Annotated in this window: 111 protein-coding genes, 1 tRNA gene and 1 pseudogene (1 of these 113 running past the window's edge); 81 read left to right on the forward strand and 32 right to left on the reverse strand. The window is 67.3% G+C overall.

Annotation, left to right across the window (positions count from 1 at the left end; genetic code table 11):
- From G6N34_RS04605 to G6N34_RS27890, 3 genes and pseudogenes are all read left to right on the forward strand, one after another.
- Positions 1–138, forward strand: partial view of a multidrug effflux MFS transporter gene (locus tag G6N34_RS04605; RefSeq protein ID WP_234813099.1) — the 3' portion only. Its footprint begins 1,092 nt before the window's first position; only the last 138 of its 1,230 coding nucleotides appear in the window; its start codon lies off the left edge, out of view; its stop codon occupies positions 136–138.
- A gap of 223 nt (positions 139–361) precedes the next feature.
- Complete coding sequence (locus tag G6N34_RS04610; protein WP_234813100.1) at positions 362–946, forward strand: PadR family transcriptional regulator; 585 nt, start codon at positions 362–364, stop codon at positions 944–946.
- A 65-nt stretch (positions 947–1,011) separates the two neighbouring features.
- Positions 1,012–2,388: pseudogene (locus G6N34_RS27890) on the forward strand (DHA2 family efflux MFS transporter permease subunit); the annotation flags it as partial.
- 1,073 nt (positions 2,389–3,461) lie between these two features.
- Here the strand turns inward: G6N34_RS27890 and G6N34_RS04620 are convergent.
- Together G6N34_RS04620 and G6N34_RS04625 are read right to left on the reverse strand one after the other, a co-directional pair.
- Positions 3,462–6,917, reverse strand: a complete 3,456-nt coding sequence (locus tag G6N34_RS04620) for a TM0106 family RecB-like putative nuclease (protein ID WP_085156487.1) — start codon at positions 6,915–6,917, stop codon at positions 3,462–3,464.
- A 30-nt stretch (positions 6,918–6,947) separates the two neighbouring features.
- Positions 6,948–7,517 carry an LppP/LprE family lipoprotein gene (locus G6N34_RS04625; RefSeq protein WP_085156490.1) on the reverse strand — a complete coding sequence of 190 codons (570 nt, stop codon included), beginning with the start codon at positions 7,515–7,517 and terminating at the stop codon, positions 6,948–6,950.
- A gap of 71 nt (positions 7,518–7,588) precedes the next feature.
- On the opposite strand from G6N34_RS04625, the gene G6N34_RS04630 reads away from it, so the two are divergent.
- From G6N34_RS04630 to G6N34_RS04640, 3 genes are all read left to right on the forward strand, one after another.
- On the forward strand, positions 7,589–9,670 hold the full coding sequence (locus tag G6N34_RS04630; protein ID WP_235680625.1) for a DEAD/DEAH box helicase: 2,082 nt from the start codon (positions 7,589–7,591) through the stop codon (positions 9,668–9,670).
- On the forward strand, positions 9,667–10,815 hold the full coding sequence (locus tag G6N34_RS04635) for an acyltransferase family protein (RefSeq protein ID WP_085156493.1): 1,149 nt from the start codon (positions 9,667–9,669) through the stop codon (positions 10,813–10,815). The genes G6N34_RS04630 and G6N34_RS04635 overlap by 4 nt, the downstream gene beginning before the upstream one ends.
- 212 nt (positions 10,816–11,027) lie before the next feature.
- Complete coding sequence (locus G6N34_RS04640; RefSeq protein ID WP_085156496.1) at positions 11,028–11,753, forward strand: siderophore-interacting protein; 726 nt, start codon at positions 11,028–11,030, stop codon at positions 11,751–11,753.
- Here the strand turns inward: G6N34_RS04640 and G6N34_RS04645 are convergent.
- Together G6N34_RS04645 and G6N34_RS04650 are read right to left on the reverse strand one after the other, a co-directional pair.
- The gene (locus G6N34_RS04645; RefSeq protein WP_085156499.1) at positions 11,738–12,346 is read right to left on the reverse strand and encodes a TetR/AcrR family transcriptional regulator; all 609 of its coding nucleotides are present in this window, start codon (positions 12,344–12,346) and stop codon (positions 11,738–11,740) included. The genes G6N34_RS04640 and G6N34_RS04645 overlap by 16 nt on opposite strands.
- Positions 12,346–13,584: a cytochrome P450 gene (locus tag G6N34_RS04650; RefSeq protein ID WP_085156502.1), complete on the reverse strand. Its 1,239-nt coding sequence runs from the start codon at positions 13,582–13,584 to the stop codon at positions 12,346–12,348. Before G6N34_RS04650 ends, G6N34_RS04645 begins: the two co-directional genes overlap by 1 nt.
- A gap of 196 nt (positions 13,585–13,780) precedes the next feature.
- On the opposite strand from G6N34_RS04650, the gene G6N34_RS04655 reads away from it, so the two are divergent.
- Positions 13,781–14,917, forward strand: a complete 1,137-nt coding sequence (locus G6N34_RS04655) for a T6SS phospholipase effector Tle1-like catalytic domain-containing protein (RefSeq protein WP_085156505.1) — start codon at positions 13,781–13,783, stop codon at positions 14,915–14,917.
- Between the two features lie 25 nt (positions 14,918–14,942).
- Here G6N34_RS04655 and G6N34_RS04660 read toward each other — a convergent pair whose 3' ends face one another.
- The 3 genes from G6N34_RS04660 to G6N34_RS04670 are packed head-to-tail and all read right to left on the reverse strand — an operon-like array spanning position 14,943 to position 17,544.
- The gene (locus tag G6N34_RS04660; protein ID WP_085156508.1) at positions 14,943–16,310 is read right to left on the reverse strand and encodes an FAD-binding oxidoreductase; all 1,368 of its coding nucleotides are present in this window, start codon (positions 16,308–16,310) and stop codon (positions 14,943–14,945) included.
- Positions 16,311–16,336: 26 nt separating this feature from the next.
- The gene (locus G6N34_RS04665) at positions 16,337–16,798 is read right to left on the reverse strand and encodes a DUF3237 domain-containing protein (protein ID WP_085156510.1); all 462 of its coding nucleotides are present in this window, start codon (positions 16,796–16,798) and stop codon (positions 16,337–16,339) included.
- Between the two features lie 8 nt (positions 16,799–16,806).
- Positions 16,807–17,544 carry a maleylpyruvate isomerase family mycothiol-dependent enzyme gene (locus G6N34_RS04670; protein WP_085156513.1) on the reverse strand — a complete coding sequence of 246 codons (738 nt, stop codon included), beginning with the start codon at positions 17,542–17,544 and terminating at the stop codon, positions 16,807–16,809.
- A 75-nt stretch (positions 17,545–17,619) separates the two neighbouring features.
- On the opposite strand from G6N34_RS04670, the gene G6N34_RS04675 reads away from it, so the two are divergent.
- Positions 17,620–18,267, forward strand: coding sequence for a winged helix-turn-helix transcriptional regulator (locus tag G6N34_RS04675; RefSeq protein ID WP_085156516.1), 648 nt, complete (start codon positions 17,620–17,622; stop codon positions 18,265–18,267).
- Here G6N34_RS04675 and G6N34_RS04680 read toward each other — a convergent pair.
- A complete protein-coding gene (locus G6N34_RS04680) occupies positions 18,230–19,456 on the reverse strand; it encodes a multidrug efflux MFS transporter Tap (protein ID WP_085156519.1) in 1,227 nt (408 codons plus the stop codon). The two genes, G6N34_RS04675 and G6N34_RS04680, sit on opposite strands and share 38 nt — an antisense overlap.
- Positions 19,457–19,539: 83 nt before the next feature.
- On the opposite strand from G6N34_RS04680, the gene G6N34_RS04685 reads away from it, so the two are divergent.
- The gene (locus G6N34_RS04685) at positions 19,540–20,352 is read left to right on the forward strand and encodes a uracil-DNA glycosylase (RefSeq protein ID WP_085156522.1); all 813 of its coding nucleotides are present in this window, start codon (positions 19,540–19,542) and stop codon (positions 20,350–20,352) included.
- 88 nt (positions 20,353–20,440) lie between these two features.
- Positions 20,441–21,490, forward strand: coding sequence for an LLM class flavin-dependent oxidoreductase (locus G6N34_RS04690; protein WP_085156525.1), 1,050 nt, complete (start codon positions 20,441–20,443; stop codon positions 21,488–21,490).
- Between the two features lie 11 nt (positions 21,491–21,501).
- Here G6N34_RS04690 and G6N34_RS04695 read toward each other — a convergent pair whose 3' ends face one another.
- Complete coding sequence (locus tag G6N34_RS04695) at positions 21,502–22,701, reverse strand: NAD(P)/FAD-dependent oxidoreductase (protein ID WP_085156528.1); 1,200 nt, start codon at positions 22,699–22,701, stop codon at positions 21,502–21,504.
- A 21-nt stretch (positions 22,702–22,722) separates the two neighbouring features.
- Entirely contained in the window at positions 22,723–24,102 is a 1,380-nt protein-coding gene (locus G6N34_RS04700; protein WP_085156531.1) for an MBL fold metallo-hydrolase, read from the reverse strand.
- Positions 24,103–24,302: 200 nt separating this feature from the next.
- Here G6N34_RS04700 and G6N34_RS04705 point away from each other — a divergent pair, with 200 nt between their 5' ends.
- From G6N34_RS04705 to G6N34_RS04715, 3 genes are all read left to right on the forward strand, one after another.
- Positions 24,303–24,881, forward strand: coding sequence for a rhodanese-like domain-containing protein (locus G6N34_RS04705; protein WP_085156534.1), 579 nt, complete (start codon positions 24,303–24,305; stop codon positions 24,879–24,881).
- The gene (locus G6N34_RS04710) at positions 24,878–25,753 is read left to right on the forward strand and encodes a sulfite exporter TauE/SafE family protein (RefSeq protein WP_085156537.1); all 876 of its coding nucleotides are present in this window, start codon (positions 24,878–24,880) and stop codon (positions 25,751–25,753) included. Before G6N34_RS04705 ends, G6N34_RS04710 begins: the two co-directional genes overlap by 4 nt.
- A 63-nt stretch (positions 25,754–25,816) precedes the next feature.
- The gene (locus tag G6N34_RS04715; protein ID WP_085156540.1) at positions 25,817–26,086 is read left to right on the forward strand and encodes a metal-sensitive transcriptional regulator; all 270 of its coding nucleotides are present in this window, start codon (positions 25,817–25,819) and stop codon (positions 26,084–26,086) included.
- 17 nt (positions 26,087–26,103) lie between these two features.
- On the opposite strand, the gene G6N34_RS04720 is transcribed toward G6N34_RS04715, so the two are convergent.
- Both G6N34_RS04720 and G6N34_RS04725 read right to left on the reverse strand, forming a co-directional pair.
- Positions 26,104–26,544, reverse strand: coding sequence for a nitroreductase family deazaflavin-dependent oxidoreductase (locus tag G6N34_RS04720; protein ID WP_234813101.1), 441 nt, complete (start codon positions 26,542–26,544; stop codon positions 26,104–26,106).
- Between the two features lie 26 nt (positions 26,545–26,570).
- Entirely contained in the window at positions 26,571–26,990 is a 420-nt protein-coding gene (locus G6N34_RS04725) for an HIT family protein (protein WP_085156546.1), read from the reverse strand.
- Positions 26,991–27,133: 143 nt separating this feature from the next.
- Between G6N34_RS04725 and G6N34_RS04730 the strand changes: the two genes are divergently transcribed.
- The 4 genes from G6N34_RS04730 (at position 27,134) to G6N34_RS28420 (ending at position 30,511) form a co-directional block, all read left to right on the forward strand.
- Entirely contained in the window at positions 27,134–28,003 is an 870-nt protein-coding gene (locus G6N34_RS04730) for a lysophospholipid acyltransferase family protein (RefSeq protein ID WP_085156548.1), read from the forward strand.
- A gap of 6 nt (positions 28,004–28,009) precedes the next feature.
- Positions 28,010–28,612, forward strand: a complete 603-nt coding sequence (locus G6N34_RS04735) for a TetR family transcriptional regulator (RefSeq protein ID WP_085156551.1) — start codon at positions 28,010–28,012, stop codon at positions 28,610–28,612.
- A gap of 34 nt (positions 28,613–28,646) precedes the next feature.
- Positions 28,647–30,044 (forward strand): amidase, encoded by a 1,398-nt coding sequence (locus G6N34_RS04740; protein ID WP_085156554.1) that lies wholly within the window; start codon positions 28,647–28,649, stop codon positions 30,042–30,044.
- A gap of 206 nt (positions 30,045–30,250) precedes the next feature.
- Positions 30,251–30,511: a ribosomal protein L7/L12 gene (locus G6N34_RS28420; RefSeq protein WP_085156557.1), complete on the forward strand. Its 261-nt coding sequence runs from the start codon at positions 30,251–30,253 to the stop codon at positions 30,509–30,511.
- On the opposite strand, the gene G6N34_RS04750 is transcribed toward G6N34_RS28420, so the two are convergent.
- A complete protein-coding gene (locus tag G6N34_RS04750) occupies positions 30,508–31,008 on the reverse strand; it encodes a DNA-deoxyinosine glycosylase (RefSeq protein WP_407663207.1) in 501 nt (166 codons plus the stop codon). The genes G6N34_RS28420 and G6N34_RS04750 overlap by 4 nt on opposite strands.
- 61 nt (positions 31,009–31,069) lie before the next feature.
- Here G6N34_RS04750 and G6N34_RS04755 point away from each other — a divergent pair, with 61 nt between their 5' ends.
- Positions 31,070–32,161, forward strand: coding sequence for an adenylate/guanylate cyclase domain-containing protein (locus G6N34_RS04755; RefSeq protein ID WP_234813102.1), 1,092 nt, complete (start codon positions 31,070–31,072; stop codon positions 32,159–32,161).
- Here G6N34_RS04755 and G6N34_RS04760 read toward each other — a convergent pair.
- A complete protein-coding gene (locus tag G6N34_RS04760; RefSeq protein WP_085156566.1) occupies positions 32,139–32,984 on the reverse strand; it encodes an AIM24 family protein in 846 nt (281 codons plus the stop codon). The genes G6N34_RS04755 and G6N34_RS04760 overlap by 23 nt on opposite strands.
- A 97-nt stretch (positions 32,985–33,081) precedes the next feature.
- Here G6N34_RS04760 and G6N34_RS04765 point away from each other — a divergent pair, with 97 nt between their 5' ends.
- From G6N34_RS04765 to G6N34_RS04820, 12 genes are all read left to right on the forward strand, one after another.
- Entirely contained in the window at positions 33,082–33,285 is a 204-nt protein-coding gene (locus G6N34_RS04765) for a hypothetical protein (protein ID WP_085156568.1), read from the forward strand.
- Between the two features lie 69 nt (positions 33,286–33,354).
- Positions 33,355–33,888 (forward strand): ATP-binding transcription factor AbmR, encoded by a 534-nt coding sequence (locus G6N34_RS04770; RefSeq protein WP_085156571.1) that lies wholly within the window; start codon positions 33,355–33,357, stop codon positions 33,886–33,888.
- Between the two features lie 470 nt (positions 33,889–34,358).
- On the forward strand, positions 34,359–34,829 hold the full coding sequence (locus G6N34_RS04775; protein ID WP_234813103.1) for an NADPH-dependent FMN reductase: 471 nt from the start codon (positions 34,359–34,361) through the stop codon (positions 34,827–34,829).
- A gap of 361 nt (positions 34,830–35,190) precedes the next feature.
- A complete protein-coding gene (locus G6N34_RS04780; RefSeq protein WP_163645316.1) occupies positions 35,191–36,744 on the forward strand; it encodes an ABC transporter substrate-binding protein in 1,554 nt (517 codons plus the stop codon).
- Positions 36,741–37,793, forward strand: coding sequence for an ABC transporter permease (locus G6N34_RS04785; protein WP_085156581.1), 1,053 nt, complete (start codon positions 36,741–36,743; stop codon positions 37,791–37,793). Before G6N34_RS04780 ends, G6N34_RS04785 begins: the two co-directional genes overlap by 4 nt.
- Positions 37,790–38,629 (forward strand): ABC transporter permease, encoded by an 840-nt coding sequence (locus tag G6N34_RS04790; RefSeq protein WP_133057823.1) that lies wholly within the window; start codon positions 37,790–37,792, stop codon positions 38,627–38,629. Before G6N34_RS04785 ends, G6N34_RS04790 begins: the two co-directional genes overlap by 4 nt.
- Positions 38,626–40,278 carry an ABC transporter ATP-binding protein gene (locus G6N34_RS04795; RefSeq protein ID WP_085156587.1) on the forward strand — a complete coding sequence of 551 codons (1,653 nt, stop codon included), beginning with the start codon at positions 38,626–38,628 and terminating at the stop codon, positions 40,276–40,278. The genes G6N34_RS04790 and G6N34_RS04795 overlap by 4 nt, the downstream gene beginning before the upstream one ends.
- Positions 40,279–40,292: 14 nt before the next feature.
- Entirely contained in the window at positions 40,293–41,765 is a 1,473-nt protein-coding gene (locus G6N34_RS04800) for an amidase (RefSeq protein WP_163645318.1), read from the forward strand.
- 57 nt (positions 41,766–41,822) lie between these two features.
- The gene (locus tag G6N34_RS04805) at positions 41,823–43,127 is read left to right on the forward strand and encodes an NtaA/DmoA family FMN-dependent monooxygenase (protein ID WP_085156593.1); all 1,305 of its coding nucleotides are present in this window, start codon (positions 41,823–41,825) and stop codon (positions 43,125–43,127) included.
- Positions 43,127–43,696, forward strand: coding sequence for a hypothetical protein (locus tag G6N34_RS04810; protein WP_085156596.1), 570 nt, complete (start codon positions 43,127–43,129; stop codon positions 43,694–43,696). Before G6N34_RS04805 ends, G6N34_RS04810 begins: the two co-directional genes overlap by 1 nt.
- Positions 43,697–43,755: 59 nt before the next feature.
- Entirely contained in the window at positions 43,756–44,187 is a 432-nt protein-coding gene (locus G6N34_RS04815; RefSeq protein WP_234813104.1) for an Lrp/AsnC family transcriptional regulator, read from the forward strand.
- A gap of 68 nt (positions 44,188–44,255) precedes the next feature.
- Positions 44,256–45,512 (forward strand): MFS transporter, encoded by a 1,257-nt coding sequence (locus G6N34_RS04820; protein ID WP_085156603.1) that lies wholly within the window; start codon positions 44,256–44,258, stop codon positions 45,510–45,512.
- On the opposite strand, the gene G6N34_RS04825 is transcribed toward G6N34_RS04820, so the two are convergent.
- Together G6N34_RS04825 and G6N34_RS04830 are read right to left on the reverse strand one after the other, a co-directional pair.
- The gene (locus G6N34_RS04825) at positions 45,488–47,389 is read right to left on the reverse strand and encodes an ABC transporter ATP-binding protein (protein ID WP_085156606.1); all 1,902 of its coding nucleotides are present in this window, start codon (positions 47,387–47,389) and stop codon (positions 45,488–45,490) included. The genes G6N34_RS04820 and G6N34_RS04825 overlap by 25 nt on opposite strands.
- Entirely contained in the window at positions 47,386–49,131 is a 1,746-nt protein-coding gene (locus tag G6N34_RS04830) for an ABC transporter ATP-binding protein (protein WP_085156783.1), read from the reverse strand. Before G6N34_RS04830 ends, G6N34_RS04825 begins: the two co-directional genes overlap by 4 nt.
- A 175-nt stretch (positions 49,132–49,306) precedes the next feature.
- Between G6N34_RS04830 and G6N34_RS04835 the strand changes: the two genes are divergently transcribed.
- Together G6N34_RS04835 and G6N34_RS04840 are read left to right on the forward strand one after the other, a co-directional pair.
- Positions 49,307–49,813, forward strand: coding sequence for a DUF3558 domain-containing protein (locus tag G6N34_RS04835; RefSeq protein WP_085156789.1), 507 nt, complete (start codon positions 49,307–49,309; stop codon positions 49,811–49,813).
- A gap of 8 nt (positions 49,814–49,821) precedes the next feature.
- On the forward strand, positions 49,822–50,364 hold the full coding sequence (locus tag G6N34_RS04840; protein ID WP_085156786.1) for a DUF3558 domain-containing protein: 543 nt from the start codon (positions 49,822–49,824) through the stop codon (positions 50,362–50,364).
- Positions 50,365–50,391: 27 nt separating this feature from the next.
- Here the strand turns inward: G6N34_RS04840 and G6N34_RS04845 are convergent, their stop codons facing one another.
- A complete protein-coding gene (locus G6N34_RS04845) occupies positions 50,392–50,919 on the reverse strand; it encodes a SixA phosphatase family protein (protein WP_109788687.1) in 528 nt (175 codons plus the stop codon).
- 97 nt (positions 50,920–51,016) lie between these two features.
- Here G6N34_RS04845 and G6N34_RS04850 point away from each other — a divergent pair, with 97 nt between their 5' ends.
- The 3 genes from G6N34_RS04850 (at position 51,017) to G6N34_RS04860 (ending at position 55,829) form a co-directional block, all read left to right on the forward strand.
- Positions 51,017–52,177: a metallophosphoesterase family protein gene (locus tag G6N34_RS04850; RefSeq protein WP_085156609.1), complete on the forward strand. Its 1,161-nt coding sequence runs from the start codon at positions 51,017–51,019 to the stop codon at positions 52,175–52,177.
- Positions 52,174–54,792 (forward strand): AAA family ATPase, encoded by a 2,619-nt coding sequence (locus G6N34_RS04855; protein WP_085156611.1) that lies wholly within the window; start codon positions 52,174–52,176, stop codon positions 54,790–54,792. Before G6N34_RS04850 ends, G6N34_RS04855 begins: the two co-directional genes overlap by 4 nt.
- A gap of 116 nt (positions 54,793–54,908) precedes the next feature.
- On the forward strand, positions 54,909–55,829 hold the full coding sequence (locus tag G6N34_RS04860) for a TIGR03619 family F420-dependent LLM class oxidoreductase (protein ID WP_085156613.1): 921 nt from the start codon (positions 54,909–54,911) through the stop codon (positions 55,827–55,829).
- 47 nt (positions 55,830–55,876) lie between these two features.
- On the opposite strand, the gene G6N34_RS04865 is transcribed toward G6N34_RS04860, so the two are convergent.
- Positions 55,877–57,103, reverse strand: a complete 1,227-nt coding sequence (locus tag G6N34_RS04865; RefSeq protein WP_085156616.1) for an acyl-CoA dehydrogenase family protein — start codon at positions 57,101–57,103, stop codon at positions 55,877–55,879.
- A gap of 107 nt (positions 57,104–57,210) precedes the next feature.
- Between G6N34_RS04865 and G6N34_RS04870 the strand changes: the two genes are divergently transcribed.
- Positions 57,211–58,455, forward strand: coding sequence for an alpha/beta hydrolase (locus G6N34_RS04870; protein ID WP_085156619.1), 1,245 nt, complete (start codon positions 57,211–57,213; stop codon positions 58,453–58,455).
- Here the strand turns inward: G6N34_RS04870 and G6N34_RS04875 are convergent.
- The 4 genes from G6N34_RS04875 to G6N34_RS04890 form a co-directional block, all read right to left on the reverse strand.
- Positions 58,445–60,106: an oligopeptide ABC transporter substrate-binding protein OppA gene (locus G6N34_RS04875; RefSeq protein ID WP_085156622.1), complete on the reverse strand. Its 1,662-nt coding sequence runs from the start codon at positions 60,104–60,106 to the stop codon at positions 58,445–58,447. The genes G6N34_RS04870 and G6N34_RS04875 overlap by 11 nt on opposite strands.
- A gap of 63 nt (positions 60,107–60,169) precedes the next feature.
- Positions 60,170–62,005 carry an oligopeptide ABC transporter ATP-binding protein OppD gene (locus G6N34_RS04880; protein ID WP_085156625.1) on the reverse strand — a complete coding sequence of 612 codons (1,836 nt, stop codon included), beginning with the start codon at positions 62,003–62,005 and terminating at the stop codon, positions 60,170–60,172.
- A complete protein-coding gene (locus tag G6N34_RS04885; RefSeq protein WP_085156628.1) occupies positions 62,002–62,916 on the reverse strand; it encodes an oligopeptide ABC transporter permease OppC in 915 nt (304 codons plus the stop codon). Before G6N34_RS04885 ends, G6N34_RS04880 begins: the two co-directional genes overlap by 4 nt.
- Positions 62,913–63,890 (reverse strand): oligopeptide ABC transporter permease OppB, encoded by a 978-nt coding sequence (locus tag G6N34_RS04890; RefSeq protein ID WP_085156630.1) that lies wholly within the window; start codon positions 63,888–63,890, stop codon positions 62,913–62,915. Before G6N34_RS04890 ends, G6N34_RS04885 begins: the two co-directional genes overlap by 4 nt.
- A gap of 153 nt (positions 63,891–64,043) precedes the next feature.
- On the opposite strand from G6N34_RS04890, the gene G6N34_RS04895 reads away from it, so the two are divergent.
- The 4 genes from G6N34_RS04895 to G6N34_RS04910 all read left to right on the forward strand — a co-directional run bounded on the left by G6N34_RS04895 (position 64,044) and on the right by G6N34_RS04910 (position 68,190).
- A complete protein-coding gene (locus tag G6N34_RS04895) occupies positions 64,044–64,535 on the forward strand; it encodes a beta-class carbonic anhydrase (RefSeq protein WP_085156633.1) in 492 nt (163 codons plus the stop codon).
- 138 nt (positions 64,536–64,673) lie between these two features.
- On the forward strand, positions 64,674–65,600 hold the full coding sequence (gene cysD, locus G6N34_RS04900; RefSeq protein WP_085156636.1) for a sulfate adenylyltransferase subunit CysD: 927 nt from the start codon (positions 64,674–64,676) through the stop codon (positions 65,598–65,600).
- Positions 65,600–67,459, forward strand: a complete 1,860-nt coding sequence (cysN, locus tag G6N34_RS04905) for a sulfate adenylyltransferase subunit CysN (RefSeq protein ID WP_085156639.1) — start codon at positions 65,600–65,602, stop codon at positions 67,457–67,459. Before cysD ends, cysN begins: the two co-directional genes overlap by 1 nt.
- Entirely contained in the window at positions 67,456–68,190 is a 735-nt protein-coding gene (locus G6N34_RS04910) for a 3'(2'),5'-bisphosphate nucleotidase CysQ (protein WP_085156642.1), read from the forward strand. Before cysN ends, G6N34_RS04910 begins: the two co-directional genes overlap by 4 nt.
- Here G6N34_RS04910 and G6N34_RS04915 read toward each other — a convergent pair.
- Together G6N34_RS04915 and G6N34_RS04920 are read right to left on the reverse strand one after the other, a co-directional pair.
- Complete coding sequence (locus tag G6N34_RS04915) at positions 68,187–69,395, reverse strand: sulfotransferase family protein (RefSeq protein WP_085156645.1); 1,209 nt, start codon at positions 69,393–69,395, stop codon at positions 68,187–68,189. The genes G6N34_RS04910 and G6N34_RS04915 overlap by 4 nt on opposite strands.
- Positions 69,392–70,423 carry a DUF1214 domain-containing protein gene (locus G6N34_RS04920; RefSeq protein WP_085156648.1) on the reverse strand — a complete coding sequence of 344 codons (1,032 nt, stop codon included), beginning with the start codon at positions 70,421–70,423 and terminating at the stop codon, positions 69,392–69,394. The genes G6N34_RS04915 and G6N34_RS04920 overlap by 4 nt, the downstream gene beginning before the upstream one ends.
- A gap of 73 nt (positions 70,424–70,496) precedes the next feature.
- Between G6N34_RS04920 and G6N34_RS04925 the strand changes: the two genes are divergently transcribed.
- Positions 70,497–71,093, forward strand: a complete 597-nt coding sequence (locus tag G6N34_RS04925; protein ID WP_085156651.1) for a cysteine hydrolase family protein — start codon at positions 70,497–70,499, stop codon at positions 71,091–71,093.
- A gap of 24 nt (positions 71,094–71,117) precedes the next feature.
- Here the strand turns inward: G6N34_RS04925 and G6N34_RS04930 are convergent, their stop codons facing one another.
- On the reverse strand, positions 71,118–71,315 hold the full coding sequence (locus G6N34_RS04930) for a hypothetical protein (protein WP_085156654.1): 198 nt from the start codon (positions 71,313–71,315) through the stop codon (positions 71,118–71,120).
- Positions 71,312–71,860: a DUF5994 family protein gene (locus G6N34_RS04935; RefSeq protein WP_085156657.1), complete on the reverse strand. Its 549-nt coding sequence runs from the start codon at positions 71,858–71,860 to the stop codon at positions 71,312–71,314. The genes G6N34_RS04930 and G6N34_RS04935 overlap by 4 nt, the downstream gene beginning before the upstream one ends.
- Positions 71,861–72,083: 223 nt before the next feature.
- On the opposite strand from G6N34_RS04935, the gene G6N34_RS04940 reads away from it, so the two are divergent.
- Positions 72,084–72,563 carry an Rrf2 family transcriptional regulator gene (locus G6N34_RS04940; protein ID WP_085156660.1) on the forward strand — a complete coding sequence of 160 codons (480 nt, stop codon included), beginning with the start codon at positions 72,084–72,086 and terminating at the stop codon, positions 72,561–72,563.
- On the opposite strand, the gene G6N34_RS04945 is transcribed toward G6N34_RS04940, so the two are convergent.
- Both G6N34_RS04945 and G6N34_RS04950 read right to left on the reverse strand, forming a co-directional pair.
- On the reverse strand, positions 72,560–72,772 hold the full coding sequence (locus G6N34_RS04945) for a hypothetical protein (protein WP_085156663.1): 213 nt from the start codon (positions 72,770–72,772) through the stop codon (positions 72,560–72,562). The genes G6N34_RS04940 and G6N34_RS04945 overlap by 4 nt on opposite strands.
- 42 nt (positions 72,773–72,814) lie before the next feature.
- The gene (locus G6N34_RS04950) at positions 72,815–73,126 is read right to left on the reverse strand and encodes a DUF4097 family beta strand repeat-containing protein (RefSeq protein WP_085156666.1); all 312 of its coding nucleotides are present in this window, start codon (positions 73,124–73,126) and stop codon (positions 72,815–72,817) included.
- A 103-nt stretch (positions 73,127–73,229) separates the two neighbouring features.
- On the opposite strand from G6N34_RS04950, the gene G6N34_RS04955 reads away from it, so the two are divergent.
- The 16 genes from G6N34_RS04955 (at position 73,230) to G6N34_RS05030 (ending at position 85,891) form a co-directional block, all read left to right on the forward strand.
- A complete protein-coding gene (locus G6N34_RS04955) occupies positions 73,230–74,345 on the forward strand; it encodes a TDT family transporter (protein ID WP_085156669.1) in 1,116 nt (371 codons plus the stop codon).
- Positions 74,346–74,383: 38 nt separating this feature from the next.
- Positions 74,384–75,289 carry an LLM class flavin-dependent oxidoreductase gene (locus G6N34_RS04960; RefSeq protein ID WP_085156672.1) on the forward strand — a complete coding sequence of 302 codons (906 nt, stop codon included), beginning with the start codon at positions 74,384–74,386 and terminating at the stop codon, positions 75,287–75,289.
- A 28-nt stretch (positions 75,290–75,317) separates the two neighbouring features.
- Positions 75,318–76,487 carry a lactate 2-monooxygenase gene (locus G6N34_RS04965; protein WP_085156675.1) on the forward strand — a complete coding sequence of 390 codons (1,170 nt, stop codon included), beginning with the start codon at positions 75,318–75,320 and terminating at the stop codon, positions 76,485–76,487.
- Entirely contained in the window at positions 76,484–78,097 is a 1,614-nt protein-coding gene (locus G6N34_RS04970; RefSeq protein ID WP_085156678.1) for a glycoside hydrolase family 13 protein, read from the forward strand. Before G6N34_RS04965 ends, G6N34_RS04970 begins: the two co-directional genes overlap by 4 nt.
- 4 nt (positions 78,098–78,101) lie before the next feature.
- The gene (locus G6N34_RS04975; protein WP_085156681.1) at positions 78,102–78,755 is read left to right on the forward strand and encodes a pyridoxamine 5'-phosphate oxidase family protein; all 654 of its coding nucleotides are present in this window, start codon (positions 78,102–78,104) and stop codon (positions 78,753–78,755) included.
- A 44-nt stretch (positions 78,756–78,799) separates the two neighbouring features.
- A complete protein-coding gene (locus G6N34_RS04980) occupies positions 78,800–79,093 on the forward strand; it encodes a type VII secretion target (RefSeq protein ID WP_085156684.1) in 294 nt (97 codons plus the stop codon).
- Positions 79,094–80,917: a hypothetical protein gene (locus G6N34_RS04985; protein ID WP_085156687.1), complete on the forward strand. Its 1,824-nt coding sequence runs from the start codon at positions 79,094–79,096 to the stop codon at positions 80,915–80,917.
- Positions 80,914–81,342, forward strand: a complete 429-nt coding sequence (locus tag G6N34_RS04990) for a hypothetical protein (protein WP_085156691.1) — start codon at positions 80,914–80,916, stop codon at positions 81,340–81,342. Before G6N34_RS04985 ends, G6N34_RS04990 begins: the two co-directional genes overlap by 4 nt.
- A 16-nt stretch (positions 81,343–81,358) precedes the next feature.
- Complete coding sequence (locus tag G6N34_RS04995; protein WP_085156694.1) at positions 81,359–81,580, forward strand: hypothetical protein; 222 nt, start codon at positions 81,359–81,361, stop codon at positions 81,578–81,580.
- A gap of 36 nt (positions 81,581–81,616) precedes the next feature.
- Positions 81,617–82,045, forward strand: a complete 429-nt coding sequence (locus tag G6N34_RS05000) for a hypothetical protein (RefSeq protein ID WP_085156697.1) — start codon at positions 81,617–81,619, stop codon at positions 82,043–82,045.
- A 149-nt stretch (positions 82,046–82,194) separates the two neighbouring features.
- Positions 82,195–82,398 (forward strand): cold-shock protein, encoded by a 204-nt coding sequence (locus G6N34_RS05005; RefSeq protein ID WP_085156700.1) that lies wholly within the window; start codon positions 82,195–82,197, stop codon positions 82,396–82,398.
- A gap of 194 nt (positions 82,399–82,592) precedes the next feature.
- Positions 82,593–83,003, forward strand: coding sequence for a hypothetical protein (locus G6N34_RS05010; protein WP_234813105.1), 411 nt, complete (start codon positions 82,593–82,595; stop codon positions 83,001–83,003).
- A 31-nt stretch (positions 83,004–83,034) separates the two neighbouring features.
- Complete coding sequence (locus tag G6N34_RS05015) at positions 83,035–83,205, forward strand: hypothetical protein (RefSeq protein WP_163645320.1); 171 nt, start codon at positions 83,035–83,037, stop codon at positions 83,203–83,205.
- A 328-nt stretch (positions 83,206–83,533) separates the two neighbouring features.
- The gene (locus G6N34_RS05020) at positions 83,534–84,757 is read left to right on the forward strand and encodes a hypothetical protein (RefSeq protein WP_085156706.1); all 1,224 of its coding nucleotides are present in this window, start codon (positions 83,534–83,536) and stop codon (positions 84,755–84,757) included.
- 73 nt (positions 84,758–84,830) lie between these two features.
- Positions 84,831–85,307: a hypothetical protein gene (locus G6N34_RS05025; RefSeq protein ID WP_085156708.1), complete on the forward strand. Its 477-nt coding sequence runs from the start codon at positions 84,831–84,833 to the stop codon at positions 85,305–85,307.
- A 68-nt stretch (positions 85,308–85,375) separates the two neighbouring features.
- On the forward strand, positions 85,376–85,891 hold the full coding sequence (locus G6N34_RS05030; protein WP_085156711.1) for an MBOE_33420 family protein: 516 nt from the start codon (positions 85,376–85,378) through the stop codon (positions 85,889–85,891).
- A 99-nt stretch (positions 85,892–85,990) separates the two neighbouring features.
- Here G6N34_RS05030 and G6N34_RS05035 read toward each other — a convergent pair.
- Positions 85,991–86,063 (reverse strand) — tRNA-Arg (locus G6N34_RS05035).
- A gap of 200 nt (positions 86,064–86,263) precedes the next feature.
- Between G6N34_RS05035 and argS the strand changes: the two genes are divergently transcribed.
- From argS to rho, 6 genes are all read left to right on the forward strand, one after another.
- Positions 86,264–87,916: an arginine--tRNA ligase gene (gene argS / locus G6N34_RS05040; protein WP_085156713.1), complete on the forward strand. Its 1,653-nt coding sequence runs from the start codon at positions 86,264–86,266 to the stop codon at positions 87,914–87,916.
- Positions 87,913–89,331: a diaminopimelate decarboxylase gene (lysA, locus tag G6N34_RS05045; RefSeq protein WP_085156716.1), complete on the forward strand. Its 1,419-nt coding sequence runs from the start codon at positions 87,913–87,915 to the stop codon at positions 89,329–89,331. Before argS ends, lysA begins: the two co-directional genes overlap by 4 nt.
- Positions 89,332–89,335: 4 nt before the next feature.
- The gene (locus G6N34_RS05050; protein ID WP_085156719.1) at positions 89,336–90,661 is read left to right on the forward strand and encodes a homoserine dehydrogenase; all 1,326 of its coding nucleotides are present in this window, start codon (positions 89,336–89,338) and stop codon (positions 90,659–90,661) included.
- Positions 90,658–91,740, forward strand: a complete 1,083-nt coding sequence (gene thrC, locus G6N34_RS05055; RefSeq protein ID WP_085156722.1) for a threonine synthase — start codon at positions 90,658–90,660, stop codon at positions 91,738–91,740. The genes G6N34_RS05050 and thrC overlap by 4 nt, the downstream gene beginning before the upstream one ends.
- Before the next feature lie 12 nt (positions 91,741–91,752).
- Positions 91,753–92,694, forward strand: coding sequence for a homoserine kinase (thrB, locus tag G6N34_RS05060; RefSeq protein ID WP_085156725.1), 942 nt, complete (start codon positions 91,753–91,755; stop codon positions 92,692–92,694).
- A gap of 302 nt (positions 92,695–92,996) precedes the next feature.
- Positions 92,997–95,051 (forward strand): transcription termination factor Rho, encoded by a 2,055-nt coding sequence (gene rho, locus G6N34_RS05065; protein WP_085156727.1) that lies wholly within the window; start codon positions 92,997–92,999, stop codon positions 95,049–95,051.
- A gap of 86 nt (positions 95,052–95,137) precedes the next feature.
- On the opposite strand, the gene G6N34_RS05070 is transcribed toward rho, so the two are convergent.
- Entirely contained in the window at positions 95,138–95,752 is a 615-nt protein-coding gene (locus G6N34_RS05070) for a TetR/AcrR family transcriptional regulator (protein WP_085156730.1), read from the reverse strand.
- Positions 95,753–95,893: 141 nt separating this feature from the next.
- Here G6N34_RS05070 and fadD1 point away from each other — a divergent pair, with 141 nt between their 5' ends.
- Positions 95,894–97,501 carry a fatty-acid--CoA ligase FadD1 gene (gene fadD1 / locus G6N34_RS05075; protein WP_085156733.1) on the forward strand — a complete coding sequence of 536 codons (1,608 nt, stop codon included), beginning with the start codon at positions 95,894–95,896 and terminating at the stop codon, positions 97,499–97,501.
- Between the two features lie 34 nt (positions 97,502–97,535).
- On the opposite strand, the gene G6N34_RS05080 is transcribed toward fadD1, so the two are convergent.
- Positions 97,536–97,847, reverse strand: coding sequence for a hypothetical protein (locus G6N34_RS05080; RefSeq protein ID WP_085156736.1), 312 nt, complete (start codon positions 97,845–97,847; stop codon positions 97,536–97,538).
- Positions 97,848–98,143: 296 nt separating this feature from the next.
- Between G6N34_RS05080 and rpmE the strand changes: the two genes are divergently transcribed.
- From rpmE to G6N34_RS05155, 15 genes are all read left to right on the forward strand, one after another.
- Positions 98,144–98,365, forward strand: coding sequence for a 50S ribosomal protein L31 (rpmE, locus tag G6N34_RS05085; protein WP_085156739.1), 222 nt, complete (start codon positions 98,144–98,146; stop codon positions 98,363–98,365).
- A gap of 104 nt (positions 98,366–98,469) precedes the next feature.
- Positions 98,470–99,537: a peptide chain release factor 1 gene (gene prfA, locus G6N34_RS05090; protein ID WP_085156742.1), complete on the forward strand. Its 1,068-nt coding sequence runs from the start codon at positions 98,470–98,472 to the stop codon at positions 99,535–99,537.
- Positions 99,537–100,427 carry a peptide chain release factor N(5)-glutamine methyltransferase gene (prmC, locus tag G6N34_RS05095; RefSeq protein ID WP_085156745.1) on the forward strand — a complete coding sequence of 297 codons (891 nt, stop codon included), beginning with the start codon at positions 99,537–99,539 and terminating at the stop codon, positions 100,425–100,427. Before prfA ends, prmC begins: the two co-directional genes overlap by 1 nt.
- Complete coding sequence (locus G6N34_RS05100) at positions 100,424–101,089, forward strand: L-threonylcarbamoyladenylate synthase (protein ID WP_085156748.1); 666 nt, start codon at positions 100,424–100,426, stop codon at positions 101,087–101,089. Before prmC ends, G6N34_RS05100 begins: the two co-directional genes overlap by 4 nt.
- 23 nt (positions 101,090–101,112) lie before the next feature.
- Positions 101,113–102,330 (forward strand): glycosyltransferase family 4 protein, encoded by a 1,218-nt coding sequence (locus G6N34_RS05105; protein ID WP_109788688.1) that lies wholly within the window; start codon positions 101,113–101,115, stop codon positions 102,328–102,330.
- 284 nt (positions 102,331–102,614) lie between these two features.
- Positions 102,615–103,061 carry an ATP synthase subunit I gene (locus G6N34_RS05110; RefSeq protein WP_085156751.1) on the forward strand — a complete coding sequence of 149 codons (447 nt, stop codon included), beginning with the start codon at positions 102,615–102,617 and terminating at the stop codon, positions 103,059–103,061.
- A 37-nt stretch (positions 103,062–103,098) separates the two neighbouring features.
- Entirely contained in the window at positions 103,099–103,869 is a 771-nt protein-coding gene (atpB, locus tag G6N34_RS05115; RefSeq protein ID WP_085156797.1) for a F0F1 ATP synthase subunit A, read from the forward strand.
- A gap of 98 nt (positions 103,870–103,967) precedes the next feature.
- Positions 103,968–104,228 (forward strand): F0F1 ATP synthase subunit C, encoded by a 261-nt coding sequence (locus tag G6N34_RS05120; protein ID WP_003888102.1) that lies wholly within the window; start codon positions 103,968–103,970, stop codon positions 104,226–104,228.
- 9 nt (positions 104,229–104,237) lie between these two features.
- Positions 104,238–104,753, forward strand: a complete 516-nt coding sequence (locus G6N34_RS05125) for a F0F1 ATP synthase subunit B (RefSeq protein ID WP_085156754.1) — start codon at positions 104,238–104,240, stop codon at positions 104,751–104,753.
- Positions 104,754–106,088 (forward strand): F0F1 ATP synthase subunit B/delta, encoded by a 1,335-nt coding sequence (locus G6N34_RS05130; protein ID WP_085156756.1) that lies wholly within the window; start codon positions 104,754–104,756, stop codon positions 106,086–106,088.
- A gap of 53 nt (positions 106,089–106,141) precedes the next feature.
- The gene (atpA, locus tag G6N34_RS05135; RefSeq protein WP_085156759.1) at positions 106,142–107,791 is read left to right on the forward strand and encodes a F0F1 ATP synthase subunit alpha; all 1,650 of its coding nucleotides are present in this window, start codon (positions 106,142–106,144) and stop codon (positions 107,789–107,791) included.
- A gap of 15 nt (positions 107,792–107,806) precedes the next feature.
- The gene (locus G6N34_RS05140; protein WP_085156762.1) at positions 107,807–108,736 is read left to right on the forward strand and encodes a F0F1 ATP synthase subunit gamma; all 930 of its coding nucleotides are present in this window, start codon (positions 107,807–107,809) and stop codon (positions 108,734–108,736) included.
- Positions 108,737–108,777: 41 nt separating this feature from the next.
- The gene (gene atpD, locus G6N34_RS05145; RefSeq protein ID WP_085156765.1) at positions 108,778–110,214 is read left to right on the forward strand and encodes a F0F1 ATP synthase subunit beta; all 1,437 of its coding nucleotides are present in this window, start codon (positions 108,778–108,780) and stop codon (positions 110,212–110,214) included.
- Between the two features lie 42 nt (positions 110,215–110,256).
- Complete coding sequence (locus G6N34_RS05150) at positions 110,257–110,622, forward strand: F0F1 ATP synthase subunit epsilon (protein WP_085156768.1); 366 nt, start codon at positions 110,257–110,259, stop codon at positions 110,620–110,622.
- Positions 110,623–110,645: 23 nt separating this feature from the next.
- Positions 110,646–111,086, forward strand: coding sequence for a DUF2550 domain-containing protein (locus G6N34_RS05155; protein WP_085156800.1), 441 nt, complete (start codon positions 110,646–110,648; stop codon positions 111,084–111,086).
- 13 nt (positions 111,087–111,099) lie between these two features.
- Here G6N34_RS05155 and G6N34_RS05160 read toward each other — a convergent pair whose 3' ends face one another.
- Positions 111,100–111,687, reverse strand: a complete 588-nt coding sequence (locus G6N34_RS05160) for a cob(I)yrinic acid a,c-diamide adenosyltransferase (protein WP_085156771.1) — start codon at positions 111,685–111,687, stop codon at positions 111,100–111,102.
- 70 nt (positions 111,688–111,757) lie between these two features.
- Between G6N34_RS05160 and murA the strand changes: the two genes are divergently transcribed.
- Complete coding sequence (gene murA, locus G6N34_RS05165) at positions 111,758–113,011, forward strand: UDP-N-acetylglucosamine 1-carboxyvinyltransferase (RefSeq protein WP_085156803.1); 1,254 nt, start codon at positions 111,758–111,760, stop codon at positions 113,009–113,011.
- The last annotated feature ends 75 nt before the right edge of the window (positions 113,012–113,086 follow it).

Genomic DNA, 113,086 nt, shown 5'->3' on the forward strand with positions numbered 1-113,086 from the left:
GGTGTGCTCGGCAACGACGAACGTGCGCTCGCCGTGGTGATGCTCGCCAGTGCCGCCGTCGCGTTGGTGTTGCTGATGGCGGTTCGGCCGTCGCACTCTGCCGAGGTCGAACTCGATTTGGCGGCCGAAGCGGCCTGAGCGCCGCGGTTCTGCCGGGTCAACTTCCGCCGAGCGTCCGTGTCGGTACACCGACACTCCGTATCAGGCGTACGAAAGGGGCCGCTCAGCGCGGACCCATCGGCCGCTCGCCGCGGTTCTGTGGGGTTGTGGGGTAGTGGGGGAGTCCGTATCGTCGCCCGGATTACTCCGCACGGAATAGTCCGTCGCGGACGGAGCCGGTCGGCCGAGGGGGTTCAACCGCGTGAGTTATCTGCTCACTCCGTTGGGTGTGTCGGTGCTGGCCCTGCTGCGTGAACGACCCATGCACGGGTATGAGATGTTCCAGACGCTGACGACGCGGCGTGACGCCCGCATCGTCAAGGTGCGTCCCGGATCGCTGTATCACGTGGTGGCCCGCCTGGCCGAGGAGAACCTGATCCGGTCCACGGTCACCGGTCGGGACGGGAATCGCCCGGAACGCACGATCTTCGAGATCACCCAGTCCGGCATCGACGCGCTGACCTCCGGTGTGCGAGATCTGGTGGCCACGCCGGTCAACGAGTTTCCGCGGTTCGTCGCGGGCCTGGCCGAACTAGACAACCTGGATCGCGACTCCGCGGTGGCGGCCGTGCGCAGTCGGGTGGCCGCACTCGAGGCCGAACTCGCGGACATGGTCACGGGGCGCGAGTCCGGTGCGACACCTGCGATGTACCTGACAGTGCTGGACTATCTGACCGCGACCACCCGGACCAAGCTTGACTGGTTGCGCGACTTCGCCGACACCCTGGAGTCGGGCGGGGTCGGTTGGCGCGACGCCGCCAGTCGCGCGGACGAGGTGGTGCTGTGACCTCACAGCGCACTGGCGTGGACACCGCGTCGGCGCAGATCAACCCGTGGAATGCCTTGTGGGCGATGATGATCGGGTTCTTCATGATCCTGGTCGACTCGACGATCGTCGGCGTCGCCAACCCGAGCATCATGACCGAACTGCAGACCGACTACGACGCGGTCATCTGGGTCACCAGCGCGTATCTGCTGGCCTATGCGGTTCCACTGCTGGTCGCGGGCCGGCTCGGCGACCAGTTCGGCCCGAAGAACCTGTACCTGATCGGACTGTTCGTGTTCACCGGGGCGTCGCTGTGGTGCGGACTGTCCGGGTCGGTCCAGACCCTGATCGCGGCCCGCGTGCTGCAGGGCGTCGGCGCCGCGCTGCTGACGCCGCAGACGCTGTCGGCGATCACCAAGATCTTCCCCGCCGCCCGCCGTGGTGTGGCGATGAGCGTGTGGGGTGCCACCGCGGGCGTCGCGACCCTGGTGGGCCCCTTGGCCGGTGGCGTGCTCGTCGACCACCTCGGCTGGCAGTGGATCTTCTTCGTCAACGTCCCGATCGGCATCGCCGGTCTGGTGCTGGCCGCGTGGCTGGTTCCGGCGTTGCCGACCACGCCGCACCGGTTCGACGTGCTGGGCGTCGTGCTGTCCGGGGCCGCGATGTTCCTCGTGGTGTTCGGCCTGCAGGAGGGCGAGAGCCAGGGGTGGTCGGGCTGGATCTGGACCATGATCGTCGCCGGTCTGGGCCTGATGGCGGCGTTCGTGTACTGGCAGGCCGTCAACCGCAACGAACCGCTGATCCCGCTGCGCATCTTCGCCGACCGCAACTTCACGCTGTCCAATGTCGGCGTCGCGGTCATCGGATTCGCCGTGACGGCGATGATCGTGCCGGTCATGTTCTACGCCCAGGTGGTGTGCGACCTGTCGCCGACACGATCGGCGCTGCTGATGGCACCGATGGCGATCTGTTCCGGGCTGCTGGCCCCACTGGTGGGCCGCATCGTCGACCGTGCGCATCCCACGCCGGTGATCGGCTTCGGCTTCTCCTCGCTGACCGTCGCCCTGACCTGGCTCTCGGTGGAGATGACGCCGACGACGCCGATCTGGCGTCTAGTCGTGCCCTTCGTCGTAATGGGCGTCGGCATGGCCTTCATCTGGGCGCCACTGGCGGCCACAGCCACCCGCAACCTTCCACCGGAACTGGCCGGCGCGGGGTCGGGGGTCTACAACACCACGCGTCAGGTCGGGTCCGTGCTGGGCAGTGCGGGCATCGCGGCGTTCATGACGGCTCGCATCGGCGCCGAGATGCCCGGCGGCCAGGCCGGGGGTCCGCCCGGCGGAGGTACGCAGGGACTTCCGCAGTTCCTGCGTGAGCCGTTCTCGTCGGCGCTGTCGCAGTCGATGCTGCTGCCCGCCTTTGTCGCACTGTTCGGCGTCGTGGCCGCGCTGTTCCTCGCAGGTACCGTGAAGTCCGTCCGCGCCGCGGCCCCGAGGCCCGAGGCCAGTTCCGACGACCAGAGCACCGAGGTCCTGCCCGCTGTCGTCGACGAGTCGCGCGCCGAGATCGTCGCCGAGTACGCCGACCGGTCGTTCGACGACTTCGACGACGAGTCGGAGAAGTTCTGGCGAGCGCAGCGCCCGCTGCCCGTCGACTCCAGTGACCTGTCCGAATTCGGTGAGGATTTCGAGGATTACGAGGACGACGACGACTACATCGAGTTCACGATCGACCATGCGCCCCCACCGATGGCCGAGTTCGTGCGCGAGACCGCGCGGTACGAGGTGGCCGAACGGTACGCGGAGTCCGAGACGAGCCAGGACGACCAGGACTATCAGGGCTACGACGACTTCGATGACGCCGAGGAGTATCAGGAGTACGCCGACTACGGCGACATCCCCGGCGACGACACCGAGACCTCGCCCCTGTCGATCCGCGTCGAGCATCCGCGACCCGCGCCTGCGGACGCGTGGCACAGCGCCCCGGTCGAATCGTGGCACTCACTGCTCGACGATCACGATCCCGCCGACGATGCGGAATCCGAGCCGATAGGCCACGCGCACAACGGTTTCCACGTCGAGAGCGAAGATCGGATGCAGCCGCTGCCGCCGCCTCCGCGCCGGGAGCATTTCACGGCCAGCTTCCAGCAGCTCTCCGAACGAATCGACAGCCTCGCCGAGGGGTTCCCGAACCCGCCGGAGGACCGCCGCGGCGAGTTCTCCTTCGACATGCCCGAGTACCTGCCGCCGCCACCGGTGGGCGGCAACGGCGCCGGCGGTGGGTCCAGGCACAGGTCACCGGACGACCTCAGTATCGAGTCCCCGAACTCCAACGGCGACACGGGAAGGCGCGGCAGGCACTACCGCGAGGATCCCGATGACTCGTCCGGCCGCGGCAGGCATTCGCGACCATTCGGTGACTGAGTTCTAACGCAGGATCAGGGCGAGGTTCTAACGCAGGATCAGGGCGAGGCAGAGCCGTGCCACGACGGTGAACCACACCTCGACCCCCGGTGGCACTCAGATCTTCGGTGTGCCTACCCGGGTGACACGGCCAGGAACGCGCCGAGGTCGACCAGACCGTCCGGGGTGGTCGGGAGGTGGTCAGTCAGGGCAGGCGAACGCACGATCACCGTCAGGCACTGCGCCCGGCTGATCGCCACGTTGAGCCGATTCCTGTTGAGCAGGAACGGCATTCCGCGGGGCACATCGTCCAGAGCCGAGGCCGTCATCGAGACGAACACCGCGGGAGCCTGCCGACCCTGGAGTTTGTCGACGGTGCCCACGAGCACCTCGTCCAGGCCCGCGGCCGCGAGATGGGCCTGCAGCGTCAGCACCTGGGCGTTGTACGGCGCGACGACCAGGACGTCGGTGGCCCCCAGTGGCCGGGTGCCGGTCTCGGTGGTCCACGGTGCACCGAGCAGATCGGTGATGGCGGCGGTGATCGCCGCGGCCTCCTCGACGCTGGACGTGGTGTTGCCGTGGTGTTCGACGACCAGCGTGTGCACACCCGGGGCGCGGCCCTCGATGCCGCGGCGTTCCGCGCTGGGATGCGGCAGCAGGCGATTCTCGTAGGACAGCGCCGAGACCGCCCGGCACACCGCGGGATGCATCCGGTGCGACCGTGCCAGGAAGTATCCGAATTCGGCGGGCAGCACGTCGTGCCCGGTCATCAGCCAACCGAGCGCGGACTCGTCGACCGGTTCGGGATGGCTGCCGGTCGAGACCTGACCCAACTGCTGCGGGTCGCCGAGAAGCAGAAGGCTGCGGGTGGCCCGGGCCACCGCGATGGTGTTGCCCAGGGAGAACTGGCCGGCCTCGTCGATGGCCAGCAGGTCCAGCGCACCGGTGGGCACGCGGCTGTCGTTCGCGAAATCCCATGCGGTGCCGCCCAACACGCAGCCGATGTCGGTGTCCAGGAAGTCGGCGTAGCCGGAGTCGGAGATGGTGGTGAAGCGTCCATTGAGACCGTCGCGACCGGCCTTCTTGGCGACCTGGCTCGCATCGACCCCGGCCGCGACCACCTCGTCGAGCAGGTGGGCCACCACGGCGTGCGACTGTGCGACGACACCGATCTTCCAGCGGTGCGTGTTGACCAGCGTGGCGATCACCCGCGCGGCCGTGAACGTCTTGCCGGTGCCGGGCGGTCCGTGCACAGCGAGGTAGGACCGGTCGAGGTCGAGGACCGCGGCCGTGATGGAGTCGACGTCGCTGTCGAGGCGCGGCAGTTGAGCCGCCCCGCTCAGGGTGGTTGGTGGCCGCCGGCACAGCAGGTCGACGACGGCGCAGCGGGGGAGTGCGGGCGGGTCCGCCGAGAGCGTCTCCGCGGCCTCGGCCGCCAGCGCCGCGATGGAGTCCTCGATCTTGCCGGTGCGGATCGGCCTGGCCGGCGTCAGTGCCATCGGCAGGTGGTCATGCGGGCCGGATTCGGGCTGCAGTTCGCAGATGAGCACCTCAACCGGGACGCCTTCGACGGCGGTGACGTCGAGAACTTCGGCGTTCCAGGACGCGCGCCGGTCAGGGTGCTCGTCGTCCAGTCCGGCGGGTGCGGGCCGGTCGTAGAGGATCTGCGGGCGGCCGTCGAGTTGACCGCCCTCCAGGACGCCCTTCAGCCGGACGTGGCGCCGCGGTTTGCGTGCCCGCGGCGGCAGGTGCCAGTCTTCGACCACCTCGGCCTCCTCGATCAGGAAGACGCCCGAGGCGTCCCACTCGTCGACCGGATGGCTGAGCCGGTGAAAGTGCGCCCACCAGTATGGCTTTCGCTCCCGCTGGTAGTAACCGCGGGCCGATTCGAGCAGCGCCGCGGCGCTCTGTTCGGGAGTGCGTGGGGCGCTGAACCCGTCACCCGCGTAGCCCAGCAGAACCTCGGCGACGTCGTCGAGGGGCGGGACGGTTTCACCGCCCTCACCCGAGCGGGTCAGGTGGGTGACACCCGACTCGAAGGCGCGCAGCAGCAGCCAGTCCCGCAGTCGTCGGGTGGATCGACAGTCGTAGAGGTTGTAGTCGGTGATCTCCTTGAGGACCGCGGCGGCCTCGTCGGCACGGCCCGCGTCCAGCAGCGTGCGGTAGTGCGCGTACTGCGTGATCGAGGATGCGGCGTTGGTCACCTCGCCGGTGCGCAGTTCGGCGCCCATGTACAGCGGTTCCAACGCCTTGAGCGAATACGACGGTGCGCCCACGCGCAGGCTGTTGCGCACGATCGGGAACAGGTCCACCAGCACGTCGGACCGCAGAAGATCGTCCACCTCGTCCTCGCCGACGCCGTAGCGCGCCGCCAGGCGCAGCAGCGTCGACCGCTCGTAGGCCGCGTAGTGGTAGATGTGCATGTCCGGGTAACGGGCGCGCCGAGTGCGCACCATGGCCAGGAAGTCCAGAAACGCCTTGCGTTCCGACGGTCGGTCCTCGGCCCACAGCGGCCGGAAGTTCTCCCGGACGTCGAGCACGCCCCACATGTACTCCAGCCCCCAGGTGACGCCGTCCTCGGTCCACAGCGGGTCGCCCTCGAAGTCGAAGAACAGATCGCCGCGACTCTTGGCCGGCAGCGCTCCCAGCGCCTCGGCATCGGCGATCTCGAACTGCGGTGTGCCGGCCTCACGTTGGGCCACCTGAAGCCGCGCCTGGGTGCGCAGGCCTGTCAGCGTCGAGGCCGCGAGGTCGGGGACGGGTGCCGTCGAGGTGGCCAACGCCGCCACCGAGTCGATGCCGGCGTCGATCAGCGCCGCGCGCTGCGTCACCCGCATGCCGGCGACCAGGAGCAGGTCGTCGTCCTCCACCACGTGGGGCAGGCAGAACTCACAGCGCATGCAGGCCCCGACGGACGGATCCCGCCACGACACCGGCGCGCCGGAGGCCAGGTGCTCGTCGAGCAGGGTCTGCAGCTTGTCGCGCTGCCGCCGGAACACCGGGATCAGATCGGCGATGGGGTACTCCACGACGTCGCGGTTGCCCAGCACCAACTGCGCCCGCGGCGCCACCGCGATGCCGGCCGCCGCCAGGGCGTCCGCGTACCCGGCGATCTGCAGCAGCGCGGTGACCTTGGCACGTCGCGCGAGTTTGGTGTCGACGACGCGGTAGACCGCGGCGTCATCCGAATCGTCGCCGTCCCGGATCAGGAAGTCGGCGAAGCCCGCGAACCGGCCATGGAAGACCGCCGCCTGGTAGATGACTGCGGGGCGGGCCGCGAAGGCCTGTGCGGTGGCGTTCGCCGCGCGGCGCAGCGCGGCCTCCGAGTACGCGGCCGACGGGATCTGCACCACACCCCGCTCGCCGCTGCCGTGCGTGGCGATCAGGTCGGTGAGCACCCGCTGCTCATGCGCGGTGCCGAGTTCTGCGGTGCGGACCAGCATCTCGTCCTCGACGGACTCACGCGGCTCACCGCGTCCGAGCTTCGCGTCGAAGCGACTCAGCAGCGCGTACTCACAACCGGCCGCCGCGGCGAGGTCGGAGGCGCTGTAGATGACCGAAGGGCCTGCTGGGTCGTCGGCGACGAACACAGGCCCACTGTAGGTCAGGCGGGTGACATCTCAGCCGGGCGGCGCGTTGCCGATCAGCTCGACGCCGTTGCCGTTCCAGCGGAACCTCACCACACCGCCCAGGCCCTCAATGCTGCCCGCGTATTTGAGTGCGACGGTGTCGCCGGTGCTCTGGGTGGTGTCGATGGCATTGAAACCGAAGGTGTCGGGCACGCCGGTGGGGATGTATTTGCCGAGGTGGAACAGCACCGCCCGAGTGCTCGGGTTCGCGGCGTTGGTGTTGGCCTCGACGATCACCGCCGACAGCGGAGCGCACTCGTTGTAATTGCCCGCGAGGGGTTCGGTGTTCCACGGCTGCTTACTGCGGGGGTCGCGGGGCAACTCCGACACCGCCTTGGCGATCGCCGGTGCCGCGAGATTGACCGCGCACGGATCGGCCGGACCAGGCTCAGGAGTGGTGGTCAGGGTAGGCGGCGCGGCCGCCGTCGTGCTCACCGGAGCGGGCGCCGAGGGCTCGGGAGTCTTGGCGACGGTCGAGTCGCCGGACCCGCACGCGGTGAGTGCGCACAGCGCAGCGGCTCCCGCTGCGGACGCGACGGCCGATCGACGTACAGCGAACACACGGGCAGGCTACCGCTGGGTTCGGCCGACCTGGCAGGCGCATGCCGCGCGCGGCCTTAGACTTAGAGCCGATGACCATCGCCGACCCGGATCAGCCCGGGGTATCCAACGAGGACTCCACCTCCACTCCCGAGGTGTCCTCTGCACCGCCGTCCGACAATGCCGATTCGCCCGAATCGCCCACCTCCGCCGACCCGGATCAGCCCGGGGTATCCAACGAGGACTCCACCTCCACCTCCACTCCAGAGGTGTCCTCGGCGCCGCCGTCCGGCAATGCCGATTCGCCCGAATCGCCCACCTTCGCCGACCCGGATCAGCCCGGGGTATCCAACGAGGACTCCACCTCCACCTCCACTCCAGAGGTGTCCTCGGCGCCGCCGTCCGGCAATGCCGATTCGCCCGAATCGCTCACCTTCGCCGACCTGAAGATCCACCCCGCCGTGCTCGAGGCCATCTCCGAGGTGGGGTACGAGTCGCCGTCGGCCATCCAGGCCGCGACCATCCCAGCTCTGCTGGCGGGTTCCGACGTGGTCGGGTTGGCACAGACGGGCACCGGTAAGACCGCCGCATTCGCCATCCCGATCCTGTCCAGGATCGACGTCACCAAGAAGAGCACGCAGGCTCTGGTGCTCGCACCCACCCGCGAGCTGGCGCTGCAGGTGGCCGAGGCGTTCAGCCGCTACGGCTCGCGGATGCCGCAGGTCACGGTGCTGCCGATCTACGGAGGCTCGTCGTACACGGTCCAGCTGTCGGGTCTGCGCCGCGGTGCGCAGGTCGTGGTGGGCACCCCAGGTCGCGTCATCGACCACCTCGAACGCGGCACCCTTGACCTGTCGGGCCTGGACTACCTGGTGCTCGACGAGGCCGACGAGATGCTGCAGATGGGCTTCGCCGAGGACGTCGAGCGGATCCTGGCCGACACCCCCGAGTACAAGCAGGTGGCGCTCTTCTCGGCCACCATGCCGTCGGCCATCCGCAAGATCACCACCAAGTACCTGCACGACCCCGTCGAGGTCACCGTCAAGGCCAAGACCGCGACGGCCGAGAACATCTCGCAGCGCTACATCCAGGTCTCCGGGCATCGCAAGATGGACGCCCTGACCCGCATCCTCGAAGTCGAAGACTTCGAGGCGATGATCGTCTTCGTCAGGACCAAGCAGGCCACCGAGGAGGTCGCCGAGAAACTCCGTGCGCGCGGGTTCTCCGCCGCGGCCATCAACGGCGACATCGCGCAGAATCAGCGTGAGCGCACCATCAAGGCGCTCAAGGACGGCAACCTCGACATCCTGGTCGCCACCGATGTCGCGGCGCGCGGACTCGACGTCGAGCGCATCTCGCACGTGCTGAACTACGACATCCCGCACGACACCGAGTCCTACGTGCACCGGATCGGGCGCACGGGACGTGCTGGACGGTCCGGGGCCGCGGTCCTGTTCGTCTCGCCGCGCGAACGGCACCTGCTCAAGGCCATCGAGAAGGCCACCCGATCGAAGCTGGTCGAGGTCGAACTCCCCACGGTCGAGGACGTCAACGCCCAGCGCGTGGCGAAGTTCCGTGACTCCATCACCAAAGCGCTGGAGTCGCCGGGCTTCGAGCTGTTCCGCAGGCTCATCGAGGACTACGAGCGCGAGAACAACGTGCCGTTGGCCGACATCGCCGCCGCGCTGGCCCTGCAGACCCGCAACGGCGAAGAGTTCCTGATGTCGGAACCGCCGCCGGACAAGCGGCGCCGCGACGACCGTGACCGTCCGGACCGGCCGGCGCGACCGGACAAGCCCATGCGCCGTGACGGCGGATTCGCGACCTACCGCATCGACGTCGGCAAGCGGCACAAGGTGATGCCCGGCGCCATCGTGGGAGCGCTCGCCAACGAGGGCGGCCTGCACCGCAGTGATTTCGGGCACATCAGCATCAAGATGGACCACTCCCTGGTCGAGCTTCCCCCGCAGTTGTCCCGGGAGACCCTCAAGGCGCTGGAGAAGACCCGCATCCAGGGCATGCTCATCAATCTGCGGCCGGATGACGGAACGGGATCGCGTGACGGCGGCTCGTTCAACAAGCGCGACGGCGGTTTCAAGAAGCGCGACGGTGACTTCAAGAAGTCGGGTAAGAAGCCCTATCAGAAGGCGTATAAGCCTCGAAAAGAGCAATGACCCAGTCGCTTTACCGCGGTGAGCAGGGTGGTCTGGAATCCGTTTCCCACCCCACCAGGCGGACCGCCTCGCTGACCGGCGTTCGGGCCGTCGCCGCAATCCTGGTGGTCCTCACTCATGCCGCGTACACGACGGGGCGATACACCGAGGACTACCTGGGCCTGATCTACTCGCGCATGGAGATCGGCGTGCCGATCTTCTTCGCGCTGTCGGGTTTTCTGCTGTTCCGGCCCTGGGTGCGCGCGGCGGCCACGGGCGGCCCGGCGCCGTCGGTGCGCCGGTACGCGTGGCATCGCGTGCGGCGCATCATGCCGGCCTATGTCGTCACGGTGCTGGTGGCCTACCTGATCTACCACTTCCGGACGGCGGGACCGAACCCCGGCCACACGTGGATGGGGTTGTTCCGCAACCTCACCCTGACCCAGCTGTACACCGACAACTACGTGTATTCGTATCTGCACCAAGGGCTTACGCAGATGTGGAGCCTGGCCGTGGAGGTGTCCTTCTACGTCGTGCTCCCGGGCCTGGCCTATCTGCTGCTCGTGCTGCTGTGCCGGCGGGCGTGGCGACCGAGACTGCTGCTGGGCGGTCTGGCGGTGCTGGCACTGATGACCCCGGCCTGGTTCTGGCTCGTGCACACCGTGGACTGGCTGCCCGACGGCGCCCGGTTGTGGCTGCCGGGGTATCTGCTGTGGTTCGTGGGCGGCATGGCGCTGGCGGTGCTCCAGTCGATGGGTGTCGGGTGCTACGGGTTCGTCGCCGTGCCCCTGGCCGTGATCTGCTACCTGATCGCCTCGACGCCGATCGCCGGTGAGCCGACGACCTCGCCCACCGGGACTCTGGAGGCGGTCATGAAGTCGGTGTTCTACGGCGTGATCGCGGTGTTGGTCATCGCACCGCCCGGGTTGGGGGATCAGCGCGGTTGGTACAACCGCTTCCTCGCGAGTCGGCCCATGGTCTGGCTGGGCGAGATCTCCTACGAGATCTTCCTGGTGCATCTGGTGCTGATGGAGATCGCGATGGTCGAGATCCTGCACAAGCCCGTCTACACCGGGTCGATGGCGGGACTGTTCGTCGCCACGATGGCGCTGACGCTGCCCGCAGCCTGGCTGCTGCACCGGTTCACGCGGGTCCGCGGCGACTGACGACCGGAAGTGCTCGCCGGCTCAGCCCGGTGGCGCCGCGATTGCACGGAGGGTCGTGCGCAAGCCCGGACCGCAGCCCTGGGTGCAATCTTGGGGCCACGCCCACCGCAACCACACTGTGCCGGGGCTGACAGGAGTGCGCGCTGAGCAGTGACAACGCCACGCCTCAATCAATGAGGGTACCCTTACCTAAGTTGTAGAAAGGGTCCCAGATGACTGACTCCACACTCTCCCGCGGCCTGACGGGAACGCTGGTCAAGCTGTGGCGAGGCGGTGACTACGAGTTCACCGTGACCGGGCGTACCGAGATCAGCCCGCACTACCTGCGACTGCACTTCGATGCCGGCAACCTGCTGGCCGAGCGCGCGGTCCATCCGACGATGTGGATCCGGGGGTGGTTCCCCGACGGCGACAGATCCCACCAGCGCGGTTACACACTGGTCAACCCGGACTCCGAAGCCGGCACCGTCGACATCGATTTCGCACTGCACGACGGCGTCGCCACCAACTGGGCCCGCGGCGCCGAACCGGGGGACACCCTCGAGGTCACGGTGCTCGGCAGCAGCTTCGAACTCCCGCAACCCGCACCCGCCGGATACCTCATCGCCGGGGATACCGCATCGCTGCCCGCGATCAACTCGCTGCTCGCCGCGATCGGCGACACCCCGGCGTGGGTGTTCCTCGAGGCGGCCCACGACGACGATCGCGACCTCCCGGTCAACACCGGCGCGGGCGAGGTCGACGTCATCTGGGTGGACCGCACCGATGCCGGAAAGGGTCTTGTCGAGGCGGTCCGAGAGTCGGCGTTCGACGCCTCCGACCACTTCGGCTGGGTCGCATGCGACAACCGCACCACGCGGGGTGTCGCGCGAGTCTTCCGTGAGGACTACGCGATTCCGCGCCGGGCGATCAAGGCCCAGGGCTACTGGGTCGCCTGACTCATCTCGTCAGCGGACTGCGGCGACGGGGTGACGATCGGCAGCAGGAACTCCTCGACCATCGACCGTTCGTCGGCCTCGTCGTGACCCGGGAAGATCAGCAGTGAGGTGAGCACCCGCACCAGCCACCGCGACTTGCGGTCGACGGTGGCCGGATCATCACCGGGGCCGAGCGATTCGACGAAGGCCGCGCTCATGGCCTTGATCACGTGCGACGACTCGGCGATCTCGGCACCGATCGGGGCATCGCCTGCCGAGAACCACGACTGCAGCGCAGGACTGCTGCGCACCAGTTGCAGCGAGGCCAGGAAGCCTTCGATGAGCTTCTCCCGCGGATCCTCGACATCCCGGATGCGTTCGAGCATCTCGTGGTGCACGCCGTACGCCTCTCGATGCACGTAGGCGGTGTACAGGGCCTCGCGGTTCTCGAAGTACCGGTACAGCGTGGCGCGCGAACAGCCTGCGGCAGTGGCGATCTCGTGCATGCCGACGGACGCGGCGGGGCGTTTGGCGAACAGCTCGCCCGCGGCGTCGAGGATACGGTCGGCGGCCACCTCGCTGCGCCGCGACGCCAGCCAGTTGTTGCCCGCCATCATTTCACCGTGAACGGGACGGACAGCGGGCGACGGACGTAACTGCCGCCGGCCCAGACGACGGCGTCCTCGTCGACCTCGAAATCCGGGCAGCGCGAGAGCAGTTCACGAAGCGCTACCCGCGACTGCATCCGGGCCGCCGCGGCGCCCAGGCAGTGGTGCGCGCCGTGGCTGAACGTCAAGATGTTGCGCGGTCGGCGTGTGACGTCGAGTTCGCCGGCGTCGGGGCCGTACTGACGTTCGTCGTGGTTGCCCGAACCGTAGAGCAGGAGCACGCGGCGTCCTTCCGGGATGGTGGTGTCGGCGATGGTGACGTCGCGGGTAGTGGTGCGCGCCAATCCCTGCACGGGGGACGTCAAACGCAGGAACTCGTCGACGGAATCCGGGATCAGATCGGGGTTTTCGGCCAGCAGGCGACGCTGATCGGGGCGGCGGTGCAGCAACTGCACCGAGCCACCGAGCATGCCGGTGGTGGTGTCGTTGCCGCCGGTGACCATGGTGAACGTGAACGCCAGGATCGACAGCACGCCGGCGATGTCGCCGTCGGCCCCGATGCCCGCGGCCACCAGGTGCGACACCGTGTCGTCTTCCGGTGTGGTGCGTCTGCGCTCGATCAGGGCGGTGAAGTAACCCATCATCTCGGCCAGGGCGTCACCGAGGGTCTCCAGTGCGCCCGCCACGCCGCCCTCGGTGGTGTTGGCTGCGACGATGGCCTCGGTCCACCCGTCGAACTGGGCCCGATCCTCCTCGGGCACACCGAGATAGTGCGCCACCACCATCGAGGGCAACGGTTTGAACAGGTCGGCGACGATGTCGCCACCGCCCTCGGCGCGAAGGCGCTCGATCCTCTCCACGACGAACTCGCGGACCTTGGGTTCGACGGCCTCCACCTGACGCGGAGTGAAACCGCGCGACACCAGCCTGCGGAACTCGGTGTGCCCTGGCGGGTCCTGCATGACCATCGGCGGATTGTCCTGCAGGCCAATCATTTCCAGTTCACCGTAGTTGACTGTCAGGCCCTGCGCGGAGGAGAAGGTGCCGTGGTCGCGGGCCGCGGCCCAGATGTCGGCGTGGCGGGACAGCACGTAGTAGTCGTGGTCGGCGCGGTCCTGGGGTGTCACGTGGTGCACCGGATCGTCATCGCGCAGGGCCTTGTACATTGGCCACGGGTCGGCCCAGGACTCGGCGGTGGCCAGGTGGAACTCCGCTCGTGCCGAATGAGACACCGAAGCTGTCATGTCTTATGAATACGACATCTCTCCGGTGGTGTCAATGTCTTGGGCGGATGAGGGCGCAAGTCGATGATGCGACGTGACGGATCGGGGCGTCATGCGGACTCTCCTGGCTGCACTCGCGCATCCTCTCGTCCCTAGAGCCCCGTTCGGGTAGTGCACTACGCACGCGCACGTGTGGCCGGAAAACCATCATCGGCTCATGACCACCACGTCGCGAAACCTCGTGCTGTGCCTCGACGGCACCAACAATGAACCCGAGCGTGGCGCCACCAACGCCGCGCGAATCTACCGGGTGGCAATCAAAAATGATCAACAGCTGGTCTACTACGACCCCGGTGTCGGCACGATGGGGGCGCGCGCGGCGATCACCGCTGCCGGCAAGGCCGCGACCCAGGTCGCGGGGCTGGTCGGCGGATACGGCATCCGCGACGACATCGAGCAGGCGTACTCGTGGCTGTCGGCGAACTACCGCGAAGGTGACCAGATCTTCGTGTTCGGGTTCTCCCGGGGTGCCTACACGGCCCGCGCGCTGACGGGCATGCTGCGCACCGTCGGACTGCTGCGCCCGGGCAGCGAGAACCTGGCGCTCTACGCGCTGAAACTGTATGCGCGCAGCGGACCGTCGCGGCAATCCACCGCGAATCCCGACGGTCCGCCTGATCCCGAGGCCAAGGAGGCCGAACGCAAGTTCTGGGCGATGCGCGCTGATTTTCGCGAACAGTTCGGCAATCCTGACTTTCCGCACCCGTTCGACACAAGCAGGCACCAGGTGCACTTCCTCGGGGTGTGGGACACCGTCAAGAGTGTGGGCTGGCTCGATCTTCGAGGGCGTCTGCAGGTGGCGCGCTGGCCGTTCACCGCGCGGATCGTCAACGTCGGGACCGCCCGCCACGCTATGGCGATCGACGAGCGTCGCCGCTTTTACCCGGTCTACCGCTTCGACCCCCAGCTGGTTGCCGAGCATCCCGAGCGGTTTCAGGAACGCTGGTTCGCCGGGGCGCACAGTGATGTCGGTGGTCAATTCGAGGACCACAGACTCTCCGACATCGCGTTCTCCTGGATAGTGCACGAGGCAGATTCCGCGGGGCTCCTCATCGACGAGGACGCCTATAAACGCTTGGTGGGCAACGCATTTGGGGAGCCTTTGTCGGCCGACTACAGCCTGGGAAAGATCCACCCCAGCACATGGCCATGGTGGTTCCTGGGTGGATGGCGGCCGCGCAAGATACTGCCGGGCGATGTGGTGGATCCCTCTGTGTACCAACGGATCGCCGCGACCGCCGGCACCGACGACCCGTACCGGCCTGCGGTGCCCCCTGAGCCCGTGAACGCATGAGCTGAGGGCGGATCAGCCCTGAACGTCAGATCAGCGCACCGGGGTTGAGGATGCCCGCGGGGTCAAGCGCGTCCTTGATCCTGCGGTTGAGCGCCATGGCGTCGGGCCCCAGATACCCTGCCAGCCAGGGCTTTTTGAGCCGGCCGACGCCGTGTTCGCCCGTGATGGTGCCGCCAAGGCGCACGGCCAGGTCCATGATCTCGCCGAACGCCTGCTGCGCCCGTTCGGCCATGTCCGCATCGGCGGGGTCAAAGACGATGAGTGGATGCGTGTTGCCGTCCCCGGCGTGGGCGATCACCGAGATCATCAGATCGCGTTCGGCGGCCAGTTTCTCGATACCGGTGACCAGGTCGGGCAGCGCCGACAGCGGCACCCCGACGTCCTCGAGCAGCAGTGATCCCTTGGCCTCGACCGCGGGAATCGCGAACCGCCGGGCCGCGACGAAGGCCTCACCCTCCTCGGGATCCGAGGTCGTGAACACCTCCGCGGCGCCGTTGTCGCGGAAGGCCTGCGCCATGAATTCCGCGTCGTCGGCGCCCGAACCGCCGCGGTCATCGGAGGCCGCGACCATGATTGCGCCCGCCGAGCGGTCCAGGCCCATGCGCAGTTTGTCCTCGACGGCGTTGATCGCCACGTTGTCCATGAACTCCAGCATCGAGGGCCGGATCTTCGCGGTGATCGCGAGCACCGCGTCGGTCGCGCCCCGGACGTCGGGGAAGGTCGCGACGACGGTGTGGGCGGGGTGCTGCGCCGGCAGCAGGCGCAGCGTGACCTCGGTGATGACGCCGAGCGTGCCCTCGCTGCCGACGAACAGTTTGGTCAGGCTCAGGCCGGCGACGTCCTTGAGGCGCGGACCGCCGAGGTGCACCGCGGTGCCGTCGGCCAGGACAACCTGCAGGCCCAGCACGTAGTCGGTGGTGACCCCGTACTTCACGCAGCACAGTCCGCCGGCGTTGGTGGCGATGTTGCCGCCGATGCTGCAGATCTCGAACGACGACGGGTCCGGCGGGTACCACAGGCCGTACGCGGCGACGGCCTTCTTGACCTCGGCGTTGAGCAGGCCGGGTTGCACCACCGCGGTGCGGGTGACCGGATCGACCGTGATGTCGCGCATCTTCTCGGTGGACAGCACGATCCCGCCGTCGACCGCGGTCGCACCGCCCGACAGTCCCGTGCCCATGCCGCGCGGCACCACCGCGATCCGATGTTCGGAGGCCCAGCGGAGCACGGTCTGCACCTCTTCGGTGCGGGTGGGGCGCACGACCGCCAGCGGGGTGCCTGCGTCGGGATCGGCCGCCCGGTCCTGCCGATAGGAGGCCAGGATGTCCGGATCGGTGACGACGACCCCGTCGGACAGTTGTGAGCTCAGGAGGGCAATCGTCGACGAAGACACACCTCGATCCTACGGTCGGGTGTGGATCACCTGACCGCGAACACCCGGTAGTTCACCTCGGTCAGCGACACCTCGTTGACCGCCACGGTGTAGGTGCCGTTGAGCCAGGAGTAGCGCTCGTCGCCGGTCTCGAACAGGGGGCTCGAACGGCCGTACATCTGGTCGTGGTGGATCAGTTCGCCGGTGCGGAATCGGTCGACGGCCGCGGGGTCCATGCGGACGCGGCCGATGTTGGTGACGTGGACGAGCGCACCGTCGTCGGTGCGCAGCGTCGCGCGCACGTCGAGTCGGGAGACGCCGTCGGTGCCCAGCAGCACCCAGTCGCCGCCGCCGGCCAGGAACTCACCCGAGAGTGCGGGCCCGTCGCACCGGCCGCTGGCGATCACGTAGGTGAGCCTGGTTCCCAGCGGTGCGGTGTCAAGGTGGACGGCCGAGATCGACAGTGCGATGTCGGCCAGCGGTGTCAGTTCAGGTGGTGTGCAGTGCATTTCGGCTCCTACAGTGGACGGATCGCGGCGGTGAACCCGCGCGCCAGCGCGTGGGGGTCGTCGAGGTCGAGTTCGTCGGTGTCCAGGCGGCGCAGCATCAATCGGGCGATGTCGTCGTCGGAACCGGCGATCGTGCAGACAGGGATATCCGGGTGCTCGCCCTCGCGCCAGCGTGCGCCGTCCCACGCGACGGTCATCGAGGTCGACGGCGCGCGCAGCGTGAACGCCACGGGCGCGGCCTCTGGGGCTTCAAAGGGGTCGGCCTGCAGCAGCAGGTACTGCGCACCGAACCCGAACAGTGCGTCGACGGCGGCGCGGGGCAGTGGCGCGGCGGGGTCGGTGGTGGCCCTGGTCAGGTCATTGCAGTGCACGCCGTACTCGATGATCAGACACTGCAGTGCCGCCGCGAAGGGGTAGCGGCCGAATCGCAGGCCGATGTCGGGCCAGGTTCGCGGTCCGCGCTCCAGAGCGTCACGAAGGTGGCCGGCGCCCAACCGGATCCGGTCCGACAGTGCGTCGGCGGGGATCGAATCGGCGACCTCCGAGGGTGGGCTGAGGGAGCCGAACCGGGCCCGGTGGAACGCTTCGGCGGCCGTGAACAGGCCGGTCGCGACGTGGGCGGCCAGGTCCTGCACGGTCCACTCCGAGCAGGGGGTGGGGCCGTGGAGTTGAGGTGTACCCAGGGTCTCGAGGGTGTCGGCGAACTGGTGGATCAGCGCGATCGCGGTGACGGCCTGAGTGTCCATGCGTCGACGCTAAAACCATCACTTGGAAATAACAAGTATTAAATTGGAGAAACCAAGTTGGGCTAGGATGGCGGCATGGTGCGCTCGTATGCCCAGTACTGCGCGGTGGCCAAGAGCCTGGACATCGTGGGGGATCGGTGGACGCTGCTGGTGGTCCGTGAACTGCTCGACGGACCACAGCGCTACAACGACCTGCTTTCCGCACTCGCGCCCATCGCCACCGACATGCTGGCCGGCCGTCTGCGCGACCTGGAATCGCACGGACTCATCCAGCGGCGCGAACTGCCGAAGCCCGCCACGGGGCGCGTCTACGAACTCACCGACCTGGGCCGAGACCTCGAGGACGTCGTGCACGCCTACGCGCGGTGGGGCCGGCGGCTGCTGGACTCTCGCGATCCCGGCGACGTCGTGCGACCGCAGTGGCTGGGGCGGGCCGTACGCGCGTTCGCCCGTCGGGATCGGGAGGGTGTGAATCTCACACTGCGCCTGGTGACACCCGAGGGCACGCGGACTTTGCACATCGACGAACACCGCATCGACGATCGCGAAGACGAGGCACCCGTCGACGTCACGCTGTCCGGCGAGGCTGAAACCCTGATGGCCGCAATGGATCCCGTGCGCGCAGTGCAGCTTCGTGCCGACGGCACACTGACCGTCGACGGGGACCCGGCCGCCCTGAGCCAGCTCAGTCGGGTGTTCGGTCCAACTCCCGCAGCGACTTGAGCCCCAGGGCCAGCAGGCCGATGACCAGCATCGGCAATGACAGCGCCAGGAACGTCGTCCGCAGTCCGGCGGCGTCGGCGAGCGGACCGGCGACGATCAGCCCGAGTGGGCCCGCCGCGTAGGCCAGCGAGCCCATCACACCTACGACTCGGCCACGCAGGTGCGCCGGTGCGCGGGTCTGCATCACGTAGTTGTAGATCGGTGCGATCGGCCCGTAGACGAATCCGACGACCGCGCACAGCGCCAGGATCAGCGGCAGCGGCGGCAGGAAGGCGATGACCGTCATCGCGACGCCGAGGGTCAGCACAGCGATCAGCATCGTCGTCCGCCGTTTGAGGTGCCGGGACAGCACCGCGTAACTGAGGGCGCCGACCAGGCCGCCCATCGCCAGGGCCATCAGGACCCAGCCCAACTGCGCCGGTTCGTCGCGGTCGGTGAAGTACTTCGGGAACAGCACCGACTCCATCGGCATGTACAGGCCGGTGACGGTCAGGTCGACGAACGCCAGCGTCCGCAGCACCTTGTTGTTCCACACGAAACGCAGGCCCTCGACGATGCCCGACCACACTCCGTCGGGCAGTTTGGTGCGGTCCGGGCGACCCGCGCCCTCCACACGCAGCGCCGAGATCGCCACGATCGACAGGCCGAACGCGCCGGCCGTGACCCACATGGTGTTGACGCCGCCCAGCGTCGCGATCAGCAGGCCGCCGATGCCCGGGCCCACGATGTAGGCCAGGTTGAACACGGCCTCGTACACGCTGTTCGCGTGGTCCAGGGTCCACCCGGCCCGGGCGGCGGCCTCGGGCAGCATGGTCTCGCGCGCGGTCATCCCGGCCGGATCGAAGAACGAACCCAGCGCCGCGAGCCCCGCGAGGACTGCCACATCGATGGCTTCGACACCGAACACGAGTGCGATCACCGGAACCGCCATGACCGACAGGCCTGAGAGCAGATCGGCCAGCATCGAGACCACGCGCCGTCCCAGATAGTCGACCGCGGTCCCCGCCAGCAGTGTCGCGGCCAGCAGGGGCAGTGTCCCGGCCATCGCCACCAGGGATGCCTCGACCGCGGATCCGTTGCGCTGGAGCACCAACCAGGGGAAGGCGACGATCGTGATGCCGTTGCCCGCACCGGCCAACAGCGTCGCCGACAGGATCAGCAGCAGCGGAACACGTCTGCTGTTGACCATCGCGGGCAATCTTAGGTCGCCCGAACGCCCACGGGCCACTGAATTCCCGCAGCGCCGCCCATCGGCTCGGGCACGATGGTCTGGTGTTGCCACATCCCCGGACCGGACGCAGGTTCGCCTCACCCGTCCCGCCCGGGACCCGTTGGCCCGGGGATCCGGCCACCGCGGTCACACCCGTGGCCGGCGACGCGGCCGAGGTGGAGCGGTTGGCTGCCGAGGCTGCCCGTCTGCGCGACCTCGACGCCGAGGTCAGCGTGTGCCGGGCCTGCCCGCGGCTGGTCGCCTGGCGCGAGGAGGTCGCGCTGGTCAAACGCCGCTCATTCGCCGATCAGCCGTACTGGGGCCGGCCAGTCCCCGGGTGGGGTTCTGCGCGCCCGAGGCTGTTCATCGTCGGTCTGGCGCCGGCGGCCCACGGAGCCAACCGGACCGGCCGGATGTTCACCGGCGACCGTTCTGGGGACCAGCTGTTCGCGGCCCTGCACCGCGCCGGACTGGTGAACCAACCGTTGTCCGTCGACGCGGGAGACGGACTGCGGGCCAACCGGATTCGGATCAGCGCACCGGTGCGATGCGCACCGCCGGACAATGCGCCGACCCCGGCCGAACGCGACACCTGCGCACCGTGGCTGCGCGCGGAATGGACGATGGTCGCACCCGACGTGCGGGTCATCGTCGCGCTCGGCGGATTCGCCTGGAACGTGGCGCTGGGCCTGCTCGCGGATCAGATCGTAGGCCGCAGACCGAAGTTCGGGCACGGCGCCGTCGTGACCCTGCCCTCGGGACAGCAGCTTCTCGGGTGCTTCCACCCCAGCCAGCAGAACATGTTCACCGGCCGGCTGACCCCGGCCATGCTCGACGAGATCTTCGCCGACGCGCGCCGACGTGCCGGTATCTGAGCGATTTCGGCGCGCAAACCCGCGCTCAGCGCACGCAAGCGCGCCGAAATCACGGAAGCTGTCGGCCACGCGTAGCGTTGAAGCCGTTATGCGACTTTCTGTCCTCGATCTGGTTCCGGTGCGCACTGACCAGACCACCGCCGATGCTCTGGCCGCCACGGTGCAGCTCGCCCAGACCGCCGACCAGCTCGGTTACACGCGGTACTGGCTTGCCGAGCATCACAACATGCCTGCCGTCGCGGCCACCAGCCCACCCGTGCTGATCGGCTACCTGGCCGCGCAGACCGAACACATCAGGCTGGGCTCGGGTGGTGTCATGCTGCCCAACCACGCACCTCTGGCGGTTGCCGAGCAGTTCGCACTGCTCGAGGCCGCCGCACCCGGCCGCATCGACCTTGGCCTCGGCCGGGCGCCCGGCAGCGACCCGGTGACGTCAGTGCTGCTGCGTGGTGCCGCGGGACGTGACGATTCCGACGTCGAGAAGTTCCCGCAGTACCTCGACGAGATCGCGGCCATGATGAGCGCCCGCGGCGTGCGGGTCGACCTGCCTGCGCGCCTGGGCCGCCCCGACTACGTCCTCAAGGCCACCCCCGAGGCGGTCGGTGAACCGCGCATCTGGCTGCTGGGATCGTCGATGTACTCCGCACACCTGGCCGCCGCCAAGGGCCTGCCGTACGTGTTCGCCCACCACTTCGCCGGGCACGGCACCGACGAGGCGCTGGATATCTACCGCGAGGAGTTCCAGCCCAGCGATCTGGCGAGTGAACCCGTGACGTTCCTGACGGTCAACGCCTCCGTGGCGCCCACGCGCGAGGAGGCCGAGGAACTCCTGCTGCCGAACCTGCTCATGATGGCGCGCCTGCGGACCGGCCAGCCCCTGACCGCACTCGATCTGGTCGAGGACGCGCAGGCCACCAAGCTGACCCCGCAGGAGCAGGCCATCGTCGACGTCGGCCGGGCCAAGTCCATCGTCGGCGCGCCCGCCGAAGCCGCCGACCAGTTGCGCCAGTTGGCCGAGAAGTTCGGTGTCGACGAGGTGATGGTCAACCCGGTCGGGTCGGCGCGCCGCGGCACCGAACCCGCCACCGCGCCTGCGCGCACCACCACGTTGGAACTGCTGGCCAAGGAACTGTTCTAAGCCGAGTTGTTCTAGGCCAGGCCCTTCAGCATCAGGTTCCAGTACATGAACGGCAGACCGTACTTCTTCAGGTACCAGTAGCTGCGGTGCGGCGTGACCGGGTTCAACACCGGCATCGACGGTGTGATGTTCAGGTCGTAGTCGAACTCGGCCAGCAGCATCGAGTGCCCCGACGTCACGATCGGACACGATCCGTAGCCGTTGTACGACGCCGTCAGCGGTTGTCCGGCCAGGTGCGCCTCGACGTTGGCCACCACCACCGGCGCCTGTTTGCGGATGGCCGCACCGGTCTTGGAGTTCGGCGTCGATCCGGCGTCGCCCAGGCTGAACACGTTGGGGTACCGGACGTGCTGCAGGGTGTGCTTGTCGATCTCGACGTAACCGTTTGCGTCACCCGTCGAAAGCGGACTGTCCTTGATCCAGTCCGGCGCCGACTGGCGGGGCGCGGTGTGCAGCACGTCGTAGGGCAGCATCGTGGTGGACCCGGCGGTCCCGACGGGCGTCACCGCGACCTTGTGGGCTGCCGCGTCGATCGACGTCACCTCGGCTCCTGCGTGCACCGTGATGCCGTAGTCGGCAGCCACGCTCTCGAGGCTGTCCGCGATGGCCGGAATGCCGAAGAGACGCGGCGTGGGCACCACCAGGTGCACGTCGATGTCCTTCAGCACGCCCTGTGAACGCCAGTGGTCGGCGGCCAGGTAGGCGATCTTCTGCGGTGCGCCGGCGCACTTGATCGGGCCCGACGGCATCGCGAACACCGCGGTCCCCGAACGCACGTTGCGGATGAAATCCCAGGTGCGCGGGGCGAGGTCGAAGCGATAGTTCGACGACACGCCGTCCTTGCCGAGGGCCTCCTGCAGGCCCTCGGTTCGGTTCCAGTCCAGCTGGATGCCCGGACACACCACCAGGGCGTCGTACTCGTAGGTCGCGCCGTCGACACACGTGACGGTGTTGTTGTCGGGATCGACCGTGGCTGCGGCGTTGCGGATCCATGTGGCGCCCTTGGGCATCACGGATGCCTCGGGGCGCGCACTGGTGGCCGCTTTGGCCCGTCCGCCGCCGACGAGCGTCCACAGCGGTTGGTAGTAGTGCGTGGCGGACGGTTCGATGACGGCGACGTCGGAGTGGCCCCGGCGCAGCAGCCGGGCGGCGACCGAGATGCCGGCCGTTCCGCCGCCGACGACGAGGATCCGATGTTTTCCAGTGGTCACGGTTCTTCTCCTTGTGCCCGCTCAGGCGTTCTGGTGTGAATCCGCCCAGGCGCCATAGCCGCCCAGGATGTCGCTGACATCGGAGAAACCGTTGGACCGCAAGAGGCTTGCCGCGACCGAGGACCGGTAGCCGCCGGCGCAGTACACAACGGTCGGCCTCGAAGGATCCAGTTCGGCAAGGCGCCCCGGCAGCTGTCCAACCGGGATCGCAGTCGCGTTCGGGATGGTGCCTGCGGCGACCTCGCCCGGATTGCGCACATCGACGATCTGCAGGTCGGCCAACTCTGCGGCGCGTTGGTCGAATGCCTGTGCTGTGAGTCGAGAGGCCATCTGAACGTCGTCGGAGTGGGCCAACATCTCCTCGAACGGCCGGTCTAAGTATCCGATCACGCGGTCGAAACCGATGCGGGCCAGTCGATTCCTGCCCTCCAGCTCCTGTCCCGGCTCGGTGAACAGCACGATGTCGACATCCGGCGACAGCACTGATCCGGCGAACTCGGCGTACCGGCCCTCGAGACCGATGTTGATCGCCTGGCGCAGATGGCCGGTGGCGAACTCCTCTGGGCTGCGTCCGTCGACCAGGACGGCGCCGTCGGCCAGGGCCGCCGAGACGTCGTCCCAGCTCATGGCCGGAGGCATCGTGTTCTCGTCCAACAGTTCTCGATCCTTGCGGTTGAGGATCGCGTCGTAGACGAAATAACTCGGGGCCGGCGGCTGACCCTCGGTGACCAGCTCCATGAAGGTGGCCTTGTCGGGGGCACGCAACGCGTAGTTCGTGGTCTTCTGCTCACCCATGGTCGACCACAGGTCCGTCGAGAGGTTCTTGCCGCAGGCTGATCCCGCGCCGTGCGCCGGATACACGCGGGTGGCGTCGGGCAGCGTCATGAGCTTGGTGTGCAGCGAGTCATAGAGTTTGTCGGCCAACTCCTCGCGGGTGAACCCGATCGATGCCAGCAGATCCGGGCGGCCGACGTCACCGATGAACAGCGCATCACCGGTCAACACGCCATAGGGGACCTCGTCGCTGGCGTGCTCGTAGACCACGATGCTCATCGACTCCGGGGTGTGGCCGGGGGTGTGGCGGAATTCCAGCGTCACCTCACCCAGGGAATAGCGTTCGCCGTCGGCGACACCCATCGACTCGAACTCGGTCTCGGCGACCGAGGAGTAGACGATCTTGGCGCCGGTGGCTTTGGCCAGCTCCAGATGGCCCGACAGGAAGTCGGCGTGGAAGTGGGTCTCGATCACGAGTTCGATCGCGAACCCGAACTTCTCCGCATCGGCCAGGTACTCGGCCACATCACGCTGGGGGTCCACAACCACTGCGCGCCCACTGCTTTCGTCGCCGATCAGATACGACGCATGGGACAGACAGTCCAGGTAGTACTGGACGAACTTCATGACGGGTCCTTTCATTCGCTGCGGTGGGGCAGGCCCCTCTGGGAACCAGACTGCCTATACCCCTATGGGTATGTCAAGTACCCTATGGGGTATATCTATTCCGTCTTGCATGTACCCCAGGGGGTATGTGTATCCTGGAGTTGAACATACCCCCAGCGGTATTTCTTGACGAAACGCATCTGTAAGCGAGGACCACCGATATGACTGCACCATCGACCATCGACTCTCAGCATCTGAGTGACCTGCTGGCCTCGGCGGCGCCGCCGCGAGTGCTCGATGTGCGCACCCCCGGCGAGTTCGAGGCCACCCACATCGCCGGTGCCTACAACGTCCCGCTTGACCTGCTGCGCGAGCACCGCGACGACATCGTCAAGCATCTCGATGAGGACGTCGTTCTGGTCTGCCGCTCAGGTCAGCGCGCCGCGCAGGCCGAGGAGGCGTTGCGCGACGCCGGGTTGCCCAACGTCCACATCCTCGACGGCGGCATCGCCGCCTGGGAGGCTGGAGGCTTCACGGTCAACCGTGGCGCCCAGCGCTGGGACCTCGAGCGGCAGGTTCGCCTGGTCGCCGGCTCGATCGTGCTGTCCAGCGTCCTGGGCAGTATCGCCGTCCCCAAACTCAAGTGGGTGGCCGCCGGGATCGGCGGCGGCCTGACCTTCGCGGCGCTGTCCAACAGCTGCGCGATGGGCATGCTGCTGGCCAAACTGCCCTACAACCGCGGCGATGTGTGCGACGCCCAGACCGTGGTGTCTCGACTCCTGGAATCCAACCCCTCATGACTGCGCTCACCATCGGGCTGGCGGTGTTCGTCGGCGTCACACTGGGCCTGCTCGGCGGAGGGGGCTCGATCCTGACGGTCCCGCTCCTGGCCTACGTCGCGGGCTTGGACGCCGCACCGGCCATCGCGACGTCGCTTCTGGTGGTTGGCGTCACGAGCGCGGTGGGCGCGGTGTCACACGCCCGGGCCGGCCGCGTGCGGTGGCGCACTGGGCTGATCTTCGGGGCGGCCGGCATGGTCGGCGCCTACGGCGGCGGCCTGCTGTCACAGTTCATTCCGGGCACCGTCCTGCTGATTGCCTTCGCGGTCGTGATGGTGGCCACCGCCGTCCCCATGCTGCGTGGTCGAAAGGAGGTGGCGGCGGATGTGACGGCGCACCGCCTGCCGGTGGTGAAAGTCATCGCATTGGGTCTGGCGGTCGGCGTGGTCACCGGGATGATCGGCGCCGGTGGTGGATTCCTGGTGGTGCCCGCACTGGCGCTGCTCGGTGGGCTGCCGATGGCTGCCGCGGTCGGGACGTCACTGATCGTCATCGCGATGAACTCCTTCGCCGGTCTGGCGGGGCATCTGTTCAGCGTCGGCATCGACTGGCCCTTGGCGCTCGGCGTGACGGCCGCGGCCGTGGTGGGCGCCCTCGTCGGCGCGTGGCTGACCGCGAAGGTCGACCCCGGCGTGCTGCGAAAGGCCTTCGGGTGGTTCGTCCTTGCGATGGCGGCGCTCATCCTGGCGCAGGAGGTCTATCCCGCAGTCGGAATCGCCGCGGCGGGGCTCATCGCGGTGGCCGCGCTCGTGTCTCTCGCCTGCGCGCGTTACGCGCGTTGTCCGCTGCGACGCGTCTTGTGCCGTTCACCGTATGGCGGTGCTGCCGCGTGAACGTCGCGAGGGAATACCCCCGCCGGTACCATCGCTTTACGGTTCATCGGAAGGAGACATGCCATGGTCGGTGACGAGGACGCAATCGCCGCGGTGCTCAACAGACTGCGACGTGCTCAGGGCCAGCTTGCCGGGGTGATCTCCATGATCGAGCAGGGCCGTGACTGCAAGGATGTCGTGACTCAGTTGGCCGCGGTGTCGCGGGCGCTGGACAAGGCCGGATTCAAGATCGTCGCGACCGGCCTGCGCGAATGCCTCACCGGTGAGACCGCCGACGGCGACACGCCGATGACCGAGGCCGAGTTGGAGAAACTTTTCCTGGCGCTGGCCTGATACCCGCGGGCTGATGTCTAGGGCTTGAGCCTGATCACCGAGATCGCTCGCGTGGTCTTCTCCTGATAGGCGCGGTACCGGTCGCTGTTGTTCTCGTTGACGATCTCCCATAGGCGCGCGTAGTCCGGGTCGTCGGGACCGATGATGCTGGCCGTCACCGGGAACCGTCGCGGCCCGACGTTGATCTCCACGTTCGGGTGGGCCTTGATGTTGTGATACCAGGCGGGATTTCGGTTGGTACCGCCGTTGGACGCGACGATCAGATAGTCGTTGCCGTCATTGGCGTAGCTCAGGGTGGTGGTGCGCGGTTGGCCGGACTTGGCTCCCACGGCGTGCAGCATCAGATTCGACGGCGCGCCCGGAATGCGGTGACCGATCCAACCCCTGGTGCGCTGGTACAGCGTGTCGTGCACGCGCACGAACGTGACCAGTAAAGACGGCATCGCTGATGAAGGCATGAGCCCAGTGTGCCCGCTCGGCGCCCCTATAACCGCGCCAACGCCTCCCGGAGAATGCGCGCCGTCTCCTCCCGGTCTGGGTCTCGGCGCACCACAAGCCCTTTGGCGAATGACAGCTTGTCGCCGTCGTGGCGCGGCGCCACGTGCAGGTGGATGTGAAACACCGTCTGGAACGCGGCCCGGCCGTCGTTGATGACGATGTTATTGCCGTCGGCATGCAGTCCTGAGGCCCGCGCGGCCTGTGCGATGCGCTGCCCCAGGATCGTCATCCCCGCGACGGTCTCGGCGGGGGTGTCGGTCAGATCGGTGTGGTGCTGCTTCGGGATCACCAGGGTGTGGCCCCGGACGATGGGGCGGATGTCGAGGACCGCCAGGTAGTCGTCGTCTTCGTGGATGCGGACTGCCGGAGCCTCGCCGACGACGATGTCGCAGAACACGCAAGTCATAGCTGCCACGGTAGCGGGACTCGGCGGCACCAGTGACGCATGCCATATGTGCACTATTTGCAGATTGTGCAACAATTGTGATCAGTACGCGGAAGTGTTCGGCACCGCAGAGGGCGACGCCTGAAATCCGCGAGGAGAAGTTGATGAGTGATTTGGCCGTTGCGGCTGCAGTCTTGGATCCCTCCCCACGAGTCCGGCGGATTCGGCAGGCATGGACGGTGGCCGACGGCACGATGCGTTCCGCGCTCGACATCGCGCGCCCGTACGTCACGGGTCTGGACAATCTGCCGGCTGACGGACGGTTCCTGTTGGTGGGCAACCACACTGCGACCTCCCTTGCCGAGGTGTTTCTGATTCCGCACTACGTGCGGCGCGCCATCGGCGCCGAGGTGCGCGTGCTTGCCGACCGTGCCTTCGGGATGCACAAGGGGCCGATGACCGATCTGATCGCGGCCTTCGGCGGAGTGGTCGGTTCGCCCGAGAGTGTCCGGGATTTGATGGACCACGACGAGACCATCCTGGTGTTTCCCGGTGGGGGGCAGGAGATCACGAAGTTCAAGGGCGAGGAGTACATCCTGCGCTGGAAGCAGCGCGAGGGCTTCGCCCGCGAGGCCGTGGCTCGCGACTACCCGATCGTGCCCGTCGGACTCGTCGGCGGCGACGATGTCTACCAGAGCCTGACCACCCGAGACAGTCTGTGGGCCAAGATGACTCACGCAGTCCATTCCGTCGTGCCCGGCGGTCCGCCCGACAAGGCGATGCCGCTCGTTCGCGGCGTGGGTCCGACCCTGATTCCTCGCCCGCAGCGGATGTACCTGGCGTTCGGCGAACCGATCTCGACCACCAAGCCAGCCGACACCGAGTCCGCCGAGTGGGTGACCTCGGTGCGGAACGAGACCAAGGCCGCGCTGGAGAAGCTCCTCGACGATCTGCAGGCCATCCGCGCCGACGATCCGTACCGTCAACTGAACCCGCTGGCCTGGCGGCGCGCGGCCCAACCGCAGGAGGGCTGAAACGTGATGGCGGCCAAACCCGACCTGCGAGCGCGTCGGCGTAGGCAGACCACCGCCGACCTGCGCGCCGCCGCCATCGATCTGGTGCGGGCCCGGGGGTTTGACAAGGTCACCGTGGAGGAGATCTGTGCCGCGGCGGGCGTCGCACCGCGAACCTTCTTCAACTACTTTCCCAACAAGGAGTCGGCGATCGCGGCGGGCCCACCCGAACTGCCCGAGGATGTGGCCGAGGCGTTCGTCGCGGCGGGTGCCGCGCCGTATTCGACCGTCTGCACCGAGCTGATCACCCTGGTGGCCACTCACCTGGCCGGTGCGCCCGATCGAGCGCTCGTCGCCGCGATGATCGAGATCGCCGCCAGCACACCCGTCGTGCAGGCCGCGATGCTGGCCGGATTCGAACGCGGGGGACGCGAGATCGCCGAACTGGTGGCGCGCCGATGTGAGCTGCCCGTGGACGGTGAAATTCCCGTGCTGATGGCGGCTCTGGTGCTGACCACGGTTCGTGCAGGCATGGCGCGCTGGGCGGCCGCGCAACCGGCCGACGGCGACAGTCCGATGCCGTTTGTGCTGCAGGCCGCCGCCACCATGCGGCACATCTTCGAGTCCTGACCGGTCGCCGGACCGGAGTCGATACGCTGCGGCCATGGACTCCATCGAGTTGGCCTTCGCCGGCGCCGCCGAACAGGCCCGACTGCTGGCCTCCGGTGCGGTCACCGCGCCCGCGCTCACTGACCTGTATCTGGATCGCATCGCCCGGTTGGACCCAGAACTGCGGTCCTATCGCGTGGTGTTCGCCGAGCAGGCCCGCAGGGCCGCCGCCGAGGCGCAGGAGCGGTTGGACGCGGGGGAGCGCCTGCCGCTTCTCGGTGTGCCGATCGCCATCAAGGACGACTCCGACGTCGCAGGTACGCCCACCACCTACGGCAGCACCGCGCACGGGCCTGCACCCACCAAGGACGCTGAGGTGGTGCGCCTGCTCCGCGAGGCCGGCGCGATCATCCTCGGTAAGACCGCGGTGCCCGAAATGATGATCTGGCCGTTCACCGAAACCATCTCCTACGGTGCCACGCACAACCCATGGGACATCTCCCGCACGCCCGGCGGCAGCAGCGGCGGCAGCGGCGCCGCGGTGGCCGCGGGCCTGGCCCCCATGGCGCTGGGCTCCGACGGTGCGGGGTCCATCCGGATTCCCGCCTCGTGGTGCGGGCTGTTCGGTCTCAAACCGCAGCGCGGCCGGGTGCCGCTGGCGCCGCACGACGACGCGTGGAACGGCATGGTGGTCAACGGCCCGCTGACCCACACGGTCGAGGACGCCGCACTGTTCCTCGACGTCACGTGCGACAAGCAGATGCCCGGACCCGAGGGCGGATTCGTGCGTGCGGCGTCGCGGCCCCCGAACCGGCTGCGGATTGCTCTGACCACCAAGCTGCCGCCTGGAGTGACCGGGCGTGTGAGCCCCGGACATCGCGCGGCGGTGCATCAGGCCGGACAGGTGCTGCGCGAACTCGGCCACGACGTGGTGGAACGCGACATCGACTATCCACCGACTTCGATGTTCACCCAACTGCTGCCGCGCTACATCCGCGGCGTCTACGACGATGTCCGAGTGCTGCCCCATCAGGAGCGCCTCGACTCGCGAACGCGGGGCGTGGCCCGCATCGGCCGAATGTTCTCCGATGCGCGGATCGCCAAAATCCGTGCCGCTGAACAGGAGTTCTCCGCTCGGGTGCTGTCCATCTTCGACGACGTCGACGTCGTCATCACGCCGGGAACGGCCACCGGGCCGTCGAAGATCGGCGCGTACCGCAGGCTCGGCGCCGTCTCGACGCTGTCGCTGGTGGCCGCCCGGGTGCCGTTCCAGATCGCATTCAACGCCACCGGCCAACCCGCCGCCGTGGTGCCCTGGGGGCTGGACAGCTCAGGACTGCCATTGTCGATTCAGTTGGTGGGCAGACCCTTTGACGAGGCCACGTTGTTGTCGCTGAGCGCGGAGATCGAGGCGGATCGGCCATGGGCGCATCGGCGCCCGTCGGTGTCCTAGCGCAACGCATCGCGGTGGCGGCCGCGAGATGACGTACCGCACGTGTCGCGGAACCGCGCGCCATCGCGCGGTTGTGCGCGGTTGTGCGCGGTTGTGCGCCGCACCCGTGGCAGATCTCCAGCGTCCCCTGTGCACCATCACGCCCCCGAGATGCCTCTCGTTGAGGATAAGCCGCATCTCAGCGCCGCAGCCCGCAGAATGTCGAGATGGGACTGTTCGGCGCAGGGGGTAGTGACGAGGATCTTGAGCGGCGGATCGCCGAGCTCGAACGGCGCGTCGCCGAACTGGAGCGCGCGGCGTTTCTGGCGGGTCAGCCCATCCGCACCCAGCCAGTGGACGAGCCAGGCGTCAGCGAGATGGTGCGTCACCTTGCCGTGGGCGGCAACAAGATCGCGGCCATCAAACTTCTGCGCGATGAGACGGGACTGGGCCTCAAAGAGGCCAAGGAGATCGTCGATCGCCTCTAGTCGGCGATAACCCGCCAGGCCGCCAACTTCGTGGAGAAACCAACGGTGTGCGCGGGACTGGTCGACGGCAGCCTGGCGTAATGCAGGTGCGCCGTCCCGGTGGCGAGGCGACGGAAGTTGGCCTCGGCGGCCGCGCCGTTGAAGTACACCCGCTCAATGTCGGGGTGTGCGGCGAAGAAGGTCGGGAAGTCGTTGGCCACCATGCTGTCCCGTTCGACCGCCGAGTCCAGGCTGCCGGGGCGACGGCACAGCGCCAGTGCATCCCATACGGCGACGCCCCGGGAGATCAGTGCCGCGGTGCGTTCGGCGTAGGGCGCGTCCGCGGCGAACCCGAACAGTTCGCCCGTGATCCGCCAGAACGCGTTCTGCGGGTTGCCGTAGTACTCCTGCTTGGCCAGCGACAGCACACTCGGGGCATTGCCGAGAATGAGAATGCGCGGCCTGCCGCCGACGATCGGCGGGAGTCCGCGCACCTGCGGCGAGTTGTGGATCGTCACCGGCGCTCACCGCCGCTGGAACGCCACAAGTCACTCATGTGCGCACTGTACGTTGACCGATGTGGAGGCCAACAACCCCGGCGAGCGCGCCGAGCTCATCGAATGGCTGCGGGAGAAGGGGATCGACCCCGCGCAGGCCGAGAACTCCTTCTCGCCCATGCTGCTGGCGTCACGCCGACTGATCGGCGATGACGGCACCTACGTGTCCACCCGGCAGATCGCCGAGAAGACCGGCCTGGATGTGGACACCGTCCAACGGGTGCAGCGTGCGGTCGGGTTGCCGACGGTCGACGACCCCGACGCCGAGGTGTACCTGCGCGCCGACGGCGACGTCATCGGCCACACCGCCAAGTTCCTGGCGCTCGGCTTCGACACCGACCAGATCCTGTTCGCGACGCGCACGCTGGCCGAAGGTCTGTCCAACGCCGCGGAGATCATGCGCTACACCGCGCTCGGGGCGGTGCTGCAGGCAGGCGCCACCGAACTGGAGATCGCGCAGGCCTCCGAACGGGTGGTCGGAGAGGTCGCGCCGCTGCTGGCCCCCATGATCTCCGACATGCTGCTGCTGCAGTTGCGGCACGCCCTGGAGTCCGAGGCGATCACGGCCTCCGAGCGCGCCGTGGGTGAACCGCTGCCGGGTGCACGTCAGATCGCGGTCGCCTTCGCCGATCTCGTGGGCTTTACCCGGCTGGGGGAGGAGACGCCGCCCGAGGAACTCGAGCGTCTGGCGAACCGGCTCGGCGAGATGGCCCGCGATGTCGCGCACCCGCCGGTGCGGTTCGTCAAGACCATCGGCGACGCGGTGATGCTGGTGTGCCCCGACCCCGTACCGCTGCTGGATGCGCTGCTGGACCTGGCGGGCGCTGCCCAGGCCGACGCCGAATTCCCACGCCTGCGCCTCGGTATGGCGTTCGGCGACGCCGTCAGCCGCGCCGGCGACTGGTTCGGCAGCCCTGTCAATCTAGCCAGCCGGGTCACGGGCGCCGCACGGCCCGGATCGGTGCTGGTCGCCGAGTCGGCACGCGAAATGATCGGCGACACAACTGGTTTCGACTGGTCCTTCGTGGGTGCCAAGCACCTCAAGGGTTTCAAGGGTGAGACCAAGTTGTTCCGCGCCCGGCGCGGCGGTCCTATTGCGCCGTCGGCAGCGTGATGCCCTCCGACGGTTGCACGATGACGAAACCCTGGCCGTGGAAGGCGACCTGCACGGCCTCGCCGGACCCGCGACCAATCAGTGCGCCAGCTTTGAAGCTGGTCTTCAACTGCGTCTGAAGATTCGCCGACCAGGCCACCACGGCGTTGGTGTCGGCGAACGTCGGCGCCTCGGCGGCGTTGAGCACCACGGGCGGTCCGTCGGTGGTCAACGCGACCCAACCGGTGCCGCGCAGCGTGGTGTTGAACAGTCCACCGGTGACCATGCTGGCGCCCTTGACTCGTTCGATGTTCCAGTCGAGGCTCGACGAGAAGGCCAGCACGTTCTTGCCGCTGATGGAGAGCCCAGAGTTGTTGAGATTCAACAGGTGCACGTCGAACGAGCGGTCGGCCAGGAACACATCGCCCTGCCCCTGGCAGCGCATGAGCGGCAGGCCCTCACCGGTGAACGCCTTCTTGATGAACTTCGACGCGCCGCCGCCCTCAAAGGCGAAGTCGACGTTGCCCTGATAGGCCACCATCGACCCCTGCCGGGCCATGAACGGTTCGCCGAGTCGGACGCGCAGGAGCTTGTTGTTCTGGTTGCCGATCGGTTTGGCCTCCTTCTCGCCGTACCGGCCGTCGACCAGGTCGCCGGTGATCCCGCTGAAGCCGTCACCGACCGGCGCCGCGGGAGCCTGCGCGCGGGCCGGTTCGGGTGGCGGCGCTCCCATCGGCACCTGCAGCACTTGCCCCTGATGTGAAACCTGGTCCGTCCAGTTCTGCCCGTCCCACCAGCGATGCTCGAATCGGCCCTCGGGATCGGGATGCCATTGCCCTGTCATGTGTCGCCCTCCCTCGACGCGTGCGTTGTCTGCGTTGTCCTAGGCCCACAGTAGGCAGGCATTGCCGATTGCAACGTGGCCCCGCATTCTTAGGGACATGGCTGGTAAGGAGATCGACCGGGCCCGGGCGCAGAGCGCACTGGCCGTCGTCAGGCAGCACCCGGGAATGGCGCTGTTCGTGGTGTCGCCAGCGATCCTCGCTGTCGGCGCGGTGTGGTGGCTGGCCGGCACCGGATGGGCCGTCCTGCTGTTGATCGCTCTGGTCGCCGCCGGCGGGGCTGCGCTGCTGCTCAAGCGCTGATTTCCGCCCTGGTGTTCGCCGGAGGAGAAAGCCGTCCCTTCGAGGGTGTAACGGTGTAATCATGTAATAATGAAGAACCATCATTCCCACCGTTCCGTCCCGGATGCGGACGAGGCTGCCGACTGGTTCGCCGGTCGCCTGCCCGGAGAGTGGTTCGACGGCGATCCCGAGGTCACCGTCGACCGCGAAGAGATCACGGTCATCGGGCGTCTTCCGGACCCCGAGGGCGAAGAGAGCAGGGCCCGCGCGTCGGGTCGGGTGGCCCGGTTTCGGGAGGAGACCCGGTCCGAGCGCATGCGGATCGCCGACGAGGCCCAGGACCGGTTCGGCCGCAAGGTCTCCTGGGGCGTGACCGTCGGCACCGGCGACGGCGAAGAGCGGATTCTGTTCACGCACATCGCCGTTCCGGTCATGACCCGGCTCAAACAGCCCGAGCGTCAGGTGCTCGACACCCTGGTCGATGCCGGCGTGGCACGCTCGCGCTCCGACGCGCTTGCGTGGTCGGTCAAGCTCGTCGGTCAGCACGCCGAGGAGTGGCTGACCAAGCTGCGCGAGGCCATGTCCGAGGTCGATGACCTGCGCGCGCAGGGGCCTGAGCTCTAGTCGCCCCGTCACCCGTCACCCTGTCGCCGAGAGTTGACTTGGTGTACGCGATTCGCGACTCAGACTCGAGTGGGGGCGCGAACAACTCAACTCTCGGCGCCGGAGCGGGCGCAGCGACTCGGTTCCCAACGTCAAGCCTGCGTCATCTCCCAGTAGGCGCAGCGGCGCGCGCGTCCGCTGCACAGAGGGATCAGTTGACCCACTTGCCGATTCCATCGCCAAATTGCCCTCAATAGATGGATTCCCGTTGATTAACAGAGCCTTTACAGTCTGATCCGTACCTGAAACAACTGGTTGCGCTAATCTCAGTTCACCCCGCAGAGGTGGGGGATTCGGGCTGGTGGCAACCGCTGCTGGTGGTGGGGCCGAAGTGGTGCTGACGCCGCATCAGCGCGTCGTGACGAACCCCGGGACGGAGACTGATGGACATTTCGATTGTCTGCGGCAATCCCAAGCCGCAATCGAGGACCATGCATGCAGCTCAGGAGTTGGCGCGCAGTATCGCTGGGGTGCCGCCCCGCAACTCGATCGAACTCAGCGAGATTTCCAAAGACCTGTTCGACTATTCGTCCAGCGTCGTTCGCGAAGTGAAAGCCCTTGTGGCACAGTCTGATGTACTCATCGTCGCGACGCCCACGTACAAGGCGAGCTTCACCGGCCTCCTCAAGGCGTTCCTCGACAACTACGCCGCCGGCGAGTTGGCGGGAACGTTCGCGATTCCGTTCATGACGATCGGATCGGACAAGCACTTCCTGGCCGCCGAGACGCAGTTGCGGCCGGTTCTGGTCGAACTGGGAGCCAGTGTCCCGACGGCGGCTTTCAGTCTGAACACCGAGGCGCCGTCGGGACTCGATGACGCCATCACCGCATGGGTGGACCAGAACCGATTGGGGATCAAGGCATTTGAGCTCTGCAGCGCTGCCCCCGGCGGAGGGATCTGACGTGGCGAACGCCGTCGCAATGCAAGGCGCCTGTGGGTCGCTGAATCGAGAAGATTCAACGCGGCGGCCGGAACCAATTCAGAGACAGGTTTAGCCGCCAACCGAACGAGGTCGGTTCGGTGCTCGACATGTTGTGCGCACCGACCGCCTGAGGCCCGTCACCGCAGTCGGGCGCAAACCACACACATCGCCGAAGGGCATGCCGCAATCACTCGACGAGTGCGGCGCAACCCCTGGTGCCACGTGGCCGTCGTCCCGTGGCGGCCCGTACTGACGCGCGCACTCTGCGCACTGCCGACCATCCCGCCGAGCCCACCGGGCGCCCGTTTCGTACTACAACGTGACAAGGAGCATGACCATCATGAAATCGCGTTCCACTGCCGCACTTTGCGCATTGATCACTGCGACAACACTTTTCGCGTCCGCCTGCGGATCGCAGCCCGAAAGTGCCAGCCAGGGCGAGTCCGGGTCACCTCAGGCGGGCGGCAGTTTGACGCTGGCCGCGATCGGCGGGGGACAGGCCGAGACGATGGACCCGACAAAGTGGCTCAACACCCCAGACCAGACCCGGATCGGCGCGCTCTACGACCAGCTGGTGGCGTTGGGGTCTGATGGCAATCCGGAGATGCAGCTGGCGACGGACTTCACGCCCAACGCCGACGGCACGGAATGGACGGTGGTGCTGCGGCCGGGTGTCACGTTCCACGACGGCAGTCCGTTGTCATCCAAGGACGTCATGTATTCGCTTAAGCGGGTGATGGATTCGGGTGCCGTCGCGTCGGCAACCCTGTCGTCCATTGATTTCGACCGCAGCGAAGCGGTCGACGACGGCACCATCGTGTTCCGGCTGAACCGGCCCGCGGGCGACTTCCCGTCCTTCTTTGTCGACCCCTCCACCTCGATCATCAAGTCAGGAACCACTGAGTTCGAGAATCCGGTCGGCACAGGTCCGTTCAAGTTCAAGTCCTGGACACGGGGTGACCGCAGCATCTTTGAGCGCAATGACGACTACTGGGGAACCAAGGCGCACCTGGACGAACTCGTCATCATGCCCATGAGCGACGAGACCGCGCGCACCAACGCGTTGATGTCGGGTGCTGTCGATGTGTCGGTGGATGTCTCGCCGACCGCAGTCAGCACACTCGAGAAGACCGGACTGCAGCTGTCCCGCAAGACCGGCGCCTCCGCATCGAACTTCTACCTGCGGACCGACAGCGTGCCGACCGACAATCCCGCACTGCGTGAGGCCATGGCACTCGCGATCGACCGGCAGAAGTGCGTCGACGTCGCCCTCCAGGGCGAGGGTGAAGTGGCCTCAGACCTGTTCGGCTTCAACTTCCCGTCCTTCCCCACCGACGCGCCGAAGATCAGCTATGACCCTGAGAAGGCCAAATCTGTTCTGGCGAAGGCCAATATCTCCAATCCCAAACTCACACTGCACCTGGGCCCGGGTGGTCCAGGCATGGTGGAGTGCGCGCAGGTGTTCCAGGAATCGGCCAAGGCGGCCGGAATCACCATCGACATCAGCACGGTGCCGGGCCAGGACGTGTTCAATCCGGATGCGGGATACCTGTCCTGGGACTTCGGCATGACGGCGTGGCTGGGCAACTCGTTCCAGGATGTCGCCCGCCTGACGATGCTGGACGGAGCCTTCTTCAAGGAGACCGGCTTCACCGATCCGGCGTTCGATAAGGCCTTCTATGCCGCGCAGGCGTTGATGGACGCGGATGCCCGCAACGCCGCCTACGCCGAGCTGGCTAAGCGGATTCAGGGTGAGCACATCTACATCATCTGGGGATACGGTGATTTCATCACGGCCCACACCGGCAACGTGCATGGCCTGGAGGCATACGCCGGAGGCAAGTCGGTCGGGTTCCGGATGGCCGGACTCAACGAAGTGTGGATGACTAAGTGACGACTGGTCATCAGCCGGAGGTGAAGCCCAGTTCCGGCAGCACGCTGCCGGAACTGGCCCACCGCGACTCTCCCAGCCGCCGTGCGCTGTGGATGTCGTTGGCCGGCGCGGCCGGCTACCGGTTGGTGTCCGGCGCGGCACTGCTTTTCGTGGTCGTCACCCTGGCATTCTTCGCCACAGCACTGTTGCCCGGGGACCCGGTGAGTGCGGTGCTCGGGCGTAACGCGTCGCCCGCGCGACTGGCGGAGATCCGCGCGGCGCTGGGACTCGACCGCCCCATGCTCGAGCGTTATTGGACTTGGTTGACCGATGCGATGCGTGGCGATTTCGGTAATTCGCTGGTCTCCCAGGAATCAGTGGTCAGCATCCTTGGCCCCCGAATCGTCAACTCGCTGATTCTGGCCGGGTGTGCGGCGGCGATTCTGGTGCCCGCGGCGCTGTTGCTCGGGACCTACGCAGGCGCGCGGCCGGGATCCAGGACAGACCGGGTGATCTCGAGTTCAACCCTGGCCTTCCTGTCAATGCCGGAGTTCACATTGGGCGCGCTGCTGGCCTACCTGATCGGAGTCCGCAGCAACGGCGCGATCCCGGCGGTGTCGATGTTCGCCGCCGAATCCGGGCCGCTGTCCAAACCGGAGGTGTTGATCCTGCCGGTGGCCACGATGGTCCTGGTGAACCTCGGCTACTCGATGCGGATCGTCCGCGCCGGCGTGGCGCAGACCATGCAGGCCGATTACGTCCGGATGGCCAGGCTCAACGGGGTTTCCGAACGCAACATCCTGTTCGGCTACTCGCTGCGAAATGCGTTGGCACCCTGCATTCAAAGCGTCTCGTTCGTGTTGGTCTACCTGGTCGGCGGGGTGGTGCTGGTGGAGACCGTGTTCCAGTACCCGGGCATCGGGCAGTTGGCGGTGAACTCGACCCTGCAGCGGGACTTTCCGGTGATCCTCGGCGTCACAGCGGTGATCGCAGGCATCTACATCGTCGTCAACACAGTCAACGACGCCCTGATAGTGCTCTCCAACCCAAGGAAGTGGGCTGCCCGATGAGTTCTCGAAGGGTCGTGGGATTGACCCTGTTGATCAGCGTGATCGTGGTCGCCTTCCTCGGCCGGTTCATCGCGCCCCATTCACCGACCGAGGTCCTCGGGGCGCCCTACAGTGCGGACACGGGCCTGCTGGGCCTCGATGCGCTCGGGCGAGATGTCCTCTCGCGCATCCTGTATGGCGGTGCCACGCTGGTGCTGACCAGTCTTGGGGTGACCATCGTGGCCTACCTGATCGCCGCGCCGGTCGGCATGTTCATGGCGCTGCGCAACGGTCCTTCGGAGCGGGCGCTGATCTGGTTCAACGACGTCCTGCTGGCGTTTCCGCCGATCCTGTTGCTGTTGTTGCTGGCCACCGCCAGCGGCAAGGGGCTGACGGTCGTGCTCGTCGCCGTGGTCATCGGTCACTTCCCGCAGATCTGCCGATTGTCCCGCGCCGCGGCATCCCAGGTTGCGCACGCCAACTTTGTGGACGCCTCCAGACTGCGCGGTGAGCGGTCAGCGGCAATTCTGCGCCGTGACATTCTGCCGAACATCGTGCCGACGTTGGTCGCCGATTTCGGTACCCGCACCGCGTCGTCGATCCTGCTGATCGCCGGGGCCACCTTCCTCGGCCTGGGTGAGGCACCGCCGTCGTCGAACTGGGCGCTGATGGTGTCGGAGAACAGGGTGGGGTTGTCGATCCAGCCGTTGGCCGTGTTGGCGCCGGCACTTCTGATCGGTGTGTTCATCTTCGGGGTCAACCTGGTCAGTGACCGCGCCGTCGACGGCACCCCGCGCGGCAGTCGGCTGTTCGCATCAGCCCGAGCCCTGACATCAGCGAGGTTTGTGAACCGATGAGCAGCGAGAAAGCCGGCAAACCACTGGTACGAGTCGACGGTCTTGCTGCGACTCTGGCCGACGGACGGGAGATCCTGAGCGACGTCAGTTTCGAGGTCGGCCAGGGCGAGATCGTGGCGCTCATCGGTGAATCCGGCAGTGGTAAGACCACCACCGCCCTGGCGCTGCTGGGCTATGCGACCCCCGGGGTCACCCTGTCGGGGCTGGTTGAAGTCTGCGGCCATCAGGTTCTGGAACTGGACGAAGGCGAACTGCGCGCAGTCCGCGGGCGAGCGATCGGATACGTACCCCAGGACCCTCCGTCGGCATTGAACCCGACGATGCGCGTCAAGAAGTTGATTCGGTCGATACTGACCGCGCACCCGGATCGTGACGCCGGGCCGGAGGCCATCTCGGCGGCGCTGCGTCGCGTGGACCTGCCCGCCGACGATGCGTTCCAACGTCGTTTTCCGCATCAACTGTCGGGTGGTCAGCAGCAGCGCCTGGCGATCGGCGCTGCGCTGGCCGCCAGTCCGTCAGCAGTGGTGTTCGACGAACCCACCACCGGGCTGGACCTGCTCACCCAAGCCGTGGTGATCCGCGAGATCCGCAGCCTGCGAGAACGTTTGAACGTCTCGATGGTCTACGTCTCCCACGATCTGCGGGTGGTCGCCGACCTCGCCGATCGGGTGTGTGTGATGTACGACGGGAGCATCGTCGAATGCGGCCCCACTGCGCAGGTGCTCAACAATCCGGTCCATCCCTACACACGGAGCCTGATCGAGGCGGTTCCGGATCACCGGCGCTCCATCGTAGGTGGCGCGCGGGTGGCAGAGCCTCCGGGCGCCGAGCCGGCTGCCGCACAACAGGATCGGCGGCTGCTCGAGGTGGACTCGTTGCGTGCCAGCTATCACACGGGTGGGCGCCAGGTCCCGATCCTCGACGGCGTCGATCTGAAGATCGCGATTGGCGAGCGGGTTGCCATCGCGGGACAGTCGGGGAGCGGCAAGACCACTCTGACCCGGTGCCTGAGCGGACTGGTCACCGCTGATGAAGGCAACATGCTCTTCGAGAACCGAGAGTTGAAACGGTCGCTGCGCCAGCGCACCCAGCATGAGCTGCGGTCGATCCAGGTGGTGTTCCAGAATCCGACCTCTTCGTTGAACCCCCGCCTCACGGTGGGTGAGATCGTCGGACGCCCAGTCCAGCTCGGCGACAGCAGGGCGCGCAGACAGGCCATGAAGGAGTCCGTGGACAGGGCGCTGGAACTGGTGGAGCTGCCGACATCGGTGGCGTCCCGCCGGCCCGGTGAACTCTCCGGAGGGCAACGGCAGCGGGTCATGATCGCGTCCGCGTTGGCTGCCCAGCCAAGGCTGCTGATCTGCGATGAGATCACCTCCGCGCTCGATGTTTCGGTGCAGGCGCGAATCGTCGCGATGTTGCGCAGACTCAGCGATGAGCTGGATCTGGCTCTGTTGTTCGTCTCCCACGACTTGGGCGTGATCGGCGATATCGCCCATCGCACCGCGGTGCTGCAGGCCGGCCGGGTCGTCGAGGACCGGCCTACCGCGGAACTGTTCGCCGACCCCCACAACGACTACACCCGACGGCTTCTCCAGGCCGCCGATGAACTGGGCGGGCATCTTCGCCACGCCGCGGTAAACCAATGAGAAGGGACATTACGATGACCGCCGACAGTCGATCCGACGTCAAGGCGCCGACGGACTCCGACGACCTCGCCTATCTCACCGCTGTCGAGGCTCTGGCGCTGTTCCGGGCGAAGACCATCTCTCCGGTGGAGTTGATGACCTCGCTCGTGGACCGTGCCGAACGGCTCGAACCGCAGATCAATGCATTCAGCGAGATGTACTTCGAGAAGGCGATGGAACAGGCGCGTGCGGCTGCCGACGCCTACGCCGGGGACGGCACGCGGGCGAGGCCCTTGGAGGGCATCGCGGTGGCGCTCAAGGACGAGGTTCCTATCGAAGGGCATCTGTTCACCGACGGTTCGCTGGTGCACGAAGGCGAATACGCCTCCGAGACAGCGGCGTTGGCGCAGCGCATCTTCGATGCCGGGGGCATTATGCATGCCCGGACGACCACGCCCGAATTCTGCTGCGTGCCTTTCACCCATTCCCGGATGTGGGGAGTCACACCGTCACCGTGGGACCTGACGAAGTCAGCCGGCGGTTCCTCGGGCGGATCTGGAGCGGCGCTCGCTGCGGGCACCACGACGCTGGCCACGGGCTCGGACATCGGTGGTTCGATCAGAATCCCCGCAGCGTTCTGCGGCGTCGTCGGATTCAAACCGTCGTTTGGCCGCATTCCCGACGTCACGCCCTGGAACCTCGACCACTACTGCCAGAACGGTCCGATGGCGCGCTCGGCCGCCGATGCCGCGCTGCTGTTCGACGTCATGCAGGGGCAGCACCCCGACGACATCGCCACGCTGCCGCGACTGGAGATGCCCTCGACCCTGCCGGATGTGGCGGGTTGGCGGGTGGCGCTGTGCGCAACGCTGGGCGATTACGAGGTCGAGGACGGCATCCTCGAGAACCTGCGGGCCACCGCAGATCTGCTGCGCAGCTTGGGGGTCACCGTCGATGAGGTCGATCTGCCGTGGACACGGGCGCAGATCGAGACCATTCTCGAGGTGCACTTCGGCTACATCGCCGCCGCGTCGGCGGCCACCCTGTCACGCGGTAAGCCTGAACTGCTCAACGACTACACGCTGGACTACATCGAGCGCACGACAGCCCGTGCCACGAAGATGACGATGGCCCAGGCGTTCGACGCTGAAGCCGAGTTCTTCCGTCCTCTGTCGACGATCTTCACCGAGTACCGCGCGCTGTTGTGTCCGACACTCGCGACCGTGTCGCTCGAGGCGGGGGACTCCTACCTGGGCTACGGCCCGACCATCAACGGCAAGGTCACCGGGCAGGTCGATCGGGACGGTCTGATGACCGGGCCGTTCAACATCGTCGGTCGGTGTCCCTCCACGGCCCTGCCCTCTGGATTCGACAAGAGCGGCATGCCCACGAGCGTCCAGATCGTCGGGCGCCCCTATCACGACATCGATTCTCTGGCACTCGCCGACGCGGTCGATCGTGCTCGCCCGCTGTACCGAGAGACCAGGACCCGTCCGTCATTCGTGTAAGCGACCGAACAGCATTTCCACACCTGCAACACCGTCAGCAACAGGAGAGGTAATACATTGGCTCCCAAGAAGTTCCACCTGGGTTGGTTCGTCGGATTCGTGGCCAACGACTTCACCGGACCGTTCTCGCCTCCGGACGACCCGTGGGATGGCAAGTTCTACGTCGAGATGGCGCAGTCGATGGAGCGTGCCGGCTTCGACTACATGATGTTCGAGGACACCGTCAGTGTCCCCGACGCATACGGGCAGTCCTTCGACACCTATCTCAAACACGCGCTCTGGGTGCCCAAACACGATCCGGTCCCGCTGGCCGCCGTGATTGCGGCGGCCACCTCCAAGATGGGCGTGATCGCGACGATGTCGACGGCGTTCTACCCGCCCTACATGCTGGCACGCACGGTGGCCACGGTGGACCACATCGCGAAGGGCCGATTCGGCTGGAACATCGTGACCTCCGGACAGGATCAGGCGGCGCGCAACTTCGGGATGGACAAGCTGCTGCCGCACGACAAGCGCTACGAGGTCGCCCATGAGTACGTCGACGTGGTGCGGAAACTCTGGGATTCCTGGGATGCCGACAACATCGTCCGCGACTACGAAACGGGTGCCTACATCGCACCCGGCACCGTGCGGCCCATCCACCACGAAGGTGAGTACTTCCGCACCGAGGGGCCGCTGACGACGGTGCGGCCTCCCAATGGCCAGCCCGTGTTCGTGCAGGCCGGCGGATCACCCAAGGGACGTGACTTCGCGGCCAAGTACGCGGATTCGATCGTCGCGAACCCCGGCACCATCGAGGAGATGCGAGCGTTCCGTGACGACGTGCGGGCACGGGCCACCGCATACGGACGCGACCCCGACGAGATCAAGGTCCTGTTCATCGCCATGCCGGTGCTGGCTGCCACGACGGAGGAGGCCAAGGCCGCCAACCTGCGCAACATGTCCAGTGACCGGGCAGTGGAGAACATCCTCGCCGGGTTCTCCTTCGTGACCGACATCGACTTCTCGCAGTTCCCCCTTGACGAAGTGCCTCCGCAGGATCTGACGACCAACGGTGAGCAGTCTTCACTCGACATGTTCCTGCAGCGCGGCAGCGGCAAGACACTGCGGCAACTGGCCATGGACTACATCTCGCCGCCGATCGAACTGGTCGGCACGCCCGATGAGGTTGCCGACCGCATGGGGGAGGTCATCGACGAGGTCGGTGGTGACGGCTTCCTGATCTACACCGGATCCAACAGCCTGAACCGCAGATTCATCGCGGAGATCACTGAAGGGCTGGTGCCCGCGTTGCAGCGGCGCGGCCGCACCAGGACCGAATACAAGTCCGAATATCTGCGCGACAACCTGAGGGAGTTCTAATGCCCGCGGGCCGGCGGGAGGGAGCAGCGGGTTTCCTGCTGCTCCCCCCGCAGGCTCGCCGCAGCCCGGTGCTGCACCAAGACTGCACGGGCCATCAGCAGGAGAAGGTGGACGTGGCGGGGCGGGTCCGTGATGCCACCGTCGTGTACGCCGCCGACCTGGGTCGTGCGCAGGCGATCGCCACGCGCCTGCGCACGACCGACTCTGCCCTGATCCTGCTGGACGTGCGCGCGTTCGTCGCCGGGACGTTCGCGGAGTGGCGGAAGAGTTGCCCGGATCCCGGGAGATGCCGTCGCGTCGCCGCTGGTGGTCATCGGCTGTCCTATTGCGGCACCGTCGCCGGTCTCGAGTCCTATCTGGCCGATATCGCGCGGCTCGGGATGGTCGACGGCGTCATACTGTCCGCGCATTGGGTGCCGGACGCTCCCGATGTACCGTCGTCTGGCGGCACGGTGCAGCAGAGGGCAGCGGCGGTGTCGACAGGTTGCGCATCGGGACGCCACCACGAGCAGCGTCTTCGATCGGTAGTCGCTTCGACACAGTTGTCGCGGCGCGGGGGAGGGGAATGATGGCGAGCCACGACACCGATGGGAGCGGGCACGACCCTCAGTCAGCGGCGATCATAGCCATGCTGCGTGAGGACGGCAGGCGCTCCTACGCGTCAATCGCGAAGGACGTCGGTCTTTCCGAAGCCGCTGTCCGGCAACGGGTCCAACGGCTGATCGAACAGGGCCACATGCAGATCGTCGCGATCACCAATCCCCTCGACGATTTCAAACTGTCGTCGCTGCTGCGGATCCGGGTCAGCGGAGATGTCCGCGCCACGGCGGCCCAGATCGGTGAGATCGCTGAGGTGAGCTTCTGCGTCATCGTCTCCGGCGACTGTCAGGTTGTCGCGGAGGTGATGTGCCGGGATGGGCACCACCTCCTGACGGTCGTGCACGAGTCGATCGAGGCTCTGCCCACGGTGACCGACGTGCAGACCATGGTCTACCTGGAGGCCGTCAAACAGACCTATCAGTGGGGGACCTGGCCCCTGGGCGAGCACTACTCGCGCTGACGCCGCCACGTCTCGCCGCAGGTTCCTCCGAGGCTCCGGCATGCCCGGACACAGACGACAAGGGCACGATGACGTTCGGGTTTCGCTGGGTGCTGGGCCGCCCCTGGCTGGTGTGGTCGGTCGCAGCACTGGCCTATGTCGCGGCGGTGCTGAACAGAAGCACCATTGGTGCGTCGGCAACCGAAGCGGCACAGAGATTCTCGGCGGAACCTCAGCTGTTGTCGGTCCTGGTGGTCCTGCAGGTGATCGTGTACGCCGCGGCTCAGATCCCCGCCGGTGCGCTGCTGGATCGGTTTGGCGCTCGGGCGGTCCTGACTGTTGGGGTCTCCCTGATGGCCTTGGGCCAGTTAGGTGTTGCGGTCACCGAGCAGGTGGCGGCTGCGGTGGCGGCCCGGGCCGTGGTCGGGGCCGGCGACGCGGTGATCTTCATCGCGGTGCTGCACCTGGTGCCGAACTGGTTCGATCAACGACGCGCTCCGCTGGTCCGCCAATTGACGTCGATGACCGGTCAACTCGGGCAGATTGTCTCGGCTGTGGGCTTCGCCGCGGCGGTTCGGCATGCGGGCTGGCTCACCGCCTATGCCGGCGCGGCCGCGTTGTCCCTGCTGGTGGCGATGCTTGTCGTGCTCGTGGTGCGTGAGCACCCGCCGGGTGTGGTGGTCAACCGTGCGGCCCTGCCGAGGCCCACGGCCAAGGCGGTGTTCACCAACCCCGGAACCCACCTCGCCTTCTTCAGTCACATGGGCACGCAGTTCCCCTGCACCGCGTTCAACCTGCTGTGGGGGATACCGTATCTGATTCACGCACAGGAGCTTTCGCCGACGACGGCAGGGTTGATGTTGTCGTTGACCGTCGTATCGGGATTGGTGTGCGGACCCATCGTCGGGCTGTTCTCCGGTCGCTGGCCGCAGTACCGGACCGGGTTGGTGCTGGCATGCGTGGCGGCGATGGCGGCCTGCTGGACGGTGGTGCTGGTCTGGCCCGGTCGCGCGCCGATCTGGCTGCTGGCCCTGCTATTGGTGGTGATAGGTGCGGGTCTGCCGGTCTCCACCACCGCATTCGATCAGGCGCGCGACCTCAATGCGGCGCAGAACCTGGGCGTGGCGCAGGGCGTCACCAACATCGGCGGGTACTCCGCGACCTTTGTGGTCATTCAGGTGGTGGGCTTGTTGTTGGGTGCGTTCGGCGGCGGTTACGGACGCGAGGAGTTTCACGCGGCGTGGGCGGTGCAGTACCTGGTGTGGCTGATCTCGGTGGTCGGCATCGTGATCTCTGCGCGACGTACCCTCGGCGCCCAACGTCAAGCCTGCGTCATCTCCCAGTAGGCGCCCCGGCGCGCCAGCAGGCCGGCGTGCGTGCCCTGCTCGACGATCCGGCCATGCGACACCACCAGGATCAGATCCGCGTCGCGGATCGTCGAAAGCCGGTGCGCGATGATGAAACTCGTGCGATCGCGGCGCAGTTCGGCCATGGCCTGCGCGATCAGCAGTTCGGTCCTGGTGTCCACTGATGACGTGGCCTCGTCGAGCACCAGCAGCCGCGGCCGGGCCAACACGGCTCGCGCGATCGTGATCAACTGCTTCTCGCCCGCGCTGATGCGGCCACTCTCGTCGCTGACCCAGGTGTCGTAGCCGTCGGGAAGGGTGTGCACGAAGCGGTCGACGTGAGCCGCCTTCGCGGCCTCGATCACCTCGTCGCGGGTGGCCCCCGGCCGGCCGTAGGCGATGTTGTCGGCGATCGACCCGCCGAACAGCCAGGTGTCCTGCAGCACCATGCCGATTCCCGCGCGCAGCGACTCCCGACTGATCGTGGTGATGTCGACACCGTCGACCAGAATGCGGCCGGAGTCCACGTCGTAGAACCGCATCAGAAGATTCACCAGCGTGGTCTTGCCTGCGCCGGTCTCGCCGACGATCGCCACGGTGCTGCCGGGTTCGGCCACCAGGGACAGGTCTTCGATCACCGGGTGGCCCTCGCGGTAGCTGAAGCTCACACGGTCGAACTCCACCCGCGGCGGTGACGCCGAGAGCGGCAGTGCCGCAGCCGGATCCGGTGTGTGCTCGGGTTCGTCGAGGAAGTCGAACACCCGCTCGGCGCTCGCGATCCCGGACTGCAGCGAGTTGTACATGCCCGCGATCTGCGTCAGAGGCTGGTTGAACTGGCGCACGTATTGGATGAACGCCTGGATGCTGCCCAGAGTGATCTGGCCGGTGGCCACCTGCAGGCCACCGAGCACCGCGACCGCGACGTAACTGAGGTTGCCGACGAACATCGTGGCGGGGGAGACCAGGCCGGAGAAGAACTGCGCACCGAAGCTGGTGTGGAAGACGTCGTCGTTGAGACCGGTGAACCGGTCCCGCGCGGCCTCTCGGTGGCCGAACGTCTTGACGACGGTGAAACCGCTGTAGGTCTCCTCGATGTGGGCGTTGAGCCTGCCGGTGTTGCGCCACTGCGCGACGAAAAGCCGTTGTGAGCGGCGGGTGATCATGCGCGTCACCCACAGCGTCAGCGGCACCGCCGCCACGGTGATCAGCGTCAGCAGAGGTGAGATGGTCAGCATCATCGCCAGAACGGCCACCACGGTCAGCACCGCGGACAGCAGTTGGTTGATGGTGATCGTCAGCGACGTCTGCACATTGTCGACGTCGTTGGTGACCCGCGACAACAGCTCGCCGCGCTGCCGGGAATCGAAATGCGACAACGGAAGTCGGTGAATCTTGCGCTCCACATCCGCGCGCAGGGTCACCATGGTCCGCTGGACGGCCACGTTGAGCAGCCGCGCCTGAATCCAGACCAGCAGGGCCGCAATGAGATAAAGGCCAAGTGCGAGCAACAGCGTGCGGGCCACCGCGCCGAAGTCCACGCCCTGCCCGGGGATGACGTTCATGCCGGACAGCAGATCGGCGAACGTCGTGTCACCCCGCGCGCGGGCCGCGTCGACGGCCTGCTCCTTGGTCAGACCCGCGGGCAGTTCGCGTCCGATCACCCCGTTGAACAGCAGGTCGGTGGCGTGCCCGAGGATTCGCGGGCCGATCACGCCGATCCCGATGCCCAGCACAGACAGCACGATGACCGTGACCGTCAGCATGCGCTGAGGGGTCAGGCGCCTGATCAGTCTCAGGGCCGCGGCGCGGAAGTCGCGGGACCGCCGCGGCGGACCCTGTTCCATCGCGCGCAGACCGCCGCGCAGAGGGCCGCTCATGACGGCTCACCCGCATCCGCGGCGACGGCTTGCGAGTTCGCGAACTCGCGGTAGGCCGGGCAGTCGACCAGCAGAGTGTCGTGGGTGCCGACACCCACCACACGCCCGTCGTCGAGGACGACGATCTGATCGGCACCCATCACGGTGGAGATCCGCTGCGCGACCACGATGATCGTCGATCCGCCGGCCACCTCGCCCAGATTTCGGCGCACCCGTGCATCGGTGCGAACGTCGAGTGCGGACAGCGCGTCGTCGATCAGGTAGACCGCGGGGCGGCGGATGACGGCGCGGGCGATGGCCAACCGCTGCCGTTGCCCGCCCGAGAAGTTGGCGCCGCCCTGGGCCACCTTCATCTCCAGCCCGGCGGGGTCGGCGGCCACGAAGTCGTCGGCGGCCGCGACCCGCAGGGCCTCCCACATCACCTCGTCGGTGGCGTCGGCCCGGCCGTACCGGAGGTTGTCGGCGACGGTCCCGGTGAACAGGTGGCCGCGCTGCGGCACCAGGCCGATCCCCGCCCACAGGCGTTCGGTGCGGTAGTCCCGCACGTCGACGCCGTCGAGGCGGACCGACCCCGACGTCACGTCGTACATGCGGCTGATCAGCGCGATCAGCGTCGACTTGCCCGACCCCGTGCTGCCGACGACGGCCGTCGTGGTTCCCGGTGCCGCGGTGAACGAGACATCATGCAGGACAGGCTGTTCAGCCCCCGGGTACTGGAAGGACACCTCGTCGACTGTGACGGTTCCGGCGGTGTCCGCTGGGGGAGTGGCCGGATGATCGGGGTCGGTGACCGCAGGGCGGGTCGAGAGCACCTCGGTGATCCGCTCGGCGCACACCGTCGCCCGCGGCAGCATCGCCAGGAAGATGGTGGCCATCAGCACGGCCATCAGGATCTGCATGAAGTAGGACAGGAACGCGATCAGCGATCCGACCTGCACGTGTCCGGCGTCGATGCGCAGTCCGCCGAACCAGATGAGGGCGACGCTCGAGATGTTGATCGTCAACGTGGTGACGGGAAGCATCAGCGCCTGCCACCGGCCGGCCTCCAGTGCCGCCTGCGACAGGTCCCGGTTGGCAGCCTCGAACCGGCGGATCTCGACGGGTTCACGGGAGAACGCGCGGATGACCCGAATGCCGGTCAACTGTTCGCGCATGACCCGGTTGATGCCGTCGATGCGCTGCTGCATGGTGCGGAAGATCGGCAGCAGGTGTCTGATGATCCAGTAGTTGCCGAGCGCCAGCACCGGCACGCTGACGCCCAGCAGCCACGCCAGTCCGGCATCCTGGTGCAGCGCCATGGCCACGCCGCCGACGCACATGATGGGTGCGCTCACCAGCACCGTGAACGTCATCTGCACCAGCAGTTGAATCTGCTGGACGTCGTTGGTGGTGCGCGTCAACAGCGAGGATGCACCGAAGCGGGCCCGCTCGTGTTCGGAGAACGTGATGACGTGCGTGAACATCGCCGCGCGAAGGTCGCGGCCGAAACTCATGCCGGCCCGCGATCCGAAGTACACCGCCCCGACCGCGCACACCACCTGCAGCGCCGTGACGGCCAGCATCACCGCGCCGAGGTGGATGATGTTGTCGGTGTCTCCGACCGCGACGCCGTCGTCGATGATCGCGGCGTTGATCGTCGGCAGATACAGCGACGCCAGACTGCTGACCACCTGCAGGGCCATCACGGCGGCCACCAGGTGCCGGTAGGGCTGCACGTACTGTCGCAGCAGCGCCCGGAGCATCTCGTAACTGTTGCACACCCCGCTGTCGGGTTCACGCACCGACCCGCTTCGCGTGCGGAGTCGTAAAACGCCAGGTCATCGGGCGTGTCGGTGGTTGGTCCGGAATGCTGCCGCTACAGTGCAACCTGTGAGCAGGAGAGCATGGGCGGCAGCAGCCCTCGCGGTGGGCACGGCGATGATGCCGGCGTTGGCGGGCTGCTCGAGCGACGAGCCGAATCAGCCGCAGTCCGGGCCCAGTGGGCCTGCGCCGGCCGCGGATGTCCAGCACGGCCCCACCTTTCCCGAATGCGGTGGTGTGAGCGACGAGACCGTCGGCCAACTGACTCAGGTGCCCGGACTGGTGAACACCGCCAAGACGTCGGTGGGTTGCCAGTGGCTGGCCAACGGCGGCATCGCCGGGCCGCATTTCTCTTTCACGTCGTTCCGAGGCAGCCCGATCGGTCGCGAACGCAAGACCGAGGAACTGTCGCGCACGAGCGTCGAGGACATCAACATCGAGGGCCACGACGGCTTCATCGCCATCGGCACGGATCCGATGATGGGCGACAACCTGTGCGAGATCGGGATTCAGTTCGACGACGACTTCATCGAATGGTCGGTGAGTTTCGCGTCCCAACCCTTCCCGGATCCGTGCGAAGTGGCCAAGGAACTGACCCGGCAATCGATTGTGAACGCGAAATGAGCAGCGCGATGCGGCGACTGATGGCGGGTGGCCTGGCCGGTGGAATGGCGATGGCCGTCCTGGCGGGTTGCGCGTCCACCGTGGACGGCACCGCGGTCAAGTCGGGGTCGGGTGCCGGCCCCCGCAACAACGACTCGCAGGAGACCTACCCGAACCTGCTCAAGGAATGCGACGTCCTGACCACCGACGTCCTGGCCAAGACGGTCGGCGCGGATCCGGCCGACATCCAGAGCACGTTCGTCGGCGCGGTGTGCCGGTGGCAGGCCGCCAATCCGTCCGGCCTGATCGACATCACCCGGTTCTGGTTCGAGCAGGGCAGCCTCGACAACGAGGAAAAGGTCGCGGGCCAACTGAACTACAAGGTCGAGAACAGGGCGATCGCCGGTGTGCCGTCGATCGTGATGCGCACCAACGACCCCAACGGCGCATGTGGCGTGGCCAGCGATGCCGCGGGCGTCGTGGGCTGGTGGGTCAACCCTCAGGCGCCGGGAATCGACGCCTGCGGGCAGGCCGTCAAGCTCATGGAGCTCACGCTCGCGACGAACTCCTAGCGGGGCACGCAGACGGTCTGTCGCGCGTCAGCGGGGCACATAAAAAGTCGTCAGCGCTGCGCTGCCCAGTTCAAGCGCGGACCACGGTGCGCCGAACCTCAGCACGGCCATCGCCGACGTCGGGTACTTCGTCGAGATGTGCTCGAACGCAGTGATGTTGGACTCCTCCGGCTCGGACAGCCCGAGCGCAAGCTGTGACATCGTCGGTTCGTGTCCTACGACCAGCAGGGTCTGCGGCTCGAATCCGAACGTCGTGGCCGCGGCGTTGATCTCGGCGATCACCGCTCCCGGTGCCGCGCCGTAGAGTCGCTCGGTGACGTGCGTGGGCGCCTCGACGTTCGTGCGGGCCAGGGTCTGCTGCGTGCGGGTGGCCGACGAGCAGAGCACGGCCTCCACCGCGGACTCCAGGCCCGACCCGGACCGCAGCCAGTCCCCGGCGAGGGTGGCCTCGCGTTCGCCGCGAGACGCCAGCGGACGGTCGTGGTCGGCGACCCCGTCCGGATAGTCGGATTTCGCATGCCGCAGCAGCACCAGGGTGCGTCGTGGGTCGCTCACACGGCCACGTTAGGACAACTTGTCGGCCCGCGGTCCTACACTCGCCACGACCGTTCAGAGAAGGTCTGAAACAACCAGGTCGGGGAAGGGGTAGGCCATGCGGTTCGTGCACACGGCGGACTGGCAGTTGGGCATGACCCGCCACTTTCTGGAGGGCGAGGCGCAGCCGCGGTATTCGGCGGCGCGCCGCGATGCCGTCGCTGGCCTGCGGGACCTCGCAATGGCCGCCGGTGCGGAGTTCGTCGTCGTCGCGGGTGATGTCTTCGAGGACAACCACCTCGATCCCCGAGTGATCACCCAATCGCTGGAAGCCATGCGGGCCGTCGGCGTTCCGGTCTACCTGCTGCCCGGCAACCACGACCCGCTGGACGCGTCGTCGGTGTACACCAGCGCTCTGTTCACCGCGGAGTGCCCGGACAACGTGACGGTGCTGGATCGCGCGGGTGTGCACCAGGTGCGCCCCGGTGTGGAGATCGTGGCGGCACCGTGGCGCTCCAAGCGGCCGACCACCGATCTGGTGGCCGAGGTGCTCGCCGATCTTCCCAGCGACGACGTGACCCGCATCGTGGTGGCCCACGGGGGCGTCGACGTGCTCGACCCGGACCCCACCCGCCCGTCGCTGATCCGGCTGGCCGCTGTCCAGGACGCGATCAACCGTGGCGCGGTGCACTATGTCGCGTTGGGGGACAAGCACTCTCGGACAGAGGTCGCCGAGCGGGTGTGGTACTCGGGATCACCCGAAGTGACCAACTACGACGACATCGAGCCGGACCCGGGCCATGTGCTGCTGGTCGACATCGACGAGACCGACCCGGCCCGCCCGGTCACGGTCGAGGCACGTCGCGTGGGCCGCTGGCGTTTCGTCACGCTGCAGTTCCAGGTCGACAACCGCAGGGACATCGCCGATCTCGACATGAACCTCGACCTGATGACCGACAAGGACCGCACCGTGGTGCGCCTGATCCTGACTGGCGCGCTGTCGGTGACCGACCGTGCGGCACTGGATGATTGCCTCGACCGGTACTCCATGCTGTTCGGTTGGCTCGGACTGTGGGAGCGGCACAGCGACCTCGTGGTCGTGCCCGCCGACACCGAGTTCTCCGACCTCGGCATCGGCGGATTCGCCGCGTCGGCGGTGGAGGAGTTGGTGGCCACCGCACGTTCGGGCGACCCGGCCAGCGCCCAGGACGCGCAGGCCGCGCTGGGCCTGCTGCTGCGGTTGTCGGGAGGCCTGACGGCGGAGAGCGGTGCCGCATGAGACTGCACCGGCTCACCCTGACCAACTATCGCGGAATCGCGCACCGCGACATCGAATTCGCCGACCGCGGCGTGACGGTGGTGTGCGGCGCCAACGAGATCGGCAAGTCGTCGATGATCGAGGCGCTCGACCTGCTGCTGGAGTCCAAGGACCGCTCCACCAAGAAGGACGTCAAGCAGGTCAAGCCCACGCACGCCGATGTCGGCTCGGAGGTCACGGCCGATCTGAGCACCGGGCCGTACCGGTTCATCTACCGCAAGCGCTTCCACAAGAAGTGCGAGACGGAACTGACCGTCCTGGCCCCGGTGCGCGAGCAGTTCACGGGTGACGAGGCCCATGAGCGGGTGCGGGCCATGCTCGCCGAGACCGTCGACACCGGACTGTGGCAGGCCCAGCGGGTGCTGCAGGCCTCGTCGACCTCGGCGGTCGACCTGTCCGGATGCGATGCGCTGTCCCGTGCGCTCGACGTCGCCGCCAGTGACGCGTCCGCCACGTCGGCCGGACTCGCCGGCGGGGAGCCGCTGCTGTTGGACAAGATCGACGGCGAGTACGGCCGCTACTTCACCCCCACCGGACGGCCGAAGGGGGAGTGGGCCGCCGCTGTCGCCGCATTGGAGGAGGCTGAGGCCGAGGTCGCCCAGCGCACCGCTGAGGTGGCCGAGGTCGAGGAGCGGGTCCGTACCCACGCGACGCTGTCTGACGATCTTGCCGTCCTGACTGAGCAGGCCCAGGACGCCGCACGCCGCCTGACCGAGGCTGCGGCGGCGGCTGAGGCGGTCAATGCGCTGTCCGCTGAACTGCGGGCTGCGCAGAGTGAGGCCACGGCGGTGGGCGCCACCCGCGCCGCTGCGTCCGCTCTCCTGGAGGAGCGCAAGCGGCTGTGCGCTGGGTTGATCACACGGCAGGAGACCGTCGACACCGTGGCGGCCGCGGCTGAGCAGGCCGCAGAGGCTGAAGCCACCAGTCGGGAGGTGGTCCAGGAGGCCGAGCAGGCCGCCGTCGTCGCCGAGCAGCAGGTGCAGGCCGTGCAGTCGCGTGCCCAGGCGGCGCGGCAGATTGTCGATCGTCTGGCGGAGCGCGCCGAGGCCGATCGGCTTGCGGCACTGCTCATCCGGTACGACGCGGTGTGCGCCGAGCGCGTGGATGTCAACGCAGAGTTGTCGCAGATCATGTTGACCGACAGCATGTTCCGCGACATCGAGACCGCGGCCTCCGCAGTGGACCGGGCCCAGGTCCGCGCCGAGCAGACGGCGGCGGCCATCGAGTTCACCGCCGACTCGGACGTCGAGTTGGCGGTGGGGTCCGAAACCATCACGTTGATGGCTGGCCAGACCTGGTCGCTGAGCGCCGCCGAGGCCGCTGAGGTGGCGCTGCCCGGCGTCCTGCGCGTGCGGGTCAACCCGGCAGCGTCGGCGGTCGACACGCACGCGACGTTGGCCGCCGCCCAGGAACATCTGTCCGACCTGCTGCGTGCCGCGGTGGTCGATGACGTGGAGGCGGCTCGCAGCACGCTGCAGCGTCGCCGCGAGTTGATCGCGCGCCGTGACCAGTTGACCGCGACTCTGACGGGAATCGTCGGCCACGACGACGTCGAGCATCTCCGGTCCCGCCTCGAGGCACTGCAGGAGACCGAGGCCATCGACGTCGATCCGGACGCCGCGCGGGCCGAGCTGGCCTCGGCTGATGAGGCGCTGCGGGAGGCCGCCACGCAGTATGAACTGCAGCGTCGGGTCGCCGCGGCGGCGGCCAAGCAGTTGGCTGAACACACCAAGCAGGCCGCAGTGTGCGGCGACCGCCTGGCCGTGGCCCGCGAGGAGTTGGCCGCGACCACCGAGCAGTTGGCCACCGCACGGGCCGAGGTGTCCGATGAGGTCGCCGCGGCGCGGGCCGTTGAAACCGCGCAGGCCGCGCAGGTGGCCGAGCAGAAGGTCGCCGAGGTGTCGGCCCGGCTGACCGCGCTGGCTCCTGAGAAGGTCACGGCTGAGTTCACTCGAGTCCGTGCGGAGTCGGAATCGTTGTGCCGCAAGCGCGATGACGCCGCGCGGGCACTGCGTGACATCGAGGTCGAGCTCGCGGTGTTCGGCACCGAGGGGCGCACGGGCAAGCTTGATGCCGCCCAGATCAAGCGCGAGCACGCGGTCGCGGCGTACACGCGAGTTCATCAGCGTGCGCGGGCCGTCACGCTGCTGCGGTCGGTGATGCTGCGCCACCGCGACGACACCAGGCTGCGCTATGTCGAACCGTTCCGCGCGGAGGTGGAGCGGTTGGGGCGCACGGTATTCGGCGAGACATTTGAGGTCGAGGTCGACAGCGACCTGACCATCCGCAACCGCACCCTCGACGGGCGCACCGTGCCGTTCGAATCGCTGTCCGGCGGAGCCAAGGAGCAGCTCGGCATCGTGGCGCGCCTCGCGGTCGCCGGCCTGGTCTCCGATGAGGACACCGTGCCCGTGGTCATCGACGATGCGCTGGGATTCTCGGATCCGGACCGGCTGGCGAAGATGGGTGCGGTCTTCGACCAGGTGGGTGCGGACGGCCAGGTCATCGTGTTGACCTGCTCACCGGAGCGCTACCTAGGCGTGGTCGGCGCCCACCGCGTGCAGCTCACGGCCTGACCCCCGGAGATTTGCTTTGGCAGGTGCCACACGCGCTTTTCGCTGGTTGACACCCTGTCGGCGGCAGGCCTAGCGTTTTCTCAACGCGCGAATGTGGCGAGTTCGGGGGACATGCCATGAGGTACGGGGCCTATCTGCCAAACATGATGCACATCCCGGTGCTGACTCAGCCATGGGAACGGGACCTCACTGCGGCCGACGTCGTCCGGGTGCTGAGGCTGGCCGAGGAACTCGGCTTCGAGTTCGGCGTGGTCCCGGAGCATTTTCTGATACCCGGCGAACACATCGCGCTGTCGGGTGATCACTACTTCGACGCGACCACCGCGCAGGCCTTTCTCGCGGGTGCGACCACGCGGATAAAGATGCTGTCCTCGGTCACCATCCTGCCGCTGCATCACCCGGTGGTGATCGCCAAAGCCATCGCCACCCTGGACTGGTTCAGCAACGGCCGCTCCATCGTCGGTGTCGGAGTGGGATGGCTCAAAGACGAGTTTGACCTTCTCAGAGTGCCGTTCGACAAACGCGGCCGGATGGCCGACGAGTACCTGGCCGCCATGATCGAACTGTGGGACAGCGAATCCCCGTGCTTCGACGGGGAATTCGTGTCCTTCGACAACGTCGGATTCAACCCCAAACCGGTGCAGCGGCCCCATCCACCGCTGTGGGTCGGTGGCGACGCAGACGCCGCCCTGCGGCGCGCCGCCCGGTTCGGCGACGGGTGGATCCCGTGGCTGACCCAACCGCAGGACCTGCCAGCTCGGGTGGACTTCCTGCGGGCACAGCGGGGATTCGACGACCGGCCGTTCGAGATCTGCTACAGCCTGGCCGGATTGGCACTCGGGGACCAGCACGTCGTCACCAACGACCCCCGGGCCAAGCCGGGGCGCGACGTACAGCAGGTCATCGACAGCTGCTGCGGGCTTCAGGCGTTGGGCGTCACCGTGACCTCCGTGCTGCCGCCTCCACTGCCCGACTGCGAGGCGTACCTGGACTTCCTGCGCTGGCTGGCCGCCGACGTCCTGCCCGCGGTCGCCTAGCCCGAAGTCGACCCGTCTGGGCGGCGCGTGGCGCCGCCCAGACGTTGTCAGAAGTAGGCGTTGGCCGGGATCGGGGCGCCGTGCAGCAGGTTCTCGCCGATCACCCGGGCTTTGTAGGCGACCGGGTTGTGCAGGGTGATCGTGCGAATGTTGCGCCAGTGCCGGTCGAGGTTGCGCTGCCGACTCGCGGCGCTCGCTCCGCCGAGTTCGAGCAGTCGGGTCGCGGCCTCGGGGGCGACGTCGTCGAGGTGCACCTTGACCTTGGCCACCTTCAACTGCGCCTCCTGCGCGAGGTCGGCATCCGGCAGGCCGTTGTCGTCGTAGGAGTCCGTCGCGGCGCCGATGGCGTCGGCGGCGTCGAGCACGGCGGCCCGCGCCACATACGCCGTGCTGGCCAGCTCACCCAGCAGCTTCTGGTACAGCGGGTCGTCGACTGGGCGCTCGGTCAAGGCGTGGCTGAAGCTGCGGGTCCGGGATCGCAGCAGGGCCGCACCGTCGTCGACCACCGAGGCCAGCACGCCGGCGACCACGGCATGGATGAACAACTGCAGCGATGCGTACTGCACCGACGGCTGCGGTTCGGCGTCATACGGAGTGTCGACCAGCACCTCGTCGGCCGCCACCGCGACGTTGTCGAACACCGTCGTGCCGGTGCCCGTGCGGCGCTGGCCGAAGCCGTCCCAGTCGTCGATGAGGCGCACGCCCGCGCGATCGGACGGGACGATCACCGAGGCCACCGAGTCGTGGTCGGTGGTGGTGGCCACGGTCAGATAGTCCGAGAACAGCGTGCCTGTGCTGTAGAACTTCTCACCGTTGAGCCGGAATCCGTCACCGTCGGGCAGCAGTCGCGTGTTGAACACCAGGCTGCCGACCGCCAGGCTGCCCTTCTCGCTGAACGCGTTGGCGAACAGCTTGCCGTCGACCACCTCCCGCAGCCAGCGCTTGGACACCGCGTCACCCGCGTTGGCCCGCAGTGCCCGCAGGCGCTCTTCGACGAACCAGAAGTGGGTCCGGAAGATGTGCGCCACAATGGGGTCCGCCTGTGCGACGTCGATCAACGTCGAGAACAGTTGGCGCACAGAGTATCCTGGCCCGCCGTATTCGGTGGGCAGGCGCAATGTGCCGAAGCCCGCGAGCTTGAGCGCGGCGACCTGGTCGAAGGGGTTCTCGTCGTTGAGGTCTCGGTCCTTGGCTCCTGCACCGATGTCGGCGAGCAGTGCGGTGAATTCGTCGGTGCCGGGCAGAATGGTCTGCCGGATGGGTGCTTGGGTCATGTCTTGAGTTCTACCGAGCGCCGTGACCGACAACACTGCTTTGGATCAGGGCGAACTGAACCGTCCTCTGTCAGCGTGCTCAGCAACGCCGGGCACAATGTCAGACGATGAGTGTGAACCCGCTTCGCAAACGCGTGCACGAGAAGCTGGCCTCCGCGCCGGGCGTGCGCGCGGTCCGTCGACCCGTCACACCCGAGGCTGCCGAGCAGTTCAACCTGCACTACGTGCGGTCCGGTCCGCTGTCGGCACACCCGATCGTGATCATCCCCGGTGGGCCCGGCGTCGCCTCGATCCAGCTGTACCAGGCCACCCGGCGCCGGGCGGCCGCGGCAGGACTCGACGTCGTCATGGTCGAGCACCGCGGGGTGGGGTTGTCCCGACACGACGACGCAGGTCATGACCTCCCGCCTGAGGCGATCACCGTGGCGCAGGTGGTCGACGACGTCGCCGCGGTGCTCGACGACCTCGGAGTCGAGCAGGCCATGATCTACGGAACGTCGTACGGCAGCTACATCGCGGCCGGCGTCGGGGTTCGGCACCCGCAGCGGGTCAAGGCCATGGTGCTCGATTCTCCCGTGCTCTCGGCACGGGACATCGAGGCGATCCGTCACGCGATCCGCGGCCTGCTGCTCGAAGGTGAGGTGGAGGGCACCGAGGAGTTGGCGGCCAAGGTGCGCCGCCTCGTCGACGACGGCACGATGGACGCCCTGTCGGGGGAGGTCGCGGCCACGGTCTACGCCTACGGCGGGGCACCGCTGCTCAGCCGACTGCTGGACCTGCTGCTGACCGGGCACACGCTGCTGTGGCGGGCGATGACGCAGATCGGCAGGCTGTCACTGCTGAAGGTGCCGTACCACAACGAGATCGACCTGGTGGGCCGCATCGCGTTCCGTGAACTCGACTACGCCGGTGTACCCGACGGGCTTCCGCTCGACCCGTCCGACGCGCTGTTGGAGATGGCCGACCAGATCCCTGGCCCCACACCGGAGTTCGAGGGTGAACCGTACGATCTGGTCGCCGAGATGCCGCGGTTCGACTGGCCGACGGTCGTCGTCTCCGGTCAGCGTGACCTCACCACGCCGCCACCGGTGGCCGAGCGTGTCGCGGCGCTGATCCCCGGCGCGGTGCTGGTGCCGCTCGCGACCGCCGCGCACAGTGCGCTGGACAGCCGGGAGGCCGCGGCCCTGCGGATCGTCAGAGCCCTCGTACACGGCCGGGCCGAAGGCCTGCCCGCGGTGGCCGATGAACTGGACGCGCTGCCCGGCAATCAGTCGGTGCGCCTGCTGGTCTGGGCCGTCAGCGTCGCGGCGGCCCTGGAGGCCAGGCTGCCGGGGCGCACACCTACTTCATGAAGCCGATCGCGGTGTACTTCAGGTCGCCGATGCCTGCCGGGCCGTAGTTGGCCAGGTTCTTGCGGACCGCGACGTTTCCGGCCGACTGGAACAGCGGCAGGCTGAACGTCACCTCCCAGATCAGCTTGTCCAGTTCGTTGGCCAGATCGCGCGCCTTGGCCGGGTCGAGCTCGGACAGCGTCTGCTCGATCTTGGCGTCGATGTCAGGACTGCCGATCCTGCCGTAGTTGCTCTCACCCCCCGAGGCGTAGATCTGGGTCAGGCCCGAGAGCGGGAAAGCGTCACCGCCCCAAGCGAACTGGACGATGTCGAAGTTGCCCGGGGTGACGAAGTCCTTGAAAAGGGAGCCGCCCGCCGCGGGAACCAACTCGAGGTTCACGCCGATCTGGGCCAGGTTGTTCTGCGCGATCTGGGCGATCTGGCGCGTGCTCTTACCGTCGTAGAAGACGTCGCGGATCTTGAGCTGCTTACCGTCCTTCTCGCGGAACCGACCGTTCTGCCGCCAACCCAGTTCGTCCAGTTCCCGCTTGGCCGCTTCGGCGTCGAACGGTGTGCTGTTGTCCTGGTAGCCCTCCTGTCCGGCGACGAAGATGTGGTTGTTGAGCGGCACCGGGTTGTTGACCAGGCCACGCTGCGACACCGTGGTGATGGCTTGGCGGTCAATGCCCTTGGCGATCGCAGCGCGCAGCTTCGGATCATTGAGCAGCGACCCGGGCGCGCCGTTGAACGTGATGTGGTACCAGCTGTTGGCGGGGGCGCGGGGGATGGACAACTCGGGTGTGCGGCGTGCGATCGTCAGTTCGTCCAGCGACGCCATTCCCGCGGCGTCCAGCGAGTTGTTCTGCAGCGCAGGGACGACGGCGGCGTCATCGAGAACCGTGTAGGTGATGGTGTCCAGCACCGGTTGTTCGCCCCACCATTTCGGGTTGCGGCTCAACACGATCCGCTGTTGGGTCCGGTCCACCTTGGTGACCATGAACGGTCCCGCCGAGGGGCCTGGGCCGTTGAGGAAGCCCTTGTTGAACGCCTCGGGTGTGCTCGTCATCGACTTCGGGTAGAGCATGCTGTTGCCGGCGAACATGCCCTTCCAGTCGGCGTAGTGCTTCGCGAACGTCACGACGGCCTGCCGGTCGTCGACGCCCTTGGTCACCGACGCGACGCGCTCGCTGCCGTTGGGGGCCGCGAACTGGTAGGCCGGGTCCTTGCCACTGGTGGCGTGGATCTGTGCGGCGAGGTCCTCCCAGGTGATCGGGGTGCCGTCGGTCCAGACCGCCTTCGGGTTGATCGTGTAGGTGACCACCTGCGGATCAGTCTTGGTCAGTTCGACGCTGGTGAAGTAGTCGGTGTTCACCGTCGTCTCCCCGTCGGGGGCGATGAAGAACGCGCGCGGCAGGGTCGGCTTGTACATCGAGTTGACCTCGCCGAGGTTGCCGTCGATGTGCAGGTTGTTGAAGTTCGACGGGAACCCCGACAGCGCCAGTCGCAGGTTGCCGCCCTGGCGCAGGGTCGCCGGGTCCTGGGGGTTGATGTCGGCGGTGGCACTGACCTCGGCGTCGCCGCCCGCCGCGGGCACGTCCTCATTGGGGGTGGAGCAGCCCGAAAGCAGTAGGCCAGCGCACAGCAGGGCCGCGGTCGTGCGTCGCAACGTCATGCCGACCGATGCTATAGCCAGCGGCGGTCACCGGTGGGGACCCTCGCCAGACCTGTGCCCGGCTCAGCGCAGTTCGGCCCTGGGCACCGCGGCCAGAAGCCGTTGGGTGTACTCGTGTCGCGGATTGCCGAAAACCGCGTCGGCGTCACCCTCCTCCACGATGCTGCCCTGGAACATGACCGCCACCCGGTGCGCCAGGTGCTTGACCACCGACAGGTCATGCGAGACGAACAGGTAGGACAGCCCGAAGCGGTCCTGCAGGTCCAACAGCAGGTTGAGGATCCCGGCCTGGATCGACACGTCGAGCGCCGACACCGGTTCGTCGAGCGCCAGAATCTTGGGCTGCAGCGCCAACGCGCGGGCAATGCCGATCCGCTGCTTCTGCCCGCCGGAGAACTCGGCGGGGTACCGGCTGGCGTCGGAGCGGCTCAGCCCCACCAACGTCAGCAGTTCGGCGACTCGCTCCTGGGTGTCCGACTTGGTGAAACCGTTGGCCTGCAGCGGTTCTGCGAGCACCTCCGATACCGGCAGCCGAGGGTCCAACGAGGCCACCGGGTCCTGGAAGACGACCTGCAGGTCCCGCCGCAGGGCGCGGCGCCCGGACTTGTCGAGTGTGGCGACATCGGTGCCGAGCACCTCGATGGTGCCCGACTGGGGAGTCTGCATTTCGAGGATCTCGTGCAGCGTAGTGGATTTGCCGGACCCCGACTCGCCGACGATCGCCAACGTGCGACCGCGGGGCACGTCGAAGCTGATGCCGTCCACGGCCCGCACCTCACCGATGTGCCTGCGGAACACCACACCCTTGGTCAGCGCGAACGTCTTGACCAGGTCGCGCACCCGCACGGCCGAGGTGCCTTCGCTGGACGGCGCGGCCACGGTCTCCGGGGCGGTGGCCACACCGTAGATCTCGGCAGCACTGCGCCCTGCCACGTCGTCGGGGCGGATGCAGGCCGCCCGGTGGGAGGGTCCGACCTCGATCAACGGAGGTTCGGCCTCCCGGCAGGTGTCGATCACCAGGGGACAGCGCGGCGCGAAGGGGCAGCCACCGGGGAGGTTGGCCAAGGACGGCGGTGCGCCCGGGATCGGCACCAGGCGGGTTCCCTGCGGGGCGTCCAAACGGGGCACGGAACCCAACAACCCGACGGTGTAGGGCATCTGCCGGTCCCGATAAAGCGCACCCACTGGGGCGGTCTCTACGGCCCGCCCGGCGTACATCACCACCGCGCGGTCGGCGAACTCGGCGACCACACCCAGGTCGTGGGTGATGATCAGCACGCCGGCGCCGGTCACGTCGCGTGCGGTCTTGAGCACGTCGAGGATCTGCGCCTGCACCGTCACGTCGAGTGCGGTGGTGGGCTCATCGCAGATCAGCAGGTCCGGGTCGTTGGCGATCGCGATCGCGATGACCACGCGTTGGCGTTCACCGCCGGACAGTTCATGGGGGAACGCGCGGGCCCGGCGTTCGGGTTGGGCGATGCCGACGAGGTCCAGCAGTTCGACGGCGCGTCGGCGCGCGGCGGCCTTGGTGGTGCCGGGGTTGTGGATCGTGATGGCCTCGGCGATCTGATCACCCACGGGGAAGACCGGCGTCAACGCCGACATCGGGTCCTGGAAGACCGTACCGATGGCCTTTCCACGCACCTGGGACAGCGCGGCGTCGCTCTGGCCCAGCAGTTCCTGACCGTGCAGGCGCACCGATCCGGTGACGTCGGCGTATTCGGGCAGCAGGCCGATGATGGACATCGCGGTCGCCGACTTCCCTGATCCGGATTCGCCGACGACGGCCACCACCTCGCGCGGTGCGACGGTCAGGTCGACGCCGCGCACGGCGCGCACGGCGGGGCCGTCGGTGGGGAAGGTGACCGAGAGGTCGGTCACCTCGAGCAGTGAGCTCATCGGCGGCCTCGTTTCCGCCGCAGGGCGCCGGATCCGGGATCGACGGCGTCGCGCATTCCGTCGCCGATCAGGTTGGCGCAGAACACGATCGTCACCAGCACGCCGGCGGGGAACAGGAACACCCACGGGAAGGTCAGCACCGAGGCGGTGCCGTCGGCGATCAGCGTGCCCAGCGACACGTCGGGCGGCTGCACGCCGAAGCCCAGGAAGCTCAGACCGGTCTCGGCCAGAATTGCCAGGCCCACATTGAGAGTCGCGTCGATGATCAGGATCGAGGCCACGTTCGGCAGGATGTGCCGCGTGATGATCCGGCTGTTGGATACCCCCATATACCGTGCGGCCCGGACGAATTCACGTTCCCGCAGGCTCATGGTCATGCCGCGCACCATGCGTGAGCTGATCATCCAGCTGAACACCGACAGCAGCACGATCAGCGCGATGACGCTGCCAGCCTCTTTGACCCGAGGGGTCATGATCGCGATCAGGATGAAGCTCGGCACCACGAGCAGCAGATCGACGATCCACATCAGGACGCCGTCGCGCCAGCCCCCGAAGTAGCCCGCCACCGCACCCGCTGCCGCCGCGATCACCGTGGAGATCAACGCCACACACACGCCGATCAGCATCGATTTCTGCATGCCGCGCAGCGTCATCGCGAACAGATCCTGGCCCAGCGCGTTGGTGCCGAACCAGTGGCTGGGACTTGGCGGATGCTGCAGCGCGTAGTAGTCGAGGTCGGTGTAGGACCAGGGGAGCAGTGGCGGCAGCGCCCAGCACGCGACGAACATCAGCACAAGCAGCACCAGTGAGACCACGGCGGGGCGATTGCGCAGGAACCGCCGCAGCACCAGCGTGCGCCGCGAACTGAACGCGGCCTCGGAGACGCTGTTGACGTTGACGGGTTCGGTCACTGCACACGCACCCTTGGGTCGAGGACGGCGTAGATGACGTCGGAGAGCAGGCCGGCCACCAGCACCACCGCCCCCGTGAACACCGTGACGGCTGCGATCACGTTGGTGTCCTGGTTGGTGATGCCCTGCACCACCCATTCGCCCATGCCGTGCCAGCCGAAGATCTTCTCGACGAACACCGCGCCGGTGACCAGTCCGCTCACCCCATAGGCGAACAGCGTGGCCATCGGGATCAGCGCGGTGCGCAGGCCGTGCTTGAACAGCGCCTGCCGCCGGGTCAGTCCCTTGGCACGCGCGGTGCGGATGAAGTCCTGGCCCAGCACGTCGAGCATCGCGTTGCGCTGGTAGCGGCTGTAACCGGCGAACGCACCCAACGCCAACGTGGCGGTGGGCAGCATGAGGTGCTGTAGGCGGTCGACGAACTGATTCCACGCCCCGCCGACGGCGTCGGGGGACGTCTCGCCGGTGTACTCGAAGATCTGCGCGCCCAGGAAGGAGTTGCCGTACAGGCCGACCAGGATCAGCAGACTCGCGATCACGAACGTCGGCATGCTGAGCACCAGCAGCGCCAACACCGTGATGACACGGTCCGAGATCCGGTACTGCCGCACCGCGCTCCACGCGCCGGCCACCACGCCCAGGGCCGCCCCGAACACCACGCCGAGGAACACCAGGCGCAGGCTGACCCCGATCCGCCGCCACAGTTCGTCGGACACCGGTTGGCCACCCACGGTGGTGCCGAAGTCGCCGCGGATCGCGCCGGACGCCCAGTTGGCGTAGCGGAGGGGGATGGGCTGATCGAGGCCGAGTTCAGCTGCCTTGGCCGCGATGACGGCATCCGACGGTCGCGGGTTGCGCTCCAGGAGGCTGTCGAGGGGATTGAAGGACAGCGAGGCCAGGCAGTACGTCAGGAACGACGCGATGGCCAGCAGCACCGCGTACTTGAGGCTGCGACGCAGGAGGAACCGGGTCATCCGTGGGTCCGCCCTCGCTGCATTCGCACAGCGTAGGAGATCAGGCCCGCGTTGCACGTCTGCGCCGCGTGGGCGGGTCTTCGATCATCGTGATCGCAGGTCTTGTGTATCGCCTCACACTTGCCTAGCCTTCGCCCGGATTAAGGAGGCTCAATGACCGTCACTGACGAATACCTGGCCAACAACGCGAAGTACGCGGAAACCTTCTCCGGTCCGTTGCCGCTGCCCCCGAGCAAGCACGTTGCTGTGGTGGCGTGCATGGACGCTCGCCTCGACGTGTACCGGATCCTCGGTCTCGGTGACGGTGAGGCGCACGTCATCCGCAATGCGGGTGGTGTGGTCACCGACGACGAGATCCGTTCGCTGGCCATCAGCCAGCGGCTGCTGGGCACCAAGGAGATCATCCTCATCCACCACACCGACTGCGGCATGCTCACGTTCACCGACGACGAGTTCAAGCGGTCGATCCAGGATGAGACGGGCCTGAAGCCCGAATGGGCGGCTGAGTCCTTCCCCGACATCGAGGAGGACGTGCGGCAGTCGCTGCGCCGGATCGAGGCCAGCCCGTTTGTCACCAAGCACGAGTCGCTGCGTGGCTTCGTCTTCGACGTGGCCACCGGCAAGCTCAACGAGGTCACCCTCTAACTCTCTCCGCGATTTCGGCGCGGTTTCCGGCGTTGGGCGCCGGAAACCGCGCCGAACTCTTGACTTCACCGAACCTCGGCTGGCATTCTCTACCGAGTTCATAATCTTGGTCAGATCAGCCAACTTTACGAGGAATCGATGACCAGTCAGTCGACACAGCCCGCCGTGGGCAAGTACGAGCTGAGCCACCTGCGCGCGCTCGAGGCCGAAGCCATCCACATCATCCGGGAGGTGGCCGCCGAGTTCGAGCGGCCCGTCCTGCTGTTCTCCGGCGGCAAGGACTCCATCGTCATGCTGCACCTGGCGATCAAGGCCTTCGCCCCGGGCCGGCTCCCGTTCCCCGTCATGCACGTGGACACCGGCCACAACTTCGACGAGGTGATCGCCACCCGCGACGCGCTGGTCGACCAGTACGGGATACGCCTCGTCGTGGCCAGCGTGCAGGAGGACATCGACGCCGGGCGAGTGGTGGACAACGGCCCGTCCCGCAATCCGCTGCAGACCGTCACGCTGCTGCGCGGCATCCGCGAGAACAGGTTCGACGCCGCATTCGGCGGGGCCCGCCGCGACGAGGAGAAGGCCCGCGCCAAGGAGCGTGTGTTCAGCTTCCGCGACGAGTTCGGCCAGTGGGACCCGAAGGCCCAGCGGCCCGAACTGTGGAACCTCTACAACGGCCGGCACCGCAAGGGTGAGCACATCCGCGTGTTCCCGCTGTCGAACTGGACCGAGTACGACATCTGGGCCTACATCGGTGCCGAGGAGATCACGCTGCCGGGCATCTACTACGCGCACACCCGTCCGGTGTTCCAGCGCGACGGCATGCTGCTCGCGGTGCATGAATACATGCAGCCACGTGACGGCGAGGAGGTCTTCGAGACCTCGGTGCGCTTCCGCACCGTCGGCGACGTCACCTGCACGGGCTGTGTCGAGTCCACGGCGGTCACGGTCGACGAGGTGATCGCCGAGACCGCGGTGTCGCGGTTGACCGAACGCGGCGCGACGCGTGCCGATGACCGCATCTCGGAGGCCGGGATGGAAGACCGCAAGCGGGAGGGCTACTTCTGATGAGCGCCAACACAACACTGTTGCGGCTTGCGACCGCCGGTTCGGTCGACGACGGCAAGTCCACTCTGATCGGTCGACTGCTCTATGACTCGAAGGCCGTCATGGAGGATCAGCTGGCGGCGGTCGAGCGCACCTCGCAGGAGCGCGGCAACGACTACACCGACCTGGCATTGGTGACCGACGGCCTGCGCGCCGAGCGCGAGCAGGGCATCACGATCGACGTCGCCTACCGCTACTTCGCCACGGCCAAGCGGAAATTCATCATCGCCGACACACCAGGGCACCTGCAGTACACCCGCAACATGGTGACTGGCACGTCCACCGCGCAGTTGGCGATCGTCCTCGTCGATGCGCGGCACGGCCTGCTGGAGCAGTCCCGCCGGCACGCGTTCCTGGCGTCGCTGCTCGGCGTCCAGCACATCGTGCTGGCCGTCAACAAGATGGACCTGATCAACTGGGACCGCGAGCGGTTCGAGTTCATCCGCGACGAATTCCACGCGTTCGCAGCACGTCTGGACATCCACGACGTCACCACCATTCCGCTGTCGGCGCTCAACGGCGACAACGTCGTGACCAAGTCGGACAAGACCCCGTGGTACGACGGGCCCGCGCTGCTGAGCCATCTCGAGGACGTCTACATCGCCGGCGACCGCAACCTGGTCGACGTGCGGTTCCCGGTGCAGTACGTGATCCGCCCGCAGACCGTCGACCATGCCGACCACCGCAGTTACGCCGGCACGATGGCCAGCGGTGTGATGCGCCCCGGCGACGAGGTCGTGGTGCTGCCGAGCGGCAAGACCACCAGCATCACCGCGATCGACGGCCCCACCGGTCCGGTCGAGGAGGCCTTCCCGCCGATGGCGGTGTCGGTCAGCCTCGCCGACGACATCGACATCAGCCGCGGCGACATGATCGCCCGGCCCAACAATCAGCCCACCGCGACAACCGAATTCGACGCCACCGTGTGCTGGATGGCCGACGACTCGGCGCTGGAACCGGGACGCGACTACGTCATCAAGCACACCACCCGCACCACCCGGGTCCGGGTCAGCGCGCTCGACTACCGCCTCGACGTCAACACGCTGCACCGCGACAAGAGCGCCACCGCGCTCAAGCTCAACGAACTGGGCCGCGTCACGCTGCGCACCCAGGTGCCGGTGCTGCTCGACGAGTACTCCCGCAATCCCGCGACCGGGTCGTTCATCCTGATCGACCCGGACACCAACGTGACGGTCGCGGCGGGCATGGTCCGCGACACCACGCCCGCCGCCACCCGCACGTCGACACCCAACACCGTGCGGCACCAGTCGCTGGTGTCCGCTGACGACCGGTTGACCACGGGGCGCACCCTCTGGTTCACGGGCCTGTCGGGTTCGGGCAAGTCGTCGATCGCGGTGCTGGTGGAGCAGAGGCTGCTCGAAACTGGGCGTCCCGCTTACATTCTCGACGGTGACAACCTGCGCCACGGTCTCAACGCCGACCTCGGGTTCTCGATGGGCGACCGCGCGGAGAACCTGCGGCGCCTGGCGCACGTCGCTACGCTGATGGCCGACGCCGGGTTGACCGTGCTCGTGCCCGTGATCAGCCCGCTTGAGGAGCATCGCGAACTGGCCCGCAAGGTGCACACCGACGCTGGCGTGGGGTTCGTCGAGATCTTCGTCGACACACCGTTGGCGGACTGCGAGGCCCGCGATCCCAAGGGCTTGTACGCCAAGGCGCGATCCGGGGAGATCACGCACTTCACCGGCATCGACAGCCCGTACCAGCGGCCCAAGAATCCGGACCTGCGGTTGACTCCGGAGTCCAGCCCGGATGACGCCGCACAGTTGGTCATCGACCTGCTGGACAGCCGCGCATGACCGACCACGAACTGGCCGCTCGGCTGGCGACTGAGGCTGGCGAGCTGCTTCTGCGGGTGCGCGAGGAACTGGCCGACGCCACCGGGGAGGAGCGGAAGGCCGCGGGCGACAAGCGGTCCCACGACTTCCTCATGGAGGCGCTGGACGCCGAACGGCCCGACGACGAGGTCCTGTCAGAGGAGGGTGTCGACAACCCGAAGCGCCTCACGGCGAACCGGGTGTGGATCATCGACCCCCTCGACGGCACCCGTGAGTTCTCCGAACTCGGCCGCGACGACTGGGCCGTGCACGTGGCGCTGTGGCAGGACGGCGAGCTCATCGCGGGCGCCGTCGCACTTCCGGCACAGGGCGTCACCCTGGCCACGCCGACCGTCGCTGCGCCCCCGGACGCTCCGGGAACCCCGCGCATCGTGGTGTCACGCACTCGTCCGCCGGCGATCGCGCTGGCCGTGCGTGACGCGCTCGGTGGCACGCTGGTCGAAATGGGTTCCGCCGGAGCCAAAGTGGCCTCCGTCGTGCAGGGTTTAGCCGACGTTTACGTGCACGCCGGCGGACAGTTCGAGTGGGACTCCGCGGCACCCGTCGCGGTCGCCCGTGCCGCAGGTCTGCACACGTCGCGCATCGACGGGTCGCCCCTGGTCTACAACCAGGAGGACTCGAAGCTGCCGGATCTGGTGGTGTGCCGACCGGAGTTGGCCGAGGCGGTCCTGCGGGTCACCGCCGCGGGCTAGCGGTACTGCAGGAAGCTGAACCGTTCGCGGATCTCGTCGGCCACGATTCCGAACTCCTCCGCGGTGTAGCGGTGCGTTCCGTGCGCATCCCGAGGGTGGGCCCGGTTGTGGTCACCAAGGAAGGCGTCGAGGTCTTCGGGGGTGGCCATTCCTGCCGCCGAATACACCTTCTGTAAAGCACCTTTCGGAGACGAGACCAGGTCCTGGTAGTCGATGTCGAGAAACGTCGCGGCCTGTGCCGGCGCCCGCTCACGCGCCTCGATCGCACGCCGGAACCACAGTTCGCTCTGGTTCACCTGCGCCCGTCCGACCTCAATCGGGTCGACGTCGTCGCTGTAGGTGCTGCGGTAGACCGCGAAAAGGCTGGCCCCCGACGTCAGCGTCGAGACGATGTCGCGATGGATCTGCACCACCACCAGGCCCGGGAACGTGTCGATCAGGTGGTCCAACTCCGCGGTGTGGGCCGGGGCCTTGAGCACGAATCGCCGATCGTCGTGGGTGGCGAGCAACTGCAGCACTTCGCGGTAGCGCGCGTAGGTTCCGGTGAAGTCTTGGGCGGCAAGCCATCCCGCGTAACTCGGCAGGCGCATCATCGACGTCAAACCCCAGTTGCGCAGGTCTGTGCCCATGCCCAGCACGCATTCCTCGGGCAGCGCTGGACCCGACGGGTGCACGATCGCCATGTCGGGGTTCAGCGTGTGCAGCAGTTGGCTGGCGGTCGCGCTGATCTCGGCTGCGGGCGGATGGTCCGGTTCGGTGAACAGCCAAGGGGCCGCCAGTTCGGCGGGCAGTGGGGCGTGCAGTCGTGGGTCAGTACCCAGCAGGCGATACAGGAAGGTCGTGCCGGTGCGCCAACCCCCGATGATGACGATCGGCGGCGTCAACTCGGGCACGGCCGGATTGTCGTTCAGGTACCGGATGATTCGGGCACCCGCCGTGAGCCGGCCGGTCGCCGACTGCAGGGCCATCTTGGCGCCGACGGCATTGAGTCGGCCGTCCTGTTCGGCCGAGCCCAGATACTCCCGCAGGCCTTCGGCCCACCCATCGGCGAACAGCGTGGCCGGGAACTCGCCGCGCCGGGTCGCTCGCTCGGCCACGGCGTCGGGATCGAAGCGATACCGCTGCGGGTTGTCCGCCCGGTCCTTCTCGGCCTCGGCGTAGATCTTCTGCGCGACCGGACCGCGAGCGGGCCTCTGCCACGTCATCGAAGCTCCTCGAGTCGGACCCGTCGCGCGACGGGCAGTTCGGGGGCTGCGTCGGCGTGCAGGAACCGCAGCACGAACAACCCGAAACCCAGACCTTCGGTGTCGAGCCAGTCGCAGCCGGCGACGCCCGGGTCCTCGGCGGCCAGGACGAAGCGGAACCTGCCGTCGACGAGAGCGCTGGACGCGGCGGTGCGTGTCACGGTGCGGTGCCGGTGATCCAGCGAGTTGAGAAATCGGTTGTAGAGCACGATGTTCCAGTGCCGGCACGTCGGAGGGGTGCCCTCGAGCACCAGGGCCTCGCCGTCGGCCAACTGCCAGGAGCCGCGCAGGTAGTGGATTCCCGGTTCGGTGAATGCGGCTCCGGCGGCCATCGCAGACCAGTGCCGGACGGTGTTGGGGGACTGCGCGTCGGCGGTCGTCGAGACCTCGAAAACCTTGGGCACGTTGGCGATCACTGTGCCCAGCCGCCTCAGTGCGCGATCGAGGTCCGTGGCCACCGGCGGTTCGTCGTCCACAGCGTCGAGCACGTCGATGCGGCACCATCCCGGATCGTCGGGAGCTGCGCTCTCATATGCATAACGCACCCACACCGACGACGAACCCGCCGGGAGATCGGACAGGGTGGCCGTGAAGTCGCCGGCGGCGCCGACCTCAAGGTCGTCGCTGTCGAGGCGCGCGACCGCGGCCGCGTCGGCGACGCCGCTGCCGCTGTACACCGTGATCGACTGGTACACGGAGTCACCGACATTGCCGGTGATCCGATACGTGCGGTCGTGGCGGATGTCGGTGATCCAGTACCGGAAATCGGGGTTGTCCATGAAGAACTTCTCGCGCCACCCGTTGAACGGCGCCAGTTCGGGTCGATCGCGGTCGACCTCGAGACGGCCCAGCAGATTGTTGACCGCCCGCACCAGTGCCCGTTGGCCGTGCGCGCGGTCCTGCGCATCGAGGTGCGCGGTCGACTCGGCCAGCGCGTCCCCGGCGGTGCGCAGGCCGTCGACGAATGCCTGCCAACCGTCACGCGTCATAGGTGGAGAACCTACCGTCGGACTCGGCGAACTCGACGGATGCGAAAGACGCGCCGTCGTATAGGTTGCAGACATGGTTGAGCACCCGACCCTGCGCACACTGTCCGGACTCCCCGCCGAGCCTGCGAGCCTGGCCTCATCGGCGCTGATCCTCATCGACTGCCAGAACACCTACACCCGCGGAGTCATGGAACTCGAGGGAGTGCAGGCGGCCCTCGAGGAGGCGGCGAATCTGCTGGAGCGCGCTCGCACCGCGGGCATCCCGGTCATCCACATTCAGCACGACTCCGGGCCCGGGTCGCCCTACGACGTGCGTGCCGAGATCGGCGCCATCGTCGACCGCGTCGCGCCGCGTGGCGATGAGCCCGTCGTGGTGAAGAATTACCCGAACTCGTTCGTCGAGACCGACCTGGATCAGAGGCTCAAGGGGTTCGGCGCGCAGAACCTGGTGCTCGCCGGGTTCATGACGCACATGTGCGTCAACTCGACTGCGCGTGGCGCGTTCAACCTGGGTTATGCGTCGACGGTGGTGGCAGCCGCGACCGCCACCCGGCCGCTGCCGAACCCCGCCGGGGGTGAGGTTCCGGCCGCGGCGGTGCAGTCGGCGAGCCTGGCGGCGGTCGCCGACCTGTTCGCCGTCGTGGTGCCCGACGCCCGAGCCATCCCGTAGAGCGGCAGGCGCTTTCGGCTCGGGTCAGCGGTGGAACATCCCGTGTTTGATCCTGCGCTCGTCGCCGGCCACCGTCGACCACTGGCCGGCGGAATACATCTTCGTCGGCATGGTGCTGGCTCTGATGACGGCCAATGAACCGTCGGCGTGCTTGACATACCTGTCGCCGAACCTCATGTAGTCATCGACCACACCGTTGTCGCGTGTCACATGGACTGTCATGTCGAACTCGTGGCCATCGCCGGCGCCCTGCAGGGCGCACCACCCTCTGATTCCCAGCGATTCTCGGCAAGCGTGTACCCATCGCGCCTGGCCCGGTCGCGGGGGCCGATGCCCAACAATTCGTCGGCGGTGCCGGTGCCGTGCGGTTCGGCCGCCTTCATCATCGCCGTGTGCGCATCACTGGCATCCGTGTAGGGCGGCACGACGAGAAGCGTCAACTTCTGACGACCCTGCCCGAGAATGCCTACAGTGCAATGTGGTTGACGTTGATACCCGTCGAGTTTGACCCTCGCGGCCCCGGTGTTGATGGTGCGCGGCACCGACTTCCACTCGGGCAGGGCGTACTGTACGCGCTCGATGTCGCCCAGGCGGACCGACAACACCGCCAACAGGTCCGGCAGTTCCGCGCTGAGATCGTCACTGCGCGGCCACCAGGCCCCGTCGACCGTGCCGCTGGACGCCTCTTTGGGCTTCAGGCGGAGACGGGGGGTGCGCTCTGGGCCGGTGAAGTTCGGTTCATGCCGATGCGTGTTAGTCAGCGTCATGAGGACGCTCCCGTCTCTGGCCTTATTCGGCCAATTGGTGAACTGGCGATGGACGGCTCCGACTGAGCACGTGCAAGAAGTACCACCAGTACTTTCAGTGTACGGGAAGCGCAGGTCACCGGCCCAGATCTGCTGAGGTTTCTCAAATTCTCACAGCAGCCGCGCTCGTCCGATGCGACGACAATCGGGGGAGTCGGATGTTGACAGTGGCAGAATCCATGCAATGCGGATGTCGGCAAAGGCGGAGTACGCCGTGCGGGCGATGGTGCAGTTGGCCACCGTCGACGCGGGCGAACTGGTCAAGACCGACGACCTGGCCAAAGCTCAGGGCATCCCGCCGCAGTTTCTGGTCGACATCCTCGCGGTTCTGCGTGCCGATCGGCTGGTGCGCAGTCACCGCGGCCGAGACGGCGGTTACGCGTTGGGCAGGCCCGCGGATCAGATCAGCATCGCCGATGTGCTGCGCTGCATCGACGGCCCGTTGGCCAGCGTGCGCGACATCGGTCTCGGGGATCTGCCGTACTCCGGCCCGACCGAGGCGCTCACGGACGTGTGGCGCGCGTTGCGGGCCAGTATGCGCGCGGTCCTTGAGCAGACCAGCCTGGCCGAGGTGGCCTCAGGCCGCCTGCCTGAGCACGTGTCGTCGCTTGCCGACGACTATCGCACCCAGGAACGCGTCCGGGGGCATCGGCCCGCGGGTTAGCTCTGCTGGTCCTGGCCGTACTTCGGGTTGCCGTCCTCGTCGAGCCAGTCGTTGACTGCGGTGCCGGTCACGGTGTTGTGCGAGCCCGGCAGCACTGCAGTCGGTCGGTCCTCGTAGGACTTGACCATGTCCGCCGCCTTCTCCTTGGCCGACTCGGTGACCTCCGGCTTCTCGAAGGTGTTCTCGTTGTCATCGTTGCTGGCGTCCATCAACAACGACTAACCCGAACTGTGACCGGCGAAACACCGGACTCAGTTCCGTTCGTCCACCGTCACATCTCCGGTCGCCGACCGCGCTATGACGGTCGAGACCGCCCGCTTCGGGTCGAGCGTCTCCGGCACGCGCACCACCATCACGCCGTGCCGGGCTTCGGTGCTCGCCTTGACCAGGAACGGTCCGTCACCCGCCAGGCCGAGCACCACGTCGCCGTCACCGCTCGTGGCCTCGATCCGCTGGGCCGTCGGGTCCTGGAAGTCCACGGTGATGTCGCCGTCGACACTGGTGGCCGAGAACGACTCGCGCACCGCCAGCGGTTGACGCGCGTGGATTACGCCCTTTGCCATGGTTCAAACCTAGGTATCCCACGGTCCTGGGCAACACCGCGTTCTCCAGAGACTCTGCGGGGGATAACCCCCGTATGGACCGGTGCAGTACGGTTCTGGGTCCATGGCCACCACGCGCGTCGAAGCACTCGGCAACATCGGGCCCAACTGGTTCTCGGCCGTGATGGGGACGGGCATCGTCGCGACCGCGGGCGCCTCGCTCCCGGTGACGATCCCCGGGGTGCGCGGCTTCACCGAGGTCGTCTGGGTGATCGCCGCAGTCCTGCTCGTGGTGCTGGCCGTGGTCGTCGGCGGGCACTGGCTCCGGCATCCGACCGTGGCGCGGACCCACGCGCGCAACCCGCAGATGGCCCACTTCTACGGTGCGGCACCGATGGCGTTCGTGACCGTCGGGTCCGGCGCGCTGCTGGTCGGAACCAACCTGATCGGTGAGCGCCTGGCCGTGGACATCGCCTGGGTGCTGTGGACCGCAGGCACGTTGGGCGGGCTGTTCACTGCCGTCTCCATCCCGTACCTGATGTTCACCCAGCACAACGTCGAACCAGACGCGGCGTTCGGCGGCTGGTTGATGCCCGTGGTGCCGCCCATGGTGTCCGCGGCCGGCGGTGCGCTGCTGATCCCGCACATGGCGCCGGGCACCGGCCAGACCACCATGCTCTACGGCTGTTATGCGATGTTCGGCCTGTCGCTGGTCGCATCACTGGTGATCATCACGATGATCTGGAGCCGGCTGACTCTGTACGGGACGTCCGGGACGGCGCGGGTGCCGACGCTGTGGATTGTGTTGGGCCCGTTGGGTCAATCGATCACCGTGGCAGGTCTGCTCGGGAGTGACGCGGCGTTGGCCGCTCCACCGGACGTCGCCGCCGCGATGAAGGCATTCGCGATTCTCTACGGCGTCCCGGTGTGGGGGTTCGCGGTGCTGTGGATCGCGCTGGCGACGTCGTTGACAGTGCGCACCCTGCGCCGCGGCATGCCGTTCGCGTTGACGTGGTGGAGCCTGACCTTCCCGGTCGGCACCTTCGTCACTGGCACCACCCAGCTCGCGGCGCACACTCACCTTCCGGCGTTCAAGGTCGCGGCGGTGGCCGCCTACGCGGGCCTGCTGAGCACCTGGATCCTGGTGGCGACCCGCACGACCCGCGGCGGCATGCGGGGCAGTCTGTTCCAACCCCCGCCCACCGGACCTGTCCGCGCGAGCAAAGACACGCTCACCTGAGCCCTGCGCGTGCCAGAATCGCGGGCGTGCGCGTAGGGATGACATTGCCAGTCATGGAACCGGATCTGGACGCCACCACGCTGCGCGCGTGGGCCGCCACCATCGACGAGGGGCCGTTCTCGGCACTGTGCTGGGGTGAGCGCATCGCGTTCGACAACCCGGACAGCCTGACGCTGTTGGGCGCGATGGCAGCCTGGACCGAACGTGTCGAGTTGGTGACGACGGTGATCGTGCCGCAACTGCACGACCCGGTGATGTGCGCCAAGGCACTGGCCACCGGCGACATGCTCTCGGGCGGGCGGTTGACCGTGGGCATCGGCGTCGGCGGCCGCCATGAGGATTACCGCGCGGTGGGCGCGGACCCGAAGACCCAGACCATGCGGGAGATGGCCGACCGCGTGGGGATCATGCGCCGGGTGTGGGCGGGCGAGAAGATCACCGAATCGGTGCTTCCGGTCGGACCGTCGCCCGTCCAGCACGGCGGGCCGCGACTGCTGGTCGGCACCATCGGACCCAAGACCGTGCGCAGCGCCGCAGCCTGGGCTGACGGACTCGCCGGGATCACCATGGACCTCGACGTCGCGGGCCAGAACGAGCTCTTCGACGTGGCTCGACACGCGTGGGCCGAGGCGGGGAAACCCGCGCCGCACCTGGCCACCTCCTTCTGGTTTGCGTTGGGGGACAAGGATCAAGCCCGCGAACAGGTCCGCACTCACCTGCTGCGCTACATGAACTGGCTACCGGCCGACCTGGTCGAGGCCATAGCCCCGACCACGGGATGGGCCGGTGATGAGGACGAGTTGGCCGCGGTGCTGCGCAGTTTCGAAGCCGTCGGCACCGACGAGATCCACCTGATCCCGACCAGTACGGACATCGACCAACTGAGGCGTGCCGCGGCCGTCGTGAGTGATTTGTGGAGTCCCAGCTGCAGACAGCACCTGTGAGACTCCACAAGTCGAAAGGACTGAAGTGATGACCACGCCGTACGGCGCCTTCCAGTACGAGATCTACTTTCAGGGTCTCACCGGGGTGCTGCCCAGCCTGCCGATGGCCTACGCCGATCTCGAGGAGCGCGCCCGGCACGCCCTGCCGCCGTCGGTCTGGTCCTATGTGGCAGGAGGGGCCGGAGACGAGAACACCCAGGACGGCAACGTCACGGCCTTCGGTCGGTGGGGGCTCATCCCGCGCATGCTGGTGGGCGCCACGGAGCGGGACCTGTCGGTCGAGCTGTTTGGAAAGCGCTGGCCCGCCCCGATTTTCCTGGCACCGATCGGGGTGATCGCCCTGTGTGCCCAGGACGGTCACGGTGACCTCGCGACCGCGCGGGCCGCGGCGGCCACCGGCGTGCCGATGTGCGCGTCCACCCTGGTCGAGGATCCGATGGAGGACATTGCCGCACAGGTCGGCGACACCCCGGCCTTCTACCAGTTGTACTGCCCCAACGACCGCGACATCGCCGAGAGCCTGGTGCATCGGGCCGAGGCCGCCGGATACGCCGGGATCGTCGTCACGCTCGACACCTGGATCCCGGGATGGCGCCCACGTGACCTGGCCACCGCCAACTTCCCGCAGTTGCGGGGGAAGTGCCTGGCCAACTACACCAGCGATCCGGTGTTCCGGGAGAAGGCCGGCCTGGCCGAGGGCGCTGACCCCCGGGATGCCGTCATGTACTTCGCGAGCGTCTTCGGGAAATCGCTGACCTGGGATGACCTGACCTGGCTGCGGTCGCTGACAAAGCTGCCGCTGATCCTGAAGGGCATCTGCCACCCGGACGACGCCCGCCGCGCCGCGGACTACGGCGTCGACGGCATCTACTGCAGCAACCACGGCGGCAGGCAGGCCAACGGCGGTCTGCCGGCCATCGACTGCCTGCCGGGCGTGGTCGAGGCCTCCGGCGACCTGCCGGTGCTGTTCGATTCCGGGGTCCGTTCCGGCGCGGACGTCATCAAGGCACTGGCGTTGGGTGCCAAGGCCGTTGGGATCGGGCGCCCGTACGCCTACGGCCTGGCGCTCGGAGGTGTCGACGGCATCGTGCACGTGGTGCGCTCACTGCTGGCCGAGGCCGACCTGATCATGGCGGTCGACGGCTACCCGACCCTGGCCGACCTCTCACCGGATGCCCTGCGCCGCGTGGGCGGTTGAGCTTCGTGCAGTGGTGGGAGAGCGCCGTCGTCTACCAGGTCTACATCCGCAGCTTCGCCGACGACAACGGTGACGGCATCGGGGACATCGCGGGCCTGCGCTCCCGACTGCCCTACCTCGCGGCCCTGGGCATCGACGCGGTGTGGATCAACCCCTGGTACCCGTCGCCGATGGCCGACGCCGGCTACGACGTCTCCGACTACCGCGGCATCGAACCGTCCTACGGCACGCTGGGGGAGGCCGAGGCCTTCATCGCCGACGCGCACACCTTGGGGCTCAAGGTGATTCTCGACATCGTGCCCAACCACACCTCCGATCAGCACGAGTGGTTCCAGGCCGCCCTGCGCGACGAACCGGGCGCGCGTCAGCGGTACCTGTTCCGTTCGGGGCGCGGCGCCGACGGGGATCTTCCCCCCAACGACTGGGGCAGCATCTTCGGTGGTCCGGCCTGGAGTCGGGTCGCCGACGGCAGTTGGTATCTGCACCTGTTCGCCCCCGGTCAACCGGATCTCAACTGGGAGCACCCGCAGGTGCGCGCCGAGTTCGAGGACGTCCTCGGATTCTGGTTCGACAAGGGCGTCGACGGGTTCCGCATCGACGTCGCACACGGGTTGGTCAAGGCCGAGGGCCTGCCGGACCGCGGCAACGCCAAGACGACTCACCCGGCCTTCGACCAGGACGGCGTGCACGAGATCTATCGGGGATGGCGAGCGATCGCGGATCAGTATGCGCCGCAACGGGTCTTCATCGCCGAGGCATGGGTGCCCAGCAGCGAGCGGTTGGCGAGGTACCTGCGGTCCGACGAACTGCACACCGCGTTCCAGTTCGACTTCCTGCGCGCGCCGTGGCGGGCCGAAACGCTGCGCGCGGTGATCGACGACGCGATCGCCGGTGCGGAGTCCGTCGGTGCACCGCCGACGTGGGTGCTGTCCAACCATGACGTCCCCCGGACCGTCACCAGGTACGCGCGGTCGCAGCCTGCGAGCCTGGTGGAGTCGGAGTGGGAGCGGTCCCGGTGGGCCGAGGAGCAGGCCGATCACGACCTGGGGCGACGCCGCGCCCGGGCGTGCGCGCTGCTGCAGTTGGCGCTGCCCGGCACCGCCTACGTCTATCAGGGTGAGGAATTGGGCCTCGAGGAGGTCGAGGACCTGCCCGACGAAGTTCGGCAGGACCCCACCTGGGTGCAGTCGGGGTTCACCGACGTCGGTCGCGACGGGTGCCGGATCCCGTTGCCGTGGGCGGGAAACACTGCCCCATATGGCTTCTCGCCGCCCGGCGGCGCCCCGACCTGGCTGCCGCAGCCCGAGCACTGGGGTGCACATTCCGTGGCTGCCCAGCAGGACGACGTCGACTCCGTCCTGCATCTGTACCGCCAGGCCCTCGCGTTGCGGCCGGGACTGTGGGTGGAGGCCGGCGCGGTCCGCTGGCTGGTCAACACACCTGAGGCGTTGGCGTTCCAACGCGGTGCCGCCCAGTGCTGGGTCAACACCGGTGACACTGAAATCGCGCTGCCCGAGCGGCTTTCGGTGATCCTGGCCTCGGGCCCCCATGCCGTCGGTGTCCTGCCGCCGGATACCGCGGCGTGGTTGGCCGCCCCGTGCGAAAGTTGACGGCATGTCGCAGCCCACGATCCGCGTCTCCCGCCTGCCGGAGAAACAGAGCACGTCCCGCGAGGCGCTCAACGACCTGATGCGCAGCACGCCCCTGGCCACCATCGCGTTGGTGCGGGATGGGCATCCTGTCGTGTTTCCCACCGGATTCACCCGGGTGGACGACGAACTGGTGGTCCACGGGTCCACGGGGTCGCCCTGGATGCGTGCCCTGGCTGACGGCGTTTCGGCCGCGGTGTCGATCACCACGCTCGATGGCGTGGTGGTGGCCCGCAGCGGGTTCGAGTCGTCGTTTCGCTACCGCAGCGCCACGCTGTTCGGAACGTTCACCCGGGTCGCCGACGCCGACAAGGTCGACTACGTGGAGGCGCTGACCGACGCGTTCATCCCGGGTCGGGTGGCCGAACTGCGAGAGAGCACCCGCAAGGAACTGGCCGCGACCCTGGTGCTGACGCTGCCGATCGGGGAGTCGAACTGGTCTCTGAAGATCAGCAACGGCTGGCCCGAGGATCCCGAATCGGACGTCGCCGCCGGCGTCTGGGCCGGGGTGGTGCCGTTGACCAGCGTCTACGGCGATCCGGTGGCCGCACCGGACTGCCCCGTGACGGTGCCCGTGCCGGAGTCGGTGCGTCGGATGGCGAACCGTCCGTTGGCCTGATTCTGGTGAATTGCGGACCCCACGCGGGCCCTTAGACTGCATCCGTGGGGGATCTGGACGTCCAATTGACTGGACTGCGCACCTTCGCGGCCCAGTGCGGATCGGAGGCGGTCGAGCTCTCCGGTGCAGCGGCGCCGGTCAGCGCCGGACCGGTGTTTCAGCCGACCACTGCCGCAGTGACGGCAGTGTCGGCGGCCGTGACCGCGATGGCTGCACGCCTGAGTGATCGAGCGGAGACCACGGGGGTGAAGATGGACGCTGCGGCAACGACATTCGCCGAGCAGGAGCGCCGGTCGGCGACGCAGATCGCGGCGACCACGCCGACATTCCTGGTGTAGATGCCCGGCTCCAATCTCGCGGGCCTGCCGACGCGGTCGCAGATCGAGGCGTGGGACACCAGTCATCTGACGTCGGCGGCGCGATCATGGTCCGCAACGGCCGACCAGTGGGAGGCGTCGTTCAGCACCATCCACCAGGGCGCGTTGGCTCCCGGCGGTTCGGGCTGGGACGGCGCCACCGCAGCGGCGACCGCGCGGCGCACCCAGTCCGACAAGCTGACCGTCATCGGCATCGCCGACGACCTGTGTGCTGCCGCGTCTACGGCCACCGTCGGCGCGCGCGAGATTTCGGCGGCCAAAAACGTCGTCCTCGATGCGATCCGGCGAGCCGAGGACGCCGGCCTCGACGTCGGCGAGGACCTGTCGCTGAGCAGTCGAGAAGAGTTCCCGCCGGGCCCCGAATACGACGCCAAGCTGGCGCAGGCCAAGCAGTTGGCCGCCGAGATCCGGTCGGCCGCGGCGGCACTGCTCAACTCCGACCAGGCTGCGGCCGGCGCCCTCACCGCAGCCGTCGCAGCATTCGAGTCCGTGTCCTTTGCCGAGGTGCCCGGCGCGCCGCAGGACCGGGACGGATCCGTGCAGTTGGTGGACAACCGGACCTTCAAAGAGGGCCCGATGATGTCGCCGACACCCGAACCAGGCGCGGGCGGCGGCGGTGACGGCACCCCGACGCTGGAGGACATGCTGCTGCCGACGGAGCGGGAGCAACCAGCGCCCGGTGCGTCACCACCGCAGGCCGCGGTCATTCCACCGCAGCAGCCCCCGCAGTCCGCCGTGCCGAAGCTGCAGCCCCCTGCGGGCACGGATCCTAAGGCGTTGGAGGAGGGCAAGGCGGCGATTAGGTCCCTGCTGGCCGCCCAGGGGGTGCCCTCCGACCAGATCGAGCAGCGGATCAACGATATGGTCGCGAGCTCCGAGCAGTTCTGGGCGACTTACGATCCGAACGCTCCACTGCCCGCGCCCCCGAAACTCCCGCCGCAGCCGGCGCCCGGATTTGTGGACGGGTTCCGTGATCGCTGGCTGGCCACCGAACAATCCTTCAAGAACCTGTTCGGCACGGGCGGACCCAAGGCTCCCGGGGTGTTCGAGTCCTGGCGGGATCTGGTCACCGGCACCGCCGAGGAAATCGGGAGAACCGCCGCCAATCCTCTCCATCCCCTGCTGAGCGAGGTCCAGAATGCGATGGACGCACCGAGCCTGGCGTACTACGCCGGCGAGAAGGGCGCCGACGGTGCGATGACGGCGCCGGCGCTGCTCTTTGGCCCAGAAGCGGGGCTGTTGCGGTCCGGTGCGTTGCACGGCCTCGACCTGCCGGAGATGGACACTCCCGCTCCCCATGTTCCCGACGGCCCGACGCCGGGGCACGGCCCGACCAGCGCGCACTTGACGCCGTTCGAGATCGCCGATCCCATCGACACGTCGCGCCCGGAGTTCGGGTTGGACAACCCGACGCAGTACATGCCGCCCGGACTGCGCGTTCTGACGGAGCAGCACCTATCGGGCTCAGGAGAGACCGTCCTTGGGCCCTTCGCTCCTCGAGATGGCGGCCCGTCGTACATCGACGTGGCCAGGGACCGCGGCGCCAGCTACTTCGATCTGGGGGCGGACTGGTACTCCTACGCACCGCAGCAGCAGCTTGCCGCGAATCAGCACGTGCTAGACATGGCGATCGCGAATCACGACACCATCACGTTGTCCGTGCCGTTCTACAAGGTGCTCCCGGACACCTATACGGGAGCGGAACTGAGGTATCTGCTGGACCATGGCTACCAGCTGGTCGGTGACACTAAGCTGGTGCCTCCGAAGATCGAAGGCGGCTCATGACAAGGCTTCTCGAGTTCATCGCTCAGTATCTGCAGGTGCTGTACCTCAATCCCGCGTATCGCTTCACCAATTCCCGCTCCCGTGGGTTGGCCGATATCGACGCCTCGATCACATTGTCCAGTGAGAGGTTGACGTGGGTGGTGTCGAATGACCGCGGTCAGTTCGAGATCTCGGTTGCGCCGACGCGAGTCGGTGGCGAGGACGACTGGTTCTGGCTTTCGGTGATCCGGCAGTACCTCGGCGGAGGGGACGACACGGAACAGGGCTCCATCCTGGATCAGGTCAGTTGGCTCGCAACCAGCCTGCCGGCCATCGAAGGCCTCTTCGCCGACGATAGACGAGCGGCGGAGGTGTGCGCCGAACTCAACGATCTGCAGCGCGCGAACGCGTACAAGAACTGGGGAATCCCCCACCCTGAGGCGTGATGTGGCGCGTCGCGTTGTGACTGCACTGAGGGCGGGAGCCAGCTACTTCGACCTGGGCGACGCCTGGAACTCGTTCGCGCCGAATCAGCAGCTGGCCGCCAACCAGCATGTGCTGGACACAGCCATCGCCAACCGTGACACCATCCGACTCCCAGTGCCCTTCACCGAAATCCGGCCGGACACCTACACCGGGGCCGAACTGCGTTATCTATTCCAAGGGGTACACCGTCCTCGATGACCAGACACTGCTTCCTCCCAGCCTCGAGGGTGGACCGTGACCAGGCTTCTTGATTTCGTCGCCAGGTATCTGTCATTCCTTTACCTCAGCGATGCGTACCGGTTCACGGATTCGAGCCACCGCGGCCTGGCCGACATCGATGCATCGGTGACGCTGTCCGGAGATACGTTGAGGTGGGACGTCACCAACAACCGTGAGCAGTTTGATCTTCTGGTCGTCCCGTTGCGGCCTGAAGGCAATACGCGGGGGTACTGGCTGTCGTTGATTCGCCAGTACCTTGAGGGTGGGGCTGACACCGATCAGGGCACGATTTTGAGTCAGTTGAACTGGCTGCAGGACAATCTGAACTGCGTTGAAGTGCTGTTCGCCGATGACGCAAAGACCGAAAAGGTCTGTGCAGAACTCGAATCGCTGAAGCGGTCGAATTCGTACAAGAACTGGGGTTGGCCTAAACCCGAAGCGTGACGACCTCGTAGTCCGCGACCGGTGGCGGCTCATGAGGTGACCCCCAGTGGCCGGTCGCGGCTCGTGCGGATATCGCGGCGCCGATTCCGTGCTACGCTGTTGAGGCGCGCTTGCTAGTTGCTGCGCATTTGATTGAGAGAAGAAATTCAATGGCACAGGGCACTGTGAAATGGTTCAACGGCGAAAAGGGCTTCGGCTTCATCGCTCCTGACAACGGCTCGGCGGACGTCTTCGTCCACTACAGCGAGATCACCGGCGGCGGCTTCCGCACGCTCGAGGAGAACGCTCGGGTCCAGTTCGAGATCGAGCAGGGCGCCAAAGGTCCTCAGGCAGTTGGCGTTTCCGCCATCTGATCTGACGCAGACTTCAAGACGCTGGTGCGGAGCATTCCGCACCAGCGTTCTTCGTTTTAGGGGACTGTGACTGAGTTCTGTTGTGTTCCAACCGTTTCAGGCTACCGCCTCGCCATATCGCTTTCCTCTCAACGCTGTACGTGAATGAAGTTCGCCCAATTCGGCTACACTGACATATGGGCAGAATCCAACCGTTGACATGGTTCTACACGTTGGAGATGCGTGTTCAGGCCAAACTGCTGGCGCACCCGCACGGTTATCTCTCGGAAGCGATCGCAGCGTCGATACCGCGCCGCGCCGACTTGGTCCGTGACGACAACATCCGCCAGAAGTCGCGACGCTGGCAACTCCGCTCGGCCGAGGCGATCCGCCTGGAGGAGGAACGCCTCCGCCTTGACAGCTGGTGGACGAGCCTGTGCGAGCTGACCCGCAGGGCACTGCTTGAGCATCGCGGCGCCCAGGTCCCGGCCAGGTATCGAGACGCCGTCGCAGAACTTGACCCCCGCGGCGCACCGCCCAGCGGGGACACCGACGCGCCTTTCGCCCTGACGGGAATCACCGCGGCCTACGTGGAGATGGTCGCGATCGGCGCCGACACGCGATAGCGCCGACTACTGGAACTTCGAAGGATTGATCATGACCTACCTACACCGCGCATGCCGGAGTCCCGGCTGCGTCCAGAACCCGACCCCCGGCAGTCGTCACTGCCAGAACCACGGCATCGCCACCCACGAGCAGCGGCAGTCGCTCGGAAAGATGATTGCGGGTCGGCTCAAGCCCCCGGTCACCGCAGACACGCTGGGGTGATTCACCACGGATCCTTCGGCCGGCATGGCGCTGGTACGCGCCGGAACCGGCGCTCGCTCCCGCGACGATCGCCACCGACGGAAGCCCCGATGCGGTCAGCTCCGCGTCCAGGAGTGCAGCAGGTCATGAGCGGTCCGTATGCCTCCGGAGGGCTTTGACACCCAACTCGTTTCCGATTGCTGCGCGCATGAGGGCAATGTCTGAGACGGTGGCGCCGCCACCGCCGAAGCACGGTGATCGTCGGTTCCACCTGTCGCCTCACCCTGCGTTGAACCCGTCGCCGCTGCGGTTCGTGTGGTCTGCATCACCGTCGATATGAGGGGGTGCCATGCAGGCACGGACTCGCCCGCGCGCCGGATTCGTCGCGGCGGGGGTGGCCGTCATGGGCATCGCCGCGCTGACGGCCGCACCCCTGGGCCCGGTGGTCTCATCCCAACCACGGCCGATCGTGATGCAGGACATCCGGTTGGCAGCCGCGTCAGTCCCGCCCGGTGGGCTGATCGTCAGCTTCCTGCGCAATCAGGTCACCTACTGCTCGATCATCTGCCCGCTGCTGGTTCAGACCGGCGTGACGGCAGGAGTGACGACGCTGCAGGCGCCGGCCACGTTCCTGGCTGCGTTGCAGTCCAATGATGTGTTGAAGGCGATCGGGATCGCTGCCGCATCGGTCACGGGCCCGACCAACGCTGCGGCGGCCGCCGCGATCCTGGCCGACGGCACCGAGGTCGCTCCGCGGGCGCTGAATGCCTTCGAGGTGGGTGTGGTCGGACTGATGAACATCGTCCCCGCCGCGGTGGACGGGTTGCCGGGGGTCGTCTCGGCCATCCAGACCGCGCGCCAGGACACCTATACCGCGCTCAACCTGCCGATCGTGCCCAACCCGACACCCACGGCGAGGCCGGAGGGAGTCGTGCAGGTCGCGGTGATCGGTGCGATCAACGTGGGTGGGGCCATCATCTTCCCGGCCTTCAACGAGGTGTTGTCCGCGGTCTTCGAGGTTCCCGACGCCGTGGCGCAGGAACTCGCGGCCAGCGGGAATCCGGTCCGGGCGGTGGCCGCGGGTGTCGACACCGCCGCACAGGCTCTGACTGACGCGGGCACCATCGTCGCGGACGCGGTGGTCAAGGCCGTCGACGACGTCCGCGCGGAGGCCGGTCAGGCGGGCGCCTCGAGGCGGCGACTGACGGTGCCGAGCCCCTCGAGCTCAGTGACTGCAGAGAGTCCCTCGAACGCAGTGACTGAAGGGGCGGCGGCTGCAGAGGCGGTGACTGCTGCAGACGGGGTGGCCCCGCGCCAGCCCGCCGTGAAACCGACTCGGCCCCCGGCGGCCAAGGCGGTCGGTGACCCCCAGGTGAAGACTGAGGACGCACAACCCGTGGACCGGCACCAGCCCCGACCGTCACCTGCACCCCTCACCCTCACGTTGCCGCGATTGCCAGCACCGGCCAGGCACGCCGACGCCCAGACATCCAGAGATGATCGTCACCCGTCGTTCGGAACACGGATTGCCGATCGGCTCAAGGCACCCAGGCCCGTCGACAGGCAGGACTGAAGGGCGCCGTGGGTGCGCATCGCCCTGGTGATTGATGCGACTTGCGCTGCGTCGCCGTGCTTAGGCTGTACCGATGGGCCTTCCGGATTGGTCGCGCGGAAAGATCACGCTGGCTATGGGTGCCGTCGCAGCGCCCATTGCGCTGATCCTGATCCTGACCGCACCACGTGACAACGCGCCGAGTGCAGACTGTCAACGCGCCGACGATGCCGCGCATCACCTCATGGCGGTCTTCCCGGCCGCTATGCGGGGGATGGGCGGCCATTCCGAGCCCAACCTGTCCCGGACGGCCGCCGAAGCAGAAGCCGCGGTCCGCGGCGAAGCGGCAGCGGTCCAGGATCCGGAACTGAGGACGAGGGTGCTGAAGCTCGCCGATGCGGTGCACCGCATCAGCAAGGGCAGTCCAAACGCACCCCCGAGTGGGTTCCCAGACCGGGATTTCGTGGGTGGATACCAGGATTCGACCGCAGCGCTTCACGCGCTGAAGCTCATGTGCCCGAATGTCGGCACCGACGAGATCCCCGCCGATACGCCGGCCCTGCCGAACTGAGCTCGAAACCCGGTTGCCCTTACGAGAAGATAGTCCACCGGCAGCCGTTCATGTGCTATCCAGTCAGCATGAGGAAACTGGCCGTGGTCGGTGTGCTGGCCGTAACTGCCTTTTCGACCATGTCGCCGCTCGCACATGCGGATCGTGCTGAACCACCGCCGCTCTACGGGTATTACAACCTCTCCGTCGACTTTGCGAAGCAGACCTTCAATGGCACGCCGACCCCGATGGAGTCGAAGACGTTTCCCGTCTCGTTCACCACCAACTGTGACGTGAACGGTTGCCTCGCGCGCATGGACAACAGCGACGACCAGAAACGAAATCCCGGCGCACCCCTGGAGTTCGAGTACCGGTGGACCGACGGCCGGTGGGAGACGAGCGGTGAACAGCCCTACCTGTGCGAGCGCACCGACGCCAACAGCGGTGTGCCGTCCCGTCGCTCGGACTACTGGATCCCGAACAACGACGGCAGCTTCCATGGTGAACGCACGCTCGTCGTCGGCGGGGCGGGCTGCCCAGGCGAGGGACCGGGCACCCACTGGGTGCCGATCTCGCTGATCCCGATCGACGCCCCGCCGGACTAGGAGCAGAACGCACCGGAAGCGGCAGCGCTGGCCAGGACGGGGATCAGGCGGATTGGTGTCAGATAGCCGAAAACCGCCTGTGATCAGGCGGTTCATGGGTGCCCCCGGCAGGATTCGAACCTGCGGCCTTCTGCTCCGGAGGCAGACGCTCTATCCCCTGAGCTACGGGGGCGCAGTGATGCGCCATTGGGCCTGCACAGACTAACCCATCGTGACGGCCAGTCCGAATCCGATACGCCCCGGTGTCGCGGATGCACAGAACGTCGGCGCCCGGCCACAAACATGGACGCCAGCGCCGAAGGTGCGGGAGACGAGCCCCCGACCGGTAACTGATTCGGGACCTGACCACCCCAGACCATAGGATGGACACCCGTGACCCCTGCCGATCTGGCCGAGCTGCTGAAGAACACCGCCGCCGCGGTGCTGGCCTCCCATGACCTCGATACCGCTGCGCTGCCCGCCACCGTGACCGTCGAGCGTCCGCGCAACCCTGAGCACGGTGACTACGCCACCAACCTGGCGCTGCAGGTCGGCAAGAAGGTCGGCGCCAACCCACGCGAGCTGGCCGGCTGGCTGGCCGAGGCGCTGACGGCGGCCGACGGGATCGCGTCGGCCGAGGTCGCCGGCCCCGGGTTCGTCAACCTGCGGCTTGAGGCCTCCGCGCAGAACACCCTCGTCGAGAATGTCATCTCCGCAGGCCAGGCGTACGGCCGCAGTGACGCGCTGGCGGGCACGAACATCAATCTCGAGTTCGTCTCGGCCAACCCGACCGGGCCCATCCACATCGGTGGCACCCGCTGGGCCGCCGTGGGCGATGCGCTGGGCCGCCTGCTCTCCACGCAGGGTGCCGACGTCGTGCGGGAGTACTACTTCAACGACCACGGCGCTCAGATCGACCGCTTCGCGCGTTCCCTGGTGGCCGCCGCCAAGGGTGAGCCTGCCCCTGAGGACGGCTACGCCGGCGCCTACATCGGCGACATCGCCGCGCAGGTCCAGGCCAAGGCCCCCGATGTGATGAGCCAGCCCGCCGACGAGCAGCAGGAGACCTTCCGCGAGATCGGCGTCGACCTGATGTTCACCCACATCAAGGAGTCGCTGCACGAGTTCGGCACCGACTTCGACGTCTTCACGCACGAGGACTCGATGCACACCTCGGGCCGCGTGGACGAGGCCATCGCCCAACTGCGCCGCACCGGCAACATCTACGAGAAGGACGGTGCGACCTGGCTGCGCACCACCGAGTTCGGTGACGACAAGGACCGCGTCGTCATCAAGAGCGACGGCCAACCCGCATACATCGCCGGCGACCTGGCGTACTACCTGGACAAGCGGGCGCGCGGCTTCGACCTGTGCATCTACATGCTCGGCGCCGACCACCACGGCTACATCGCCCGGTTGAAGGCCGCCGCCGCGGCTCTGGGCGACGACCCCGACACCGTCGAGGTGCTGATCGGGCAGATGGTCAACCTCGTGCGCGACGGCCAACCGGTCCGGATGAGCAAGCGCGCCGGCACCGTCATCACGCTCGACGACCTGGTCGAGGCGCTGGGCGTGGACGCCGCGCGCTACTCGCTGACCCGCAGCTCTGTGGACACCCCGATCGACATCGATCTGGAACTGTGGTCGTCGGCCTCCAGTGAGAACCCCGTCTACTACGTGCAGTACGCGCACGCCCGGCTCTCGGCTTTGGCCCGCAACGCCGCCGATCTGGGCCTGAGCGCCAGCACCGAGCACCTCGAACTGCTGACCCACGACAAAGAGGGCACGCTGGTGCGCAGCATCGGCGAGTTCCCGCGCGTGCTGAAGACTGCCGCGGACCTGCGCGAGCCGCATCGGATCTGCCGCTATCTCGAGGACCTCGCGGGCGACTACCACCGGTTCTACGACTCCTGCCGAGTGCTGCCCCAGGGCGACGAGGAGTCGACCGACCTGAACGCCGCACGCCTTGCGCTGTGCCAGGCCACGCGTCAGGTGATCGCCAACGGTCTGTCGATCCTGGGCGTGAGTGCGCCGGAGCGGATGTGAACGCGCATCCTGCCGGGCCCCGGCACGCCGAGGAGATCCACCACGCGGGGGCTCCGACCAGGCCGCAGTCCCCGGAGGACATCCTGCTGCTGGCGCCGAATGTCTGGCCGCGCAACCTGGTTCGTGGCGCAGACGGTGAGGTGTCGATCGCGGGTGTGACGGTCAGCGAGCTCGCCCGCGAGTACGGCACGCCGCTGTTCGTGATCGACGAGGACGACTTCCGGTCCCGCTGTCGCGAGATCGCCGCCGCCTTCGGCGGGGGAGAGTACGTCAATTACGCCTCAAAGGCGTTCCTGTGCAGCGAGATCGCCCGCTGGGTCGCCGAGGAGGGGCTGTCGCTGGACGTGTGCAGCGCCGGTGAACTCGCCGTGGCACTGCACGCCGACTTCCCTCCCGAGCGGATTGCCCTGCACGGCAACAACAAGTCGGTGTCGGAGCTGACCACGGCCGTGAAGGCCGGTGTCGGCCACGTCGTGCTGGACTCGATGATCGAGATCGACCGACTCGACGCCATCGCCGGCGAGGCCGGCGTGGTGCAGGACGTGTTCCTACGGGTCACCGTCGGCGTCGAGGCGCACACCCACGAGTTCATCTCCACGGCGCACGAGGATCAGAAGTTCGGTCTGTCGCTCGCCAGTGGCGCCGCGATGGCCGGCGTGCGTCGGGTCTTCGAGACCGACAACCTGCGCCTGGTGGGCCTGCACAGCCACATCGGCTCGCAGATCTTCGACGTCGCGGGCTTCGAGATCGCCGCACACCGCGTGCTCGGCCTGCTGCGTGACGTCGTCGCCGAGTTCGGTGTCGACAAGACCGCGCAGATCTCCACCGTCGACCTCGGTGGGGGACTGGGTATCTCGTACCTGCCGCAAGACGATCCGCCGCCCATGGCGGAACTGGCGAGCAAGCTGCACCAGATCATCGAGAGCGAGGCCGCCGCCGTCGGGCTGCCGGTGCCGCGCCTGGTGGTCGAACCCGGTCGCGCGATCGCCGGACCCGGCACCATCACGCTCTACGAGGTCGGCACCGTCAAGGACGTGGCGATCAGTCCGACCGCTCAACGGCGCTATGTCAGCGTCGACGGCGGGATGAGCGACAACATCCGCACCTCGCTGTACGGGGCCGAGTACGACGCCCGCCTGGTGTCACGATTCAGCCACGCCGGACCCGTTCTCGCGCGAATCGTGGGCAAGCACTGCGAGAGCGGTGACATCGTGGTCCGGGACACGTGGGTGTCCGAGGACATCGTTCCCGGAGATCTGCTGGCAGTCGCGGCCACCGGCGCGTACTGCTATTCGATGTCGAGTCGATACAACCTGTTGGGTCGACCCGCGGTGGTGGCCGTGCGCGACGGCGTCGCGCGCCTTGTGCTGCGCCGGGAGACGGTCGACGATCTGTTGAGTCTGGAAGTGAGGTGATCGCATGAGCGCATCCGAAAAGCCGGTCGGCATAGCGGTGTTGGGCCTGGGCAATGTCGGCACCGAGGTGGTCCGCATCCTCGACGAGAGCGCCGAGGACCTGGCCGCCCGCGTTGGCGCACCTCTGGTGCTGCGCGGGGTCGGCGTCCGCAACGTCTCCGACGACCGCGGGGTCCCGGTCGACCTGCTCACCGACGACATCGAAGCCCTGGTGGCGCGTGACGACGTGGACATCGTGGTCGAGGTCATGGGTCCGGTGGAACCGGCGCGCAAGGCGATCCTGGCCGCACTCGAGAGCGGGAAGTCGGTCGTCACGGCCAACAAGGCCCTGTTGGCGCAGTCCACGGGCGAGTTGGCGCAGGCCGCCGAACAGGCCCGAGTGGACCTGTACTTCGAGGCGGCCGTCGCCGGCGCGATCCCCGTGATCCGCCCCCTGACGCAGTCGCTGGCCGGTGACACCGTGCTCCGGGTGGCCGGCATCGTCAACGGCACCACGAACTACATCCTGTCGGCCATGAGCGACACCGGTGCCAGCTACGACAGTGCGCTCGCCGACGCCAGCGCGCTCGGGTACGCCGAGGCGGACCCGACCGCCGACGTCGAAGGCTATGACGCGGCCGCCAAGGCCGCGATCCTGGCCTCGATCGCGTTCCACACCCGGGTCACCGCCGACGACGTCTACCGCGAGGGCATCACCAAGGTCACCGCGGAGGACTTCGAATCGGCGAAGGCCCTGGGCTGCACCATCAAGCTGCTGTCGATCTGCGAACGGATCACCAACGGCGATGGGCAGGAGAGCGTTTCGGCGCGCGTCTATCCCGCACTGGTGCCGCTGGACCACCCGTTGGCCGCGGTCAACGGTGCGTTCAACGCAGTCGTGGTCGAGGCGGAGGCCGCCGGTCGGTTGATGTTCTACGGCCAGGGTGCCGGGGGTGCACCGACGGCCTCGGCGGTCCTGGGTGACCTTGTGATGGCCGCACGCAACCGGGTCCAGGGCGGTCGCGGCCCGCGTGAATCGAAGTACGCGCGGTTGGCCATCGCCCCCATCGGCGTGGTGCCGACGCGGTACTACGTCAGCCTGTATGTCAGCGACAAGCCCGGCGTGCTGTCCTCGGTCGCGGCTGAGTTCGCCAAGCGTGAGGTCAGCATCGCCGAGGTCCGCCAGGAGGGTGTGGTCAACGAGGGCGGTCAGCGAGTCGGTGCCCGCATTGCTGTGCTGACTCACCGTGCCACCGACGCCGCATTGAGCGAAACCATCACCGCGCTCGGGGATCTCGACGCGGTCTCGAGCGTGGCCAGTGTGCTGCGAATGGAAGGAGCGGGCGAATGAGCGCCCCCAAGACCACGGTCCATTCGGCGTGGCCGGGCCTGATCGAGGCCTACCGGGACCGACTGCCGGTGGCCGCCGGCTGGACGCCGATCACACTGCTGGAGGGCGGCACGCCGCTCATCCACGCCAAGCGCCTGTCCGAGTACACCGGATGCACGGTGTACCTCAAGGTCGAGGGTCTGAACCCGACCGGGTCGTTCAAGGACCGCGGCATGACCATGGCCGTCACGGACGCAGTGGCCCGCGGTCAGCAGGCCGTGCTGTGCGCCTCCACGGGCAACACGTCGGCGTCGGCCGCGGCCTATGCGGCGCGCGGCGGCATCACCTGCGCGGTGCTGATCCCGCAGGGCAAGATCGCGATGGGCAAGCTGGCTCAGGCGGTCATGCACGGCGCCAAGATCATTCAGGTCGACGGCAACTTCGATGACTGCCTCGAACTGGCGCGCAAACTGACCACCGACTACCCGACCATCGGGCTGGTCAACAGCGTCAACCCGGTCCGGATCGAAGGCCAGAAGACCGCGGCGTTCGAGATCATGGACGTGCTTGGGCGCGCCCCCGATGTCCACTCGCTGCCGGTGGGCAACGCAGGCAACATCACCGCCTACTGGCGGGGTTACTCGGAGTACCACCGCGACGGCGTGACCGATTCGCTGCCGAGGATGCTCGGCACCCAGGCGGCCGGGGCCGCCCCACTGGTCCACGGCGCACCCGTCAAGGACCCGGAGACCATCGCGACGGCCATCCGGATCGGGTCGCCGGCGTCCTGGGCGGGTGCCGTTGAGGCGCAACAGCAGTCGAACGGTCGGTTCCTGGCCGCCACCGACGAGGAGATCCTGGCCGCCTACCACCTGGTGGCGCGCACCGAGGGTGTCTTCGTCGAACCGGCCTCGGCCGCGAGCATCGCGGGCCTGCTGAAGTCGGTCGAGGACGGCTGGGTGGCCAAGGGTTCCACCGTGGTGTGCACCGTGACCGGCAACGGCCTGAAGGACCCCGACACCGCCCTCAAGGGCATGCCGACGGTCACCGCGGTGCCGGTGGATCCGGCTGCGGTCGTGGAGAAGCTGGGTCTGGTCTAGCGTGGTTCTGCGATGATCCAGACCCTGCCCGCAGGACTCGTGGCACATGCCGTGGTGGCAGCCTCGAGTGCCAACCTGGGCCCCGGCTTCGACAGCCTCGGCCTGGCGCTGGGGATGTATGACGAAATCACCGTTGAGACAACGGAATCCGGTCTGGCGGTGCATGTCGAGGGCGAGGGCTCTGGTCAGGTGCCCGACGGCCCTGACCACCTCGTGGTGCGTGCGGTGCAGCGGGGGCTCGACGCCGCCGGGCTGCGTGCCGACGGCTTGAATCTGCGGTGCCGCAACGTGATCCCGCATTCCCGAGGCCTGGGTTCGTCGGCCGCGGCGGTGGTCGGCGGGTTGGCCGCCGCCAATGGTCTGATCGCGCAAACGGATTGCGTCCCGGCCGATGTGGACAAGCTCGTGCAGCTGTCCTCTGAGTTCGAGGGACACCCCGACAATGCCGCGGCCGCAGTGCTGGGCGGTGCCGTGGTGTCCTGGACCCAGCAGGGCGAGCGGACCGAGTATTCGGCGGTGGAGGTGCGGTTGCATCCCGACATCCACCTGTTCGCCGCGATTCCCGAGGTGCGGTCGTCGACGGCCGAGACGCGGGTTCTGCTGCCCGAGCAGGTCAGCCACGCCGACGCGCGGTTCAACCTGAGTCGGTCCGCCCTGCTGGTGGTGGCTCTCAGCGAACGGCCTGACCTGCTGATGGCCGCGACCGAGGACGCCCTGCACCAGTCGCAGCGCGCGCCCGCCATGCCCGCGTCGGCGGAATACCTGACGTTGCTCCGGCGTTCTGGCTATTCGGCGGTGCTCTCCGGCGCCGGACCTTCGGTCCTGGTGCTGGCCACCACGCCTGAACTGCCGGTCGACCTCGTCGAGCACGGCGTCAAGCTCGGATTCACCGTCAAACACATGAACGTCGGCGACGGAGTTCGCTGGACGTCCGGGGTTCCGGCCACGACCTGACGACGGTGTCGTTTGCGACCCTGACGACATTGTCGGTTGGCCACGCGGGGGCGGGTTTCTTGCTTCCGGCAACGATGCAGGATATCCTCGGTCCCGTCCCGGCAATTCGCAGCTTCTCTGCGCCGACACTAGGACGACCACTCACTTCTCGTGTCTCACTCGTGTACCGACGGTTCGTCGTACAGCCGCGAATCCCGGTGATCATCGTTTCGTGACCCTGATGGTGGCACGTGGTGCGCCCAGTGGTTGCTGGACATACCGAACCCTCGCTCAAATGCATCGCGAGGGAAGAAAGGAAATCCGTGACTGATACGGACCTCATCACTGCGGGCGACTCCGTTACCTCGGCAGATCTGCCCGAGACGGTGACTTCAAAGGCTCCCGCCCGGGACTCCGGTGAGGGCTCCCTGGCCAGCATGGTGTTGCCGGAACTTCGCGCCTTGGCCGTTCAGATGGGCGTCAAGGGCGTTTCGGGGCTGCGCAAGGGCCAGCTCATCGCCGCCATCCGTGAGCGCCAGCAGGGCGGCCAGCAGTCGGCCCCGGCCAACGGTTCGGCCGAGTCGCAGGCCCCCGCCGCCGCGCCCACCCAGAAAACTGACGCCGAGTCTCCCCGTGACGACACGCCGCGTCGGGAGCGCCGGACCGCGTCCCGTCGTGCTGGCGCCTCGGCCGAGGGCGAGCAGGCCGAGTCGGCCGAGCAGGCCGCGCCCGCCGGCGACGCTCCCCGCAGCGACGACAAGCCCGAGCGCAACGAGGCCAAGCCCGAGCGCAACGAGGCCAAGCCCGAGCGCAACGAGGCCAAGTCCGAGCGCAACGAGGCCAAGTCCGACCGCAACGAGGCCAAGCCCGAGCGGAACGACAACCGGTCTGAGCGCAACGAGAACAAGTCGGGGCGCAACGAGGGCAGGAACGAGAACAAGTCCGAGCGGAACGACAACCGCTCCGACCGTAACGAGAACAAGTCCGAGCGGAACGACAACCGTTCCGACCGCAACGACAACCGTTCCGACCGCAATGACAACCGCTCCGAGCGTGGCGGTGACCAGCAGAATCGCGGCGGCAACGCCAACAACGACAACAACGACGACGACGACGAGGGCCGGGGCGGCCGTCGTGGCCGCCGGTTCCGTGATCGTCGCCGGCGCGGCGAGCGTTCCGGCGGCGAAGGTGGCGGCGACACCGAACTCCGCGAGGACGACGTCGTTCAGCCCGTCGCGGGCATCCTCGACGTCCTGGACAACTACGCGTTCGTCCGAACCTCGGGATACCTGGCCGGCCCCAACGACGTCTACGTGTCGATGAACATGGTCCGCAAGAACGGCCTGCGCCGCGGTGACGCGGTGACCGGCGCGGTGCGAGTCCCCCGCGAAGGCGAAGGCGGCGACAAGAATTCGCGGCAGAAGTTCAACCCGCTGGTGCGTCTGGACACCGTCAACGGCGGTCCCGTCGAGGCGGCCAAGAACCGTCCCGAGTTCGGCAAGCTGACCCCGCTGTACCCGAACCAGCGGTTGCGTCTGGAGACCACGCCCGACCGTCTCACCACGCGCGTGATCGACCTGATTATGCCGATCGGTAAGGGTCAGCGTGCGCTGATCGTGTCCCCGCCCAAGGCCGGTAAGACCACGATCATGCAGGACATCGCCAACGCGATCACCAAGAACAATCCGGAATGCCACCTGATGGTGGTGCTCGTCGACGAGCGTCCGGAAGAGGTCACCGACATGCAGCGCTCCGTCGTCGGTGAGGTCATCGCCTCCACCTTCGACCGGCCGCCGTCAGACCACACGCAGGCCGCGGAACTTGCCATCGAGCGGGCCAAGCGCCTGGTTGAACAGGGCAAGGACGTCGTGGTTCTGCTGGATTCGATCACCCGTCTGGGCCGCGCGTACAACAACGCGTCGCCGGCGTCGGGCCGCATCCTGTCCGGTGGTGTCGACTCGACGGCGCTGTACCCGCCCAAGCGGTTCCTCGGCGCGGCGCGCAACATCGAGGACGGCGGTTCGCTGACCATCATCGCCACCGCGATGGTCGAGACCGGTTCGACCGGTGACACGGTGATTTTCGAGGAGTTCAAGGGCACCGGCAACGCCGAGCTCAAGCTGGACCGCAAGATCGCCGAGCGTCGCGTCTTCCCGGCTGTCGACGTCAACCCGTCGGGCACCCGCAAGGACGAGCTGCTGCTCGGGCCGGACGAGTTCGCGATCGTGCACAAGTTGCGTCGGGTGCTCTCGGGGCTGGATTCGCATCAGGCGATCGACCTGCTGATGAGCCAGCTGCGTAAGACGAAGACCAACTACGAATTCCTGGTCCAGGTCTCCAAGACGGCTCCGGGAGGGGCCTCGGACGACCTCGACTGAGTTCAGCGACAGAATCCCCCGCACGCCTACGCGTGACGGGGGATTCTGCGTTCACGGGTCTGTGCCGAAAATCGTTGGGGTGGAGGTCAACTCCGAGGTCGAAGCGCCGGCATCAGGTACCGGTCGAGGAAATCCACCAGCGCGGTGGGATTGTCGACGTCGACCTGTTCGCCGGGTACCGTCGCCAGGCTGAGCAGGTTGCGGGCCACCCACTCGCTGGCCTCGTCGAGATTGTCCGCCTCGATCTCGCCTCGATCGGCCGCCGCTTTCAGGTACGGCCGCCAGAAGGCACTCAGGTCGGGGACCAGGCCCTGGACTCCTGCCCCCGCGCACGCTGCGAACTCCTCGGGTTCGTCCAGTCGCAGCTTCATCACCAGAGCGCCGGGGGAGTCGTATGCGCGGCGGCCCAGGCGGATTCCCGCCGCGATCTGCGCCGCGAGACCCTCCACCTCGGTCAGCACCGAATGGGCCTCGCCCCAGTAGACGTCGTTGAGTCGGACGATCGCGGCACCCAGCAGCGCGGCCTTGTCGGGAAAGTGCCGATACAGCCAGCCCCGTGAGACGCCCGCCAGTTCGGCGACTTCGGACACCGTGGTGGCGCGGATTCCCTTGGTGCTCAAGCATTGTTCGGCGGCGTCGATCAGTCGATCGCGAACCGGACGCGCGGCGGCGCGGGACTGGGCTGCGGAGCCGGCGGTCACCTTGGTCAGTTCCTCATCTCACGACGACGGTTTGACCTATCTTCGCAGACACGCCGTTCGCGCCGGGTGCGATGCGGGGTGGACGAGGTAGACAGATTCCCTATTCTGTTTACAACCTTCGACGACGAGGCGGCGCCGACAGTGGCTCACGAACTTCCACCCCAGACCGTCCAGCAGCTGTTGCGGGCCCGCCGCGGCGACGACAGCCCGGCGGTCCGATTCGGTGATGCCGAGTGGACCTGGCGCCAACACCTCGACGACGCGCAGCGGCAGGCATCGACGCTGCTCACGATCGCCGACCGCGACCGGCCCCTGCACATCGGCGCGCTGCTGGGGAACACGCCGGCGATGCTCACCGCGATGGCGGCGGCGGCCCTGGGCGGCTACGTGCTGTGCGGCATCAACACCACCCGGCGCGGTACCGCCCTGCGGCGCGACATCCTGCACGCGGACTGTCAGATCCTGCTGACCGACACCGAGCACCGCCACCTGCTCGACGATCTCGACCTGCCCGGCGTCCATGTGCTGGACACCGACTCCCAGGAATGGGCCGCGCTGGTCGCCGCGGCAGGCACGCTGACGCCGCACCGCGAGGTGGGGGCCACCGACACATTCATGATGATCTTCACCTCAGGCACCAGCGGTGATCCCAAAGCCGTCCAGGTCGCACATATGACCGTGCTGTTCGCGGGACAGGCCCTCGTGGAGCGCTTCTCCATCACACCCGACGACGTGTGTTACCTGTCGATGCCGCTGTTCCACTCCAACGCGCTGCTGGCCGGCTGGGGAGTCGCCGTCGGGTCTGGGGCTGCCATGGTGCCCGCGACATTCTCGGCCTCCGGTCTGCTGCCCGACGTCCGCCGCTACGGCGCGACGTACATGAACTACGTCGGCAAACCGCTCGCCTACGTGTTGGGCACCCAGGAGGGGCCCGACGACGCGGACAACCCGTTACGGGTGGCGTTCGGCAACGAGGCCAGCGATCGGGACATCGAAGAGTTCGGCCGCCGCTTCGGGTGCACAGTGTGGGACGGGTTCGGTTCAACCGAGGGCGCGATCATCGTCACCCGGGAGGACGACTGCCCGCCAGGCTCGGTCGGCAGGGGATTTCCGGGGGTGGCCATCTACGACCCCGAGGCCGTCACCGAGTGCGCCATCGCCGAGTTCGATGCGACGGGTGCTCTGACCAATGCGGACAAGGCCATTGGTGAATTGGTCAACACCACGGGAGCCGGCCTGTTCCAGGGCTACTACAACGACGCCGACGCGACCGGCGACCGCCTGCGGCACGGCATGTACTGGTCGGGTGACCTCGCCTATCGCGACGCCGACGGCTGGATCTACCTCGCCGGCCGGACTGCGGACTGGATGCGAGTCGACGGCGAGAATATGACCACGGCCCCCATCGAGCGCGTCCTGCTGCGTCACTCCGCGGTCAACCAGGTGAGCGTGTATCCAGTCCCCGACGAACATGTCGGTGACCAGGTGATGGCGGCGATCGTGCCCGCCCAGGGCGTCGACGTCGACATGGCAGACTTCGGTGCCTTCCTGGCCGAGCAGCAGGACCTGTCACCCAAGGCGTGGCCGCGCCGGGTCTGGATCACCGATGCGCTGCCTTCGACCGCCACCAACAAGGTGCTCAAACGCGAGCTCATCGCCCGAGGCCCCGAACCGGTCGGTGGTCAGTTGTGGACCCGCCCGGCCCGGGGCACCACCTTCACGCAGAAGCACGGTCGCCGCACCGCCTGACGGCGATGCGGCGACCGTGGTGCGGGCCTGGGGGTCAGCCGACGCTGACGTTGGGCACCGGCGGGATTGGCGGCGGTGACGGAATGGCCGGCGGGGCCGGAATGGGCGGAATCGGCGGGACATTCACGTCGACGGCCGGCGGCGCGGGAATGGCCGGCGGCGCCGGGATAGCCGGTGCTGCGGGCACAGCCGGAACCGGCGGGACGTTGACGTCCACCGTCGGACTGGGCGGCGGAGGCGGCGGGTCCGCCTGTGCCAAGCCGGCACCGAGGCCGAGGGCCCCAACTCCGAGTCCAGCGGCGACGCCGCCGTGCACGAGCAGTTTCTTCAACTTCAGGGAGTTCATTGAGCGTCCTCCTTCAACGTTCTCGGTCGGCGGCTCGTGTGCCGCCATCCGTGATCTAGGCGATACCCACTGCCGTGGGGTCCGACACCGGAACGTCTCAGAATCTGAGAAATCTGCGGACATTGCGGGTTCGGGCGCCGGATTGGGCGGGGAATGCGCCGTGGTCGCCAGGCGTTTAGGACTACGGCGGTTGACCTGGCATAATGGACCGTCGACCACCTCAGGTTCCGGTTCACGTCTGTATTTCTCCAGGTCAGGAGCGGACGACCCGGCGACCTACGAATGAAGAGGACACCATGAAAACCGGCATTCACCCTGCCTACCAAGAGACCACCGTGGTCTGCGGTTGTGGACACACCTTCACCACCCGCAGCACCAAGGAGAGCGGCCACATCGTGGTCGAGGTCTGCTCGCAGTGCCACCCGTTCTACACCGGCAAGCAGAAGATCCTCGACAGCGGCGGTCGCGTCGCGCGGTTCGAGAAGCGCTACGGCAAGCGCAAGACCGCCGACAGCTAGCTGTCACGCCGGCGCCCGCTGCCGCATGCCCAGGCATGCGCGCATGTCGGGCGCCGGTTCTTTTTGTCAGGGTCCCAGACCAGCGGTGAGATGAGGAGGCTCGCGTGAGCGCCAGTGCGATCGACGCGCTGTTGACCGAGCATGCGGACCTCGAGCGGCAGTTGGCCGACCCCGAGCTGCACGCGGACGCCACCAACGCCCGTCGCGTCGGACGTCGGTTCGCGCAGATCGCGCCCATCGTCTCGACCTACCGCAAGCTGGAGTCGGCCCGTGGCGACCTCGAGGCCGCCCGAGAACTTGCCGGTGAAGACGAGTCCTTTGCGGCCGAGGTCGTCGACCTCGAGACCCGGGTCGCGGAGTTGGACCGTCAACTCACCGACCTGCTCGCACCCCGCGACCCCCACGACGCCGACAACATCGTGCTCGAAGTGAAGTCGGGTGAGGGTGGCGAGGAGTCGGCGCTGTTCGCCGCCGACCTGGCCCGGATGTACATCCGCTACGCCGAGCGCCGCGGCTGGACCGTGACGATGCTGGGGGAGACCACGTCCGACCTCGGCGGCTATAAGGACGCGACGCTGTCCATCGCCAGCAAGGGCGATTCGCTCGACGGCGTCTGGTCGCGGCTGAAGTTCGAGGGCGGCGTGCATCGCGTGCAACGCGTTCCCGTCACCGAATCCCAAGGGCGCGTCCATACTTCGGCTGCCGGTGTGCTGGTCTACCCGGAGCCTGAGGAAGTCGAGCAGGTCCAGATCGACGAGTCCGACCTGCGCATCGACGTCTACCGGTCGTCCGGCAAGGGCGGGCAGGGCGTCAACACCACCGACTCCGCGGTGCGCATCACGCACCTTCCCACCGGCATCGTGGTGACTTGCCAGAACGAGCGCTCGCAGCTTCAGAACAAGGCCCGTGCCATGCAGGTGCTCGCGGCCCGACTGCAGGCGTTGGCCGAGGAGCAGGCGCAGGCCGATGCGTCGGCGGACCGGGCCAGCCAGATCCGCACTGTCGACCGCAGCGAGCGCATCCGCACGTACAACTTTCCGGAGAACCGGATCGCCGATCACCGAATCAATTTCAAGGCCCACAACCTCGATCAGGTGCTCGACGGCGAACTGGACCCGTTGCTCGACGCGTTGGCCGAGGCCGACAAGCAGACCCGGCTTCAGCAGGCCTGATGCCCGGCGTTGGCGCGCACACCTCGCTGACCGACGCGGTGGCGGCCGCGACCCGGATTCTCGAGCAGGCCGGCGTCCACTCGGCGCGCACGGACGCGGAACTGCTGGCGGCGCACGTGCTGGGTGTCGATCGCGGCCGACTCATGCGGGCCGAGGCACCCGCCGATTTCGAATCGCGTTATCGGACCCTCGTGGAGGAGCGGTCCCGCCGCATCCCACTGCAGCACCTCACTGGTTCCGCGCCCTTCGGTCCGCTGGACCTTCAGGTCGGTCCCGGCGTCTTCATCCCGCGGCCCGAGACCGAATCGCTGCTGGAGTGGGCCATGGGCGTGCTCGATTCCCTTCCCTCGCACCATGATCCGCTGATCGTGGATCTGTGTACGGGCAGTGGCGCCCTGGCCCTCGCGGTGGCGCGGCACCGGCCGTCGGCAACCGTCGTCGCCGTCGACGACTCGCCGGACGCGCTCGACTACGCGCGGCGAAACGGCGCGGGCACCGACGTCCGGTTCCTCGAAGCCGACGTCACGACTGCCGGCCTGCTGCCCGAATTCGACGGCCGAGTCGATCTGCTGCTCTGCAATCCGCCCTACATTCCCGACGGCGCCGTGCTCGATCCCGAAGTCGCCGAACATGATCCGCACCATGCGCTGTTCGGCGGGCCCGACGGCATGCACGTCATCGACGCCGTCGTCGCGCTGGGCGGCAGGTGGCTGCGCCCCGGCGGATGGTTCGGCGTCGAGCACGACGACACCACCTCGGGGGCTACCGTTGACCTGGTCGAGCGCGCCGGTCTGTTCGACGACGTGCGGCCGCGACGAGACCTGGCCGGCCGGTTGCGGTTCGTCACCGCGACCCGGCGCACCGACACGGAGAGGAACGACCTGCCGTGAGCAATGTCTTCGACTGCAGTGACCCCGAGCAGCGAGCCACCGGGATCGCCTCGGCGGTGAGCGCTGCCAAGGGCGGCCGTCTCGTGGTGATCCCCACCGACACCGTTTACGGCATCGGCGCCGACGCCTTCGACAGCGCGGCCGTGGCGGCACTGCTGGCGGCCAAGGGCCGTGGCCGGGACATGCCGGTGCCCGTGCTCGTGGGTTCCTGGCACACCATCGAGGGCTTGGTCTACACGGTTCCGCAGTCCGCACGCGAGCTCATCCGGGCGTTCTGGCCCGGCGCGCTGAGCCTGGTGGTGCGGCAGGCGCCGTCGCTGCAGTGGGACCTCGGCGATGCCGACGGCACCGTCATGCTGCGGATGCCGCTGCACCCCGTCGCGATCGAGGTGCTGCGCGCGGTCGGTCCGATGGCCGTGTCGAGTGCGAACATCTCCGGGCATCCGCCCGCGGTGTCGGTGGACCAGGCCCGCACGCAGTTGGGGGAGCGCGTCGAGGTGTACCTCGACGGCGGCCCCGCCGAGCAGGGCTCGGCCTCAACCATCGTGGACCTCAGCGGACCCGCGCCCAGAATCCTGCGGGAGGGCCCGATCTCCGCGGACGCCATCGCGAAAGTCCTCGACGTGACGCCGGATTCGCTGCTCGATCAGCCTGCGTCTTAAGTTCTTCCAGTACGGTTCATTCGGTGTTGAGCGGAGGCGGTTCAGGCACAGTGCTGGCGCACAGTCTGCTCGCCCTGTCTGATCGCGGTGCCGGTGTGCCGCTGCGAGAGTTGGCCCTCGTGGGTCTCACCGCCGCCATCGTCACCTACTTCGCGACCAGTCCCGTGCGGGTACTGGCGACCCGGTTCGGCGCCGTCGCGGTGCCCCGCGAGCGGGATGTGCACGTCCAGCCCACACCGCGCATGGGCGGTCTGGCGATGTACGTCGGCGTCATCGCGGCCGTGTTTCTGGCGTCCCAACTGCCCGCGCTCACCCGAGGATTCGTCTACTCCAGCGGCATGCCGGCCGTCGTCGTGGCCGGCGGCCTGATCATGGTCATCGGCATCATCGACGACCGCTGGGGCCTCGACGCCCTGACCAAGTTCGCCGGGCAGATCACCGCCGCGAGCGTTCTGGTCACGATGGGCGTGGCCTGGAGCGTGCTCTACATCCCGATCGGCGGGGTCGGCACGATCGTGCTCGACCAGACCGCGTCCATCCTGCTCACGCTCGCGTTGACGGTGTCGATCGTCAACGCGATGAACTTCGTCGACGGACTCGACGGACTCGCGGCAGGCCTCGGGTTGATCACCGCCATGGCGATCTGTGTGTTCTCGGTCGGTCTGCTGCGGGACCACGGCGGCGACGTGCTGTTCTACCCGCCCGCGGTCATCTCCGTCGTGCTGGCCGGCGCCTGCCTCGGATTCCTGCCGCACAACTTCCACCGCGCCAAGATCTTCATGGGCGACTCGGGGTCGATGCTGATCGGCCTGATGCTCGCCGCCGCGTCGACGACCGCGGCGGGACCGATCTCGCAGAACGCCTACGGAGCGCGGGACGTCTTCGCGCTGCTGTCCCCGTTTCTGCTCGTGGTCGCGGTGATGCTGGTGCCCGCGCTGGACATGTTGCTGGCGATCGTGCGCCGGACCCGCGCCGGGCGCAGCCCGTTCAGCCCCGACAAGATGCACCTGCACCATCGACTCCTGCAGATCGGCCATTCCCACCGCCGGGTGGTCCTGTTGATCTACCTGTGGGTCGGCATCATCGCGTTCGGCGCGGCCAGCACGATCTTCTTCGATCCGCGCTACACCGGCGCGGTGATGCTCGCGGCGATCCTGGTGGCCATCGTCGTCACGTTGATTCCGCTGCTGCGCCGGAGCAATGACGGCTTCGACGACTATTTCGCCGGCCGTCTGGACTAGGGGAGCGCGAGCGCCGATCCGGTCGAATCGCCTGTTACGACGATTGGTAGTAGGCCCCCGTTTCGGCGTTCTACCATGTGGTACGGTTCTTCGCAGAACCCGAAAACCCTCGCGGGTTGCCGGCCCGGCCCACGGTCCTCGTGATCGATCGGCGCCGTTTGAGACCGACCGTCGACTGCTTGTCGACCGATTACAGGGAGCTACCCCGTGGGTGAGTCCAGCGCGCGCGCTGCCCTCCGATACGCTCATCGGGCACGCACCAACCGCGAGCTAGAGGAGTCGCAGTGACAACGCCAGCGCACGAAGCGCCGTTGGTGTTCCCATCCGTGGCGTTCAGGCCGATACGCCTGGCGATTGTCTGCGTCGCACTCACGGCTCTTGCTGTGCTTGCCACAGGCTTCATCGGAAGTATCGGCTACGGATTCTTTTTTGGTTTGGGACTGGCCATCGGGCTTGTCAACGCGTTGATGGTCCGCCATGCGGTCGAGTCCATCACCGCTCAGGAACATCCGCTCAAGAAGAAGATGGCCGTCAACTCGGCCATGCGCCTGCTGGTGATCTCGGTGGTCGCCCTGCTGACGGCGTACTTCTTCAAGCACATCGGCGGAATCGGCGTTCTTTTCGGACTGGCGATCTTCCAGGCGCTTCTTGTGATGAGCACCAGCATCCCGGTGCTGCGCAGGATCCGCGCCAACGGGTTGGACGTCTTGGATACGGAATCGAAGGGTTGAGCAGACCTCAATGACTCAGACGATCACTCAGGCAACGATGACTGAGACCGTTCTCGCCTCCGAGGAGGGTGGCGCCGCCATTCACGTCGGCCACCACACGATGGTGTTCGAACTGTTCGGCATGACCTTCAACGGTGACACCATCATGGCCACCGCGATCACCGCGCTGATCGTGATCGGCCTGGCGTTCGTCCTGCGGGCCAAGGTCACCTCGACCGGGGTTCCCGGTGGCGTGCAGCTGTTCTGGGAGGCGCTGACCATTCAGATGCGCCAGCAGATCGAGGGCTCGATCGGCATGAAGATCGCCCCGTTCGTGCTGCCGCTCTCGGTCACGATCTTCGTGTTCATTCTGGTGTCGAACTGGCTGGCCGTGCTGCCGTTGCAGTACGGGGGAGCCGACGGTGCCGCGGCCGAGCTGTACAAGGCGCCCGCCTCCGACATCAACTTCGTGCTGGCGCTCGCGCTGTTCGTGTTCGTCTGCTACCACGCGGCGGGGATCTGGCGGCGCGGCATCATCGGCCACCCGGTCAAGGTCGTCAAGGGCCACGTCGCCTTCCTGGCCCCGATCAACATCGTCGAAGAACTGGCCAAGCCGATCTCGCTGGCCCTCCGTCTTTTCGGCAACATCTTCGCCGGCGGCATCCTCGTCGCGCTGATCGCGATGTTCCCCTGGTACATCCAGTGGGCGCCCAACGCGATCTGGAAGACCTTCGACCTGTTCGTCGGCCTGATTCAGGCGTTCATCTTCTCGCTGCTGACCATCCTGTACTTCAGTCAGTCGATGGAGCTGGACCACGATGAGCACTGACACACACTGAGCAGCACTGCGGTAGTCCCTAGTCCCTACGACGTAACGACCACGAACTCTGGCGGCACGGCCACCAGTTATCAAGGAGGATAAAAGGAATGGAACTCGATCCCAACGCCCTCATCACGGCAGGCGCGCTGATCGGCGGCGGTCTGATCATGGGTGGCGGTGCCATCGGCGCTGGCATTGGTGACGGCATCGCGGGTAACGCCCTGATCTCCGGCATCGCCCGGCAGCCCGAGGCCCAGGGCCGGCTGTTCACGCCGTTCTTCATCACCGTCGGTCTGGTCGAGGCTGCGTACTTCATCAACCTGGCCTTCATGGCGCTGTTCGTCTTCGCCACGCCGGGCCTGCAGTAATCCATCGGCATGGGTGAACTGACTGGATCAGCGCCGGTCGCCGTGTTGGCGGCCGCAGAAGAGGGTGGGGGGACCAGTAACTTCCTGGTCCCCAACGGCACCTTCTTCGTGGTGCTGCTCATCTTCTTGATCACGCTCGGCGTGATCGCGAAATGGGTGGTGCCGCCGGTCAGCAAGGTCCTCGCCGAGCGCGAGGCCATGCTGTCCAAGACCGCGGCGGACAACCGCAAGTCGGCCGAGCAGGTCGCGGCCGCTCAGGCCGACTACGAAGAGGCCATGACCGGAGCCCGGTCAGAGGCGTCTGCCATTCGCGACGAGGCCCGAAACGAGGGTCGCCAGGTCGTCGACGCCCAGCGTTCGACGGCCAGCGGCGAAGTCGCCCAATCGGTTCGGCAGGCAGATGAGCAGTTGTCCCAGCAGCGTTCGGCGACCGAAGCAGAACTGCAGCAGTCGGTGGATGGGCTCTCGGCCACTCTGGCCAGCCGCATCCTCGGCGTAGACGTGAAATCAGGTGGGAGCGCCTAGATGTCGATTTTCATCGGCCAGCTGATCGGGTTCGCGGTGATCGCGTTCATCATCGTGAAATGGGTGGTGCCACCCGTGCGGAACCTGATGCAGAAGCAGCAGGATGCCGTGCGGACGGCCCTCGCCGAGAGCGCGTCGGCCGCGCAGAAGCTTGCGGACGCCGACGCGATGCACGCCAAGGCCCTGGCTGACGCCAACGCCGAGGCCTCTCGGGTCACCGACGAGGCCAAGCAGGACTCGACTCGCATCGCCGCCCAGCTCGAAGAGCAGGCCGGCGTCGAGGCCGAGCGCATCAAGGCCCAAGGCGCACAACAGATTCAGTTGATGCACCAGCAGGTTGTGCGGCAGCTCCGGGGTGAACTCGGTGCCGAAGCCGTGCAGAAGGCCGATGAACTCGTCCGCGCCCACCTTGCTGACTCGGCGGCACAGGCCGCCACCGTCGACCGCTTCCTCGCGGAACTTGACGAGATGGCGCCGTCCTCGGTCGTCATCGAGACCGGTGCGTCGGCCCGCCTGCGGGCCACCAGCCGCGCGGCGCTGACCGCGCTGACCTCCGAGTTCGACAGTGTCGCTGGCGGTCTGGACGCGGATCGACTCTCCAAGGTGGCTGACGAGCTGGTCTCGGTCGTCGAGCTGCTGAGGTCCGAGCAGGTTCTTGCCAAGCACCTCGCTGTGCCCTCCGACGACGCGTCGGCCAAGGCCAACCTCGCCGATCGGCTGTTCTCCGGCAAGGTCGACGAGTCCACGCTGAAGCTCGTGCGCACCGCGGTCTCGCAGCGCTGGTCCGCCGAGGCCGACCTGGTCTTGGGCATCGAGCACACCGCCCGCCTCGCGCTGCTCAAGCGGGCCGAGGTGACCGGTGAAGTGGATGCCGTGGAGGACCAGCTGTTCCGATTCGGCCGCATCCTCGACGAGGAGCCCCGCCTGGTCGGTCTGCTCAGCGACTACACCGCCCCCGCGCAGGACCGCATCGGACTGCTCGACAAGGTGCTCGGCAACAACGACGTGAATCAGACGGCCAAGGCGCTGCTGACTCAGACTGTCCGCCTGCTCCATGGCGAACGCGCCGACGAGGCCGTTCTCGACCTCGCCGAACTTGCGGTCGCTCGCCGGGGCGAGGTGGTTGCGCATGTGAGTGCGGCGGCAGATCTCTCCGACGCACAGCGCACCCGGCTGTCGGACGTGCTGGCGCGCATCTATGGGCGCCCCGTCTACGTGCAGCTCAACGTCGATCCGGAGCTGCTCGGCGGTCTGTCGATCGCCGTTGGTGACGAGGTCATCGACGGATCGATCGCATCCCGCCTGGCCGCTGCGCAAGCACAGCTGCCGGACTGACGCACCCACCCCACAGACCACCCGTTCAACGCAAGGTAGGAAGACGAAAAACCATGGCAGAGTTGACAATCTCCGCTGCTGATATCGAAGGTGCCATCGAGGACTACGTGTCCTCGTTTTCCGCCGACAGCGGCCGCGAGGAGATCGGTACCGTCGTCGACGCCGGTGACGGCATCGCCCACGTCGAGGGCCTGCCCTCGGTCATGACCCAGGAGCTCCTCGAGTTCCCGGGCGGCGTGCTGGGCGTGGCGCTCAACCTCGACGAGCACAGCGTCGGCGCCGTGATCCTCGGTGACTTCGAGAAGATCGAAGAAGGCCAGCAGGTCAAGCGGACCGGCGAGGTGCTCTCCGTCCCCGTCGGCGACGCCTTCCTCGGTCGTGTCGTCAACCCGCTCGGTCAGCCGATCGACGGCCAGGGCGACATCGCGTCCGACGCCCGTCGCGCACTCGAGCTGCAGGCGCCGTCGGTGGTGCAGCGCCAGGGCGTCTCGGAGCCCCTGCAGACCGGCATCAAGGCGATCGACAGCCAGACCCCCATCGGCCGCGGCCAGCGCCAGCTGATCATCGGCGACCGTAAGACCGGCAAGACCGCCGTCGCTGTGGACACGATCCTCAACCAGCGCGAGGCGTGGGAGACCGGTGACCCGAAGCAGCAGGTGCGCTGCGTCTACGTCGCCATCGGTCAGAAGGGCACCACGATCGCCTCGGTGAAGCGGGCCCTCGAAGAGGGTGGCGCGATGGAGTACACCACCATCGTCGCGGCCCCGGCGTCCGATGCCGCCGGCTTCAAGTGGCTGGCTCCCTACACCGGTTCGGCCATCGGCCAGCACTGGATGTACGACGGCAAGCACGTGCTGATCGTGTTCGACGATCTGTCCAAGCAGGCTGACGCCTACCGCGCCATCTCTCTGCTGCTGCGCCGCCCGCCGGGCCGCGAGGCCTTCCCCGGCGACGTCTTCTACCTGCACTCGCGCCTGCTGGAGCGTTGCGCGAAGCTGTCCGACGAACTCGGCGGCGGTTCGATGACGGGTCTGCCGATCATCGAGACCAAGGCCAACGACATCTCGGCGTTCATCCCGACCAACGTCATCTCGATCACCGACGGCCAGTGCTTCCTGGAGTCCGACCTGTTCAACCAGGGCGTTCGACCGGCCATCAACGTCGGTGTGTCGGTGTCCCGCGTCGGCGGCGCCGCGCAGATCAAGGCCATGAAAGAGGTCGCAGGCTCGCTGCGTCTGGATCTGTCGCAGTACCGCGAGCTGGAGGCGTTCGCCGCCTTCGCCTCGGACCTGGACGCCGCATCGAAGGCCCAGCTGGACCGCGGTGCCCGCCTGGTGGAGCTGCTCAAGCAGCCGCAGTACTCGCCCCTCTCGGTCGAGGATCAGGTCGTCGCGATCTTCCTCGGCACCAAGGGCCACCTGGACTCGGTACCCGTTGAAGATGTGCAGCGCTTCGAGTCCGAGCTCCTCGAGCACGTGAAGGCCAGCCACGACAGCATCCTGACGGACATCCGCGAGACCAAGAAGCTCTCGGAGGAGACCGAACAGAAGCTCGTCGACGTCATCAACGACTTCAAGAAGGGCTTCCAGGCCACCGACGGCAGCTCTGTCGTCGTCGACGAGAAGGTCGACGCGCTGAGCGAGGACGAGGTGGGCAAGGAGTCCGTCAAGGTCAAGAAGCCCGCTCCGCCGAAGAAGAAGTAGGGATCTGGAAAACAGATGGCAGCCACACTTCGCGAATTGCGCGGCCGCATCCGCTCCGCCGGGTCGATCAAGAAGATCACCAAGGCCCAGGAGCTGATCGCGACGTCGCGGATCGCCAAGGCGCAGGCCCGGGTCGAAGCGGCCCGGCCCTACGCCGAGGAGATCACCAACATGCTGACCAACCTGGCCGGCGCCAGTGCGTTGGATCACCCGCTGCTGGTGGAACGCGAGAACCCCCGGCGCGCGGCCGTGCTGGTGGTGTCGTCGGACCGCGGTCTCTGCGGTGCGTACAACGCCAACGTGCTGCGGCAGGCCGAGGAACTGCAGGCCCTGCTTCGGGATGAGGGCAAGGAGACGGTCCTCTACGCGGTGGGCCGGAAGGCTCTGGGCTACTACAGCTTCCGCCAGCGTGAGGTCGTCGAGTCGTGGACCGGCTTCTCGGAGCGGCCGACGTACGAGAACGCCAAGGAGATCGCGGACACGCTCGTCGCGTCCTTCATGTCCGGTGTCGACGATGAGGGCGACGACGCGGGTGCCGACGGCATCCTCGGTGTCGATGAACTCCACATCGTGTTCACCGAGTTCAAGTCGATGCTGTCGCAGACGGCCGAGGCGCGGCGGATCGCACCGATGGTGGTCGAGTACGTCGGCGAGGACGAGGACAAGGGTCCGCAGACCCTCTTCTCGTTCGAGCCGGATGCCGAGACCCTGTTCGGCGCGCTGCTTCCGCGCTACGTGGCCACCCGCGTGTACGCCGCTCTGCTCGAGGCCGCGGCCTCGGAGTCGGCGGCCCGACGTCGCGCGATGAAGTCCGCGAGCGACAACGCCGACGATCTGATCAAGGCGCTGACGCTCGAGGCCAACCGCGAGCGCCAGGCGCAGATCACTCAGGAAATCAGCGAGATCGTGGGCGGCGCCAACGCGTTGGCCGACGCAGCAGGCTAGACACTCCCCAGGACCCACCCCCAGTAGGAAAGCGAAAAGATATGACTGCCCCCGCAGAAGCGAAGAAGGACACCACCGGGCGCGTGGTCCGCATCACCGGCCCCGTCGTGGACGTGGAGTTCCCCCGTGGCTCGGTGCCGGCGCTGTTCAATGCCCTGCACGCCGACATCTCTTACAAGGAACTGTCGAAGACGCTGACCCTTGAGGTCGCACAGCACCTGGGCGACAGCCTGGTGCGCACCGTCTCCATGCAGCCCACCGACGGCCTGGTCCGCGGCGTCGAGGTCACCGACACCGGTTCCTCGATCTCGGTCCCGGTCGGCGACGGCGTCAAGGGCCACGTGTTCAACGCGCTCGGTGACTGCCTCGACGAGCCCGGCTACGGCAAGGACTTCGAGCACTGGTCGATCCACCGCAAGCCGCCGGCCTTCGCCGACCTCGAGCCCCGCACCGAGATGCTGGAGACCGGCCTCAAGGTCGTTGACCTGCTGACCCCGTACGTGCGCGGCGGCAAGATCGCCCTGTTCGGCGGCGCTGGCGTGGGCAAGACGGTGCTCATCCAGGAGATGATCAACCGCATCGCCCGCAACTTCGGTGGCACCTCGGTGTTCGCCGGCGTGGGTGAGCGCACCCGTGAGGGCAACGACCTGTGGGTCGAGCTCGCCGACGCGAACGTCCTCAAGGACACCGCTCTGGTGTTCGGTCAGATGGACGAGCCGCCAGGCACCCGTATGCGTGTGGCGCTGTCCGCGCTGACCATGGCGGAGTACTTCCGCGATGAGCAGAACCAGGACGTGCTGCTGTTCATCGACAACATCTTCCGCTTCACGCAGGCGGGTTCTGAGGTCTCGACCCTGCTGGGTCGTATGCCTTCGGCCGTGGGTTACCAGCCCACGCTGGCCGATGAGATGGGTGAGCTCCAGGAGCGCATCACCTCGACCCGTGGTCGGTCGATCACCTCGATGCAGGCCGTGTACGTGCCCGCCGACGACTACACCGATCCGGCGCCGGCGACGACGTTCGCCCACCTCGACGCCACCACGGAACTCTCGCGTGCGGTGTTCTCGAAGGGCATCTTCCCGGCCGTGGATCCGCTGGCCTCGAGCTCGACGATTCTGCACCCCAGCGTCGTCGGCGAGGAGCACTACCGCGTCGCGCAGGAAGTCATCCGAATCCTGCAGCGCTACAAGGATCTCCAGGACATCATCGCCATCCTCGGTATCGACGAGCTGTCGGAAGAGGACAAGGTTCTGGTGTACCGCGCCCGTAAGGTCGAGCGTTTCCTGAGCCAGAACATGATGGCTGCCGAGCAGTTCACCGGCCAGCCGGGCTCGACCGTTCCGCTCAAGGAGACCATCGAGGCCTTCGACAAGCTGACCAAGGGCGAGTTCGACCATCTGCCGGAGCAGGCCTTCTTCCTGATCGGTGGTCTCGACGACCTCGCCAAGAAGGCCGAGAGCCTCGGCGCCAAGCTGTGAGCGTGGTGACCGCAGGCCGAGCGAACGGAAAGGTGGTGCACGATGGCTGAACTTGACGTCGACATCGTCGCCGTGGAGCGGCAGATCTGGTCGGGTAAGGCCACGTTCATCTTCACCCGCACCACTGCCGGTGAGATCGGCATCCTGCCTCGCCACATCCCGTTGGTCGCCCAGTTGGTCGACGACGCGATGGTTCGGGTCGAGCGCGAAGGTGAGGACGATCTGCGGATCGCCGTGGACGGTGGCTTCTTGTCGGTCACCGAAGAGGGCGTGATCATCCTGGCCGAGTCAGCGGAGTTCGAGTCGGAGATCGATGCCGATGCGGCCAAGACCGATTCGGAGTCGGAGGATCCGGCGACGGCAGCCCGCGGTCGTGCGCGGCTTCGCGCCGTCGGGCAGCTCGACTGACTCATATGACATCGAGCACGTCCATGGCAGTGATGGTCGTGCTGGTGTGCGGGCTGTTCGTGCTCGTATTGGCGTTGTGCTACCGGCTGTGGAAGCTGCGGCAGGGCGGCACGGCGGCGATCCTTCGGGACATCCCCGCGTTCGCCGGCCACGGCTGGCGGCATGGAGTGATTCGTTATCGCGGCGGAGAGGCGGTGTTCTACCGCCTCTCCAGCCTGCGTTGGTGGCCCGATCGCCGGCTGAGCCGGCGCGGGATTGAGATCGTGGCGCGTCGTGCGCCGCGCGGCGACGAGTTCGACATCATGACCGATGAGATCGTCGTCCTGGAACTCCGTGACACCGGTGCCGAACGGCCTGATCGCCGCAGTGGTTATGAAATCGCCCTGGATCGCGGCGCCCTCACGGCGTTCCTGTCGTGGTTTGAGTCCCGGCCGAATCCGCGTTCTCGGCGCACAAGTCCCTGATCGACGCGGTTAGTCAGTCCTGCGTCGCGGGCTGGCCGCCGCCCGGCTTCCACAGCACGTCGCCCTCTGGGTTGGCGACGCGGGACAGAATGAACAGCAGATCCGACAGCCGGTTCAGATATTTCGCGGGCAGCACACTGACTGATTCCCCGTGGCTGTCGACCGCGGTCCAGGCCGAGCGTTCCGCTCGCCGGGTGACGGTGCGCGCCACGTGCAGCAGAGCTGAGAGCGCGGTGCCACCGGGCAGGATGAACGAATTCAATGCCGGCAGAGGCTCGTTGAACTCGTCGCACCACTTCTCGAGGCGATCGATGTAGGACTGCTGGATGCGCAGGGGCGGGTACTCGGGGTTCTCTACGACCGGGGTCGACAGGTCTGCTCCAGCGTCGAAAAGGTCATTCTGAATCTGTCGCAACACGTCAGCGATTTGCTGGTTCGGCGCTCCAAGGGCGAGCGCGGCACCGATCGCTGCGTTGGCTTCGTCACAGTCCGCATAGGCGATCAGCCGCGGGTCAGTCTTGCTGACACGGGAGAAATCGCTGAGTCCAGTGGTTCCGTCATCGCCGGTGCGGGTGTAGATGCGGGTCAGGTGAACGCCCATGGCCAAACCGTACCCGCGGTGTGTGGCCGAGCTGACTGACACCTGGGGTCACGCTGCTTACACTTACCGCGTGAGTGAGCGTTTCGTGGTGACCGGCGGCAACAGGTTGTCTGGGGAAGTTGCTGTCGGCGGCGCGAAGAACAGCGTGCTCAAACTGATGGCGGCCAGCCTGTTGGCCGAGGGCACGACGACGATCACCAACTGTCCGGACATCCTCGATGTTCCGTTGATGGCGGAGGTGTTGCGCGGGCTCGGTGCGACGGTCGAGCTGGACGGCGACGTCGTCCGCATCACGTCTCCCGATGAGCCGAAGTACGACGCCGACTTCGCGGCGGTAAGACAGTTCCGGGCTTCGGTGTGTGTGCTCGGCCCCCTCGTGGGCAGATGCAAGCGGGCCAAGGTCGCACTGCCCGGGGGCGACGCGATCGGCTCGCGACCCCTGGATATGCATCAGGCTGGCCTGCGACAACTCGGCGCGAAGTGCAATATCGAGCACGGGTGCGTGGTGGCCGAAGCCGATGAACTGCACGGCGCCGAGATCCAGCTGGAGTTTCCCTCGGTGGGTGCCACCGAGAACATCCTGATGGCCGCGGTTCTGGCCAAAGGGGTGACGACGATCCACAACGTGGCACGGGAGCCCGACGTGGTGGACCTGTGCAACATGCTCAACCAGATGGGGGCGCAGGTCGAGGGCGCGGGGTCGTCGACGCTGACGATCACCGGCGTCGACAAGCTGCATCCGACGGAGCACCGCGTGATCGGGGACCGCATCGTCGCGGCCACCTGGGGGATCGCTGCCGCGATGACCAGGGGAGACATCACCATCACCGGAGTGGACCCCGCGCACCTGCAGTTGGTGCTGCACAAGCTCCACGACGTGGGGGCAACCGTCACGCAGAGCGACGACGGCTTCCGGGTCGTGCAGTACGAGCGGCCCAAGGCGGTGAATGTCGCGACCCTGCCGTTCCCGGGTTTCCCGACCGATCTGCAACCGATGGCGATCGGGCTTGCGGCGATCTCGGATGGGACGTCGATGATCACCGAGAACGTCTTCGAGGCCAGGTTCCGGTTCGTCGAGGAGATGATCCGACTGGGTGCGGACGCCAGGACCGATGGTCACCATGCCGTGGTGCGGGGGATCCCGCAGTTGTCGAGTGCGCCCGTGTGGTCCTCGGACATCCGAGCCGGCGCCGGTTTGGTGCTCGCGGGCCTCGTCGCGGACGGCGACACCGAGGTGCACGACGTCTACCACATCGATCGCGGGTACCCGTTGTTCGTGGAGAACCTGGTCAGTCTCGGTGCCGAGATCGAGCGCGTAAGCTAGGTCTGTGCAACGGATTTCGCTTCAGACCGCCTCTGACCAGGCGATTTGACTTCGAAAGTCAATGCCCTCTAATGT

This window comes from Mycolicibacterium confluentis (genome assembly GCF_010729895.1).
Classification (GTDB): domain Bacteria; phylum Actinomycetota; class Actinomycetes; order Mycobacteriales; family Mycobacteriaceae; genus Mycobacterium; species Mycobacterium confluentis.

What these genes read in the sequence shown, in the direction of transcription:
- G6N34_RS04760 (WP_085156566.1), bottom strand. Translation starts at nt 32,984, where the DNA reads ATGACAGGGCAATGGCATCCCGATCCCGAGGGCCGATTCGAGCATCGC.
- G6N34_RS04700 (WP_085156531.1), bottom strand. Translation starts at nt 24,102, where the DNA reads ATGAAGTTCGTCCAGTACTACCTGGACTGTCTGTCCCATGCGTCGTAT.
- G6N34_RS04955 (WP_085156669.1), top strand. Translation starts at nt 73,230, where the DNA reads ATGGCCACCACGCGCGTCGAAGCACTCGGCAACATCGGGCCCAACTGG.
- G6N34_RS04720 (WP_234813101.1), bottom strand. Translation starts at nt 26,544, where the DNA reads ATGCCTTCATCAGCGATGCCGTCTTTACTGGTCACGTTCGTGCGCGTG.
- G6N34_RS04690 (WP_085156525.1), top strand. Translation starts at nt 20,441, where the DNA reads ATGCGACTTTCTGTCCTCGATCTGGTTCCGGTGCGCACTGACCAGACC.
- G6N34_RS04915 (WP_085156645.1), bottom strand. Translation starts at nt 69,395, where the DNA reads ATGACGTGGCAGAGGCCCGCTCGCGGTCCGGTCGCGCAGAAGATCTAC.
- rpmE (WP_085156739.1), top strand. Translation starts at nt 98,144, where the DNA reads ATGAAAACCGGCATTCACCCTGCCTACCAAGAGACCACCGTGGTCTGC.
- G6N34_RS04705 (WP_085156534.1), top strand. Translation starts at nt 24,303, where the DNA reads ATGACTGCACCATCGACCATCGACTCTCAGCATCTGAGTGACCTGCTG.
- G6N34_RS04855 (WP_085156611.1), top strand. Translation starts at nt 52,174, where the DNA reads ATGAGACTGCACCGGCTCACCCTGACCAACTATCGCGGAATCGCGCAC.
- G6N34_RS05030 (WP_085156711.1), top strand. Translation starts at nt 85,376, where the DNA reads ATGAGGAAACTGGCCGTGGTCGGTGTGCTGGCCGTAACTGCCTTTTCG.
- G6N34_RS04865 (WP_085156616.1), bottom strand. Translation starts at nt 57,103, where the DNA reads ATGACCCAAGCACCCATCCGGCAGACCATTCTGCCCGGCACCGACGAA.
- G6N34_RS04810 (WP_085156596.1), top strand. Translation starts at nt 43,127, where the DNA reads ATGCCCGCGGGCCGGCGGGAGGGAGCAGCGGGTTTCCTGCTGCTCCCC.
- G6N34_RS04645 (WP_085156499.1), bottom strand. Translation starts at nt 12,346, where the DNA reads ATGGCGGGCAACAACTGGCTGGCGTCGCGGCGCAGCGAGGTGGCCGCC.
- G6N34_RS04890 (WP_085156630.1), bottom strand. Translation starts at nt 63,890, where the DNA reads ATGACCCGGTTCCTCCTGCGTCGCAGCCTCAAGTACGCGGTGCTGCTG.
- cysD (WP_085156636.1), top strand. Translation starts at nt 64,674, where the DNA reads ATGACCAGTCAGTCGACACAGCCCGCCGTGGGCAAGTACGAGCTGAGC.
- G6N34_RS05015 (WP_163645320.1), top strand. Translation starts at nt 83,035, where the DNA reads ATGACCTACCTACACCGCGCATGCCGGAGTCCCGGCTGCGTCCAGAAC.
- G6N34_RS05025 (WP_085156708.1), top strand. Translation starts at nt 84,831, where the DNA reads ATGGGCCTTCCGGATTGGTCGCGCGGAAAGATCACGCTGGCTATGGGT.
- prmC (WP_085156745.1), top strand. Translation starts at nt 99,537, where the DNA reads ATGCCCGGCGTTGGCGCGCACACCTCGCTGACCGACGCGGTGGCGGCC.
- G6N34_RS04870 (WP_085156619.1), top strand. Translation starts at nt 57,211, where the DNA reads ATGAGTGTGAACCCGCTTCGCAAACGCGTGCACGAGAAGCTGGCCTCC.
- G6N34_RS04880 (WP_085156625.1), bottom strand. Translation starts at nt 62,005, where the DNA reads ATGAGCTCACTGCTCGAGGTGACCGACCTCTCGGTCACCTTCCCCACC.
- G6N34_RS05155 (WP_085156800.1), top strand. Translation starts at nt 110,646, where the DNA reads ATGGCAGTGATGGTCGTGCTGGTGTGCGGGCTGTTCGTGCTCGTATTG.
- G6N34_RS04920 (WP_085156648.1), bottom strand. Translation starts at nt 70,423, where the DNA reads ATGACGCGTGACGGTTGGCAGGCATTCGTCGACGGCCTGCGCACCGCC.
- G6N34_RS04770 (WP_085156571.1), top strand. Translation starts at nt 33,355, where the DNA reads ATGAAGAACCATCATTCCCACCGTTCCGTCCCGGATGCGGACGAGGCT.
- G6N34_RS04965 (WP_085156675.1), top strand. Translation starts at nt 75,318, where the DNA reads ATGACCACGCCGTACGGCGCCTTCCAGTACGAGATCTACTTTCAGGGT.
- G6N34_RS04665 (WP_085156510.1), bottom strand. Translation starts at nt 16,798, where the DNA reads ATGCACTGCACACCACCTGAACTGACACCGCTGGCCGACATCGCACTG.
- G6N34_RS04820 (WP_085156603.1), top strand. Translation starts at nt 44,256, where the DNA reads ATGACGTTCGGGTTTCGCTGGGTGCTGGGCCGCCCCTGGCTGGTGTGG.
- atpD (WP_085156765.1), top strand. Translation starts at nt 108,778, where the DNA reads ATGACTGCCCCCGCAGAAGCGAAGAAGGACACCACCGGGCGCGTGGTC.
- atpA (WP_085156759.1), top strand. Translation starts at nt 106,142, where the DNA reads ATGGCAGAGTTGACAATCTCCGCTGCTGATATCGAAGGTGCCATCGAG.
- G6N34_RS04710 (WP_085156537.1), top strand. Translation starts at nt 24,878, where the DNA reads ATGACTGCGCTCACCATCGGGCTGGCGGTGTTCGTCGGCGTCACACTG.
- G6N34_RS04800 (WP_163645318.1), top strand. Translation starts at nt 40,293, where the DNA reads ATGACCGCCGACAGTCGATCCGACGTCAAGGCGCCGACGGACTCCGAC.
- G6N34_RS04780 (WP_163645316.1), top strand. Translation starts at nt 35,191, where the DNA reads ATGAAATCGCGTTCCACTGCCGCACTTTGCGCATTGATCACTGCGACA.
- G6N34_RS04830 (WP_085156783.1), bottom strand. Translation starts at nt 49,131, where the DNA reads ATGCTCCGGGCGCTGCTGCGACAGTACGTGCAGCCCTACCGGCACCTG.
- G6N34_RS04670 (WP_085156513.1), bottom strand. Translation starts at nt 17,544, where the DNA reads ATGGACACTCAGGCCGTCACCGCGATCGCGCTGATCCACCAGTTCGCC.
- G6N34_RS05125 (WP_085156754.1), top strand. Translation starts at nt 104,238, where the DNA reads ATGGGTGAACTGACTGGATCAGCGCCGGTCGCCGTGTTGGCGGCCGCA.
- G6N34_RS04960 (WP_085156672.1), top strand. Translation starts at nt 74,384, where the DNA reads ATGACATTGCCAGTCATGGAACCGGATCTGGACGCCACCACGCTGCGC.
- G6N34_RS04765 (WP_085156568.1), top strand. Translation starts at nt 33,082, where the DNA reads ATGGCTGGTAAGGAGATCGACCGGGCCCGGGCGCAGAGCGCACTGGCC.
- G6N34_RS04795 (WP_085156587.1), top strand. Translation starts at nt 38,626, where the DNA reads ATGAGCAGCGAGAAAGCCGGCAAACCACTGGTACGAGTCGACGGTCTT.
- G6N34_RS04815 (WP_234813104.1), top strand. Translation starts at nt 43,756, where the DNA reads ATGCTGCGTGAGGACGGCAGGCGCTCCTACGCGTCAATCGCGAAGGAC.
- G6N34_RS04950 (WP_085156666.1), bottom strand. Translation starts at nt 73,126, where the DNA reads ATGGCAAAGGGCGTAATCCACGCGCGTCAACCGCTGGCGGTGCGCGAG.
- G6N34_RS04945 (WP_085156663.1), bottom strand. Translation starts at nt 72,772, where the DNA reads ATGGACGCCAGCAACGATGACAACGAGAACACCTTCGAGAAGCCGGAG.
- G6N34_RS04875 (WP_085156622.1), bottom strand. Translation starts at nt 60,106, where the DNA reads ATGACGTTGCGACGCACGACCGCGGCCCTGCTGTGCGCTGGCCTACTG.
- G6N34_RS04790 (WP_133057823.1), top strand. Translation starts at nt 37,790, where the DNA reads ATGAGTTCTCGAAGGGTCGTGGGATTGACCCTGTTGATCAGCGTGATC.
- thrB (WP_085156725.1), top strand. Translation starts at nt 91,753, where the DNA reads ATGATCCAGACCCTGCCCGCAGGACTCGTGGCACATGCCGTGGTGGCA.
- G6N34_RS04655 (WP_085156505.1), top strand. Translation starts at nt 13,781, where the DNA reads ATGACCACCACGTCGCGAAACCTCGTGCTGTGCCTCGACGGCACCAAC.
- G6N34_RS28420 (WP_085156557.1), top strand. Translation starts at nt 30,251, where the DNA reads ATGGGACTGTTCGGCGCAGGGGGTAGTGACGAGGATCTTGAGCGGCGG.
- G6N34_RS05080 (WP_085156736.1), bottom strand. Translation starts at nt 97,847, where the DNA reads ATGAACTCCCTGAAGTTGAAGAAACTGCTCGTGCACGGCGGCGTCGCC.
- thrC (WP_085156722.1), top strand. Translation starts at nt 90,658, where the DNA reads ATGAGCGCCCCCAAGACCACGGTCCATTCGGCGTGGCCGGGCCTGATC.
- G6N34_RS04850 (WP_085156609.1), top strand. Translation starts at nt 51,017, where the DNA reads ATGCGGTTCGTGCACACGGCGGACTGGCAGTTGGGCATGACCCGCCAC.
- atpB (WP_085156797.1), top strand. Translation starts at nt 103,099, where the DNA reads ATGACTGAGACCGTTCTCGCCTCCGAGGAGGGTGGCGCCGCCATTCAC.
- G6N34_RS04935 (WP_085156657.1), bottom strand. Translation starts at nt 71,860, where the DNA reads ATGACGCTGACTAACACGCATCGGCATGAACCGAACTTCACCGGCCCA.
- G6N34_RS04895 (WP_085156633.1), top strand. Translation starts at nt 64,044, where the DNA reads ATGACCGTCACTGACGAATACCTGGCCAACAACGCGAAGTACGCGGAA.
- G6N34_RS04730 (WP_085156548.1), top strand. Translation starts at nt 27,134, where the DNA reads ATGAGTGATTTGGCCGTTGCGGCTGCAGTCTTGGATCCCTCCCCACGA.
- G6N34_RS04940 (WP_085156660.1), top strand. Translation starts at nt 72,084, where the DNA reads ATGCGGATGTCGGCAAAGGCGGAGTACGCCGTGCGGGCGATGGTGCAG.
- G6N34_RS05050 (WP_085156719.1), top strand. Translation starts at nt 89,336, where the DNA reads ATGAGCGCATCCGAAAAGCCGGTCGGCATAGCGGTGTTGGGCCTGGGC.
- G6N34_RS04740 (WP_085156554.1), top strand. Translation starts at nt 28,647, where the DNA reads ATGGACTCCATCGAGTTGGCCTTCGCCGGCGCCGCCGAACAGGCCCGA.
- G6N34_RS04680 (WP_085156519.1), bottom strand. Translation starts at nt 19,456, where the DNA reads ATGGTCAACAGCAGACGTGTTCCGCTGCTGCTGATCCTGTCGGCGACG.
- G6N34_RS04675 (WP_085156516.1), top strand. Translation starts at nt 17,620, where the DNA reads ATGGTGCGCTCGTATGCCCAGTACTGCGCGGTGGCCAAGAGCCTGGAC.
- G6N34_RS05130 (WP_085156756.1), top strand. Translation starts at nt 104,754, where the DNA reads ATGTCGATTTTCATCGGCCAGCTGATCGGGTTCGCGGTGATCGCGTTC.
- G6N34_RS04725 (WP_085156546.1), bottom strand. Translation starts at nt 26,990, where the DNA reads ATGACTTGCGTGTTCTGCGACATCGTCGTCGGCGAGGCTCCGGCAGTC.
- G6N34_RS04775 (WP_234813103.1), top strand. Translation starts at nt 34,359, where the DNA reads ATGCATGCAGCTCAGGAGTTGGCGCGCAGTATCGCTGGGGTGCCGCCC.
- G6N34_RS05160 (WP_085156771.1), bottom strand. Translation starts at nt 111,687, where the DNA reads ATGGGCGTTCACCTGACCCGCATCTACACCCGCACCGGCGATGACGGA.
- G6N34_RS05140 (WP_085156762.1), top strand. Translation starts at nt 107,807, where the DNA reads ATGGCAGCCACACTTCGCGAATTGCGCGGCCGCATCCGCTCCGCCGGG.
- G6N34_RS05120 (WP_003888102.1), top strand. Translation starts at nt 103,968, where the DNA reads ATGGAACTCGATCCCAACGCCCTCATCACGGCAGGCGCGCTGATCGGC.
- G6N34_RS04840 (WP_085156786.1), top strand. Translation starts at nt 49,822, where the DNA reads ATGCGGCGACTGATGGCGGGTGGCCTGGCCGGTGGAATGGCGATGGCC.
- G6N34_RS04930 (WP_085156654.1), bottom strand. Translation starts at nt 71,315, where the DNA reads ATGACAGTCCATGTGACACGCGACAACGGTGTGGTCGATGACTACATG.
- G6N34_RS04925 (WP_085156651.1), top strand. Translation starts at nt 70,497, where the DNA reads ATGGTTGAGCACCCGACCCTGCGCACACTGTCCGGACTCCCCGCCGAG.
- G6N34_RS04715 (WP_085156540.1), top strand. Translation starts at nt 25,817, where the DNA reads ATGGTCGGTGACGAGGACGCAATCGCCGCGGTGCTCAACAGACTGCGA.
- G6N34_RS04630 (WP_235680625.1), top strand. Translation starts at nt 7,589, where the DNA reads ATGACCATCGCCGACCCGGATCAGCCCGGGGTATCCAACGAGGACTCC.
- G6N34_RS04650 (WP_085156502.1), bottom strand. Translation starts at nt 13,584, where the DNA reads ATGACAGCTTCGGTGTCTCATTCGGCACGAGCGGAGTTCCACCTGGCC.
- G6N34_RS04985 (WP_085156687.1), top strand. Translation starts at nt 79,094, where the DNA reads ATGCCCGGCTCCAATCTCGCGGGCCTGCCGACGCGGTCGCAGATCGAG.
- G6N34_RS05020 (WP_085156706.1), top strand. Translation starts at nt 83,534, where the DNA reads ATGCAGGCACGGACTCGCCCGCGCGCCGGATTCGTCGCGGCGGGGGTG.
- G6N34_RS05150 (WP_085156768.1), top strand. Translation starts at nt 110,257, where the DNA reads ATGGCTGAACTTGACGTCGACATCGTCGCCGTGGAGCGGCAGATCTGG.
- G6N34_RS05005 (WP_085156700.1), top strand. Translation starts at nt 82,195, where the DNA reads ATGGCACAGGGCACTGTGAAATGGTTCAACGGCGAAAAGGGCTTCGGC.
- G6N34_RS04990 (WP_085156691.1), top strand. Translation starts at nt 80,914, where the DNA reads ATGACAAGGCTTCTCGAGTTCATCGCTCAGTATCTGCAGGTGCTGTAC.
- G6N34_RS04910 (WP_085156642.1), top strand. Translation starts at nt 67,456, where the DNA reads ATGACCGACCACGAACTGGCCGCTCGGCTGGCGACTGAGGCTGGCGAG.
- cysN (WP_085156639.1), top strand. Translation starts at nt 65,600, where the DNA reads ATGAGCGCCAACACAACACTGTTGCGGCTTGCGACCGCCGGTTCGGTC.
- G6N34_RS04860 (WP_085156613.1), top strand. Translation starts at nt 54,909, where the DNA reads ATGAGGTACGGGGCCTATCTGCCAAACATGATGCACATCCCGGTGCTG.
- G6N34_RS04640 (WP_085156496.1), top strand. Translation starts at nt 11,028, where the DNA reads ATGACTGACTCCACACTCTCCCGCGGCCTGACGGGAACGCTGGTCAAG.
- G6N34_RS04825 (WP_085156606.1), bottom strand. Translation starts at nt 47,389, where the DNA reads ATGAGCGGCCCTCTGCGCGGCGGTCTGCGCGCGATGGAACAGGGTCCG.
- G6N34_RS04735 (WP_085156551.1), top strand. Translation starts at nt 28,010, where the DNA reads ATGGCGGCCAAACCCGACCTGCGAGCGCGTCGGCGTAGGCAGACCACC.
- G6N34_RS04635 (WP_085156493.1), top strand. Translation starts at nt 9,667, where the DNA reads ATGACCCAGTCGCTTTACCGCGGTGAGCAGGGTGGTCTGGAATCCGTT.
- G6N34_RS04835 (WP_085156789.1), top strand. Translation starts at nt 49,307, where the DNA reads ATGATGCCGGCGTTGGCGGGCTGCTCGAGCGACGAGCCGAATCAGCCG.
- G6N34_RS04975 (WP_085156681.1), top strand. Translation starts at nt 78,102, where the DNA reads ATGTCGCAGCCCACGATCCGCGTCTCCCGCCTGCCGGAGAAACAGAGC.